Annotated in this window: 103 protein-coding genes, 2 tRNA genes, 1 other RNA gene and 1 pseudogene (2 of these 107 only partly in view); 45 read left to right on the top strand and 62 right to left on the bottom strand. The window is 66.6% G+C overall.

Annotation, left to right across the window (positions count from 1 at the left end):
- The 6 genes from F3H32_RS02465 to F3H32_RS02440 form a co-directional block, all read left to right on the top strand.
- Positions 1-652: the end of a PepSY-associated TM helix domain-containing protein gene (locus F3H32_RS02465; protein ID WP_149764087.1), read on the top strand. 710 nt of this gene lie to the left of the window's left edge; 652 of the gene's 1,362 nt are visible here — the last part of the coding sequence; the start codon falls outside the window, past its left edge; it ends in the stop codon at positions 650-652.
- Positions 653-904: 252 nt separating this feature from the next.
- Entirely contained in the window at positions 905-1,645 is a 741-nt protein-coding gene (gene glnH / locus F3H32_RS02460) for a glutamine ABC transporter substrate-binding protein GlnH (protein WP_149764085.1), read from the top strand.
- A gap of 71 nt (positions 1,646-1,716) precedes the next feature.
- Positions 1,717-2,373 (top strand): glutamine ABC transporter permease GlnP, encoded by a 657-nt coding sequence (gene glnP, locus F3H32_RS02455; protein WP_115754466.1) that lies wholly within the window; start codon positions 1,717-1,719, stop codon positions 2,371-2,373.
- Positions 2,370-3,095, top strand: coding sequence for a glutamine ABC transporter ATP-binding protein GlnQ (glnQ, locus tag F3H32_RS02450; protein WP_316700654.1), 726 nt, complete (start codon positions 2,370-2,372; stop codon positions 3,093-3,095). Before glnP ends, glnQ begins: the two co-directional genes overlap by 4 nt.
- Positions 3,088-4,104 carry a C45 family autoproteolytic acyltransferase/hydolase gene (locus tag F3H32_RS02445; protein WP_149764081.1) on the top strand — a complete coding sequence of 339 codons (1,017 nt, stop codon included), beginning with the start codon at positions 3,088-3,090 and terminating at the stop codon, positions 4,102-4,104. Before glnQ ends, F3H32_RS02445 begins: the two co-directional genes overlap by 8 nt.
- Complete coding sequence (locus F3H32_RS02440; RefSeq protein ID WP_149764079.1) at positions 4,058-4,993, top strand: MurR/RpiR family transcriptional regulator; 936 nt, start codon at positions 4,058-4,060, stop codon at positions 4,991-4,993. Before F3H32_RS02445 ends, F3H32_RS02440 begins: the two co-directional genes overlap by 47 nt.
- Here F3H32_RS02440 and F3H32_RS02435 read toward each other — a convergent pair.
- From F3H32_RS02435 to F3H32_RS02425, 3 genes are all read right to left on the bottom strand, one after another.
- Positions 4,990-5,742, bottom strand: coding sequence for a BKACE family enzyme (locus tag F3H32_RS02435; protein ID WP_316700650.1), 753 nt, complete (start codon positions 5,740-5,742; stop codon positions 4,990-4,992). The two genes, F3H32_RS02440 and F3H32_RS02435, sit on opposite strands and share 4 nt — an antisense overlap.
- The gene (locus F3H32_RS02430) at positions 5,742-7,064 is read right to left on the bottom strand and encodes an aspartate aminotransferase family protein (protein ID WP_149764075.1); all 1,323 of its coding nucleotides are present in this window, start codon (positions 7,062-7,064) and stop codon (positions 5,742-5,744) included. Before F3H32_RS02430 ends, F3H32_RS02435 begins: the two co-directional genes overlap by 1 nt.
- A 126-nt stretch (positions 7,065-7,190) precedes the next feature.
- Complete coding sequence (locus F3H32_RS02425; protein WP_149764073.1) at positions 7,191-8,063, bottom strand: MurR/RpiR family transcriptional regulator; 873 nt, start codon at positions 8,061-8,063, stop codon at positions 7,191-7,193.
- Positions 8,064-8,267: 204 nt separating this feature from the next.
- Here F3H32_RS02425 and F3H32_RS02420 point away from each other — a divergent pair, with 204 nt between their 5' ends.
- Complete coding sequence (locus F3H32_RS02420) at positions 8,268-10,142, top strand: calcium-binding protein (RefSeq protein WP_149764071.1); 1,875 nt, start codon at positions 8,268-8,270, stop codon at positions 10,140-10,142.
- 285 nt (positions 10,143-10,427) lie between these two features.
- Here the strand turns inward: F3H32_RS02420 and F3H32_RS02415 are convergent, their stop codons facing one another.
- The 3 genes from F3H32_RS02415 to F3H32_RS02405 all read right to left on the bottom strand — a co-directional run bounded on the left by F3H32_RS02415 (position 10,428) and on the right by F3H32_RS02405 (position 11,802).
- Entirely contained in the window at positions 10,428-10,796 is a 369-nt protein-coding gene (locus F3H32_RS02415; protein WP_149764069.1) for a glycosyltransferase family 4 protein, read from the bottom strand.
- A 9-nt stretch (positions 10,797-10,805) separates the two neighbouring features.
- On the bottom strand, positions 10,806-11,267 hold the full coding sequence (locus tag F3H32_RS02410; RefSeq protein WP_149764067.1) for a glycosyltransferase family protein: 462 nt from the start codon (positions 11,265-11,267) through the stop codon (positions 10,806-10,808).
- Positions 11,268-11,334: 67 nt separating this feature from the next.
- On the bottom strand, positions 11,335-11,802 hold the full coding sequence (locus F3H32_RS02405; protein WP_188128566.1) for a hypothetical protein: 468 nt from the start codon (positions 11,800-11,802) through the stop codon (positions 11,335-11,337).
- Positions 11,803-12,419: 617 nt separating this feature from the next.
- Between F3H32_RS02405 and F3H32_RS02400 the strand changes: the two genes are divergently transcribed.
- On the top strand, positions 12,420-13,310 hold the full coding sequence (locus tag F3H32_RS02400) for a hypothetical protein (RefSeq protein ID WP_149764063.1): 891 nt from the start codon (positions 12,420-12,422) through the stop codon (positions 13,308-13,310).
- Positions 13,311-13,617: 307 nt separating this feature from the next.
- Here F3H32_RS02400 and F3H32_RS02395 read toward each other — a convergent pair whose 3' ends face one another.
- Together F3H32_RS02395 and F3H32_RS02390 are read right to left on the bottom strand one after the other, a co-directional pair.
- The gene (locus F3H32_RS02395) at positions 13,618-14,391 is read right to left on the bottom strand and encodes a Hint domain-containing protein (RefSeq protein WP_223191321.1); all 774 of its coding nucleotides are present in this window, start codon (positions 14,389-14,391) and stop codon (positions 13,618-13,620) included.
- Entirely contained in the window at positions 14,373-15,191 is an 819-nt protein-coding gene (locus tag F3H32_RS02390) for a choice-of-anchor L domain-containing protein (protein ID WP_223191327.1), read from the bottom strand. The genes F3H32_RS02395 and F3H32_RS02390 overlap by 19 nt, the downstream gene beginning before the upstream one ends.
- Positions 15,192-15,488: 297 nt before the next feature.
- On the opposite strand from F3H32_RS02390, the gene F3H32_RS02385 reads away from it, so the two are divergent.
- On the top strand, positions 15,489-15,668 hold the full coding sequence (locus F3H32_RS02385) for a hypothetical protein (RefSeq protein ID WP_149764059.1): 180 nt from the start codon (positions 15,489-15,491) through the stop codon (positions 15,666-15,668).
- A gap of 332 nt (positions 15,669-16,000) precedes the next feature.
- Here F3H32_RS02385 and carB read toward each other — a convergent pair whose 3' ends face one another.
- The 4 genes from carB to F3H32_RS02365 form a co-directional block, all read right to left on the bottom strand.
- Entirely contained in the window at positions 16,001-19,333 is a 3,333-nt protein-coding gene (carB, locus tag F3H32_RS02380; protein WP_149764057.1) for a carbamoyl-phosphate synthase large subunit, read from the bottom strand.
- A 187-nt stretch (positions 19,334-19,520) separates the two neighbouring features.
- Positions 19,521-20,042, bottom strand: coding sequence for a TIGR00645 family protein (locus F3H32_RS02375; protein ID WP_149764055.1), 522 nt, complete (start codon positions 20,040-20,042; stop codon positions 19,521-19,523).
- Positions 20,043-20,265: 223 nt separating this feature from the next.
- Entirely contained in the window at positions 20,266-20,628 is a 363-nt protein-coding gene (locus tag F3H32_RS02370) for a cell division protein ZapA (protein ID WP_115754486.1), read from the bottom strand.
- A gap of 3 nt (positions 20,629-20,631) precedes the next feature.
- Positions 20,632-21,177: a hypothetical protein gene (locus F3H32_RS02365; protein WP_149764053.1), complete on the bottom strand. Its 546-nt coding sequence runs from the start codon at positions 21,175-21,177 to the stop codon at positions 20,632-20,634.
- A gap of 183 nt (positions 21,178-21,360) precedes the next feature.
- On the opposite strand from F3H32_RS02365, the gene hisB reads away from it, so the two are divergent.
- Entirely contained in the window at positions 21,361-21,948 is a 588-nt protein-coding gene (gene hisB / locus F3H32_RS02360) for an imidazoleglycerol-phosphate dehydratase HisB (RefSeq protein ID WP_149764051.1), read from the top strand.
- On the top strand, positions 21,948-22,577 hold the full coding sequence (hisH, locus tag F3H32_RS02355; protein WP_149764049.1) for an imidazole glycerol phosphate synthase subunit HisH: 630 nt from the start codon (positions 21,948-21,950) through the stop codon (positions 22,575-22,577). Before hisB ends, hisH begins: the two co-directional genes overlap by 1 nt.
- Positions 22,578-22,640: 63 nt before the next feature.
- Here the strand turns inward: hisH and F3H32_RS02350 are convergent, their stop codons facing one another.
- Together F3H32_RS02350 and epmA are read right to left on the bottom strand one after the other, a co-directional pair.
- Positions 22,641-23,915, bottom strand: coding sequence for a lytic murein transglycosylase (locus F3H32_RS02350; protein ID WP_149764047.1), 1,275 nt, complete (start codon positions 23,913-23,915; stop codon positions 22,641-22,643).
- 148 nt (positions 23,916-24,063) lie between these two features.
- Positions 24,064-25,110 (bottom strand): EF-P lysine aminoacylase EpmA, encoded by a 1,047-nt coding sequence (gene epmA, locus F3H32_RS02345; protein ID WP_149764045.1) that lies wholly within the window; start codon positions 25,108-25,110, stop codon positions 24,064-24,066.
- A gap of 132 nt (positions 25,111-25,242) precedes the next feature.
- Here epmA and efp point away from each other — a divergent pair, with 132 nt between their 5' ends.
- On the top strand, positions 25,243-25,809 hold the full coding sequence (gene efp / locus F3H32_RS02340; RefSeq protein WP_115754491.1) for an elongation factor P: 567 nt from the start codon (positions 25,243-25,245) through the stop codon (positions 25,807-25,809).
- Positions 25,810-25,883: 74 nt separating this feature from the next.
- Here efp and F3H32_RS17645 read toward each other — a convergent pair whose 3' ends face one another.
- Positions 25,884-26,051 (bottom strand): hypothetical protein, encoded by a 168-nt coding sequence (locus tag F3H32_RS17645; RefSeq protein ID WP_181900512.1) that lies wholly within the window; start codon positions 26,049-26,051, stop codon positions 25,884-25,886.
- A 90-nt stretch (positions 26,052-26,141) separates the two neighbouring features.
- A complete protein-coding gene (gene argC, locus F3H32_RS02335; RefSeq protein ID WP_149764221.1) occupies positions 26,142-27,170 on the bottom strand; it encodes an N-acetyl-gamma-glutamyl-phosphate reductase in 1,029 nt (342 codons plus the stop codon).
- A 358-nt stretch (positions 27,171-27,528) separates the two neighbouring features.
- Here argC and panB point away from each other — a divergent pair, with 358 nt between their 5' ends.
- Together panB and panC are read left to right on the top strand one after the other, a co-directional pair.
- The gene (gene panB / locus F3H32_RS02330; protein ID WP_149764043.1) at positions 27,529-28,359 is read left to right on the top strand and encodes a 3-methyl-2-oxobutanoate hydroxymethyltransferase; all 831 of its coding nucleotides are present in this window, start codon (positions 27,529-27,531) and stop codon (positions 28,357-28,359) included.
- Positions 28,356-29,204: a pantoate--beta-alanine ligase gene (gene panC, locus F3H32_RS02325; protein ID WP_149764041.1), complete on the top strand. Its 849-nt coding sequence runs from the start codon at positions 28,356-28,358 to the stop codon at positions 29,202-29,204. Before panB ends, panC begins: the two co-directional genes overlap by 4 nt.
- Before the next feature lie 24 nt (positions 29,205-29,228).
- On the opposite strand, the gene F3H32_RS02320 is transcribed toward panC, so the two are convergent.
- Genes F3H32_RS02320 through F3H32_RS02310 form a run of 3 tightly spaced genes read right to left on the bottom strand, consistent with a single transcriptional unit; the run spans position 29,229 to position 31,611 of the window.
- Positions 29,229-30,611, bottom strand: coding sequence for a sensor histidine kinase (locus tag F3H32_RS02320; protein WP_149764039.1), 1,383 nt, complete (start codon positions 30,609-30,611; stop codon positions 29,229-29,231).
- On the bottom strand, positions 30,608-31,312 hold the full coding sequence (locus F3H32_RS02315; RefSeq protein WP_149764037.1) for a response regulator transcription factor: 705 nt from the start codon (positions 31,310-31,312) through the stop codon (positions 30,608-30,610). Before F3H32_RS02315 ends, F3H32_RS02320 begins: the two co-directional genes overlap by 4 nt.
- A complete protein-coding gene (locus tag F3H32_RS02310; protein WP_149764035.1) occupies positions 31,312-31,611 on the bottom strand; it encodes a PepSY domain-containing protein in 300 nt (99 codons plus the stop codon). Before F3H32_RS02310 ends, F3H32_RS02315 begins: the two co-directional genes overlap by 1 nt.
- Before the next feature lie 239 nt (positions 31,612-31,850).
- On the opposite strand from F3H32_RS02310, the gene F3H32_RS02305 reads away from it, so the two are divergent.
- On the top strand, positions 31,851-32,567 hold the full coding sequence (locus tag F3H32_RS02305) for a calcium-binding protein (RefSeq protein WP_149764033.1): 717 nt from the start codon (positions 31,851-31,853) through the stop codon (positions 32,565-32,567).
- Between the two features lie 148 nt (positions 32,568-32,715).
- Positions 32,716-33,756, top strand: a complete 1,041-nt coding sequence (locus F3H32_RS02300) for a lysine-2,3-aminomutase-like protein (protein ID WP_149764032.1) — start codon at positions 32,716-32,718, stop codon at positions 33,754-33,756.
- An 87-nt stretch (positions 33,757-33,843) separates the two neighbouring features.
- On the opposite strand, the gene F3H32_RS02295 is transcribed toward F3H32_RS02300, so the two are convergent.
- From F3H32_RS02295 to cbbR, 7 genes and pseudogenes are all read right to left on the bottom strand, one after another.
- Positions 33,844-34,695 (bottom strand): ATP-binding cassette domain-containing protein, encoded by an 852-nt coding sequence (locus F3H32_RS02295; protein ID WP_149764030.1) that lies wholly within the window; start codon positions 34,693-34,695, stop codon positions 33,844-33,846.
- A complete protein-coding gene (locus F3H32_RS02290; protein WP_149764028.1) occupies positions 34,692-35,531 on the bottom strand; it encodes an ABC transporter ATP-binding protein in 840 nt (279 codons plus the stop codon). Before F3H32_RS02290 ends, F3H32_RS02295 begins: the two co-directional genes overlap by 4 nt.
- A 3-nt stretch (positions 35,532-35,534) precedes the next feature.
- On the bottom strand, positions 35,535-36,437 hold the full coding sequence (locus F3H32_RS02285) for an ABC transporter permease subunit (RefSeq protein ID WP_149764026.1): 903 nt from the start codon (positions 36,435-36,437) through the stop codon (positions 35,535-35,537).
- On the bottom strand, positions 36,434-37,441 hold the full coding sequence (locus tag F3H32_RS02280) for an ABC transporter permease subunit (RefSeq protein ID WP_149764024.1): 1,008 nt from the start codon (positions 37,439-37,441) through the stop codon (positions 36,434-36,436). The genes F3H32_RS02285 and F3H32_RS02280 overlap by 4 nt, the downstream gene beginning before the upstream one ends.
- A gap of 69 nt (positions 37,442-37,510) precedes the next feature.
- A complete protein-coding gene (locus tag F3H32_RS02275; RefSeq protein ID WP_149764022.1) occupies positions 37,511-39,115 on the bottom strand; it encodes an ABC transporter substrate-binding protein in 1,605 nt (534 codons plus the stop codon).
- A gap of 285 nt (positions 39,116-39,400) precedes the next feature.
- Positions 39,401-40,210, bottom strand: a pseudogene (locus F3H32_RS02270) (DUF72 domain-containing protein).
- Between the two features lie 117 nt (positions 40,211-40,327).
- Positions 40,328-41,257: a LysR family regulator CbbR gene (cbbR, locus tag F3H32_RS02265; protein WP_149764020.1), complete on the bottom strand. Its 930-nt coding sequence runs from the start codon at positions 41,255-41,257 to the stop codon at positions 40,328-40,330.
- A gap of 95 nt (positions 41,258-41,352) precedes the next feature.
- On the opposite strand from cbbR, the gene F3H32_RS02260 reads away from it, so the two are divergent.
- The 7 genes from F3H32_RS02260 (at position 41,353) to cbbX (ending at position 49,219) form a co-directional block, all read left to right on the top strand.
- Complete coding sequence (locus tag F3H32_RS02260; protein ID WP_115755121.1) at positions 41,353-42,345, top strand: class 1 fructose-bisphosphatase; 993 nt, start codon at positions 41,353-41,355, stop codon at positions 42,343-42,345.
- A gap of 21 nt (positions 42,346-42,366) precedes the next feature.
- Positions 42,367-43,239 (top strand): phosphoribulokinase, encoded by an 873-nt coding sequence (locus F3H32_RS02255; protein WP_149764018.1) that lies wholly within the window; start codon positions 42,367-42,369, stop codon positions 43,237-43,239.
- A 13-nt stretch (positions 43,240-43,252) separates the two neighbouring features.
- Positions 43,253-45,256 carry a transketolase gene (gene tkt, locus F3H32_RS02250; RefSeq protein WP_149764016.1) on the top strand — a complete coding sequence of 668 codons (2,004 nt, stop codon included), beginning with the start codon at positions 43,253-43,255 and terminating at the stop codon, positions 45,254-45,256.
- Positions 45,256-46,335, top strand: coding sequence for a class II fructose-bisphosphate aldolase (gene fba, locus F3H32_RS02245; protein WP_149764014.1), 1,080 nt, complete (start codon positions 45,256-45,258; stop codon positions 46,333-46,335). Before tkt ends, fba begins: the two co-directional genes overlap by 1 nt.
- A 24-nt stretch (positions 46,336-46,359) precedes the next feature.
- Positions 46,360-47,814, top strand: a complete 1,455-nt coding sequence (locus F3H32_RS02240) for a form I ribulose bisphosphate carboxylase large subunit (RefSeq protein WP_374189385.1) — start codon at positions 46,360-46,362, stop codon at positions 47,812-47,814.
- Positions 47,815-47,826: 12 nt separating this feature from the next.
- Entirely contained in the window at positions 47,827-48,216 is a 390-nt protein-coding gene (locus F3H32_RS02235; RefSeq protein ID WP_115755126.1) for a ribulose bisphosphate carboxylase small subunit, read from the top strand.
- A gap of 76 nt (positions 48,217-48,292) precedes the next feature.
- Positions 48,293-49,219: a CbbX protein gene (gene cbbX / locus F3H32_RS02230; protein WP_181900556.1), complete on the top strand. Its 927-nt coding sequence runs from the start codon at positions 48,293-48,295 to the stop codon at positions 49,217-49,219.
- A 55-nt stretch (positions 49,220-49,274) separates the two neighbouring features.
- Here cbbX and F3H32_RS02225 read toward each other — a convergent pair whose 3' ends face one another.
- The 6 genes from F3H32_RS02225 to F3H32_RS02200 are packed head-to-tail and all read right to left on the bottom strand — an operon-like array spanning position 49,275 to position 55,466.
- Complete coding sequence (locus F3H32_RS02225) at positions 49,275-50,882, bottom strand: GMC family oxidoreductase (protein ID WP_149764012.1); 1,608 nt, start codon at positions 50,880-50,882, stop codon at positions 49,275-49,277.
- Between the two features lie 24 nt (positions 50,883-50,906).
- Positions 50,907-51,905: a branched-chain amino acid ABC transporter permease gene (locus F3H32_RS02220; RefSeq protein ID WP_149764010.1), complete on the bottom strand. Its 999-nt coding sequence runs from the start codon at positions 51,903-51,905 to the stop codon at positions 50,907-50,909.
- Between the two features lies 1 nt (position 51,906).
- Positions 51,907-52,788, bottom strand: coding sequence for a branched-chain amino acid ABC transporter permease (locus tag F3H32_RS02215; protein ID WP_115755129.1), 882 nt, complete (start codon positions 52,786-52,788; stop codon positions 51,907-51,909).
- Between the two features lies 1 nt (position 52,789).
- Positions 52,790-53,494 carry an ABC transporter ATP-binding protein gene (locus tag F3H32_RS02210; protein ID WP_149764008.1) on the bottom strand — a complete coding sequence of 235 codons (705 nt, stop codon included), beginning with the start codon at positions 53,492-53,494 and terminating at the stop codon, positions 52,790-52,792.
- A complete protein-coding gene (locus tag F3H32_RS02205) occupies positions 53,491-54,267 on the bottom strand; it encodes an ABC transporter ATP-binding protein (protein ID WP_188128564.1) in 777 nt (258 codons plus the stop codon). Before F3H32_RS02205 ends, F3H32_RS02210 begins: the two co-directional genes overlap by 4 nt.
- Positions 54,267-55,466 (bottom strand): ABC transporter substrate-binding protein, encoded by a 1,200-nt coding sequence (locus F3H32_RS02200; RefSeq protein WP_149764006.1) that lies wholly within the window; start codon positions 55,464-55,466, stop codon positions 54,267-54,269. The genes F3H32_RS02205 and F3H32_RS02200 overlap by 1 nt, the downstream gene beginning before the upstream one ends.
- 189 nt (positions 55,467-55,655) lie before the next feature.
- Between F3H32_RS02200 and F3H32_RS02195 the strand changes: the two genes are divergently transcribed.
- The gene (locus F3H32_RS02195; protein ID WP_149764004.1) at positions 55,656-56,573 is read left to right on the top strand and encodes a LysR family transcriptional regulator; all 918 of its coding nucleotides are present in this window, start codon (positions 55,656-55,658) and stop codon (positions 56,571-56,573) included.
- Between the two features lie 6 nt (positions 56,574-56,579).
- Here F3H32_RS02195 and dnaE read toward each other — a convergent pair whose 3' ends face one another.
- Positions 56,580-60,050, bottom strand: coding sequence for a DNA polymerase III subunit alpha (gene dnaE / locus F3H32_RS02190; RefSeq protein ID WP_149764002.1), 3,471 nt, complete (start codon positions 60,048-60,050; stop codon positions 56,580-56,582).
- Positions 60,051-60,143: 93 nt separating this feature from the next.
- On the opposite strand from dnaE, the gene F3H32_RS02185 reads away from it, so the two are divergent.
- The 4 genes from F3H32_RS02185 to F3H32_RS02170 are packed head-to-tail and all read left to right on the top strand — an operon-like array spanning position 60,144 to position 64,702.
- On the top strand, positions 60,144-61,658 hold the full coding sequence (locus tag F3H32_RS02185) for an ABC transporter ATP-binding protein (protein WP_149764000.1): 1,515 nt from the start codon (positions 60,144-60,146) through the stop codon (positions 61,656-61,658).
- Positions 61,645-62,715: an ABC transporter permease gene (locus F3H32_RS02180; RefSeq protein WP_149763998.1), complete on the top strand. Its 1,071-nt coding sequence runs from the start codon at positions 61,645-61,647 to the stop codon at positions 62,713-62,715. Before F3H32_RS02185 ends, F3H32_RS02180 begins: the two co-directional genes overlap by 14 nt.
- The gene (locus tag F3H32_RS02175) at positions 62,712-63,602 is read left to right on the top strand and encodes an ABC transporter permease (RefSeq protein ID WP_149763996.1); all 891 of its coding nucleotides are present in this window, start codon (positions 62,712-62,714) and stop codon (positions 63,600-63,602) included. Before F3H32_RS02180 ends, F3H32_RS02175 begins: the two co-directional genes overlap by 4 nt.
- 23 nt (positions 63,603-63,625) lie before the next feature.
- Complete coding sequence (locus tag F3H32_RS02170) at positions 63,626-64,702, top strand: BMP family ABC transporter substrate-binding protein (protein ID WP_149763994.1); 1,077 nt, start codon at positions 63,626-63,628, stop codon at positions 64,700-64,702.
- Between the two features lie 55 nt (positions 64,703-64,757).
- On the opposite strand, the gene dps is transcribed toward F3H32_RS02170, so the two are convergent.
- The 5 genes from dps to F3H32_RS02145 all read right to left on the bottom strand — a co-directional run bounded on the left by dps (position 64,758) and on the right by F3H32_RS02145 (position 68,887).
- Complete coding sequence (gene dps, locus F3H32_RS02165) at positions 64,758-65,231, bottom strand: DNA starvation/stationary phase protection protein Dps (protein WP_115755141.1); 474 nt, start codon at positions 65,229-65,231, stop codon at positions 64,758-64,760.
- 144 nt (positions 65,232-65,375) lie between these two features.
- Complete coding sequence (locus tag F3H32_RS02160) at positions 65,376-65,609, bottom strand: acyl carrier protein (RefSeq protein ID WP_011748063.1); 234 nt, start codon at positions 65,607-65,609, stop codon at positions 65,376-65,378.
- Between the two features lie 139 nt (positions 65,610-65,748).
- The gene (gene fabG / locus F3H32_RS02155; protein ID WP_149763992.1) at positions 65,749-66,486 is read right to left on the bottom strand and encodes a 3-oxoacyl-ACP reductase FabG; all 738 of its coding nucleotides are present in this window, start codon (positions 66,484-66,486) and stop codon (positions 65,749-65,751) included.
- 63 nt (positions 66,487-66,549) lie between these two features.
- Positions 66,550-67,476 (bottom strand): ACP S-malonyltransferase, encoded by a 927-nt coding sequence (fabD, locus tag F3H32_RS02150; RefSeq protein ID WP_149763990.1) that lies wholly within the window; start codon positions 67,474-67,476, stop codon positions 66,550-66,552.
- 73 nt (positions 67,477-67,549) lie between these two features.
- A complete protein-coding gene (locus F3H32_RS02145; protein ID WP_149763988.1) occupies positions 67,550-68,887 on the bottom strand; it encodes an ATP-binding protein in 1,338 nt (445 codons plus the stop codon).
- Between the two features lie 61 nt (positions 68,888-68,948).
- On the opposite strand from F3H32_RS02145, the gene F3H32_RS02140 reads away from it, so the two are divergent.
- From F3H32_RS02140 to F3H32_RS18175, 3 genes are all read left to right on the top strand, one after another.
- Entirely contained in the window at positions 68,949-69,815 is an 867-nt protein-coding gene (locus F3H32_RS02140; protein WP_149763986.1) for an MBL fold metallo-hydrolase, read from the top strand.
- A gap of 93 nt (positions 69,816-69,908) precedes the next feature.
- A tRNA-Asn gene (locus F3H32_RS02135) sits at positions 69,909-69,983 on the top strand.
- A gap of 121 nt (positions 69,984-70,104) precedes the next feature.
- Complete coding sequence (locus tag F3H32_RS18175) at positions 70,105-70,377, top strand: DUF6538 domain-containing protein (RefSeq protein WP_394349603.1); 273 nt, start codon at positions 70,105-70,107, stop codon at positions 70,375-70,377.
- Between the two features lie 23 nt (positions 70,378-70,400).
- Here the strand turns inward: F3H32_RS18175 and F3H32_RS02130 are convergent.
- Both F3H32_RS02130 and F3H32_RS02125 read right to left on the bottom strand, forming a co-directional pair.
- A tRNA-Arg gene (locus tag F3H32_RS02130) sits at positions 70,401-70,477 on the bottom strand.
- A gap of 44 nt (positions 70,478-70,521) precedes the next feature.
- Positions 70,522-70,995 (bottom strand): GNAT family N-acetyltransferase, encoded by a 474-nt coding sequence (locus F3H32_RS02125; protein WP_149763984.1) that lies wholly within the window; start codon positions 70,993-70,995, stop codon positions 70,522-70,524.
- Between the two features lie 274 nt (positions 70,996-71,269).
- On the opposite strand from F3H32_RS02125, the gene F3H32_RS02120 reads away from it, so the two are divergent.
- The 6 genes from F3H32_RS02120 (at position 71,270) to F3H32_RS02095 (ending at position 76,344) form a co-directional block, all read left to right on the top strand.
- Positions 71,270-72,370 (top strand): sulfate/molybdate ABC transporter ATP-binding protein, encoded by a 1,101-nt coding sequence (locus F3H32_RS02120; RefSeq protein WP_149763982.1) that lies wholly within the window; start codon positions 71,270-71,272, stop codon positions 72,368-72,370.
- On the top strand, positions 72,367-73,365 hold the full coding sequence (locus F3H32_RS02115) for a sulfate ABC transporter substrate-binding protein (RefSeq protein WP_149763980.1): 999 nt from the start codon (positions 72,367-72,369) through the stop codon (positions 73,363-73,365). The genes F3H32_RS02120 and F3H32_RS02115 overlap by 4 nt, the downstream gene beginning before the upstream one ends.
- Positions 73,362-74,201, top strand: coding sequence for a sulfate ABC transporter permease subunit CysT (cysT, locus tag F3H32_RS02110; protein ID WP_149763978.1), 840 nt, complete (start codon positions 73,362-73,364; stop codon positions 74,199-74,201). The genes F3H32_RS02115 and cysT overlap by 4 nt, the downstream gene beginning before the upstream one ends.
- A complete protein-coding gene (cysW, locus tag F3H32_RS02105) occupies positions 74,201-75,025 on the top strand; it encodes a sulfate ABC transporter permease subunit CysW (RefSeq protein ID WP_149763976.1) in 825 nt (274 codons plus the stop codon). Before cysT ends, cysW begins: the two co-directional genes overlap by 1 nt.
- Positions 75,026-75,086: 61 nt before the next feature.
- Positions 75,087-75,812, top strand: coding sequence for a molecular chaperone DjiA (locus tag F3H32_RS02100; RefSeq protein ID WP_149763974.1), 726 nt, complete (start codon positions 75,087-75,089; stop codon positions 75,810-75,812).
- A gap of 55 nt (positions 75,813-75,867) precedes the next feature.
- Positions 75,868-76,344: a hypothetical protein gene (locus F3H32_RS02095; protein ID WP_149763973.1), complete on the top strand. Its 477-nt coding sequence runs from the start codon at positions 75,868-75,870 to the stop codon at positions 76,342-76,344.
- Here the strand turns inward: F3H32_RS02095 and F3H32_RS02090 are convergent.
- The 6 genes from F3H32_RS02090 to F3H32_RS02065 all read right to left on the bottom strand — a co-directional run bounded on the left by F3H32_RS02090 (position 76,341) and on the right by F3H32_RS02065 (position 84,030).
- A complete protein-coding gene (locus tag F3H32_RS02090) occupies positions 76,341-77,558 on the bottom strand; it encodes a glycosyltransferase (protein WP_149763971.1) in 1,218 nt (405 codons plus the stop codon). The genes F3H32_RS02095 and F3H32_RS02090 overlap by 4 nt on opposite strands.
- Positions 77,555-79,171, bottom strand: a complete 1,617-nt coding sequence (locus F3H32_RS02085; RefSeq protein ID WP_149763969.1) for an ABC transporter ATP-binding protein — start codon at positions 79,169-79,171, stop codon at positions 77,555-77,557. Before F3H32_RS02085 ends, F3H32_RS02090 begins: the two co-directional genes overlap by 4 nt.
- Complete coding sequence (locus F3H32_RS02080) at positions 79,168-80,274, bottom strand: ABC transporter permease (protein WP_149763967.1); 1,107 nt, start codon at positions 80,272-80,274, stop codon at positions 79,168-79,170. Before F3H32_RS02080 ends, F3H32_RS02085 begins: the two co-directional genes overlap by 4 nt.
- Complete coding sequence (locus F3H32_RS02075; RefSeq protein WP_149763965.1) at positions 80,274-81,413, bottom strand: microcin C ABC transporter permease YejB; 1,140 nt, start codon at positions 81,411-81,413, stop codon at positions 80,274-80,276. Before F3H32_RS02075 ends, F3H32_RS02080 begins: the two co-directional genes overlap by 1 nt.
- Before the next feature lie 43 nt (positions 81,414-81,456).
- On the bottom strand, positions 81,457-83,319 hold the full coding sequence (locus F3H32_RS02070) for an extracellular solute-binding protein (RefSeq protein WP_149764217.1): 1,863 nt from the start codon (positions 83,317-83,319) through the stop codon (positions 81,457-81,459).
- A 180-nt stretch (positions 83,320-83,499) separates the two neighbouring features.
- A complete protein-coding gene (locus tag F3H32_RS02065) occupies positions 83,500-84,030 on the bottom strand; it encodes a c-type cytochrome (protein WP_149763963.1) in 531 nt (176 codons plus the stop codon).
- A gap of 158 nt (positions 84,031-84,188) precedes the next feature.
- Between F3H32_RS02065 and F3H32_RS02060 the strand changes: the two genes are divergently transcribed.
- Entirely contained in the window at positions 84,189-85,073 is an 885-nt protein-coding gene (locus F3H32_RS02060; RefSeq protein WP_149763961.1) for a prephenate dehydratase, read from the top strand.
- Between the two features lie 17 nt (positions 85,074-85,090).
- Here F3H32_RS02060 and F3H32_RS02055 read toward each other — a convergent pair whose 3' ends face one another.
- Positions 85,091-85,552: an SRPBCC family protein gene (locus tag F3H32_RS02055; protein ID WP_115755307.1), complete on the bottom strand. Its 462-nt coding sequence runs from the start codon at positions 85,550-85,552 to the stop codon at positions 85,091-85,093.
- Positions 85,553-85,713: 161 nt separating this feature from the next.
- Here F3H32_RS02055 and F3H32_RS02050 point away from each other — a divergent pair, with 161 nt between their 5' ends.
- Together F3H32_RS02050 and ffs are read left to right on the top strand one after the other, a co-directional pair.
- Positions 85,714-87,573 (top strand): bifunctional 2',3'-cyclic-nucleotide 2'-phosphodiesterase/3'-nucleotidase, encoded by a 1,860-nt coding sequence (locus F3H32_RS02050; RefSeq protein ID WP_149763959.1) that lies wholly within the window; start codon positions 85,714-85,716, stop codon positions 87,571-87,573.
- A 46-nt stretch (positions 87,574-87,619) separates the two neighbouring features.
- An RNA gene (ffs, locus tag F3H32_RS02045) (signal recognition particle sRNA small type) lies at positions 87,620-87,716 on the top strand.
- Between the two features lie 234 nt (positions 87,717-87,950).
- Here ffs and prfB read toward each other — a convergent pair.
- The 4 genes from prfB to F3H32_RS02025 form a co-directional block, all read right to left on the bottom strand.
- Positions 87,951-89,078 (bottom strand): peptide chain release factor 2, encoded by a 1,128-nt coding sequence (gene prfB, locus F3H32_RS02040; RefSeq protein ID WP_149763958.1) that lies wholly within the window; start codon positions 89,076-89,078, stop codon positions 87,951-87,953.
- Positions 89,079-89,155: 77 nt separating this feature from the next.
- A complete protein-coding gene (locus tag F3H32_RS02035) occupies positions 89,156-91,693 on the bottom strand; it encodes a penicillin-binding protein 1A (protein ID WP_149763955.1) in 2,538 nt (845 codons plus the stop codon).
- Positions 91,694-91,763: 70 nt separating this feature from the next.
- Positions 91,764-92,993 (bottom strand): N-acetylmuramoyl-L-alanine amidase, encoded by a 1,230-nt coding sequence (locus F3H32_RS02030; RefSeq protein ID WP_149763953.1) that lies wholly within the window; start codon positions 92,991-92,993, stop codon positions 91,764-91,766.
- Positions 92,990-94,126 carry a pyridoxal phosphate-dependent aminotransferase gene (locus F3H32_RS02025; RefSeq protein ID WP_149763951.1) on the bottom strand — a complete coding sequence of 379 codons (1,137 nt, stop codon included), beginning with the start codon at positions 94,124-94,126 and terminating at the stop codon, positions 92,990-92,992. The genes F3H32_RS02030 and F3H32_RS02025 overlap by 4 nt, the downstream gene beginning before the upstream one ends.
- A 135-nt stretch (positions 94,127-94,261) precedes the next feature.
- Here F3H32_RS02025 and F3H32_RS02020 point away from each other — a divergent pair, with 135 nt between their 5' ends.
- Positions 94,262-95,014: a DsbA family protein gene (locus F3H32_RS02020; protein WP_149763949.1), complete on the top strand. Its 753-nt coding sequence runs from the start codon at positions 94,262-94,264 to the stop codon at positions 95,012-95,014.
- 89 nt (positions 95,015-95,103) lie between these two features.
- Here the strand turns inward: F3H32_RS02020 and ispG are convergent, their stop codons facing one another.
- The 3 genes from ispG to hemA all read right to left on the bottom strand — a co-directional run bounded on the left by ispG (position 95,104) and on the right by hemA (position 98,919).
- The gene (ispG, locus tag F3H32_RS02015; RefSeq protein WP_149763947.1) at positions 95,104-96,228 is read right to left on the bottom strand and encodes a flavodoxin-dependent (E)-4-hydroxy-3-methylbut-2-enyl-diphosphate synthase; all 1,125 of its coding nucleotides are present in this window, start codon (positions 96,226-96,228) and stop codon (positions 95,104-95,106) included.
- 128 nt (positions 96,229-96,356) lie between these two features.
- Positions 96,357-97,583 (bottom strand): helix-turn-helix domain-containing protein, encoded by a 1,227-nt coding sequence (locus tag F3H32_RS02010; protein ID WP_115755301.1) that lies wholly within the window; start codon positions 97,581-97,583, stop codon positions 96,357-96,359.
- 106 nt (positions 97,584-97,689) lie between these two features.
- Entirely contained in the window at positions 97,690-98,919 is a 1,230-nt protein-coding gene (gene hemA / locus F3H32_RS02005) for a 5-aminolevulinate synthase (RefSeq protein ID WP_149763945.1), read from the bottom strand.
- A gap of 169 nt (positions 98,920-99,088) precedes the next feature.
- Here hemA and F3H32_RS02000 point away from each other — a divergent pair, with 169 nt between their 5' ends.
- Positions 99,089-100,474, top strand: coding sequence for a M20/M25/M40 family metallo-hydrolase (locus F3H32_RS02000; RefSeq protein ID WP_149763943.1), 1,386 nt, complete (start codon positions 99,089-99,091; stop codon positions 100,472-100,474).
- A 118-nt stretch (positions 100,475-100,592) separates the two neighbouring features.
- Here the strand turns inward: F3H32_RS02000 and F3H32_RS01995 are convergent, their stop codons facing one another.
- From F3H32_RS01995 to F3H32_RS01975, 5 genes are all read right to left on the bottom strand, one after another.
- Entirely contained in the window at positions 100,593-101,102 is a 510-nt protein-coding gene (locus F3H32_RS01995; RefSeq protein ID WP_036749634.1) for a CarD family transcriptional regulator, read from the bottom strand.
- A 357-nt stretch (positions 101,103-101,459) separates the two neighbouring features.
- Positions 101,460-101,798 carry a ferredoxin FdxA gene (gene fdxA, locus F3H32_RS01990; RefSeq protein WP_115755298.1) on the bottom strand — a complete coding sequence of 113 codons (339 nt, stop codon included), beginning with the start codon at positions 101,796-101,798 and terminating at the stop codon, positions 101,460-101,462.
- A 169-nt stretch (positions 101,799-101,967) separates the two neighbouring features.
- Complete coding sequence (locus tag F3H32_RS01985; RefSeq protein WP_149763941.1) at positions 101,968-102,237, bottom strand: RNA-binding S4 domain-containing protein; 270 nt, start codon at positions 102,235-102,237, stop codon at positions 101,968-101,970.
- Entirely contained in the window at positions 102,234-105,257 is a 3,024-nt protein-coding gene (locus F3H32_RS01980) for a helicase-related protein (RefSeq protein WP_149763940.1), read from the bottom strand. The genes F3H32_RS01985 and F3H32_RS01980 overlap by 4 nt, the downstream gene beginning before the upstream one ends.
- Before the next feature lies 1 nt (position 105,258).
- Positions 105,259-105,963: a tetratricopeptide repeat protein gene (locus F3H32_RS01975; protein ID WP_223191319.1), complete on the bottom strand. Its 705-nt coding sequence runs from the start codon at positions 105,961-105,963 to the stop codon at positions 105,259-105,261.
- 60 nt (positions 105,964-106,023) lie between these two features.
- On the opposite strand from F3H32_RS01975, the gene F3H32_RS01970 reads away from it, so the two are divergent.
- From F3H32_RS01970 to F3H32_RS01960, 3 genes are all read left to right on the top strand, one after another.
- On the top strand, positions 106,024-106,308 hold the full coding sequence (locus F3H32_RS01970) for an SCP2 sterol-binding domain-containing protein (protein ID WP_149763936.1): 285 nt from the start codon (positions 106,024-106,026) through the stop codon (positions 106,306-106,308).
- 6 nt (positions 106,309-106,314) lie between these two features.
- Positions 106,315-107,259 carry an alpha/beta hydrolase gene (locus F3H32_RS01965; protein ID WP_149763934.1) on the top strand — a complete coding sequence of 315 codons (945 nt, stop codon included), beginning with the start codon at positions 106,315-106,317 and terminating at the stop codon, positions 107,257-107,259.
- An 89-nt stretch (positions 107,260-107,348) separates the two neighbouring features.
- Positions 107,349-109,199, top strand: a complete 1,851-nt coding sequence (locus F3H32_RS01960) for a M3 family oligoendopeptidase (RefSeq protein ID WP_223191318.1) — start codon at positions 107,349-107,351, stop codon at positions 109,197-109,199.
- A 169-nt stretch (positions 109,200-109,368) separates the two neighbouring features.
- Here F3H32_RS01960 and F3H32_RS01955 read toward each other — a convergent pair whose 3' ends face one another.
- The 3 genes from F3H32_RS01955 to F3H32_RS01945 form a co-directional block, all read right to left on the bottom strand.
- Complete coding sequence (locus F3H32_RS01955; protein ID WP_149763932.1) at positions 109,369-110,811, bottom strand: NAD-dependent succinate-semialdehyde dehydrogenase; 1,443 nt, start codon at positions 110,809-110,811, stop codon at positions 109,369-109,371.
- Positions 110,812-110,854: 43 nt separating this feature from the next.
- A complete protein-coding gene (locus tag F3H32_RS01950; RefSeq protein ID WP_149763930.1) occupies positions 110,855-111,610 on the bottom strand; it encodes an IclR family transcriptional regulator in 756 nt (251 codons plus the stop codon).
- Positions 111,611-111,703: 93 nt separating this feature from the next.
- Positions 111,704-112,760, bottom strand: partial view of an extracellular solute-binding protein gene (locus F3H32_RS01945; protein ID WP_115756439.1) — the 3' portion only. The gene runs 23 nt beyond the window's last position; 1,057 of the gene's 1,080 nt are visible here — the last part of the coding sequence; its start codon lies off the right edge, out of view — the gene reads right to left on this strand; the stop codon is at positions 111,704-111,706.

The following is a 112,760-nucleotide window of genomic DNA, read 5'->3' as shown; positions in this document are numbered from 1 at the left end:
CTATCCCGACGGGGTCCGGGTCAATGTGCCCATGTCCGGGCAAAAGCTGGACGACATCGCCAGGACCTCGTGGTCGCTGGAACAGGCGCGCATCCCCGAAAGCCCGCTGCCGGGCGGCGGCGGCCAGCCGATCACGCTGGACGATGCGGTGGCCGAATTTGACCGGCTGGGCCTGCATCCGGGTTATGCGGTCGGCCTGCCGGCGGGGCCGGCCGGCGTCTTCAGCGGCTCGGTCTATCCCGACGACCTGGACCGGCAGCGCGTCGTGCATCTGGACCAGTATTCGGGCAAGCCGCTTCTGGACATGAGCTATGCCGATTACGGTCCGCTGGGCAGATGGCTGGAATGGGGGATCAACACCCATATGGGCCAGACCTTCGGCCTGCTGAACCAGGTCCTGCTGCTGGCGGCCTGCGCGGCGATCATGCTGCTTGCCGTTTCGGCCGCGGTCATGTGGTGGAAGCGGCGGCCGGCGGGATCCCTGGGCGTGCCGCCCTTGCCGCAGAACCGGCGGGTGTTTCGCGGCCTGATCGCCATTCTGGCGGTCGGCGGGCTGGTCTTTCCCCTGGTCGGCGCCTCGCTGCTGGTCATGCTGGCGCTGGACATCGCCTATGTGCGGATCGGCCGGCGCGCAAGGGAAGCCGCCGCCTGAGCCCCACCCGGCGCCGGCAAATGGCCAGACCGGAAAGCCGCCCGCGCCGAGCATTCGGCGCGGGCTTGCCGCCGGGTCGGGGCACCCCCTGCGATGAAGCGCGGGGAACGAAGCCCGCCGGCGTGGCATCTCGCCCCAGCCTGGATGCCCGGCAAGCTTGCAAATTTATTGCAATCACGACCTGGCTGTGCAAAGATTTTTGCATGGTCCGCCCCTTGGGCCGATCCGTTCTCGTCCGACAGGGAAAGAAACATGAACAAGCTCATCAAATTCGCCAGCAGCGTCGCCTTGGCCCTTGGCATGACCTCGGCCGTGCAAGCCGCCGATCTGGTCGTGGCGACCGACACCGCCTTCGTTCCGTTCGAGTTCAAGCAGGGCGACAAATATGTCGGCTTCGACATCGACATGTGGGACGCCATCGCCAAGGACCTGGGGGCCGAATATGAACTGCGCCCGATGGATTTCGCCGGCATCATCCCGGCGCTTCAGACCGGGCAGGTCGATGTGGCGCTGGCCGGAATCACCATCACGGACGAGCGCAAGCAGGCCATCGACTTTTCGGACGGATATTACGATAGCGGCAACCTGCTGATGGTCGCGGCCGACAGCCCGATCCAAAGCCTGGACGACCTGGCCGGCAAGACCATCGCGGTCAAGACCGGCACCGCCGCCGCAGGCTGGGCCGAGGAGAACCTGAAGGACACGACGCTGCGCAAGTTCCCCAATATCGACAACGCCTATCTGGAACTGCGGGCGGGCAATGTCGACGGCGCATTCCACGACACGCCGAACGTGCTTTACTATATCAAGACCGCCGGCGACGGCCAGGTCCGCGCGGCCGGCGACCAGGTCATGGCGCAGCAATACGGCATCGCGTTCCCCAAGGGCAGCGAACTGGTGTCCAAGGTCAATGAAATCCTGGCCAAGATGAAGGAAGACGGGCGCCACGACGCCATCTATGAAAAGTGGTTCGGCGCCAAGCCGGCGAAGTGACCGGCGCCTGATCCGCACGGGATGCGGGCGCGCCCCGCATCCCCCCACGTCCCGCAGAACCGGAGGCCTCGGTGGAAATCGACTGGTCCGTAATCCCCTCATTCCTGCCGCAACTGGTGGCGGGCGCGAAAGTGACGCTGACGATCGCCTTCTGGGGCCTTGTCATCGGCACGGCGCTTGGCTTCCTGGTCGGGCTGATGCGCGCCTATGGCAATCGCGTCGTGAACGCGCTGGCGCTGGTCTATGTCGAACTGATGCGGGGCACGCCCATCGTCGTGCAGGTGATGTTTCTTTACTTCGCGCTGCCGATCCTGACCGGCATCAGGATCAATCCCATGGCCGCCGCGATCCTGTCGATCGGCGTCAATGCCGGGGCCTATATCGCCGAGATCGTGCGCGGCGCGCTGCTTTCGATCCCCAGGGGCCTTAGCGAGGCCGGGCTTGCCATGGGCCTGCCGCGCTGGAAGGTGCTGGTCCATATCGTCGGGCCGCTGGCCTTTCGCCGCCTGATCCCGCCGCTGGGCAACCAGTATATCGTCTCGCTCAAGGACACCTCGCTTTTCATCGTGATCGGGGTGGCGGAACTGACCCGCACGGGACAAGAGATCATGGCCTCGAACTTTCGCGCGGTCGAGATATGGACCGCGGTCGGCGTCTTCTACCTGATCATGACCGGCGTGCTGTCGCTGGTCCTTCGCATCATCGAAAAGCGCATGAGGATCCTGTGAGCATCATCGAGTTCCGCAAGACCTCGAAAACCTTTGGCCAGGTGACTGTGCTGGACCAGGTGGACCTGAATATCGACAGCGGCGAGGTCGTGGTGCTGATCGGCCCGTCGGGTTCGGGCAAGTCGACGCTGCTGCGCTGCATCAACGGGCTGGAACAGATCACCGGCGGCGACCTTGTCGTGGACGGTATCTCGGTCAAGTCGGGCAACGCCAACCTGCGCCAGATCCGGCAAGAGGCCGGGATGGTGTTCCAGCAGTTCAACCTGTTCCCGCAGATGACGGCGCTGGAGAACGTGGCCTTCGGTCCGCGCCAGGTGCGCGGCCTGGCCAAGGCCGAGGCCGAGGCGCAGGCCCTGGCGCTTCTGGACAAGGTCGGACTGAAGGAACGCGCCCGGCATTTCCCGTCCGAGCTTTCGGGCGGCCAGCAGCAGCGCGTCGCCATCGCCCGTGCGCTGGCCGTCAGGCCCAAGGTGATGCTGTTTGACGAACCCACCTCGGCGCTGGACCCCGAGCTGAAGCAAGAGGTGCTGAACGTCATGCGCCAGCTTGCGCAAGAGGGGATGACCATGGTCGTCGTCACCCATGAGATGAGTTTTGCCAAGCAGGTCGGCACCCGGCTGATCTTCATGGAACACGGCAAGATCTCGGTGGATGGCGAGCCGCGGCAGATGATCGACAACCCGCCGTCGGACCGGCTGAAGGACTTTCTGCAACATGTCTGAATCCCATGAACTGGGGTGGCGCCGGATCGGCGGCCCCCCGCACGAGATCGGCCGGGCGCTGGGGCTTGCCGGGCGCAAGGCGGTGCATCGCCACCTGCTGTCTTCGGACTATTTCCGCGACATCACCGGCCCGGCCCATGCGCCGGCGGTCGCCCGGATGGCCCAGGCGACCCGCGCCCGCTTTCCGGCGATCTGGGCGGAAATCGAGGGGCTGGCCCAGGGGTTGGACCTGCCGGTCGACCAGGTTTTCGCCTGGAACTGCCGCGGCGATCTGCGCGCGCGCATGCCCGATGGCTGCACCACGGTCATGGTGCCGGGCGACGAGCCGGTGCTGGCGCATAACGAGGACGGCCTGCCATTCTTTCGCGGCGCCTGCTTCATCGCCGAGGTTGCGGGTGCGGATGCGCCGGCATTCCGCGCCTTTTGCTATCCCGGCTCGATCCCCGGCCATACCTTTGCATTCAACCAGGCGGGGCTGGCGCAGACGGTGAACAACATCCGCCTGACCGGGGTCGAGCCGGCGATCCCGCGCATGGTCCTGGGCCGCGCGGTCATCGGCGCGCGCAGCCTGGACCAGGCGCTGGCGATCCTTGAAACCGACGCCGGCTCTGGCGGCTTTCACTTCGCGCTGTCCAGCACCGCGGACCGGCGCGTCCTGTCGGTCGAGTTCGGGCGCAACGAGGTGTCGGTGGTCCAGGTGGACGCCCCCACCGCCCATGCCAATCACGCGCTGCATCACCAGGGCGGGCTTGCAAGCCAGATCGTCACCGATTCCTCGCGCGACCGCCAGGTCCGGGCCGATGCGCTGCTGGCCCAGGGCCTGGACCCCCTGGCGATCCTGCGCGACGAAAGCGGCGCCGGCCTGCCGATCCGGCGCGACGCGGCGGATGATCCCGACGACGAAAACACCCTGGGCACCGCCATCCTGCGCCTGACCTCCAAGGGTATCCGCTGGAGCATCCATGACCGACCCGCTGGACCCCCTGCCTATTCCGGCACCGGCTTCTAGGCCGCGCCCGCCGGAAAGCCTTGAAGAGCTGCGCGCGCTGGCGCTGGCCATCGCGCGCGGGCAGGCCCAGGTTTCGCTGGGTCCCAGGGCGCGGGCGGCGCTGGGACAGTTGCTGGAACTGTCCGGCCATCCGGCGCTTTTGTCGATCACCACCCTGGCCGAGCATCTGGGGGTGAACCCGTCGACCCTGACCCGGCTTGCCCATGCGCTTGGCTATTCCGGCTTTCCGGGGTTGCAGCGGGCGTTGCTGTCGGATGCGCTGATGGCCCCAGGGCTGTTCTATGCCCGCCAGGCCGAAGGGGCGATCCAGGCGGGCAGCGATACCCGCGCCGCGGTCAGCCGGCTGGCGCGCGAAAGCCAGGCCAATATCGGCTGTTTCGTGGACCGTTTCGACGAGGCTGCCTTTGAAACCGCGGTGCGGATGATCATGGAGGCCCCCCGCGTGGTGGCCCATGGCATCCGCCAGTTTCACGCCATGGCGTCATTCCTGGTCTATGGCCTGCGGATGATCCGTTCGGACGTGACGCTGCTGGACGCCAACAACCTGGGCATTGCCGAGGGGCTGGCGGCGATGGGTCCTGGGGATGTGCTGGTTTCGGTCAGTTGCAGACCCTATTCCGCGCTGGTGATCGAGGCCGCGACCGTCGCGCGGGAACGAGGCGTGGGCACGGTGGTCTTTACCGACCTGGCAAGTTCGCCGCTGGTCGAAACCTCGCAGGCGGCGATCCTGGTCGGGCACCAGTCCAGCTTCATCTCGAACAGCATCGGCGCCTTCATGGTCGCCGCCGAATGCCTGATCAACGCCTGCGCGGCGCATAGTCCCGACCAGACCCGCGCCGCCCTGCAACGCCGGGCCGAGATGATCCGGCGCCTGGGGATCGAGGTCTAAAGCCGAGCTACCAGATCCCGCACCCGTGCCGCATTGCTTTCGGCGATGCTGCCGTCGGGCTGGTGAAGATTGTTTTCGAACCCGATCCGTGCCTTGCCGCCCAGGCGGATCGCCTGGATCAGGCAGGCGGTTTCGTGCCGGCCAAAGGCGCAAAGCCCCCAATCGACCTCGCATCCCGCAAGGATCGCCGCGCGGCGCGCGACATCGGCGGGGTCGGAAACCTGGCCTTCGCTATAGCGGCCCAGAACATGCAGGATCTGGGCCGGACCTTCGGGGATCACCCCTTGGGCCCGCAGGTGCAGGAAGTGGCGGCAGTCATCCGCGTCATACAGGATATGCTGCACGTCGATCCCCTGGTCCCGGCAAAAGGCGAACAGATCCGCGGTCTTTGCAATCTCGCCATCCGACAGGATCTCGCGCAGCCCGATCGAGACATGGCGCGGCATCAGCCCCCGGACCAGCGCCCGCTGTTCTGCCGCCGTATGGACGCCGACCGCCTCGGTCGTGACCTGCACGAACAGGCCGGGAAAGGCGCGGTCGGTTTCGGCCAGCAACTCGCGGTAAAGCCCCAGGTCCAGGCTGTGGCGGCCCTGGGCGTCGCGGACATGGGCGTGCAGCCCGTCGGCGCCCGCCTCGACCGCCTGCCGGGTCTCGTCGATCAACTCGGCCACGGTCATCGGCAGTCGCGGATGGTCCGCCCTGGTCTTGCGCGCCCCGTTCGGCGCCAGCATGATCCGCGGCAGCCGCATCAGCCGACCGTCGCCCGGATCGCGTCCGAGATGCGCTGGACGATCAGGTCGATCTCGTCGGGCTGGATGATATAGGGCGGGGCCAGCAGGATATGGTCGCCGCGAACGCCGTCGATGGTGCCGCCCATCGGATAGGAAATCAGCCGGCGCGCCATCGCCTCGCGCTTGATGCGGGCATGGGTCCTAAGCGCGGGGTCCAGCGGCTCCTTGCTGTCGCGGTCGGCGACAAGCTCGATGCCGCAGAACAGCCCGCGCCCCCGGATATCGCCGACATTCGGATGCCGGCCAAGTTCGTCCGCCAGGCCGTCGCGCAGGCGCTGGCCCATGGCGCGCACGTTTTCCATCAGTCCCGGACGCGCCATGATCTCGACCACCTTGTCGGCGGCGGCGGCGGCCACCGGATGCCCGATATAGGTGTGGCCGTGCTGGAACAGGCCCGAGCCATCGCGGAACGCGTTGTAGATATCCGCCGACAGCAGCACCGCGCCGATGGGCTGATAGCCGCCGCCCAAGCCCTTGGCGACGGTGACGATATCGGCGACGATGCCGTCCTGTTCATGCGCAAAGATGGTGCCGGTCCGGCCCATGCCGCACATCACCTCGTCCAGGATCAGCAGCACGCCGTATCTGTCGCAGACCTCGCGGATGCGGCGGAAATAGCCCTCGACCGCCGGCACCGCGCCCAGCGTCGCGCCGACCACCGGCTCGGCCACGAAGGCGATGACCTGGTCGGAACCCAGTTCGACGATCTTGTCCTCAAGTTCCTGCGCCAACCGCGCTGCGTAGTCCTGCGCGGTTTCATCCGGGCGCTGGTCGCGCCAAGCATAGCAGGGCGAGACATGGTGCGTCTGGGGCAGGATCGGCTGGAACTGCGCCCGCCGCCAGGCATTGCCGCCCGTTGCCAGCGCGCCGATGGTATTGCCGTGATAGCTTTGCCGGCGCGCGATGATATGGCGGCGCTGCGGCTGGCCGATCTCGACGAAATACTGCCGCGCCATCTTCAGCGCCGCCTCGACCGCCTCGGACCCGCCCGAGACCAGATAGACGTAATCCAGCCCCTGGGGCGCCAGATCCACCAGCCGGTCGGCCAGGCTTTCCGCCGCCTCGGTGGTGAAGAACGAGGTGTGCGCATAGGCAATCGCGTCCATCTGCCGGCGCATCGCGTCCAGCACCTCGGCATTGCCGTGGCCGATGCTGGTCACGGCCGCCCCGCCCGAGCCGTCGATATACCGCCGCCCCTGGGCATCGGTGATATAGACGCCTTGTCCGCAAACCGCGCGGGGCAATTCGGGTCCGATGCTGCGATGGAGGATTCGGGTCATGATGCGTTGTCCTGATGGCGCAAGGCAGGGAATGACCAAAGGAATAGCAGCTTCGCGGTGAAGCGCAACAAATGATTCTTGCGTTCATGAAGCGATACGATTGTATCATCGGCGGAAGCGCCGCGCCTATTCCCGCTTCGGGATCGCGCCGGCATAGGTGTTAAGGCTGGCCAGATGCTGATCGACCTTGCGCAAGGCGTCCAGCGCCGCGTCGCGATCGCGCGTCGCCAGCAATCCGCACAAGACCTCGGACACGGCCAGCGCCGGGGCAAGCGTATGGAAGAAGATCGGGCTTTGCGTGGTGCAAAGCACAAGCTCGTCGGCAAGCGATGCCAAGGGCGAGACCTCGCTATCGGTGATTGCGACGATGCCCATGCCCTTTTCGCGCGCGGCCTGGGTCAGTTCCAGGCTGTGCCGGGCATAGGGATTGACCGAAATCGCCAGCAGGACATCGTCGGCTGCGGCATGCATCAGCCCGTCGCCATCCGTCCCGGCAGGACCGTCCAGATGTTCGGTCTTTTCGCCCAGCAGGGTCATGACATAGTGGAAATGCCAGGCCACCAGATGGCATGAGCGCAGCCCCAGGACATAGATCCGGCGCGCCTGGGCCAGCCGCTCGGCGGCGGCAGCAAGCCGGGCGATCGAATCCGGCTCGCTCAGCCGGGCGATCTGCGACGACATGCTTTGCAGCATCTGCGCGGCCAGGCCCTGACCGGGCATGGGCGTGCGTTCCTGTTGCGCGGCAAAGCCGTCGACCCGCGCGCGGATGGCCTTGGCATGATGGGCCCGGATGCCTTCGTAACCGTCAAAGCCCAGGAATTTGGCCAGCCGCGTCATGGTCGCCGGCTGCACCCCGGCATTGCGCGCCAGTTCCCGCATCGAGACCAGCGCCACTTCGTCGGGATGGGCCAGGATATGCCGCGCCGCCTGTTGCAATTGCGGCGCCATCGCATCGAAACGGCCGATGATCCGGCTGCGCAATGCATCATTCTGGGGCATGTCGGTTCTCGATCTCTCGGCTTTTGGACGGCAAGCTTGCCTGATCGTCGTGGGAAAGCAACAGGTTTGCGGGGCGGGTGGAGACAGGGCCAATCGGCCGCCGTTTCGCCCGGCGGCGGAAGGCCGCCTGCCCGTGGCGGCGCGGATTGACAGCTTTGCCGGCGGCTGGCGTAGTTAAGACTTCACCACATCGAGGGCAAGCGCATGGCTCGGATTGACGGCACGAACAATTCCGAAACCCTGGTCGGGACCTTCCTGTCCGACGATATCTATGGTTTCGGCGGCAACGACATCCTGCGCGGGGCCTTTGGCGCCGACTGGCTTTATGGCGAGAACGGCAACGATCAGCTTTTCGGCGGCTTCCAGGACGACCGGCTTTACGGCGGCAATGGCGCCGACACGCTGAACGGCGATGACGGGGACGATTATTTCGACGGCGGCGCCGGTGCCGACCTGATGCGCGGCGGCTCTGGCAATGACATATTCGACCAGACCAGCCTGACCGAGGCGCCGGGCGACAGGATCTTCGGCGGGGCAGGGATCGACCTTCTGCGCCTGGATTTCGGCGCCGTGGCTGGTGCGGTCAATTTCGCCATTCAGGACCCGACGGTAACGGTCACGATGCGGTTCGGCTCGGCCCCGGCCTTTACCTTCCGCGAGATCGAAGCCTTCGAGATCGAGGGCAGCGATTACGCCGACCGCCTGGCCGGCTGGCTGAACGACGACACGCTGTCGGGCGGCCTGGGCGCCGACACGCTGCTGGGCGGTATGGGCATGGACAACCTGTCCGGCGACGACGGCAACGACCTGTTGCGCGGCGGGGTCGATGATGACGACCTTTATGGCGGTGCCGGCAATGACACGCTGCTGGGAGAGGTCGGCCGCGATGGGATCGAGGGCGGCAGCGGGAACGATACCGTAAACGGCGGCCAGGGCGACGACGACCTGGAAGGCGGCACCGGCCGCGACCTGCTGATCGGCGGCGACGGCAATGACGACCTGTCCAGCGACACCTATTATACCGATGCCGGGTACGAGCGGGACGTGCTTCACGGCAATAAGGGCAACGATTCGTTGTGGATCGGCATCAACGACCATGCCGATGGCGGGCTGGGGCTGGACCGCATCCATGTCGATTTCCGCCAGGCAACCGCGGATCAGGTCTGGGCCTTTTCGCCAGCGGCCAAGCAGTTCGCCAACGGCACCCGCGTCGTCAATGCCGAGGTGCTGGACTATGACGGCGGCAGCGGCCGGGACCTGATTACCGGGTGGAACCATGCCGACCAGATCAATGGCAATGGCGGCAACGACCAGCTTGCCGGCGGGCGCGGCAACGACACGCTGGACGGCGGCCGCGGCAACGACCTGCTGCGGGGCGGGGACGGCAACGACCTGCTCTATCACGAATCCGGCCAGGACACCCTGCGCGGCGAGGGCGGCAACGACCGCTTGTTCATCGGCTTCGACGAGAACGTGAACCAGCCCTACCGGGTCGTGGTCGATGGCGGGATGGGCGTCGATGTCGTCAGCTTCAGCAGCTATGAGTTGGGCGCGGTCGTCGACCTGGCCGATCAGTCGCGCAATACCGGGCTTGCCCATGGCAAGACGCTGCACAATGTCGAGGTGCTGGAGGGCACGGTGCTGGACGACCTGTTCCTGGGCGGCGGCGGCAACGACACCTTCCGCGGCGGGGTCGGCAGCGATGTGCTGAACGGCCGGATGGGGAACGACGTGCTGATGGGCGGCGACGATTCCGACGTCCTGACCGGAGGGCTGGGCCGCGATGTCTTCGATTTCACCGATTATTCCGCCTATGAATGGCAAGGCGACGTGATCACCGATTTCCAGCGCGGCCAGGACGTGATGCGCCTGGACCGTTCGGATTTCGGCGCCGGGCTGCGGCTGGTCAATGCGGCCGATCCGGTGGTGGCGGGCGCCGCGGCCGCGCTGATCTTCGAAACCGACAGCAAGCGGCTTTGGTATGATGCCGACGGGGCAGGCGGCGGCGACAGCCCGCGGCTTATCGCGACGCTGAACGGCGTGGGCCAACTGGACCTGTCGGATTTCGTCTTCGTCTGACCCGGCGGCATCGCGCGCGCCGTGACGCCTGCGGCCTGGCCGGCCGCAAGCCCCGGCTTGTCCGGTGCCGGGGCGATGCACGCGCATCGCAGGGGCTTTTGGAACCGCTGGACTTGGATGGCGCTGGCCCGGACGCATCTTATTTGCAGTTGGCTGACCCAGGTCCGTTCCAACTTTCGCGGCCTTCGCGCCTGCCTGCTCTTGCCCGGCGACAGTAACCTCCAGGTGCTGGAGGCAGGGATTTGACGTGGTCTTTGTCGATTTGGATCAGGTCGGCAGGCAGCACTATCGCTTGCCGTTCTCGTCAGGTGCCTGTCTCATCGCCGAAAAGATCAGGTCCAAGTAGCTCTGCTCGTGAGCGGTTCTTGAGTATCGGTCTAGTTCCATATCGGTATTCGCCTGATAGTAAGCCGAGTTGCTCAGGACATTCTCGATTGCGCGCGAAATGGCTGGAATATCTCCGGGAGGGGCAAGTTCACCATTTCGTCCAGGGAAGATCATCTCTCTGGGGCCGAAATCCACATCGTAGCTGACAACGGGGCATCCGTGGGTCAGAGCCTCCAGGATCGACAAGCCGAATCCCTCGGTGAGCGTGGGATAAATCGCAAGCCGGGCCGAGCTAAACACAGCACCAACATCATCGGTGTATCCCATCAGCTTGACCTACGCCGCACAGCCAAGTTCATCGATCACGCCTTGGAGGATTGGAGCGTCCTTTCCATCGCCGTAAATATGGTATTCGACGTCCGGGAACTTATGCCGGACCATGTCAAATGCGCGGATGCATTCATCTATCGGCTTTCCGGAAACGTCCAATCTGGACACCGTCACGATGTTTTCTCGCGTGGCGCTGCCGCCGCCCTTTGCGGTATATAAGTGCGGAACAACGTGAATGGGACTTGTGGGAGACAGGTCCCGCAGCAGAGTGTCTTTGTGCCTGTTCGTCGTGGTCGCGATGGCGTTTCCGTCAAATGCTTCGATCAGCGTCCTGGCGCGGGGATTGACGGTTCCATCCGGCGACCGATGATCCGCATGTAAAAACAAGATTTTCGGCGCCTTGACGGCGCTGGAAAGATAGGCGGACGAAACTCCGTCGATGAAGAATACCGACCTTTCGTCAAGCACGGAGACGTAGCTTTTATAAAAACGAACGCCGTTGAAAAACTTGACCCCGCTTAATTCATTCTTATCCTCAGATAAACTGGTGTCCGTCCATCAGGCGTGTCGAAACCAGAATTCCGTTGCTATAGTCGCGAAGGACGGTGCGGCCGTCTGGCAGGGCCTGTCGGATTTGATGGATGACTCCGTTGATCCAAAACAATGTCTTGATGCCGTCGGTTTTGGAAAGGATGTTGGTGGTGGTCATGCTGACGGCGCCGACTTTCTTTGTTCTGCCCTCATAAGCAGGCTGCTCGCTTTTGTAATATACGGTCCTGCCGGTGAGATATACCCTGCGGTCGACTGCTGGCAAGGGAATAAAGCTTCCGGGCGGTTTTTCCTTCATACCGTCCGCGCCGAGGTCGAATATGGTCTTGTAAGCCACCTTCGGGTCAATAACTTCGCGCTCTTTCAGTATTTCGAATATCTCGCGTTGGCTCGTGCTGTGGGACATATTCAACAACACGGGCTCAAACTCGCCCAGTTGGGCAAGAAAATTCAAACGCCTGAAAACGGCCTTAACTTGCCGCCACCGCCTAGGCCGATGCGCTCGAAGATACTATATACTTTAATCAATTCCGTTACCCCAACACCGATAGACCCGCTTCTTATGCAGCAGATCCTCCGACTTCTCAAGCAAAGCCGACGTAGAAGCGTCACCCGAGCCGGGCCTTGGCGAAGACCCTTCAGCTAAAAACCAAACCAGCCGGTCCAGTTTCAGGGACAATTCCACGAAGCAACGCGGAACGTGGCCTCTGCTCGCCCCACCTCGTGCGGTGCTTTTTTATCGAGAAACCGCCTGTAACAGCGAAGACAAACGCAGTTCGCGCGGCAAACTGACCGGGGTGATTGCCGAAAAAACCAAGGGCGCGCCCGGTGTCAACCTGGCGCGCTTGGTCGATGCTGCGGAGGGCTGGCGCGGCATAAAGACCAGAGCGGGCGGGGCAGGGCGCCCGCCCGATCAAGCCTGGAAACAACAAGACCACTTAACCACTTACTACTCGGGCGTTATGGACCTGGAAGCCCAGCCGCACAACCTGACGTTTTGGTCAAGTCGGCCAGAATCTCGCAACCGTTCCTGCCTAAAAGGCCAGCTTCATTTGCAAGCAGCGGTGGGGCATGCATTGCGATGTGCGTGTTTTGATTGCGATCCAGCGGGCATTTCAATCAGCGGTTTTCAGGTGGGGAGGTTTTTTCGTGACGCATATTTTGTTCGGTATGAAAGCGGATTGGTCCGAGGCATTGGCAAAGGGTACTGCCGCGGCCGGGATCAAAAGCGAAATGGCGGATCTGCGGCATGCCGACCTTTCCGGCTTTGACGCGGTCGTGCCGCTGACGCTTTGGGATCGCGGCTTTCTTGCGCAGCGGCAGGTCCGGGGCGAAACCTTCAACGCACTGTTTCCCTCGGCCGCTGCGCAGGGGAATTGCGACGACAAGCTGCGGTTCAACCGGATTCTCGCCGGTGCCGGCCTGGGCGAATTTGTCCCGGCGCTTATCGCCGACCCGGCCGATCTGCCCGCCGGCACCCCGATCATCGTCAAGCGGCGCCATGACGAATGGGGCAAGTTGTCGCGGATCGTCCACGTCCAGGCCGGCTTATCTGCGATCCATGATCCGGCCAAGGAATTTCTTCAGGAATATATCGGCGGCACCCTGGAGCTTTCGGCGCATCTTTTGCTGCGCGGCGGCCGGATTATCTTTGCCCGCACAGCCCGGTTCGAGATGCCGGACGTTCCGCATGTGAAGGGGATCAGCACCGGATACAAAAATCTGCAATGGCAGAAAGGTTCGGACCATCTTGACCTGTTCTCTCGGATCCTTGCCGCGGTCGGATTCGATGACGGGACCTGTTGCATCGACTTTCGCGAGGTCGAGGGAAAGCCAAAGATTTTCGAGATCAACCCTCGCATGGGCGGTTCGTTGACCGGGAATGTGGGCGACTATCTGCGCTGCTATCTTGCCGCTGTGCAAGCGCCGCAGCAGGTCGTGGCGTTGCGGGCCGCGGCCTGATCGCCCGTCGCCCGCCGGGGCGACGGCGCTGCCAACCCTGCGGGCGCCGCGCCGTCGCGCGCATAGTCGCGCAATCCATCCGATTCTCGAAACATATCGGCTTGGGTGCGACAATGTCGCGCAGCCAAGCGCGTCGCCCTGGCGGGGTCGCGCCAAATCCACCGGCGTCCTGGATTTCGCCTTCTGGGAACCACCGCCAGCCCATGCTCCTGGCCCGAACGCGCAAACCGCCCGCCTGGTTGACCGGCGGGCGGCAGAATTTAAGCGCCGTGGGGCAGGGCCGTACCCGCCCCCCCCGGCCGGCGGATCAGTTCACCAGCAGCTTTCCGTTGCTGGCGTGGCGCATCGCCAGGCGCCGGCCCGTCCGGCCCGCGACGATGGTGCGCGCCGGCACCGGCTGGCCATCGGCCAGTTCGGGGAACAGCGAAAGGATTTCGCGCTGCGCCGCCGGACCGATGGCGCGCAGGGCCTGGGCGCCGGTGAACAGGGATTCCGTCTTGGCCCCATTCGAGACGACCACCTGGTGATCTTCGAACAGCAGGTGGAAATATTCGACCTCGGCGAGGTCATGCGCGATCTCGATACCGTCAAGCGCCAGCAACTGCTTGCTGGCGACAAGCACCTCGGCCGCGCCGAACATGCGCTGCGCGATCCTGGAGCGCACCAGCACGCGGTGCTGGGGCGAAACCAGCAGGTCGCGCACCGGCATGGCGTTGCCCAGGGCATGGGCCTTGATGCGGATCGGGCGCAACTGCGGCTGCTGCGCCATGCGGTCGGCCGTGACCACCGTCGAGCCGATCCAGCGCAGCGGCTGCAACCCCTTGTCGCGCGTCATGACCAGATCGCCGGCCTTCAGCGCCTCGATGGCGGTTTCCCCGGCTTCGGTCAGGATCATCGTGCCGCGGGCAAAGCAGGTCACGCCGACATTGACAAAGCCCACATCGGTCGTGCCCGTGCCATCGTCGATCTTGTAGCTGATCGTTTCCACCCCAAGGGACGCGGCGCTGGCAAAGGTCAGGGTGCCGTCGGCATTCAGCGTGACCGTCGTGCCCGAAAGCAGCGTCACGCTGTCGCCGGCCACGACATCCTGGCCGTTGATCTGGGTGATGACCAGCGTTGCGCCCTGGCCGCCGTGTCGTTGCCCAGCACGTCCAGCGTCAGGGAGCTGTTGCGCTCCATCTCGTCGTTGTCGTCATAGGCGATGACTTCGGTCTGGACGCTGTCCGCGGCAATCAGCAGGTTGGAATCGTAGGCACTGTCCCCGGCATCGGCGATGCCGATCCAGATCGTGTTCTCGACCCCCGGCGTCACCGGCGCCTTCAGCGTCAGGGTGACGGTAAACCCGTCCATCTCGGTGTTGTATTGGTCGCCGGTATTGTCGACATACAGGTTTTCATTGCTGGGGGTGATCGGATCCCCATCGTGGTTCGTGCCGCCCTGGGTGATATTGTCGATCGAGATATCGCCGCTGCCGATGGTCAGTTCGGCACGAACGCCGTTCACGAAGATGCCGACGGCGTCATTGAAGCCGGCATTGGCATATTCGGGATATTCCTCGGACGAGAAGACAAGCTGCATGGTCAGCGTCGACCCTTCGGGGATGAAGGTCGCCTGGATGATCGCAGCGTCTCTGGTGCCGACCCCCGCGATGTCGTCCAGCCGCGCATGGCCCGCCCCGGACATATTGGAGCCTGTCCCCCCAGCGTGGTTTGCCTCACCGCTGTCATTTGTGAAAGCGTCGGCGCGACCTGTGGACAGGATGATGCCGCCATCCGCCGGAACCACGCCGGGGGATACGGCTTCACCGTTCGAATAGATTCCTTTCGACGCAGAATTGCCGGTATAGCTGGCCGAAACGAGGGTTACGCCCCGTCCGAACATTTCCTCGGCCAATTGCATCGCATTTACAGACGTATCCACGGGAAGCTTGGTTGCCTGGACCATCGTCATGCACCTCTTTACGGTTGAAATTGCTACGATCAAAACTGAACGTTCCGGTGCAATAATGGGTCGGATGGCCGCCCGAACCCCTTTATTCGATTGCCGGGCAGGAAACGGCCGGAAAGATGCATTCCCGCCACAGCGCATGGCCCGGCGCCACTTACCGCCGGATTGCCAAGGCTGGATTCAGGGAACATCGCCGTGTCCAGCGGGTTGCCTAGTGCACAGGAGGATCAGATGAACAGCAAACCCGAACCAGGCGGCAAACCGGCCCGAGAGCGCACCACATATCCCAGCAACATGGAAGGCGAGCGCAAGGAACCGGATGGCCTGGGCCACGACAAGCCCAAGCCCTCGGATTCGCCGCCAGCCACCACGACGGTGGCGAACCCGGCCAAGGTCAAGCGCCCGGACTAAGGCCGACAGGCCCATGGCGGAATCAACCGTCAGGCGAACCATTGGTATGGCCGCCGTAGCGACCGCGCCGCCAGCGATCTTGCGGGCAGCTTGCTGCCTGCGTCGCGTTCCGGACTGGCCGATATTTTACATAACTTCGGTTATCAAGGAAACGGCACCCCGCGCCGGTGCGTGTAAAAGCGCGACAGGTCCAAAGCCGCCGCCTTGACGGAAATGGCGCCGGCCCCCGCCAAGCGCCCACCTTGCGCCCGACCCGGCGCGATGTCCGGCACCCCGCAACTGGCGGCGCGCTGGTTGCGCGCCGCAGGTCGCCGGCGGCAAGACCGTTTCGGTTATGCCTGCAAGCTGCGCACCCCGATTTCGCCTTCGCCGCGCGACTTGATCGCGGCGACCGCGGCTATGCTGCCGGCGGCGGTGGTGAAATACGGGATCTTGTCGTTCAGCGCCACCGCCCGGATCTCGCGCGAATCGGCTATCGCCTGCTTGCCTTCGGTGGTGTTCAGCACCATGGCGATCTCGCCGTTCTTCAGCCGGTCGACGATGTTCGGGCGGCCCTCATAGACCTTGTTGACCAGTTCCGTTTCCACACCGGCGCCGCGCAGGAATTCGGCGGTTCCGCGCGTGGCCACCAGGCGAAAGCCCATGGCGGTCAGGTCGCGCGCAGCCTGGGCCAGCGGCTCGGTCTTGTCGGCGTCGCGCACCGAAACAAAAATCAGGCCGGTTTCCGGCAGATGCGTCCCCGCCCCCATCTGTGCCTTGAGAAATGCGCGGGCAAAGTTGCGATCCCAGCCCATGACCTCGCCGGTCGAGCGCATTTCGGGGCCAAGCAGCGTGTCGACGCCAGAGAAGCGGGCAAAGGGCAGCACCGCCTCCTTGACCGAGAACCAGGGCGTCTGCGGATCGGCCAGCGTCAGCGGATCGGCAAAGGGCAGCGGATCGTCGGGCCCGACGCCTTCGGGATAAGCCGGGCGAAGCGGAAAATTCGCCATCGGCTCGCCCGCCATCAGCCTGGCGGCGATGGACGCGATCGCGCTGTCGGTGGCCTTGGCGACGAAGGGCACGGTGCGGCTGGCGCGCGGATTCACCTCCAGCACATAGATCGCGCCGTCCTTCAGCGCGAATTGCACGTTCATCAGCCCGACGACGTTCAGCGCGCGGGCCATGGCCTCGGTCTGGGTCTTCAACTCTGCGATGGTGGCGGCGTCCAGCGTATGGGGCGGCAGCGAACAGGCGCTGTCGCCGGAATGGACGCCGGCCTCCTCGATATGTTCCATGATGCCGGCGACATGGACGGTCTTGCCGTCGGACAGCGCGTCGACATCGACCTCGATGGCGCCGGACAGATAGCTGTCCAGCAGCACCGGGCTGTCGCCCGAGACCTGCACCGCCTCGCGGATATAGCGGTTGAGCTGCTCCATGTCGCGCACGATTTCCATCGCCCGGCCGCCAAGCACATAGGACGGGCGGATGACCAGCGGAAAGCCGATGCGGGTGGCGATCTCGATGGCCTCGTCGCCAGAGCGCGCGATGCCGTTCACCGGCTGCTTCAGGCCCAGGTCGTTCAGCAGTTTCTGGAAGCGCTCGCGGTCCTCGGCCAGGTCGATGGCGTCGGGCGTGGTGCCCAGGATCGGGATCCCCTCCTCTTCCAGCGCATTGGCCAGCTTCAGCGGCGTCTGGCCGCCGAGCTGGACGATGACGCCGTGCAGCGTGCCGTTTTCCTGCTCGATTGCCAGGATTTCCAGAACGTGTTCCAGCGTCAGCGGCTCGAAATACAGCCGGTCCGAGGTGTCGTAATCGGTCGAGACCGTCTCGGGGTTGCAGTTGACCATGATGGTTTCATAGCCGGCCTTGGTCAGCGCGAAACAGGCATGGCAGCAGCAATAGTCGAACTCGATCCCCTGGCCGATGCGGTTGGGGCCGCCGCCCAGGATCACCACCTTCTTGCGGTCGCTGGGCCGAGCCTCGTTTTCCACGTCGCCCATCGCCGGGGCCTCGTAGGTCGAATACATATAGGGGGTCTGGGCCTCGAACTCGGCCGCGCAGGTGTCGATGCGCTTGAAGACCGGGTGCAGGTCATGGGCACGCCGCGCCTGGCGCAGCTCGGCCTCGGCCTTGCCGGAAAGCGTGGCCAGCCGGGCATCGGTAAAGCCCATCATCTTCAGCCGCCGCAAGCCCTCGGCATCCTGGGGCAGCCCGCCTTCGCGAACGGCATTCTCGGCATCGACGATTTCGCGCAGCCGGGCCAGGAACCAGGGGTCGAAGCTGGTGGCGTGCTGGATCTCGTCGTCGGAAAGCCCGTGGCGCATGGCCTGGGCGATCAGGCGCAGCCGGTCCGGGGTCTGCTGGCTGATCGCCTTGATCACCGCCGCCTTGTCGGGGGCGCCGGGGATCTCGATCTCGTCAAGCCCGGTCAGCCCGTTCTCCATCGAGGTCAGCGCCTTTTGCAGCGATTCGTGGAAGCTGCGGCCGATGGCCATGACCTCGCCCACCGATTTCATCGCCGTGGTCAGTTCGGGCTTGCTGCCCGGAAACTTCTCAAAGGCAAAGCGCGGGATCTTGGTCACGACATAGTCGATCGACGGCTCGAAGCTGGCCGGCGTGACCATGGTGATGTCATTGTCCAGCTCGTCCAGCGTATAGCCGACCGCCAGCTTGGCGGCGATCTTGGCGATGGGAAAGCCGGTGGCCTTGGACGCCAGCGCCGAGGACCGGCTGACCCGCGGGTTCATCTCGATCACCACCATGCGGCCGTCCTTGGGGTTGATCGCCCATTGCACGTTCGAGCCGCCGGTCTCGACCCCGATCTCGCGCAGCACCGCGATGGAACCGTTACGCATGCGCTGATATTCGCGGTCGGTCAGGGTCAGCGCCGGGGCGACGGTGATCGAATCGCCGGTATGCACCCCCATCGGGTCGACGTTTTCGATGGAACAGACGATGATGGCATTGTCGGCGCGGTCGCGCACCACCTCCATCTCGTATTCCTTCCAGCCCAGCAGGCTTTCGTCCACCAGCACCTGCGCCACCGGCGAGGCTTCCAGCCCCGAGCGCACGATACGTTCGTAATCGTCGCGGTTATAGGCGACGCCGCCTCCGGTGCCGCCCAGGGTAAAGGCCGGGCGGATGATCGCCGGCAGGCCGATCTCCTCCAGGTCCGCCAGGGCCTGGGCGATGCCGGCGGCGATATCGTATTTGCCGCTGGCCAGCTTCGGCGCGGCGACGATGGTGGCCTTGGGGTTTTCCAGGCCGATCCGGTCCATGGCCTCGCGAAACAGCTTGCGGTCCTCGGCCATCTCGATGGCGGCGCGCTGCGCTCCGATCAGCTCGACCCCATAGCGGTTCAGCACCCCCATGTCGGCCAGCGCCAAGGCGGTGTTCAGGCCGGTCTGCCCGCCCATGGTCGGCAAAAGCGCGTCGGGCCGTTCCTTGGCGATGATCTTTTCCACCACCTCGGGGGTGATCGGCTCGATATAGGTGGCATCCGCCATCTCGGGATCGGTCATGATCGTGGCGGGGTTCGAGTTCACCAGGATGACCCGGTAGCCCTCTTCGCGCAGCGCCTTGCAGGCCTGGGCGCCGGAATAGTCGAATTCGCAGGCCTGCCCGATGACGATGGGACCGGCACCGATGATCAGGATGGATTTGATATCGGTTCTTTTCGGCATGTCGGTCCCCAGGGCTTGCGGCTGATAAATCGTCCGGGGTTATATCCATGGCGGGCGAAGTCGCAAGGGTCCGCGCCGCCCGCCCGGCCAAAAATCCGCCGCCGCGGCAAGAGGCGCCGCCCCGGCGCGACGCCCGGCTCTTCACCGTTTCCCAAATACTCCTGCGGCCGTGCCGCCGGGCGAAAGCTCAAGCCTGCGCCTTGCCCTTCTTCAGCGTCTTGCCATGGCTCGCGATCCAGTCCATGGCCGCCAGCAGCACGCCCGAGACGACGAAGACCAGGTGGATCACCACCATCCAGCGGATATGCTGGGGGTCGTATTTGCCGACATCCATGAACACTTTCAGCAGATGGATCCCCGAGATCGCCACGATCGAGGCCACCAGCTTCAGCTTCAGCGCCGAGAAATCGACCTCGCCCTGCCAGTCCGGCCGGTCCTCGTGCCCGCTCAGGTCCATGCGGCTGACGAAATTCTCGTAGCCCGAAAAAATCACGATCAGCAAAAGATTTGCCGCCAGGCTCAGGTCGATCAGCGCCAGGACCCCCAGCACCGCGTCGTTGACGGTCATCACCGGCAGGATGCCGATCAGGTGCCAAAGCTCCAGCGCAAAGACCCAAAGCAGGATCAGCAGCGACAGCGCCAGGCCGACATAGATCGGCGCCATCATCCAGCGGCTGGCGAAAAGGCTGCGTTCGAGAAGGCGTTCCATGAATGCTCCAGAATGAATATCGGCCCGCGCTATATATATCCGGCCGCGCCGCCCGAAAGGGGGCACGGGGACGCGCCCTTTCCGATCAGCGCCCCCAAAGCCCCGGCGCGACAAAACGCCGCCGCGTTGGCCCCCTGTGCAGGACGCCCGCCGCCGGCTGCCGACGCCCACGCGCCCTGCCCCGCCGCTTCAGCTTTTTTTCTGGATATTCGGACCCGCGGGCCTAACCCGCCGCCTGGTCCTCGGCCTTCTGCGCCAGCGCCTCGGCCCGCGCCGCCAGCTCGGCCATGGCTTCTGACAGGCTTTCGGGCACGACCGGCACTTCGACCCGCTGCGGATTGCTCTTCAGCCGCGCCAATTCGCGCTCCAGCGAGGCGACGCGGTCCTCCAGCGCCGCGGTGCGGTCGGCCAGCATCAGCCCCGAGAGCAGCAAAAGCCGCGGCTCGGGCATGCGTCCGGCCTGCTCCAGGATCACCCGCGCCTCGGTGTCCAGCAGGCCGGCCGCGCGTTTAAGCAGCCGTTCCTCGCCCTCCTGGCAGGCCAGGGTATAGGATTTGTGCCCGATCGAAAAATCCACTTGCGCCATTCTTCAGCCCCTTTCGCCGTCCAGATCGTCACCATCTCCGGCCGCCGCCGGCTGCAAGGCGGGGGCGGCAGGGTCCGGCGCGCCGACCATGCGCTCCAGCGCCTCGACGATCTCGCCCATCTGCGCGACTTCGGCGGCGCGGGCGGCGTGCAGCGATTCGATCTCTGCCGCCATCGCGGCGCGGATGCCGTCGGGGTCCCCCTCGCCCTCGCGCGCGTCGATCAGGTTGCGATTGGCCTCGGCCAGCGCGTCGTTGGCCGCCGAAAGCCGCGCCGCCTCTTGCCCCGAACGAAGCAGGCGCGCATGCGCTTCTGCCAGTCGCGCCTCGCAGGCGTCCAGCGTCGCCGCCTCGCGCTCGTGCAGCGCGGCAAGCTCCTGGGAAAGCCGGCGGTTTTCGGCCTCTAGCGCGTCAAGCCGCGCCCCGGCTTCCGGGTCGGCAACGGTCTGCGCATGCTCCGCGCGCGCCAGGGCCGTGCGGTCCAGGAAGCGGTCGATGCGGTCCAGGGCGGCGATCAGCCGCCTTTCGCTGGCATTCAGGTCGTTTCTCATCGGCCAGGATCCTTTCGGGTCGCTTGTCCTTTGGGCTTGCCCCGTTTTCGCATTGCATCGGCCATATGACAAGGACGGGTGGCGGCGGGCGGGGTTTCCCGCCCGGACTGCGGCGCGGCATCGGCTTTTCAGCCGCCGAATCGGGCCCTATAAGGCGTCCAGCCTGCATGAGGAGAGAACGCGATGCGCCGCGCAAAGATCACCCGCGAAACGGCCGAGACGCAGATCGAGGTCGAGCTGGACCTTGACGGCACCGGCCGCTACGACAACCGCACCGGCATCGGCTTTTTCGATCACATGCTGGACCAGTTGGCGCGGCATTCGCTGATCGACCTGTCCCTGCGGGCCCAGGGCGACCTGCATGTCGACGATCACCACACGGTCGAGGATAGCGGCATCGCCATCGGCCAGGCCCTGGCCCGCGCGCTTGGCGACAAGAAGGGGATCCGCCGTTACGGTTCGTTCCACCTGGCGATGGACGACGCGCTGGTGCGCGCGGCGCTGGACCTGTCGGCGCGGCCCTATCTGGTCTGGAACGTGGATTTCCCGGCGCAGAAGATCGGCACATTCGACACCGAGCTGGTGCGGGAATTCTTCCAGGCGCTTTCCACCCATGGCGGCATCACCCTGCATGTGGACCGCATCCACGGGCTGAACGCCCATCACATCGCCGAGGCGGCCTTCAAGGCCGTTGCCCGCGCCCTGCGCGAGGCGGTCGAGCCCGACCCGCGCATGGCCGGCGTGCTGCCCTCGACCAAGGGGGCGCTGTGATGCGGGTGGCGCTGGTCGATTACGACAGCGGCAACCTGCATTCCGCCGAAAAGGCCTTTGCGCTGATGGGGCGCGAGGCGGGGGCCGAGGTGGTGGTGACGTCCGACCCCGACGCCGTCGCGCGCGCCGACTGCATCGTGCTGCCGGGCGACGGCGCCTTTCCGGCCTGCCGCGCGGCGCTTGACGCCGTGCCGGGCATGGTCGAGGCGCTGCACGAGGCGGTGATCGCCCGCGCCGTGCCCTTCATGGGCATCTGCGTCGGCATGCAGATGCTGGCCGAGATCGGGCATGAATATCGCGACACCCAGGGCCTGGGCTGGATCGGAGGGCAGATCGTGGCCATCGACTCGCCCGGCCTGAAGGTGCCGCATATGGGCTGGAACGACCTGACCGTGCTGCGCCCGCATCCGCTGCTGGACGGGATCGCGACCGGCGATCACGCCTATTTCGTGCATGGCTGGCAGTTTCGCCCGGCCGAGCCCGCGCATCTTTTGGCCAGCGCCGATTACGGCGGGCCGGTGACGGCGGTGGTGGGGCGCGACAATATCGTCGGCACCCAGTTCCACCCGGAAAAATCCCAGGCCGTGGGGCTGCGCATCATCGGCAATTTCCTGCGCTGGCGACCGTAAGGATGCGGGCCGGGGCGGCGCGCGGGTTTGCGCGGCCGCCCTGCCCCGGTCGCGCAGGCCGGTCTAGCCGCGGCGCAATTGCTCAAGCAGCGCGGCCGAAGGCTCGCCCGTCACCGGCAGCCCGCGCGACGCCTGATAGGCGCGAATGGCGCTGATGGTGTTCGAGCCGACATTGCCGTCCACGCCCTGGGTGTCGAAGCCCCGCGCGCCCAGCAGGCGCTGCATTTCCTTGCGCTGCTCGATCCGTAGGCCGGGATGGTCGGCGGGCCAGGGATTGGCCAGCCCCGGATAGCCGCGCAGCCGGTCCGCCAGATGCGACACCGCCAGCGCATAGCTGTCGGCATTGTTGTAGCGCAGGATGGCGTGGAAGTTGCGGGTGATCAGGAAGGCCGCACCCGAGGCGCCGCCGGGCACGATCAGTTCGGTCGAGGTGCCGGCGGGCGGCAGCGGCCGCTGGTTGGCCTGGCGCAGGCCCAAGGACTGCCATTCCGCGACGCTGCGCCGCTTGCCCTTGCCGGCCAGCCCCATGTTGAAGCCGGGCGGCAGCGTGACCTCGACCGCGGCCGGCAATCCGCGCTGCCAGCCCGATTTCGCCAGGTAGTTCGCCGCCGAGGCCAGCGCGTCCGAAGGATCGTTCGACCAGATGTCGCGCCGCCCGTCGCCGGTGAAATCCACCGCATAGGCCAGATAGGTCGTCGGGATGAACTGGGTGTGGCCCATGGCCCCGGCCCAGCTTCCGGTCATGTGGCCGGGGTCGATATCGCCCGATTGCAGGATCTTCAGCGCCGCCATCAACTGGCTGCGAAAGAATTCGCCGCGATAGCCCTCATATCCCAGGGTGGCCAGGCTTTCGATCAGCGGCAAGTCGCCCCGCCGCTCGCCATAGGTCGATTCCATGCCCCAGACCGCGGCGACGATTTCCTTGTCGACGCCATAGGTCGCCTCGATGCGGCTCAGCACCCCGCCATATTGCGCCAGGGCGGCGCGGCCATTGGTCTGGCGCTTTTCCGAAACCGCGTTCTCCAGGTATTCCCACAGCGATTTCTTGAACTCGGCCTGGTTTTGCGACCGGCGCACCACCTCGGGGTTATAGGTCACGCCGCGGAAGGCGAAATCCAGGGTGCTGGCGCTGATGCCCTGGCTGCGGGCGCGGCCCTTGAAGCCTTCGACCCAGCTATTCAGCCCGGCCACCTTGGCCGCCGGAGGATTCTGGTCGCGGCCCCATTTGATCTCTTGCCCCTGCTGGGAAACGCCCGCGCCGGGATAAGGACCCGCGCAGCCCCCCAGCAACAGCGCCATGGTCGCCAGCGTCGCCGTCAGTCGCATCGAAAACCGCATTCCTGTCCCCTTGGTCCTGCGTTTTGCCCAAGCCTAGCGCCCCATCCCCGGCGCCGGAACCCCGGAATTTTCCCGGCGGCGTAAGGCCGCCTTTCCGGCGGCGCAAATAATCCGCATGAGGTTTGGCTATTATCCAATTGATTTTACGTTATTGAGGCAGCGGGGTCCATATCACCTCGTCGATGCGCGGCGCGCCGGTGGCCAGCATCACCAGCCGGTCGAACCCCAGCGCGCAGCCCGCGGCCGGCGGCATGATGGCCAGGGCGTCCAGGAAATCCTCGTCCAGCGGATAGCGCTCGCCGTGGATTCGCTCTTTTTCGTCCATCTCGGCCTGGAAGCGGCGGCGCTGCTCGGCCGGGTCGGTCAATTCGCCAAAGCCGTTGGCCAGTTCCACGCCGCAGGCGTATAGCTCGAACCGCTCGGCCTCGCGCGGCTCGTCGGCGGCGCGCCGCGCCAACGCCGCCTCGGCCGCCGGATAGCGGTCCAGGATCAGCGGCCGGCCGTGGCCCAGATGCGGCTCGACCCGTTCGACCAGCACGCGCGACAGGATGTCGGACCAGCCGTCGTCCGCGGCCAGGCGGACCCCCTGCGCCTCGGCCTGGGCGCGCAGGGCGGCCGCATCCGTTTCGACACCCTCGCAGGTCGCGAGAAGGTCGATGCCGGCAAATTCGCGAAACGCCTGGGCGACCGTCATCACCTGCGGCGCGGCATAGGGGTCGCACTCGATGCCGCGAAAGCGCAGCCGGTCGGCGCCCGCCCCCTTGGCAGCCAGCCGCAGGTATTGCGCGCAATCGTCGAAAAGAACACGGTAATCCTGCCCGACGCGATACCATTCCAGCATGCAGAATTCCGGGCTGTGCAGCGCCCCGCGCTCGCGGTTGCGCCAGACATGGCTGAAGGCGAAGATGCGCTTCTCGCCCGCCGCCAGCAGCTTTTTCATGGCGAATTCCGGGCTGGTGTGCAGATACATCCGCCGCGGCTGGCCGTCATTGCCGATCCGGTCGGTGGCAAAGGCATGCAGATGCGTCTCGTTTCCCGGACTGGCGGCCAGGGCCAGCGGGTCCACCTCGACAAAGTCGCGGGTCGCCAGCCAGTCGCGCATTTGCGCCTGGATGCGGTTGCGCGCCAGCAACAGCGGCCGGCGGCCGGCATGGCGATCAGGGTCCCACCATGGGCTTTCCTGCACGGGCTTCATTGGCGCATCTCCTGCATCCTATGTCGTTTTCCGCTTGCGGCTGGCGCTAGGCTGCGAAAAACGCTATGGGGCGTCATCTCGCCGGGTTTTAGCCGGCGTCCCGGAACTTGAAAAGCAGGCAAGGAAATCGCCTTGAAAGTCATCGCCTCCAGCCTTCGCAAAGGCAATGTCGTCGAAATCGACGGCAAGCTCCATGTCGTCCTGACCGCGACCAATTTCCATCCCGGCAAGGGCACGCCGACCACCCAGGTCGATCTGCGCCGCATCTCGGATGGAAACAAGGTTTCGGAACGCTGGAAGACCACCGAACAGGTCGAACGCGCCCATGTCGACGAACGCGCCTATAACTTCCTTTACGAGGATGGCGAGGGCTTCCATTTCATGGAGCCGGAAAGCTATGAGCAGGTCGTGGTCTCGCCCGAAGTGGTGGGCGACGACAAGGTGTTCCTGGAAGACGGCATCAGCGTCTTCCTGCAAGTGCATAACGACGTCGCCATCGCCATCGAACTGCCGCAGAAGGTCACGGTCGAGGTGGTCGAGACCGAGCCGGTGGTCAAGGGCCAGACCGCTTCGTCCAGCTACAAGCCGGCCATGGCGCATAACGGCGTCCGCATCATGGTCCCGCCGCATATCGGCGTCGGAACCAAGGTGATCATCAACACCGCCGACCTGACCTATGTGGAACGCGCCAAGGGCTGAGTTCCCAGGCCCGAACCGCAAGGCAACGCCCCGGCCCTGCCGGGGGTATATGCAGACAGGGCGCGTCCTGCGGATCAGTCCGCGGTCGCCGCCCCCAGGGTGCCACCCACCACGGCACCCGCCGGGCCGGCGACAACCGCTCCGCCAAGGCCGCCGGTCGCCGCCCGTTCGGTGGCATTGTCGCCGCATCCGGCAAGCATAAGCACCATCGCGCTTATGGCAGTCGCAATCAGGCTACGCATCTTGCTATCCTCCTTCGGGGCGGCGGAAGGCCATCCCTATCCCAGACAAGACGCGCAGCCCGGCCCCCTGGTTCCGCGCCCTGCCGCCGGTCAGGGAAAGACCGGCGCCAGCATCAGCCCTTCGGTTTCCGGCAGGCCCAGCATCAGGTTGGCGTTCTGCACCGCCTGCCCCGAAGATCCCTTGCACAGGTTGTCCAGGGTCGAGACGACCAGCGCCCGCCCCGAGATCCGGTCGCCGGTCACGCCGATATGGCAGAAGTTCGAGCCCTGCACATGCGCCATCGCCGGCAACTGCCCATAGGGCAGCACGACGACAAAGGGTTCCTCGGCATAGGCGGCCGCCAAGGCGGCATGCACCGCCTGCGGCTCGCCCTTGAGATAGCAGGACGCCAGGATGCCGCGGTTCACCGGCACCAGATGCGGGGTGAACTGGATGCGCACCGGGCGCCCGGCGAGGGCCGAGAACTCCTGGTCGAACTCGCCCAGATGGCGGTGCTTTCCCCCTTGGGAATAGCCCGCCACATCCTCGGAGCGTTCGGCGAAGAGCATGTTTTCCTTGAGCGAGCGCCCTGCCCCGGAAATCCCGTTCTTGAGATCGCAGATGATGTCGTCCAGGTCGATCAGCCCTGATGCGATCAGCGGCCGCAGGGCGAATTGCACGGTGGCGGCGTTGCAGCCGGTGCCGGCGACAAGGCGGGCGTCCCGGATCTGGTCGCGGTAGAATTCGGTCAGCCCATAGACCGCCTGCGGCTGGATATCCGGCGCGGCATGGTCAAGCCCGTACCAAGCCTTGTAACCCGCCGGGTCGCGCAGGCGGAAATCGGCGCCAAGATCGACGATCTTCACATCGGCGGGCAATTGCCCGACCAAAGGCTGGCTAAGGCCGTGCGGCAGCGCGCAGAACACCAGGTCGATGGAGGCGAAGTCGATCTCTTCCATCCGGACCAGCGCCGGCAGGTTCAGGTGGCGCAGATGCGGAAAGACCTGGTCATAGCCCTGACCCGCCTTGCGGTCGGCGGAAAGCGCGGCGATCTGGATCCGGGGGTGGGTGGCCAGAATGCGCACGAGTTCGGCACCCGTGTAACCCGAGGCCCCAAGGATGGCAGCGTTCAGCGTCATGTCGTGATCCCAACTGGTCGGGCCCCCGCGCGGGACCAGGACCGGCACTAGGGCGCGGGTCACGCGGTGTCAAGCAAACCAGGACATGCAGGGCCGGCGGCTGGGGCTGGCAGAAATCTGGAATGATTCTAGGAATCGCCCATATCTATATGTATTTGCTGATTTATCTCTCCAGAAATCCCCCCCTCATGGTAGCCGCCTTGGTGGGCGACAGCGTTGGCGGCGTCGGCCGGGCCGGCCAGTCGCTTATAATCCTGCGCGCCAATGCTGCATCTGCATCGTTTTCTTGCGAGACATCGCGGCGCAAATCCAATATGGGGGCATCGCCCGCCTGGGCCGCTGAAGAATGGAGGAGTAGATGAGCGCGACCCCCGATCGTAAGGGCCAGCTTGGTCCCGCCGACATCCGCGCCCGCAAGGGCGGCGAACCCGTGGTATGCCTGACTGCCTATACCACGCCCATGGCCCGGCTGGTGGATGCGCATTGCGACATCGCGCTGGTCGGCGACAGCCTGGGCATGGTGCTGCACGGCCTGCCCTCGACCATCGGCGTCAGCATGGAGATGATGATCCTGCACGGCAAGGCCGTGGCGCGGGGCTGTTCGCGGGCCTGCCTGGTGGTGGACATGCCCTTTGGCAGCTATGAGGAAGGGCCCGAGCAGGCGTTCCGCAACGCCGCCCGCATGATGGCCGAGACCGGCTGCCAGGCGGTCAAGCTGGAGGGCGGGCGCCACATGGCCGAAACCGTCGCCTTCCTGGTGGCGCGCGGCATCCCGGTGATGGGCCATGTCGGGTTGACGCCGCAAGCGGTCAATACGCTGGGCGGCTACAAGGTGCAGGGCCGCGACCCGGACGAGGCCGACCGCATCGCCGGCGACGCCGCCGCGCTTGCGGATGCCGGCGCCTTTGCCGTGGTGCTGGAAAAGCTGCCCGAGGCGCTGGGGGCGCGCATCACCCAGGAAATCGCGGTGCCGACCATCGGCATCGGCGCCGGCGTCGATTGCGACGGGCAGGTGCTGGTGGTCGATGACATGCTGGGCCTGTTCGCCGATTTCCGGCCGAAATTCGTCAAGCGCTATGCCGAACTGGGCGGCGATGCCGATACTGCCATCGCCGCCTATGCCGCCGAGGTCCGCGCGCGGCGCTTTCCCGGTCCCGAACATGCCTTTGGCGCGGGCAAGCCTGCATGAGCGCACCGATCGTCCGGCCGCTGGCCGAACTGCGCGCAATGGTCGGCGGCTGGAAAGCCCGCGGCGAAAGCATCGCCGTGGTGCCCACGATGGGGGCGCTGCACGAGGGGCATCTAAGCCTGGTGCGGGCGGCGCGGGCCAATTGCGACCGGGTGATCGTGACGCTGTTTGTCAATCCGCGCCAGTTCAACAGCCCCGAGGACTTTGCCCGCTATCCGCGCACCGAACATGCCGACGCGGAACTGCTGGGCCCCCTGGGGGTCGATGCGCTGTTCGTGCCCGACGGGGACGAGGTCTATCCGCCCGGCCATGCCACGGTGGTCACGGTCTCGGGCGTGACCGAGCCGCTGGAAGGGGCGCACCGCCCCGGCCATTTCGACGGCGTGGCAACGGTGGTGACGATGCTGTTCACCATGACCCAGGCCGACCGGGCCTTTTTCGGCGAAAAGGACTGGCAGCAATTGCAACTGGTGCGCCGGCTGGCCGCGGACCTGAAGCTGCCGGTCCAGATCGTGGCCTGCCCCTGTGTGCGGGCCGCGGACGGGTTGGCGCTGTCTTCGCGCAACCAGCGCCTGACCGACGCGGGGCGCGGGCGCGCCGCCGCCCTGCCCCGCGCGCTGTTCGACGCGAGCGCCCGGATCGAGGCCGGAGAGCCGGTGGCCGCGGTGCTGGCCGCCGCGCGCGCCGGGCTGGAGGCGGCAGGGATCGCGCCCGTGGAATATCTGGAGCTGCGCGACGGCGAGACGCTGGGCACGCCGCAGCCCGGCCGCCCGGCCCGGCTTTTGGTCGCGGCCTGGCTTGACGGGGTGCGGCTGATCGACAATGTCGCGGTGATCTTGCGCTAGGCCGGCGGGTGCTGCGCGGTTGCCTTATGAGTATTTGGGAAACGGTGAAGGCGGTCCGCCCGGCGGGACGGGGGGCGCCGCGTCCAGATAAAGTTCCGCCAGAAAGCCCGGATCGGCGTTGGCGAGCCGCAATTCGCCATGGGCCGCATCGACGATATCGGCCACGACGGCCAAGCCGATGCCTTGGCCTTCGCCGTCGGGATCAAGGCTCAGGCCGCGCTGTGTCAGCCGTTGCAGATCGGCCTCGGGGACGCCGGGGCCGTCGTCGCGGATGGCGATAAGGACGCGGCCCCCTTGCGCGCGGGCCGAGACATGGACGCTGCGGCCCGCATGGCGCATGGCGTTTTCCAACAGCGCGCCAAGCGCCTCGGTCAGGTCGTCGGGGTCGATGCGGGCATATAGGCCCGGCGGGATCGCGATCTGCCAGTCGATGCCGGCGCCTTGCGGCGTGCGGCGCAGCACGCCCACCAGCTTGGCGGTGATGGTGCCCGGTTCGGCCGACTGCCGGGCGCGGCCGGACTGGATGCGGGCGCGGGCCAGTTCGCGGTCGACATGGCGGCGCATCTGGTTGGCGATAGCCTCGACGCTGCGCGCGATCTCGGCCTCGCCGCGGCTGGACAACCGCGCCGCATCGCCCAGAAGCGCCTGGAGGGGCGTCTTGAAACCATGCGCAAGGTTGGCGGCGCGGTGGCGGGCGCGGTCCAGTTCCCGGTCGCGCGCATCCAGCAGCTTGTCGATTTCCGTGGCCAGCGGGATCACCTCGGTCGGCAGGTCCTGGCCGATGCGCGGCCGCGCGCCCGAACCCAGCGCCGCCACCCTGGCGCCGACCTGCTGAAGCGGTTCCAGCCCGACGGTGATCTGCAACCAGCTTGCCAGCAGCAGCGCCGCGCCCAGCAGCCCCAGATAGGGCAGAAGATCGCCCAGGAAGCCGCGCCTGGCCAGCGCCAGTTCGTCCCGGTCCGAGGCGACGATGATGCGCAGCGGCACCGCGCCCCGGCCCACCAGCAGCCCCTGTTCGACGGCAAGCAGCGGCTCGCCTTGCGGGCCGGCCAGCGCCCGCACCGCGCTTTCGCCCGGCGGCGGCGGCGGCTGGGGGGTGGGCAGCGTATAATCCCATAGCGAGCGCGAGCGGCGCAACTCGTCGCCCAGCATGACTTGCCAGTAATGCCCCGAAAAGGGCTGGTCATAAAGCGGGTCGTCGGGCGGCGCGCGCAGGCTGGCCCCGGCTTCGCCATTCGGCTGGACCATGGCCGCCAAAGCCAGCGCACGGGCCTGAAGATCGGCGACGGCCACGCGTTCGACATGGCGTTCGAAAAGCACCGCCAGCCCCATGCCGGACAGCGCCAGCGCCACGGCGATGGCGAAGGCGCCGGCCGCCACCAGCCGCCAGCGGATCGAACGGGTCACGTCCGGCCCTGCGCCCGGCCGTCCCCCGCAGCACCGGGCGGCGGCTCGTCTTCCAGGTGATAGCCGAAGCCCCGCCTTGTGCCGATCACCCCCGGCCCCAGCTTGCGGCGCAGCCGGGTGATGATCGCCTCGACCGCGTTCAATTCGCGCGATTCGTCGTCGCCATAAAGATGCTCAAGCAATTCCGTCGGGGCCACGATGCGGTCGCGGTTCAGCGCCAGATAAGAGATCAGCCGGAACTCCAGCGGCGTGACGGCGACCGGGATGCCGTCGACGGCGGCCGTCATGCGGTTCAGGTCCACCGTCAGCCGCCCGACCTGCTGGGTGGCATTGCCGCGCCCGCCGGCACGGCGCACCAGGGCGCGGGCGCGGGCGATCAGCTCCTCCATGCGAAAGGGCTTGGGCAGGTAATCGTCGGCGCCGGCATCTATGCCCTCGACCCGTTCGGTCCAGGCGCCGCGCGCGGTCAGGATCAGCACCGGGCTTTCGCAACCCTCGGCCCGCCAGCGCTTGAGAACGCTAAGCCCGTCCAGCCGCGGCAGGTTCAGGTCCAGCACGATCAGGTCGTAATCCTCGGTGCCGCCGCGGAACCATGCGGTCTCGCCATCGCCGGCCAGTTCGACCAGGAAACCCGCAGCCTTCAGCGCCCGCTCCAGGTCGGCGGCGATCCGGGGCTCATCCTCGACGATCAGGGCGCGCATCAGTCCTCGTCATCCTCGTCCAGGTCGAGAATCCGGCCCGAGGCGGCGTCCAGCTCGACCTCGATCAACCGGCCATCCTCTGTCACCAGCTCGACCTCATAGATCATCATGCCGTCATCTTCGTCCAGGTCCACCTCGATCACCCGGCCGGGATGGGTGCGGTGAAGCAGGGCCAGCACCTCGGCCAGGGGCAGGATCTCGCCCCGCTCGACCGCGCCGCGGGCATATTCGAAATCCTGTCCGCCGGCCGCCAGCGGCGTCAGCGACAGGATCACGGCAAGGGCGGCGGCGGGTCTCATGCGGCGCTTATAGCCGCGGCGAACTGACAGGCTGCTGACAAAGATCAAACCGCAAGCGAGCGGCGCCGCTTCGTGCCGAAACCGCAACAGCGCCGGATCGGCGCCTTTCCGCGCAAGCCGGGCTTTCCTGACAGCCGGCTGACAGGGCGGGTCAGAACGCTGTCAGCCAGGCTGTGGCACCTGTGGCGTCTTAACCTGCGGCGGGCGATCCGCCGCTGTAACCTTGAAAGGACAAGACCATGGTGCGCAAGATCGGGACCAGCTTCGCCGATACGCTGAACGGCACGAAATTCGGCGACTGGCTGTCGGGCATGGGCGGCAATGACCGCCTGTTCGGCTTTGCCGGCAATGACAAGCTTTATGGCGGCGATGGCGCCGACACGCTGAATGGCGGCGAAGGCCATGACGAGCTGGAGGGCGGCAATGGCAACGACCTGCTCCAGGGCGGCAATGGCAATGACGAGCTGGAAGGCGGCACCGGCAACGACATCCTGCATGGCGGCAACGGCAATGACGACCTGGAAGGCGACGCGGGCGCCGACAAGCTTTATGCCGGGGCGGGCCGGGACGAGGTGGACGGCGGCGCCGGCAACGACCTGCTGTTCGGCGGGCTGGGCGATGACGAGCTGGACGGCGGCTCGGGCAATGACCGGCTGGATGGCGGCGCTGGCCGCGACCGGCTGGAAGGCGGCCGCGGCAACGACATCCTGACCGGCGGGGCCGGCGCGGATGTGTTCGAATTCGAGCGCGGCGACGGGCGCGACACCATCACCGATTTCCAGAACGGCATGGACCGGCTGGACTTTGACGATTTCGGCCGCGCCCAGGTGCAGGCGGTCATCAACAATGCCCAGCAGGTCGGCAACGACCTGGTGCTGCGCCTGTCGGCCGACACCATCGTGACCATCGAGGACATGCAGAAAGCGCAACTCGACATGAGCGATTTCACCTTCTGATCCGGGGGCCTGTCGCCATTCGCCGCCGCAGGTCCCCTTGCGGCGGCGTTTCCATGGCCGAAGGGCCCGGCGTCAGGCGGCCGCCCCCCCTCTTGCCAAGGCGGGCGCTGGGGTCGATAACCGCCCCTCTGCCTTGCGAGTTGCCGCCTTGTCCCAGCCGCCGATCACCACCGTTTCCGCCCTGATCCGGGCCGGCCTGTCCGATGCCGGTCAGGCGGACGTGCTGGAACAGGTGGCGGCCGAATTCCGCATCCGTGTGTCGCCCGCCATGCGCGAGGCCGTCGGCAGCCCCGGCGACGGGGTGGGCGCGCAGTTCCTGCCCGATCCGCGCGAGTTGGAGATCCGGCCCGAGGAACTGGCCGATCCCATCGGCGATGCCGCCTTCAGCCCGACGCCGGGCCTGACCCATCGCTATCCCGACCGGGTGATCTTGCACATCACCAAGACCTGTGCGGTCTATTGCCGCTTCTGCTTTCGCCGCGAAGTGGTGGGCGAGGACGGCCGGCTGCCCGAGCCGGAACTGGCCGCTGCGCTGGATTATATCGCCCGCACCCCGGCGATCCGCGAGGTGATCCTGACCGGCGGCGATCCCATGGTGCTGTCGGCGCGCCGGATCGCGGCGCTGATCGCGCGGCTAGAGGCGATCGCGCATGTCGACATGGTCCGGTTTCACAGCCGCATCCCGGTGGTGGCCCCGGAGCGCCTCGACGCGGCGATGCTGGCGGCGCTGCGGCCCGAACGGCTGGCAGTCTGGGTGGTCGTCCATATCAACCACGCCCAGGAACTGACCGAGGCGGGGCGCGCGGCGCTGGCGCGGCTGGCCGATGCGGGCATTCCGCTTTTGTCCCAGACCGTGCTGCTGAAGGGGGTGAATGCCGACGCCGAGGTGCTGGCCGACCTGTTCCGGGCGCTGATCCGCAACCGGGTCAAGCCCTATTACCTGCATCATTGCGACCTGGCCCGCGGCACCGGGCATTTCCGCACCTCGATCGCGGAAGGCCAGGCGATCATGGACGCCTTGCGCGGGCGGATTTCGGGGACCTGCCTGCCCAGCTATGTGCTGGACCTGCCGGGCGGGCATGGCAAGGTGCCGCTGGGACCGGGCCATGTCCAGAAGGTCGGTCCGGGCCGCTATCGGATCCGGGACTGGCGCGGGCAGATGCACGATTATCGCGACCTGGACGGCTAAGGCCGGGGGCGCTTCGCCCCCCGGACCCCCCGAGGATATTTGGACACGAAAGAAGCCCTGCCGCGCCTGCCCCCCTGCGCCCCTGGTTCAGGCCGTGGCGGCGCGCCGCGCCTGGCGGCGGGCGACGCGGGCGCGGATCGAGGCGACATCCGTGACCGGGGTCGCGGCGAAAAGTTCGCGCGTATAGGGGTGGCGCGGCGCGGCGAAGACCGCTTCGCGGCTGCCCTGCTCGACCGCCTCGCCCTGGTGCATCACCAGCACCTCGTCGGCGATATAGCGCACCACCGACAGGTCATGGCTGATGAAGACATAGGCCAGGTTGAATTCGGCTTGGAGGTCCGCCAGCAGGTTCAGGACTTGCGCCTGCACCGACAGGTCCAGCGCCGAGACCGGCTCGTCCAGGACCAGCAGCGTCGGGTTCAGCATAAGCGCGCGGGCGATGGCGATGCGCTGGCGCTGCCCGCCCGAGAACATATGCGGGTAGCGGTTGAAGACCTCGGGCGGCAGGCCGACCTTGGCCAGCATTTCCTCGGCCCGGCGGCGGCGTTCGGCCGCGGGCGTGTCGGTGTTCAGCGCCAGCGGCTCCATCAGCACGTCGCCGATCTTCTGGCGCGGATTCAGGCTGCCATAGGGGTTCTGGAACACCATCTGCACCTTGGAGCGCATCTCGCGCGTGAGCCGCGCCTTGCCGATGTCCACGGGCTTGCCGTCGATCATCAGCTCGCCCCCCGAGGCCGGGTCGATCAGCGCGATGATCCGGGCCAGCGTCGACTTGCCGGACCCGGATTCGCCGACAATGGCCAGCGTCTTGCCGCGATCGACCGAGAAGCTGATCCCCTTGACCGCGCGCACCGTCCGGGCGGCGCGGGTCAGCGATCCGGGGACGTGATAGTCGCGGATCAGGTTGCGGCCCTGGACGACTGGGGTTTCGGCGCTCATGGCTGCACCTCCGGTTCGAGGAAGCTGCCGACGGTGGGCAGCCGGTCGCCCGTCGCGTTTTCGGGCAGGGCCGAAAGCAGCGCGCGGGTATAGGGATGCGAGGGGGCCTCGAACAGGGTCAGCACGTCGGCCTCTTCCATCTTGCGGCCCTTGTATTGCACCTGCACGCGGTCGGCGGTCTGCGCCACCACGCCCATGTCATGGGTGATCAGGATCAGCGCCATCCCGGTCTTTTCCTGAAGGTCCATCAAAAGGTCGAGGATCTGCTTCTGGATGGTCACGTCCAGCGCCGTCGTCGGCTCGTCGGCGATCAGCAGGCGCGGATTCGTGGCGATGGCCATGGCGATCATCACCCGCTGGCACTGGCCGCCGGACATCTGGTGGGGATAGCTGCGCAGCTTTTCCTCAGGCTCGGGGATGCCCACCTGGCGATAAAGCTCCAGCGCGCGGGCGCGGGCCTGGCGTTTCGACAGGCCGGCGTTGAAGCGCAGCACCTCTTCGATCTGGTAGCCGGTGGTAAAGCTGGGGTTCAGCGAGGCGACGGGTTCCTGGAAGATCATGGTGATCTGGCGCCCGATGATGCGGCGGCGCTGGCGCGGGGTCATGGCCAGCAGGTCGTGGCCGTCGAAGGTCATCTCGTCGGCGGTGACGCTGGCGGTGTCGGGCAAAAGCCCCATCGCCGCCAGCATCGACACCGACTTGCCCGAGCCGGATTCGCCGACGATGGCCAGCACCTCGCCCTTGTCCACGGTCACGTCGATGCCGTCCACGGCGGTGAAGCTGCCGGTCGAGGTGGCGAAGCGCACGGTCAGGTTGCGGATTGTCAGAAGCGCCATCACTCAGCTCCGCTTCAGTTTCGGGTCGAGGGCGTCGCGCAGCCCGTCGCCCATCAGGTTGATCGCCAAGACCGAGACCAGGATGGCAAGGCCGGGGAAGGTCACGACCCACCAGGCGCGCAGGATGAATTCGCGCGCCTCGGCCAGCATGGTGCCCCATTCGGACGCCGGCGGCTGCGCGCCCATGCCCAGGAAACCCAGCGCGGCCGAGTCGAGCACCGCCGACGAAAAGCTTAGCGTCGCCTGGACGATCAGCGGTGCCAGGCAATTGGGCAGGATTGTCTTGAACATCAGCCGCAGGTTGCCGGCGCCGGCCACCTTGGCGGCGGTGACGTATTCGCGCGCCTTTTCGCCCATCACCGCGGCGCGGGTCAGGCGGGCGAAATGCGGCTGGTAGACGATGGCGATGGCGATCATCGCATTGGTCAGCCCCGGCCCCAGCACCGCGACCAGCACCAGCGCGAGCAAGAGCGAGGGAAAGGCCAGCACCACGTCCATGACCCGCATGATGACCGTATCGACCCAACCCCCGAAAAAGCCGGCGACCAGCCCGATGATGATGCCGCCGGTCAGGGCGATGGCGACGACGACGATGCCGATGAACAGCGAATATTGCGCGCCATGGATCAGCCGCGACAGCATGTCCCGGCCGACCGCATCGGTGCCCAGCAGAAAGCCCGCGCGCCCGCCATCCTGCCAGATCGGCGGCACCAGCAGCGCGTCGCGATATTGCTGCGTGGGATCATGCGGCGCGATCAGCGATGCAAAGATCGCCGTCAGCACCAGCAGGACGAAGACGACAAGGCCGATCACCGCACCGCGGTTCTGGCTGAAATAGAACCAGAATTCGCGCAGCATCCGGCGGCGGATGGCCGCGTCCGAAATCTTGACGGTGGTATCGGTCATTTGTGCCGGATCCTCGGGTTGATGAGACCATAGGTCAGGTCGACGATCAGGTTCACGATCATCACGATGGCGGCGATCAGCAAAAGGCCCGACTGCACCACCGGATAGTCGCGGCGCGAAATCGAATCGATCATCCACTTGCCGATGCCCGGCCAGGAAAAGATCGTCTCGGTCAGGATGGCGCCGGCCATCAGCACGCCGACCTGCAAGCCGATGGTGGTGATGACCGGGATCATGGCATTGCGCAGCGCATGGACCGCGATCACCCGGCGCGGCGACAGGCCCTTGGCGCGGGCGGTGCGCACGTAATCCTCGCCCATCACCTCCAGCATGGCGGATCGGGTCTGGCGCGCGATCACCGCCAGCGGGATCGTTGCCAGCACCACCGAAGGCAGGATCAGGTGGCTGACGGCCGAGGCGAAGGCCCCCTCATCGCCCGACAGCAGGCTGTCGATCAGCATGAAGCCCGTCACCTGCGGAAAGAAATACATCAGCGAGATGCGGCCCGAAACCGGGGTCCAGCCCAGCACGCCGGAAAACAGGATGATGAGCAAAAGCCCCCACCAGAAGATCGGCATCGAGAAGCCGACCAGCGCCCCGGTCATGGAAATCTGGTCGAACCACGAGCCGCGCTTGATCGCCGCGACGACACCGACCGGCACGCCGATCACGGTGGCGATGATGATCGCGACCAGCGCCAGTTCGACCGTGGCCGGGAACAATGCCAGGAACTCGTCCAGCACCGGCTTTTTCGTGACCAGCGAATTGCCCAGGTCGCCTTGGAGCAGGTTGCCCAGGTAATGGACATATTGCTGCCAGACCGGCTTGTCATAGCCAAGCTGCGCCGCGATCTGGGCGTAACGTTCCGGCGAGACGCCGCGTTCGCCGGCCATCAGCAGCACCGGATCGCCAGGCAGCAGGCGGATGAAGCCAAAGGCCACCAGCGTGATCCCGATCATCGTCGGGACCAGGTAAAGCAGTTTCTTAAGGATGAATCTGAACATCGACCCTAACCTGAGGGCCGTGCGGAGGGTTCCCCGCACGGCCGCAAGAGTTGCAATCCGCGCGCGACCTTATTCGGCCAGGTCCACGGTGTCGAAGGCATAGTCGCCCAAGGGCGACTGCACGAAGCCGGTCACGTTCTTGGCCATCGGCACATATTGCGTCGAATGCGCCAGCGTGGCCCAGGGCGCCTGCTCCTTGAAGATGACCTGCGCCTCTTCGTAAAGCTTGACCCGCTCGTCATGGTCGGAAGCCGCCTTGGCCTTGGCCAGCAGGTCCGAGAACTCTTCGTTGCACCAGAAGGCGCGGTTCGCCCCGCCCGGCGCGGCTGCGGCACAGGACAACAGCACGGTCAGGAAGTTGTCGGGATCGCCATTGTCGCCGGTCCAGCCCAGGATGACCGCGCCCTTGCGGCCCTCTTCCATCGACTTCTTCAGGTATTCGCCCCATTCGTAGCTGACGATCTCGACCTTGACGCCGATCTTGGCGAAATCGCTTTGGATCAGTTCGGCGGCGCGGCGGGCATTGGGCATGTAGGGCCGCTGCACCGGCATGGCCCAGATTTCCATGGACAGGTCGCTGACGCCGGCTTCCTCCAGCATCGCCTTGGCGGCTTCGGGGTCGAATTTGTCGTCCTCGACGGCGTCGTTATAGGACCACATGGTCGGCGGGATCGGGTTCTTGGCGATCTCGGCATTGCCCTGATAGACGGCGTCGATCAGCGCCTGCTTGTCCATGGCCATGTTCAGCGCCTTGCGGACCTGCGGATTGTCGAAGGGCGCGACGGTGGTGTTATAGGCCAGGTAGCCCACGTTCAGGCCGGGCTGCTCGTCCAGCTTGAGGTTCGGGTCGGCGCGGATGTCCTCCAGGTCGGCGGGCGCGGGATAGGGCATCAGGTGGCATTCGCCGGCCTTGAGCTTTTGCAGCCGCACCGAGGCGTCGGGGGTGATGGCAAAGACCAGGTCGTCGATCTTGGGCGCCTCGCCCCAGTAATCGGCGTTCTTCTGGTAACGGATCACCGCGTCCTTCTGATAGGCGACGAAGCGGAAGGGGCCGGTGCCGATGGGGGCGTTGTTCAGGTCCTCGCGGGTGCCGGCGGCTTCCAGCGCGTCGGCATATTCCTTGGACACGATCGACACGAAGGGCATGGCCACATTGGCCAGGAACGGCGCCTCGGGCTGGTTGAGGGTGAATTTCACCGTGTGGTCATCGACCTTTTCGATGGACTTGATCAGCTTGTCCATCTCCATCGACGAATAATATTCATAGGTGACGCCGGGGATGTATTCGTGCCAGGGATGGTCGGCGCTGGCCTGCCGCTCGAAGGTGAAGATCACGTCGTCGGCGCTGAAATCGCGCGAGGGCGTGAACTTGTCGTTGGAATGGAATTTCACGCCTTGGCGCAGGTGGAAGGTATATTCCAGACCGTCCTCGGACACGTCCCAGCTTTCGGCCAGGGCGGGCTCGATTTCCGTGGTGCCGGGCTTGAACTGCACCAGCCGGTTATAGACCGCGTGGCCCGACGCGTCGAAGGTGGTGCCCGAGGTATAGGGCGCGGCGTCGAACCCTTCGGGCGAGCCCTCCGAGCAATAGACGAAGGTCTTGGCGTGCAGCGGTGCCGCAGCCATCAGCGCAAAGGCCGAGGCCGCAAGCATGCGGGTGGAAAAGAATGACATAATGCCTCCCATGTCTAGAGATATTGCCTGTTCCTTATGCAAACGAATCTGCCTGACAGGTCAAGTGCTTTGCCGGGTCTTGCTGTCATTGTGCTGTAATGACGCAGCGAAACGCCAACGCTTTCGGACGTTTTTGACGTTTCCGCAGGCAGCGATCGCGAAAGGCTGGCAATAGGCGGTTGCGGGTTGCACGCCCGTCCGCCGTGGCGGCGCCATGTCACCCGCCGGCCGCGGCAATGCGGGGAACATGATTCTTTGGCCCCGATGGGCGGCGCCCGGTGGCGGTCAGTGCAGGCGGTCGATCAGCGCCATCGCGGCTTGCGGATTGCGCGCCTTGTGGCCGCTGATGACGTAAAGATAGACGTCGCGCGGTCCCGAAGCGGCATTCGCCCCGACATAGTCCAGCCCCTCGGGCAGGCCGCCGGCGGCCCAGGTCCGCGCCCGCTTTGCCTAAAGGTCCAGCGCCGCCGGGGAATAGCCCAGGGGCTCGTCCGGGCTGGTGCCCATGATGCGGGCATAGACGAAGGGCGCGGTCGGGTCGGCGATCTGCGGAAACTTTCCATCCGCCGCGATCACCGCCGCCACGCCATGCTCGCGCAGCATGGCAAGGAAGTCCGGGTTGCGGAAACTGTCGTGCCGCACCTCGACCACGTGGCGCAGCGCCCTGCCCTCGGCCGTGGCGGGCAGAAGCTTCAGGAACGCCTCGAAATCCTTTGGATCAAAGGTCTTGGTCGGCATGAACTGCCAGTTGATCGGCCCCAGCTTGTCGCCCAGAAGCATCAGCCCGCCGGACAGGAAGCGCGCGACGCTTTCGCCCGCATCGGCCAGGACCTTGCGGTTCGTCGCATAGCGCGGGGCCTTGAGCGAGAAGACGAAATCCCCCGGCGTCTCGTCATGCCATTTGCGAAAGCTTTCGGGCTTTTGCGCGCCGTAATAGGTGCCGTTGATCTCGATCGAGGTCAGCGCGCGGCTGGCGTGTTCCAACTCGCGCCGCTGCGCCAGCCCTTCGGGATAGAAGCTGCCGCGCCATGGCTCATAGGTCCAGCCGCCGACGCCGATGCGAATGCGGCCCGTCTTGTCCTTGTGCCGGTCCATCCTGCCCTCCCCAGCCGAATCGCCCGATCATAGCGCAGGCCGGGCAGCCGCCCTACCCCACGCGCGGGCGGGAACCGGCGGGCCGTCGCCGGCGCGGGGCTGCGGCTGAGGCTGCCGCTAGGCTTCCACCCTGGGCAGGAAGCCGCCCTTCAGCGACAGCACATGGTCGTGGACGCGCTGGCCCGCGGGCGACAGCGGCATGTCCTCGCGGCGCAGCAGGAACCAGTTGCGCTGGATCGGCAGGCCGACCGCCTTTACCGCCACCAGCCGGCCGGCGCGCAATTCCTCGGTCACGGTATGCTGCGAGATCAGCGCGATGCCCAGCCCGGCGATCACCGCCTGCTTGATGGTTTCGTTCGTGCCCATCTCGACCATGCGCCAGGGGATGCCGTCGCCGATCCGGTCCAGGAAACGCGTCATCAGGATGCGCGTGCCCGAGCCGGGTTCGCGCACCAGATAGGTCTCCGCCAGCAGTTCCTGCGGCGTGGCCGGATCGGCCGCCGCCAAGGGGTGGTCGGGCGGTGCGACGATGATATGGGGATGCGGCCCCACCGGCTCGGCCACCACGGCGGGGCTTCGCGGCGGCCGCCCCATGACGGCCAGGTCCAGCGCCCGCGACCCCAGCCACTGGATCACCGCGTCGCGGTTGCCGATGCGCAGCGTCACCTCGATTTCCGGCAACGCCCGGCGCAGGTCGGCGACCAGGCGCGGCGCGAAGTATTTCCCGGTCGAGACGACCCCCAGCGACACGTTGCCGGTATGGCCGCTTTGCAGCGCCGCGACCCGCCGGGCGCAGGTCTGCAAGGCGATGGCGATCTGCGACTCGGCCTCCAGCACCGCCCGCCCCTCGTCGGTGGCCAGAAAGGCCCCATGCTCGCCGCGGATCGCCATCGGCGCGCCCATCAGATCCTCAAGCGCGCGCAACTGGCTGTGGATCGCCGGCGGGCTAAGGCTTAGCTGCGCTGCGGCCCCCGTCAACGAGCCAGTGTCGATGACCGCACGCAGCGCGCGCAACTGGCGAAGGGTAACGGCATCGACGCGGCCCATTCAGGATTCCCGAAATAGATTTCTGAATTATTAAATGTTCCTTAAAGCACGGACATGTCAACAAGAGTTCGGGAAGCGCGCCAGAGGAGGGGCCGATGACCGCCGAGACTATCCAGACCGACCGTATACCCCCGCAGATGCACGATGTGATGCTGGCCCTTGCCGGGGCGGGCGCGCGGCTTGCCGCCATCATTCGCCGGGGCGGCGACCTGGCCTCGGCCGTGGGAACCAATGCCGACGGCGACGGGCAAAAGGCCCTGGACGTGATGGCCGACGACCTGTTTCGCGACGCGCTGGCCGGCGCCGGGGTGCGCTGGTTCGCGTCGGAAGAACAGGACGAGGCCGTGGCCCTGGATCCGCAAGGACGGCTGGCCGTCGCCATCGACCCGCTGGACGGCTCGTCCAATATCGACACCAATGTCTCGATCGGCACGATCTTTTCGATCTTCCCGGCCGAGGACACGGCCGAGGCCAGCTTCCTGCGCCCGGCCCGCGACCAGATCGGTGGCGGCTACATCATCTATGGCCCGCGCTGCGCCATGATGGTCAGTTTCGGCGACGGGGTGCAGCATTACGCGCTGGACCCCGACAGCGACAGGTTCCACCTGGTCACGGCGCGGCAGGAAATGCCCGAAGGCGCCCAGGAATTCGCCATCAACGCCTCGAACTACCGCCACTGGCCGCAGCCGATCCGCGCCTATATCGACGATTGCCTGGCCGGCAGCGACGGCCCGCGCGAACGCAATTTCAACATGCGCTGGATCGCCTCGCTGGTGGCCGAGGCGCACCGCATCCTGATCCGCGGCGGCGTTTTTCTTTACCCGTCCGACGCCCGCCAGGGCTATGAGCGTGGCCGGCTACGCATGCTTTACGAATGCGCCCCCATCGCGCTGCTGATCGAACAGGCCGGCGGCAAGGCCACGGACGGGCTGATCCCGATCCTGGACCAGGGCGCCGGGGCGCTGCACCAGCGCACGCCGTTCATCTTCGGTTCGGCCGGCAAGGTCGCCCGCATCGCCGCCTATCACGAACTGCCCGAGACCGAGATTTCGGCGCTGTTCGGAAATCGCGGCCTGTTCCGCGCCTGATCTGGATAACCGAGGGACGTCATGAGCAAGAAACACCCGATCATCTCCGTCACCGGCTCGTCCGGCGCGGGCACCTCGACGATCAAGAACACCTTCGACCAGATCTTCCGCCGCGAAAAGATCACCTCCGTCAGCATCGAGGGCGACGCCTTTCACCGCTATGACCGGGCCGCGATGAAGGCGGAACTGGCGCGCCGGACCGAGGCGGGCGATCATACCTTCAGCCATTTCAGCATCGAGGCCAACGAATTGGAGCGGCTGGAGCAGGTGTTCCGCCAATACGGCCAGACCGGCACCGGCCAGACCCGGCATTACGTCCATGACGACCGCGAGGCCGAAAAATACGGCACCCCCCCCGGTCACTTCACCGAATGGAAGGACTTTCCCGCCGATTCCGACGTGCTGTTCTATGAAGGGCTGCACGGGGCGGTCAAATCGGACGGCATCGACATCGCCGGCCAGGCCGACCTGAAGATCGGCGTGGTCCCGGTCATCAACCTGGAATGGATCCAGAAGATCCATCGCGACAAGGCCAGCCGCGGCTATTCGACCGAGGCCGTGACCGACGTGATCCTGCGGCGCATGCACGCCTATGTCCATGTGATCTGCCCGCAATTCACCGAAACCGACATCAATTTCCAGCGCGTGCCGGTGGTGGACACCTCGAATCCCTTCGTGGCGCGCTGGATCCCCACGGCGGATGAAAGCCTGGTGGTGATCCGCTTCAAGAACCCGCGCGGCATAGATTTCCCCTATCTCGCCTCGATGATCCAGGGGTCGTGGATGACCCGTGCGAATTCCATCGTCGTTCCGGGGCCAAAGCTGGACCTGGCCATGCAGCTGATCCTGACGCCGATGATCCTGCGCATGGTCAGCGAATCGAAACGCGCCTGAAGGGAGGAAAGAGATGAACCAGATGGCAAGGATCGACACCGGGCTGGAGGGGCAGATGGCCAACGCCATCCGCGCCCTGGCGATGGACGCGGTCGAGGCGGCCAAGTCCGGCCATCCCGGCGCGCCCATGGGCATGGCCGACGTGGCCGCGGTGCTGTTCAACCGCTTCATGAAGATTGACCCGGCGGATGCCGCATGGCCCGATCGCGACCGTTTCGTGATGTCGGCCGGGCACGGCTCGATGCTGGTCTATGCGATCAACCACATGCTGGGCTATGACGACATGGACATGGACCAGCTGCGCAATTTCCGCCAGCTTGGCGCGCGCACCGCCGGCCATCCCGAATACGGCCATGCCAAGGGGATCGAGACGACCACCGGCCCCTTGGGCCAAGGCATCGCCACCGCCGTCGGCATGGCCTTGGCCGAGCGGATGATGAACGCGCGCTTCGGCGACGGGTTGGTCGACCACTGGACCTATGTCATCTCGGGCGACGGCTGCCTGATGGAGGGCATCAGCCACGAGGCCATCGACTTTGCCGGCCATCAGCGGCTGGGCCGGCTGGTCCTGCTGTGGGACGACAACGGCATCACCATCGACGGCGGCACTGACCTGTCCACCACCACCGACCAGCAGGCGCGCTTTGCCGCCGCCGGCTGGCATGTGCAGGCGGTGGACGGCCATGACCGCGAGGCGGTGGCCGCGGCGATCGAGGCGGCGCGCGCCGACGACCGCCCCTCGCTCATCGCCTGCAAGACGGTGATCGGCTATGGCGCGCCGAACAAGCAGGGCAGCCATGACGTGCATGGCGCGCCGCTGGGCGCCGACGAGATCGCAGCGGCGCGCGCGCATCTGGGCTGGAGCCATCCGGCCTTTGAAATACCCCAAGACATCCTGGACTCCTGGCGCTCTGTCTCCGCGCGAGGGGCCGAGGCGCGGTCAGCATGGCAGAAGCGGCTGGAAACGTCCCCAGATCAGGGTCGCTTCAACGCCATGCTGGCCGCGCCTGATACGGCGGCGCTGCGCAGCGCCATCCGTGACTATACGGCGAAACTCGCCTCCGACCGGCCCAAGGTCGCGACCCGCAAGGCGTCGGAAATGGCGCTGGAGGTGGTGAACGCCACCCTGCCGAACACGGTCGGCGGCTCGGCCGACCTGACAGGTTCGAACAACACCCGCAGCAAGGGCATGGTGTCGGTGACGCCCCAGGATCGCAGCGGCCGCTATGTCCATTACGGCATCCGCGAACACGGCATGGCCGCGGTCATGAACGGCCTGGCGCTGCACGGCGGCTTTGTCCCCTATGGCGGCACCTTCCTGGCCTTTAGCGACTATTCCCGCCCGGCGATCCGGCTGGGCGCGCTGATGGGGGTGCCGGTCGTCCATGTCATGACCCATGACAGCATCGGCCTGGGCGAAGACGGCCCGACCCACCAGCCGGTCGAGCATGTCGCGGCGCTGCGGGCAATCCCGAACCTGATGGTCTTTCGCCCCGCCGATGCGGTCGAGACCGCCGAGGCCTGGGAAATCGCGCTGACCGCGCCCGCCAGCCCCTCGGTCCTCTGCCTGTCGCGCCAGAACCTGCCCGCGGTGCGGCTGGATGCCGATGACGAAAACCGCAGCCGCCAGGGCGCCTATGTCCTGCGCGAAACCGAGGGCGCGCGCGACGTGACGCTGATCGCCACCGGCTCGGAAATCGAGATCGCGGTGGAGGCCGCCGACCTGCTGGCCGCGCAGGGCGTGCGCGCCGCCGTCGTCTCGGCCCCCTGCTTCGAGCTGTTCGCGCAGCGTCCCGAGGCCGAGCGCGAGGCGGTGCTGGGCCGTGCCCCGCGCATCGGCATCGAGGCGCTGATCCGACAGGGCTGGGACGGACTGTTCCTGCGCCCCGGCGACGGCTTCATCGGCATGGCGGGCTTTGGCGCCTCGGCCCCTGCCCCCGCGCTTTACCGGCATTTCGGCATCACCGCCGAACGTGCCGCCGACCTTGCCAACCAGCTTATCCAGGGAGGAAAGTGATGGCCCTCATCACGCTGCGACAGCTTCTGGACCACGCCGCCGAACATGGCTACGGCGTGCCCGCATTCAACATCAACAACATGGAACAGGGGCTTGCCATCGTGAAGGCCGCGGCCGAGGTCGATGCCCCGGTGATCCTGCAAGCCAGCCGCGGCGCGCGTTCCTATGCCGGCGACATCATGCTGCGCCGCATGGTCGAGGCCCTGGCCGAGATGAACCCGACCATCCCGATCTGCCTGCACCAGGACCATGGCAACAACCTGGCCACCTGCATGTCGGCGATCCGCCACGGCTTTACCAGCGTGATGATGGACGGCTCGCTGCACGAGGACATGAAGACGCCCGCCGATTACGACTATAACGTCGCGGTGACGGCCAAGGTGGCCGAGGCCGCCCATGCCGTCGGCGCCTCGGTCGAGGGGGAACTGGGCGTGCTGGGTTCGCTGGAAACCGGCGAAGCCGCGGCCGAGGACGGCTCGGGCGCCGAGGGCAAGCTGGACCACAGCCAGCTTCTGACCGACCCCGACCAGGCGGTCGATTTCGTTACCCGCACCCGCTGCGACGCGCTGGCCATCGCCTGCGGCACCAGCCACGGCGCCTACAAGTTCAGCCGCAAGCCCGATGGCGACATCCTGGCCATGCATGTGATCGAGGCGATCCATGAGCGCCTGCCCGGCACGCATCTGGTCATGCACGGCTCCAGCTCGGTGCCGCAATATCTGCAAGACCTGATCAACGAGGCCGGCGGCGAGATGCCCCAGACCTATGGCGTCCCGGTCGAAGAGATCGAGCGCGGCATCCGCCACGGCGTGCGCAAGGTGAACATCGACACCGACTGCCGCATGGCGATGACCGGACAGTTCCGCAAGGTCGCCCGCGAAAAGCCCCAGGAATTCGACCCGCGCAAATTCCTGATCCCAGCCATGAAGGAATTGACGGTGCTGTGCCGCGATCGTTTCGAACGTTTCGGAACCGCCGGCCATGCCAGCAAGATCAGGGTCATCCCGATGGACGAGATGGCCCGGCGCTATGCGTCGGGGGCACTGGACCCGGCAATCACTGGCGCGAAAGCCGCCTGAGGAGGAGGAAGCCCGATGAACGAGATGACCAAGACCGAAATCACCGACGCCAAGAAACGCTACACGGCCGGGGTGCTGAAATACGCCCAGATGGGCTATTGGGATGGCGATTACCAGCCCAAGGACACCGATGTCCTGGCGCTGTTCCGCATCACCCCGCAAGAGGGCGTGGACCCGATCGAGGCGGCCGCGGCCGTGGCCGGCGAAAGCTCGACCGCGACCTGGACCGTGGTCTGGACCGACCGGCTGACCGCCTGCGACCAGTATCGCGCCAAAGCCTATAAGGTCGAGCCGGTGCCGGGCACGCCGGGGCAGTATTTCTGCTATGTCGCCTATGACCTGATCCTGTTCGAAGAAGGCTCGATCGCCAACGTCACCGCCTCGATCATCGGCAACGTCTTCAGCTTCAAGCCGCTGAAGGCCGCGCGCCTGGAAGACATGCGCTTCCCGGTCGCCTATATGAAGACCTTTGCCGGCCCGCCGACCGGCATCGTGGTCGAGCGCGAGCGCCTGGACAAGTTCGGCCGCCCCCTGCTGGGCGCCACCACCAAGCCCAAGCTGGGCCTGTCGGGCAAGAACTATGGCCGCGTGGTCTATGAAGGGCTGAAAGGCGGGCTCGACTTCATGAAGGACGACGAGAACATCAACTCGCAGCCCTTCATGCACTGGCGCGACCGCTTCCTTTACTGCATGGAGGCGGTGAACAAGGCGACCGCCGTCACCGGCGAGGTCAAGGGCCATTACCTCAACATCACCGCCGGCACGATGGAGGAAATGTATCGCCGCGCCGAACTGGCCAAGGAACTGGGCTCGGTGATCGTGATGGTCGACCTGATCGTCGGCTATACCGCGATCCAGTCGATCAGCAACTGGTGCCGGCAGAACGACATGATCCTGCACATGCACCGCGCCGGCCACGGCACCTATACAAGGCAAAAGAACCACGGCATCAGCTTCCGCGTGATCGCCAAGTGGCTGCGCATGGCCGGGGTCGACCACCTGCATACCGGCACCGCCGTCGGCAAGCTGGAAGGCGATCCGATGACCGTGCAGGGCTATTACAATGTCTGCCGCGAGACGGTGAACGAAGTCGACCTGCCGCGCGGCATCTTCTTCGAGCAGGACTGGGCCAACCTGAAAAAGGTGATGCCGGTCGCCTCGGGCGGCATCCATGCCGGGCAGATGCACCAGCTTCTGGACCTGTTCGGCGACGATGTGGTGCTGCAATTCGGCGGCGGCACCATCGGCCACCCGATGGGCATCCAGGCCGGCGCGACCGCGAACCGCGTGGCGCTGGAAGCCATGGTCCTGGCGCGCAACGAAGGCGTCGACATCGCGAACGAAGGCCCGGAAGTCCTGCGCAAGGCCGCCAAATGGTGCAAGCCGCTGGAAGCGGCGCTGGATGTCTGGGGCAACATCACCTTCAACTACACCTCGACCGACACCTCGGACTTCGTTCCGACCGCGTCCGTCAGCTAAGGGAGAGAACAGATGCGTATCACTCAGGGCTGCTTTTCCTTTCTGCCCGACCTGACCGACGAGCAGATCCGCGACCAGGTGGAATATATCCTGTCGCGCGACTGGGCGGTCGGGATCGAGTTCACCGACGAGCCGCATCCCCGCAACACCTATTGGGAGATGTGGGGCAACCCGATGTTCGACCTGAAGGACGCCAAGGGCGTGATGATGGAACTGGACGACTGCCGCAAGGCGCATGGGGAAAAATATATCCGCATCAACGCCTTTGACAGCACGCGGGGATGGGAGACGGTGATGATGTCCTTTATCGTCAACCGCCCGGAAAGCGAGCCGAGCTTCCGCACCTGGCGGATGGAGGCCGATGGGCGCCATATCCGCTATACCCACGAGATGGTCGGATAAGCCGGCTGTTGCTGCTGCCGGGGGGCTGTCTGCCCCCCGGACCCCCCGAGAGTATTTGCGAAACGGAGAAAGGCTGATGGACGGCGATATGGGCGAGACGCTGGCTACCGTGGACCTGAAGGCCGAGTATGAATCCTCGGGCGTGCGCGAGATCCTGGACGAGCTGGACCGCGAGCTGATCGGCCTGGCCCCAGTCAAGGAACGCATCCGCGAGACGGCGGCGCTGCTTTTGGTGGACCGGGCGCGGCGCGACCTGGGCCTGGCGTATGAGACGCCGACCCTGCACATGAGCTTTACCGGCAATCCCGGCACCGGCAAGACCACCGTGGCGCTGAAGATGGCCGGGCTGCTGCACCGGCTGGGCTATGTGCGCAAGGGCCACCTGGTCAGCGTGACCCGCGACGACCTGGTCGGGCAATATATCGGCCATACTGCGCCCAAGACCAAGGAAGTGCTGAAAAAGGCCATGGGCGGCGTGCTGTTCATCGACGAGGCCTATTACCTCTACAAGCCCGACAACGAGCGCGACTATGGCCAGGAGGCGATCGAGATCCTGTTGCAGGTGATGGAGAACAACCGCGACGACCTGGTGGTGATCATGGCCGGCTATGCCGACCGGATGGACCGTTTCTTCGCCGCCAATCCCGGCTTTCGTTCGCGCATCGCCCATCATATCGAATTTCCCGACTATACCGACGAGGAGCTGGGGCGGATCTCGGCCTCGATGCTGGAAAACCAGGGCTACGCCTTTGACGAGGCCGGCCGCGGGGCGATGGACGAATATGTCCGCCTGCGCCGCGAGCAGCCGCATTTCGCCAATGCGCGTTCGATCCGCAACGCGCTGGACCGGGCGCGGCTGCGCCAGGCGAACCGGCTGTTTTCCGGCGATGCGCCGGTCGATGCGCGGGCGCTGTCGACCATCACCGAACCCGATATCCGCGCCAGCCGGGTGTTTTCCGGCGGGCTGGACATCGACGGCAGCCGGCCGATGATCGAGGACTGAGGGTGCGCCCGGCAAGTAGCCGGGCGGCCCCGTCTTGGGCGGATGGCCGCCCAGGTCAGAAGGTGCGGTTTCGCGCATCCTCCAGCATCATCCGCGCCGCCTTTTCGGCGATCATCATCACCGGGGCGTTGGTGTTGCCGCTGGTGATCGTCGGCATGACCGAGGCATCGGCGATGCGCAGCCGGCCAAGCGCACGCATCCGTAGCCGGGGATCGACCACCGCGCCGTCATCGGCGCCCATGCGGCAGGTGCCGACCGGGTGGAAGATCGTGGTGCCCACCGCACCCGCCGCCGCCACCAGATCCTCGTCGCTTTGGAAGGCGATGCCGGGGATGTGCTCCTGGGGGTCGTAGCGGTTGAAGGCGGGCTGGGCGGCGATCTTGCGGGTCAGGCGGATGGCGCGCGCGGCCACCTCGCGGTCGGCCTGGGTCGAAAGGTAGTTCGGCCGGATCGCCGGATGGGCGCGGAAATCCGGCCCGGCGATATGGACCGAGCCGCGGCTTTCCGGCCGCAGGTTGCAGACCGAGGCGGTCATCGCCGGAAAAGGGTGCACCGGGTCGCCGAACTTGTCCAGGCTGACCGGCTGGACGTGGAATTCCAGGTCCGGCGTCGCCTTGTCGGGGCCCGAACGGGTGAAGATGCCAAGCTGGCTGGGCGCCATCGCCATCGGCCCCGAGCGCTTGAGCAGGTATTCCAGCCCGATGGCCGCCTTGCCCATCAGGTGCGATGCCTTTTCGTTCAGCGTCGGCACGCCGCGGACCTTGTAGACCAGCCGCAATTGCAGGTGGTCTTGCAGGTTCTCGCCCAGCGACGGCACCAGGGCCTGCGGCGCGATGCCGGCGGCTTGCAGGATATCGCCGCGGCCGATCCCGGAATGTTCAAGGATCTGCACCGAACCGATGGCGCCCGCGGCCAGCACCGTCTCGCGCGCCGCGCGGACCTCGTGCCGCTGGCCCTTGTGGTGGAAGATGACGCCCGTGACCTCGCCCGCCTCGATCACCAGCCGCTCGACCTCGGCCCCGGTCAGGATGCGCAGGTTCGGGCGGTGGCGCACCGGGTGCAGGAACGCCTTGGCCGCGCTCCAGCGCCAGCCGCGGCGCTGGGTCACGTCGAAATAGCCGCCGCCCTCGTTGTCGCCGCGGTTGAAGTCCTCGCTGCGGGGGATGCCGGCCTGTTCCGCCGCCTCCATGAAGGCGTCAAGGACAGCCCAGCGGACCCGCGCGGTTTCGACCCGCAATTCGCCGCCGGCGCCATGCATGGCGTCGCCGCCGCGGTAATGGTCCTCTTGCGCCTTGAACAGCGGCAGCACGTCGTCCCAGCCCCAGCCGGTGCAGCCCATCTGCCGCCAATGGTCGTAATCGGCCGCCTGCCCGCGCATGTAGATCATGCCGTTGATCGACGAACAGCCGCCCAGCACCCGGCCGCGCGGGTAAAGCAGCGCGCGCCCGTTCAGCCCCGGCTCGGCCTGGGTGCGGAAGCCCCAGTCGGTGCGCGGGTTGCCGATGCAATAAAGATAGCCGACCGGGATGTGGATCCAGTGGTAATTGTCGCGCCCCCCGGCTTCCAGCAGCAGCACGCGGGTGCCGGGATCGGCGCTAAGGCGGTTGGCCAGCACGCAGCCGGCGCTGCCGGCGCCGATGATGATATAGTCATAGCTTTCCATCGGATACTCCCCCGCCCCCTGCGATCACGATCCCGACCGCAAGCCCAGCTTGCGGCCCAGCTTCGAGGCGAAGAATTCGCCCACCAGGCCGCGGCGGAACAGCAGCACGCAGACCATGAAGACGACGCCGGTGATGATGGTGACGGGAAAATCCGAGGTGGCCAGGAAGTTTTGCAGGCTCACCACCAGGCCGGCGCCGACGATGGGGCCGAAAAGCGTGCCGATGCCGCCCAGCAGCGTCATCAGGATCACCTCGCCCGACATCTGCCAGGTCACGTCGGTCAGGGTGGCGAACTGGAAGATCAGCGCCTTGACGCCGCCGGCCAGCCCCGCCAGCGCCGCCGACATCACAAAGGCGCCCAGCTTGTAGCGCTGCACCGAATAACCCAGCGAGATGGCGCGGCTCTCGTTTTCCCGGATCGACTTCAGGATCATGCCGAAGGGCGAGTTTACGAAGCGCCGGATGATCAGCAGGCCCACCAGGAACACCGCCAGCACGAAGTAATACATGTTCATCGGCCGGTTCAGGTCGATCAGCCCGAACAGGTGGCCGCGCGGCACCGACTGGATGCCGTCCTCGCCATGGGTGAAGGGGGCTTGCAGGCAGAAGAAGAAGAACATCTGCGACAGCGCCAGGGTGATCATGGCGAAATAGATGCCCTGGCGGCGGATGGCGATGGCGCCCATCACCAGCCCCAGGGCCGCCGCGCCGGCAACGCCCAGGAGCAGGCCGAGTTCCGGCGGCCAGCCCCAGACCTTGACGGCATGGGCGGTGAAATAGGCCGCGCCGCCGAAAAAGGCCGCGTGGCCAAAGGACAAAAGCCCCGTATAGCCCAGCAGCAGGTTGAAGGCCGAGGCGAAGAGCGCGAAGGCCAGAAGCTTCATCAGGAAGATCGGGTAAAGGAACATCGGCGCGACCAGCAGCCCTGCCAGCGCGACACCGATCAGCACCAGCCGGACCTGTCCCGCGCGCGGATGGGCCGCGACATGGTCGGGGGCGGCGGTTTCGGATTTTCCGGCCATGTCAGGCATCCTTTCCGAAAAGGCCCGCGGGCCGCAGGATCAAGACGATCGCCATGATGACGAAGATCACGATATTGGACGCCTCGGGGTAGAAGACCTTGGTCAGCCCCTCGACCACGCCCAGCATGTAGCCGGTGACGATGGCCCCCAGGATCGAGCCCATGCCGCCCACGACCACCACCGCGAAGACGATGATGATCAGGTTCGAACCCATCAGCGGGCTGACCTGGTAGATCGGCGCCGCCAGCACCCCGGCAAAACCGGCCAGCCCCGCGCCAAGCGCATAGGTCAGCGTCAGCAGCAAGGGCACGTTGACGCCAAAGCTTTGCACCAGCGTCGGATTTTCCGTCGCCGCGCGCAGATAGGCGCCCAGCTTGGTCTTTTCGATCATGAACCAGACCCCGATACAGGCCGCCAGCGAGATGATCACGACCGCGCCGCGATACTTCGGCAGGAACATGAAGCCCAGATTCACGCCGCCCTGCACGGGCTGCGGATAAGGCATCCCCGAAGCACCATAAAGATATCGGAACGTTCCCTCGATCGCCAAGGCCAGGCCAAAGGTGAACAGCAGCCCGTAAAGGTGGTCCAGCTTGTAGAGCCGCGACAGCATCGTGCGTTCGATCACGGCGCCGACAAGCCCCACGATCAGCGGCGCCAGGACCAGCGCGAACCAAAAGCTGATCCCGCCATGGTTCAGCAAAAGCAGGGTGACAAAGGCGCCCAGCATGTATTGCGCGCCATGGGCGAAGTTGATCACGCGCAGCAGGCCGAAGATGATCGCAAGGCCCAGCGACAAAAGCGCATAGAAAGAGCCGTTGATCAGGCCAAGCAGCAACTGGCCCATCAGCGCCTGGACGGGAATGCCAAAGATCATGGTCATGTCACACCCCCAGTTCCCGATGCAGCATGTCCATGCGCGAGGTCAGTTCCGCGACCGGGAACTCTGCCGTCATGCGGCCATGGTCCATCAGATAGAAGCGGTCGGCGACCTTGGCGGCAAAGCGGAAGTTCTGTTCGACCAGCACCACGGTCATGCCGCGGGATTTCAGCTTTTGCAGCACCGCGCCGATGGCCTGGATGATGACCGGCGCCAGCCCCTCGGTCGGCTCGTCCAGAAGCAGGCAGCGCGCGCCGGTGCGCAGGATGCGCGCCATGGCCAGCATCTGCTGTTCGCCCCCGGATAGCTTGGTGCCAGGGCTGGTGCGGCGTTCGTGCAGGTTCGGAAACAGCGCATAGATTTCCTCGACCGACATGCCGCCCTCGGCGACTTTCGGCGGCAGCATCAGGTTCTCTTCGACCGAAAGGCTGGCGAAGATGCCGCGCTCTTCGGGGACGAAGCCCAGGCCGGCGCGGGCGGTGTGATGCAGCGGCACCGCCATCATGTCCCGGCCGGCAAATTCGATCCGGCCGGTCCGCTTGCGCAGGATGCCCATGATGCTGCGCAGCGTCGTGGTCTTGCCCATGCCGTTGCGGCCCAGGATGCAGATCATCTCACCTTCGGTGACGGTCAGGTCCACGCCGTGCAGAACATGGCTTTCGCCATACCAGGCTTGCAGGTTCTCGACCTTCAGCAGCGGCGCGCTCATGCGTCGGTTCCCATATAGGCGCTGCGCACGCGCGGATCGGCCGACACGGTGGCGTAATCGCCCCGCGCGATGATCTCGCCGCGTTGCAGCACGGTGACATGGTGGCAGATATTGGCGACAACGCTGAGGTTATGTTCGACCATCAGCACCGCCCGTTCTGTGGCGACGTCGCGGATGATGCCCGCGACCATCGCCACGTCCTCTTGCCCCATGCCGGCCATCGGTTCGTCCAGAAGCAGCACCTCGGGGTCCAGCGCCAGGGTGGTGGCGATCTCCAGCACGCGCTTGCGGCCATAGGACAGGTCGGCGGCGCGGTGGTCGTGGTAAGGGCCAAGGCCCAGCCGCCCGATCAGCTCATCGGCGCGCGAGTCCAGCCGGTCCAATGCCGAAAGCGGCAGCCAGAACTGCGTGGCAAGGCCGGCCGGGCGCTGCAAGGCGACCTTGACGTTCTCGCGCACGGTCAGATTCGGAAAGACCGCGGAAATCTGGAAGCTGCGCACCAGCCCCATCCGCGCCACCTTGTCGGGGCGGGTGCGGGTGATATCGGTGCCCAGCAGGGTGATCCGGCCCCGCGTCGGTTGCAGGAACTTGGTCAGCAGGTTGAAGACCGTGGTCTTGCCGGCGCCATTGGGCCCGATCAGCGCATGGATGCGCGCATGTTCCACGTCCAGGTCGACATCGTTGACGGCGGTGAAGCCGGCGAAATCCTTGCCGAGGCCGCGGGCGGACAGGACCACCCGCGGTTCGGCCTGCATGGCAGGCATCGGTGCCATCACTGGACCAGCGGACAGCCGCTTTCGGCCGGGGCCAGGAAGGCCTGGTCGCCCGGAATCGTCGCCAGGACGTTGTAATAGTCCCAGTCCTCGGTCACGTCGCCCGGCGCCTTGACCTCCATCAGGTAGACGTCCTTGATCAGCCGGCCATTCGCCCCGACCTTGCCGCCCTGGGCGAAGATGTCATCGACCGGCATCTCGTGCATCTTGGCGGCGACGGCCTCGGTCTCGTCGGTCCCTGCCTCCTGGATCGCCTTCAGGTATTGGGTGACGGCCGAATAGGTGCCGGCATGGACCATGTTCGGCATGACGCCGGTGCGTTCCATGAAGCGTTTGCCGAATTCGCGCGAGGCGTCGTCGCGGTTCCAGTAGAAGCTCTCGGTCAGCGTCAGCCCCTGCGCGGCCTCCAGCCCGATGCCATGCACCTCGGCCAGGGTGAAAAGCAGCGCGGCAAGGCGCTGGCCGCCGGCGGTGATGCCGAATTCGGCCGCCTGCTTGATGGCGTTCTGTGTGTCCATGCCGGCATTGGCCAGGCCGATGACCTTGGCCCCCGACGACTGCGCCTGAAGCAGGAACGAGGAATAATCCGTCGTCGCCAGCGGGTGGCGCACCGCACCCGCGACCGTGCCGCCCTGCGACTTGACGAAATTGCCGGTCTGTTCTTCCAGCGAATAGCCAAAGGCATAGTCGGCGGTCAGGAAGAACCAGCTATCGCCGCCTTCCTTCACCAGCGCGCCGCCGGTGCCGACGGCCAGCGCATGGGTATCATAGGCCCAGTGAAAGCCATAGGGGGTGCATTGCGCCCCGGTCAGTTCGGTCGTGGCGGCGCCGGTGTTGACGGTGATCTTCTTCTTTTCCTGGCTCAGCGCCTGCACCGCCAGGCCCACGGACGAGGTGGTCAGCTCCATGATCGCATCGACCTGTTCGGTGTCATACCATTGCCGGGCGATGTTCGAGGCGATGTCGGGCTTGTTCTGGTGATCGGCGGTCACGACCTCGACCGGCGCGTCCAGCACCTTGCCGCCGAAATCCTCGACCGCCATCTTCGCGGCCTCATAGGAATACTTGCCGCCGAAATCGGCGTAGACGCCCGACTGGTCGTTCAGAATGCCGATCCTGACCTTGCCGTCCGAAATCTCGGCCAGGGCAGGCGTGGCAATCAGGCCGACCGCAGCGGTCGACAGCAGAAACTTACGCATCATATCCTCCCAAAGGCGCATTCCTTCCACCGCCCGGCAAAGGCCGGAACGGGTGGGAATACTGTCCGTTACCCTCGAGGGGCGACTCCCTTCCGCACCCTCTGGAGGGGAACGATGCAGGCAATTTCACTTTGACACAAGTGTTCAGCGAGGTTTAATTTCTTACAGCAATTGTGCAAATTCGAACAGATGACCAATCCCAGTTGGGACGACCTGCAATTCTTTCTGGCGGTGGTGCGCGAAGGCCAGCTTTCCCGCGCGGCCCGGCATCTGGGCACCTCGCATGTCACCGTCTCGCGGCGCATCGACCGGCTGGAGCGGGCGCTGAACTGCCGCCTGTTCGAACGCAATCCCCGCGGCTATGAGCCGACCCCGGCCGGCCAGCGCCTGATCGAGGCCGCCGAGCGGATGGAAGAGGCAGCAGGACTGATCCCGCTGGACCAGGCCGCGGCGCCCGGTCAGGCGCGCCCCTTGCGGCTGGCCATGCCCGAGGGGTTCGGCAGCCTGTTTTCCACCCATCTGCTGGCGGATTTCACCCGCCGCTTCCCGCTGATCGCGCTGGAACTGGTCACGATGCCGCAGGTGCTTTCCCTGTCGCGGCGCGAAGCCGACATCTCGATCACGCTGGACCCGGTGACAAGCGGCCCCTATCGCTCGGAGCGGCTGGCGGATTACACGCTGCATCTTTATGCCACCCGGCCGCTGCTGCGCAGCTTGCCGGCCATTGCCGGCCCCCAGGACCTGCCCCATCTGCGCTTCATCGGCTATATTGAGGAGATGATCTTCGCCCCCGGCCTGGACTATCTGGGCGAGATCCATCCGGCCATCCGGGCCAGCGTCAAAAGCTCCAGCATCTTCAACCAGCTTGCAGCAGTGCGCAGCGGGCTGGGGATCGGCGTCCTGCCGTGGTATATCGCCGCGAAATATCCCGAATTGCAGATCGTGCTGCCCGAACGGGTGCGCCTGACCCGCAGCTATTGGCTGACCTGCCACCGCGACCTGCGCATGATGCAATGGGTGCGCGCGGTGGTGGGCTTCCTGTCCGACAGCCTAGCGGAACGCGGCCATGAACTGTTGCGGCCGATGGGCCATGCCGGGCCGGGATAAGCGGCGCTATTCCTCCAGCACCTCCAGCACGCCGGGAATCACGCGCAGGGCCTGGCGGGCGGGCGTGGTCAGCGGCGCATCCCCGGCGATTTCGATATCGACCAGGTCCGCGCCATCCTTCAGCCGCAGCGCGATGGGGCCGCGGGCGCGGGCGGGAACATTCACCTCGGCCTGGATGCGCGACAGCGCCTCGGCCACGGCGGGCACCGCGTCCAGGCCGGCGATCTCGACCGCCAGGCGGCTGGCGCCGGCATCGGCCACCGCTTGATCCAGCGGCATGACCGCGCGCGCCAACAGCTTGACCTGGTCGCCCGAGGGTTCCACCTGCACCTGCAAGACCACGTTCTCGCCCGGCTCCAGGTGCTGGCGATGCGCGTCCAAGGTGTCGGAAAACACCGTGACCTCGTAAAGCCCGGTCGGGTCGGACAGGCCGACAAAGGCAAAGCGCGTGCCGCGGGCGGATTTCTTTTCCTGCCGATGCGCCACGGTGCCAGCCAATTGCGCCACCAGCGCGCCGTCCTGGGCGGCCTGCGTCACCTCGGCCAGGGTCTGCACCCCCTTGCGGCGCAGCGCCGGCTGGTAATCGTCCAGCGGATGCCCGGACAGGTAAAAGCCCACCGCGGCATGTTCCTCGGCCAGTTTCTCGGCCGGCATCCAGACGGGTGCTGCGACCGGGCGCGGCGGCGGCAGATCCTCGCCCCCGCCGAAAAGCGAAGACTGGCTGGAGGCCGCTGCCTCCTGCACCGCCGCCGACCAGGCCACCAGCCCGTCCAGCGATTTCAGCACGCGGGCGCGGTTCGGTTCCAGCGCGTCAAAGGCCCCGGCGCGGGCCAGCATTTCCAGCGGCCGCTTGCCGACGCGGCGCATGTCCACCCGGCGGGCAAAGTCGTGCAGGTCGGCAAAGGGCCGGTCGCCGCGGGCCTGCACGATCAGGTTCATCGCCTCGACCCCCACGCCTTTCAGCGCGCCAAGCGCATAAAGGATCCGGCCGTCCCTGACGCTGAACGCGGCCTCGGCGCGGTTGACGCAAGGCGGCACCGTCTCGATCCCCATGCGGTCGGCCTCGCGCTTGTAGACGGCCAGCTTGTCGGTCAGGTGTATATCGCAGTTCATCACCGCGGCCATGAACTCGACCGGGTGGTTCGCCTTCAGCCAGGCGGTCTGGTAGCTGACCACGGCATAGGCGGCGGCATGGGATTTGTTGAAGCCGTAATTGGCGAATTTCTCAAGAAGATCAAATACCTCTCCGGCCTTCTTCTTGTCGATTCCCTGCGCCGCGCAGCCATCGACGAACTTGGGCCGCTCCTTGGCCATTTCCTCGGCGATCTTCTTACCCATGGCGCGGCGCAAAAGGTCGGCGCCGCCCAGCGAATAGCCGGCCATGACCTGGGCGATCTGCATCACCTGTTCCTGGTAGACGATGATGCCCTGGGTCTCGGCCAGGATATGGTCGATGGTGGGATGAATGGATTCAAGGGGTTTGAGGCCGTTCTTCACCTGGCAATAGGTCGGGATGTTCTCCATCGGGCCGGGGCGATACAGCGCGACCAGCGCCACGATATCCTCGATGCAGGTCGGCCGCATGCGCCGCAGCGCGTCCATCATCCCCGAGCTTTCGACCTGGAACACCGCCACGGTGCGGGCGCTGGCGAACAGCTCGTAGCTGGGCTTGTCGTCCAGCGGGATGGCGTTGATCTGGTTCTCGGCCCCTTTCGCCGGCTCGTAAAGCATCCGCCCATCGGCCGCGACATGCAGCGGCCGGCCGCCCGCGTTGATCAGGTCCACGGCGTTCTGGATCACCGTCAGGGTTTTCAGGCCCAGGAAGTCGAACTTGACCAGCCCCGCCTGTTCCACCCATTTCATGTTGAACTGCGTGGCCGGCATGTCGGATGCCGGGTCGCGGTAAAGCGGCACCAGCCGGTGCAGCGGCCGGTCGCCGATCACCACGCCGGCGGCATGGGTCGAGGCGTTGCGCAAAAGCCCCTCGATCTTGGCGGCATAGTCCAGCAGGCGGGCCACCACCTCTTCGCGCGCGGCCTCGCGCAGGCGCGGCTCGTCGGCCAGCGCCTTGGTGACGCTGACCGGCTTGACGCCTTCGACCGGGATCATCTTGGAAAGCCGGTCGACCTGGCCAAAGGGCAGTTGCAGCACCCTTCCCACGTCGCGCACCGCCGCCTTGGACAAGAGCGCGCCGAAGGTGATGATCTGGCCGACCTTGTCGCGGCCGTATTTCTCTTGCACGTATTGGATCACCTCCTCGCGGCGATCCATGCAGAAGTCGATGTCGAAGTCGGGCATCGACACCCGTTCCGGGTTCAGAAACCTCTCAAAGAGCAGGCTGTAACGGATTGGATCCAGGTCGGTAATCGTCAGAGCATAGGCGACCAGAGACCCCGCGCCCGAGCCGCGGCCGGGCCCCACCGGGATGCCGTGTTCCTTGGCCCATTTGATGAAATCGGCGACGATCAGGAAATAGCCGGGAAAGCCCATCTGCTCGATGATGCCCAGCTCGAAGCGCAGCCGTTCCTCGTATTCCGCGACCGGGGCGGCATGCGGGATCACCGCCAACCGGGCGCGCAGGCCGTCCCAGGCCTGGCGCCGCAACTCCTCGACCTCGTCATCGGCAAAGCGCGGCAGGATCGGCTTGTGCTTTTTCACCGCAAAGGCGCAGCGGCGGGCGATCTCGACGGTGTTCTGGATCGCCTCGGGCAGGTCGGCGAACAGGGTCGCCATCTCGGCCTGCGATTTGAAGTAATGCTGCGGCGTCAGCCGACGCCGCGGCGCGCTTTGGTCGACATAGGCGCGCTCGGAAATGCAGATCAGCGCGTCATGGGCGTCGAACAGATCGGGCTTGGGGAAATAGACGTCATTGGTCGCGACCAGCGGCAGGTCCAGCGCATAGGCGATGTCGATCATGCCGCCTTCGGAACCCGTCTCCTCGGGGACGGGCTGGCCCTCGGCATCGTGATGGCGCTGCAATTCGACGTAAAGCCGGGTCGGAAAGGCCGCGGCAAGCCGTTCGGCCAGCGCCCGCGCCTCGGGCAGCCGGCCTTGCAGCACCAATTGGCCCAGGGGACCGCCGGCGCCGCCGGTCAGGCAAATCAACCCCTCGGCATGGGTTTCCAGTTCCTCGGCCGTCACATGCGGCAAGGCGTGGTCGTCGCGCAGGTAAAGGCAGGTCGAAAGCGCCATCAGGTTCAGCCAGCCCGCCTGGTTCTGCGCCAGCAGCACCACCGGCCCCGTCGCCTCGGCCGCCAGCGTGACCTGGCAGCCGATGATCGGCTGGACCCCCGCATCCTGCGCCTTGACCGAAAATTCCAGCGCCGCGAACAAGGCGTTGCTGTCGGTCAGCGCCACGGCGGGCATGGCGTTTTGCGCCGCAAGCTCGGCAAGCTTCTTGACCGGCACCGCGCCTTCCAGCAGCGAGTGTTCGGAATGGGTGCGCAGGTGGATGAATCGGGGGGCGTTTTCGGGCATGGCGCCAATCTAGGGTCGACCTGCCCAACTGTGCAATTGCCCCTCGGCGGAAAACCGCTAATCTGGCGCAAAAGCAGCGGAGCGCGCGTGACAGTGAGCAATGTTTTCCGGGCCGAGGGCCTGGGCAAGACCTATCCCGGCGTGCGCGCCAATGACGACATCTCTTTCGCGGTCGAGGCCGGCGAAATCCACGCGCTGCTGGGCGAGAACGGCGCCGGAAAATCCACGCTGGTCAAGACGATCTACGGGCTTGTGCGCCCGGACGAAGGGCGGATGACGTTGCTGGGCGCGCCCTATGCGCCGCAGGACCCCCGCGCGGCCCGTGCCGCGGGCGTCGCCATGGTGTTTCAGCATTTCAGCCTGTTCGACGCGATGACGGTTGCCGAAAACATCGCGCTGGGGATGGAAAACCCGCCGCCCCGCGCGGAACTGTCGCGCCGCATCGCGGAACTGTCGCGGGATTACGGGCTGCCGCTGAACCCCGCCCGGCGCATCGCCAGCCTGTCGGCGGGCGAGCGGCAGCGGGTCGAGATCCTGCGCTGCCTGCTGCAACACCCGCGGCTGCTGATCATGGACGAGCCGACCTCGGTCCTGACTCCGCAAGAGGCCGAGATCCTGTTCGCCACCCTGCGGCAACTGGCCGGCTCCGGCACCGCGATCCTGTATATCAGCCACAAGCTTGAGGAAATCCGCAGCCATTGCGACCGCGCCACCATCCTGCGCCAGGGCAAGCTGGTGGGCACGGTCGATCCGCGCGCCCATTCCGCCCGCGAACTGGCGGCGATGATGGTGGGGGCGGAAATGCGGCTGGTGGACCGTTCCGGCCGCAAGCCCGGCGCGACCGTGCTGAAGGTGCGCGGCCTTTCGACCCCGGCCGGCGAGGGCATGGCGCTGAAGGACGTCGCGCTGACCCTGCGCTCGGGCGAGATCCTGGGCATCGGCGGCGTCGCCGGCAACGGGCAGGAAGAACTGCTTGCGGCCCTGTCGGGCGAGACGCCCACCGCGCCGGGCACCATTGCGCTGGAGGGGCGCGACCTGTCGCGCGCCGGCCCCGAGACGCGCCGCCGCGCCGGGTTGCTGGCCGCGCCCGAGGATCGGCTGGGCCATGCCGCCGTGCCCGAGTTCAGCCTGGCCGAGAATACGCTGCTGACCGCCGGCGCCCGGCAGGGCCTGATCCGCCGCGGGCTGATCGACCGCAAGGCCGCCTCGGGTTTCGCGCAAGAGATCATCCGCGCCTTTGACGTGCGCACCCCCGGCCCGGATACGGCGGCGGGCGCGCTGTCGGGCGGCAATTTGCAGAAATTCGTCATCGGTCGCGAGGTGCTGGGCCGGCCGCTTGTGCTGGTGGTCAACCAGCCGACCTGGGGCGTCGATGCCGGCGCCGCCGCCGCCATCCGCCAGGCGCTGCTGGACCTGGCGGCGCAGGGCGCGGGGCTGATCGTCATCAGCCAGGACCTGGACGAATTGCTGGAGCTTTCGGACCGTTTCTGCGCCCTGAACCAGGGCCGGCTGTCCGCGCCCCGCCCGACCGAGGGGCTGACGGTCGAAGAAATCGGCCTGATGCTGGGCGGCGCCCATGGCATGGAGGTGGCGCATGTTCCGGCTTGAACCCCGCGCCAGCGCCCCCCTGGCCTGGCAGGTCGCGACCCCCATCCTGGCGGTGCTGGCCACGATGATCGTGGGCGGCGGGCTGTTCGCCGCCATGGGTTTTGACCCACTGGCCGCGATCCGCACCATCTTCTGGGATCCGCTGTTCGGCCCCGCCTCGGGCTATTCGCGGCCGCAGCTTCTGGTCAAGGCCGGGCCGCTGATCCTGATCGCCTGCGGCCTGGCGCTGGGGTTCCGCGCCGGGATCTGGAACATCGGCGCCGAGGGGCAATATATCATCGGCGCCATCTGCGGCGCGGCGGTGGCGCTGGCCGCCTATCCGCTGGACGCCTTCTGGATCTTTCCGGCGATGATCCTGGCCGGCGCGGCGGGCGGCTGGGCCTGGGGCATGGTCCCGGCGGTGCTGCGCAACTGGTTCGGCGCCTCCGAGATCCTGGTCTCGCTGATGCTGGTCTATGTCGCGCAGCGCATCGCGGCCTGGATGGCCTTTGGCCCGATGAAGAACCCCGAAGGCTTCAACTTCCCCGGCTCGCGCAACCTGCAACAATATGACGCCGCCGCGAATCCCGAACTGATCGCCAATTCCGGCCTGCATTGGGGCGGCGTCGCGGCGGTTCTGGCGCTTGCGGCGACCTGGTTCGTCATGTCGCGGCACGTGCTCGGCTTTCACATCCGCACCGCCGGTGCCGCGCCGCGCGCCGCCCGCTTTGCCGGCGTGCGACCCGAGCGGCTGGTGGCGCTGTGCCTGGGCGTCTCGGGCGCGCTGGCGGGCCTTGCCGGGCTGTTCGAGGTCGCGGGCCCGGCCGGCCAGATCACCGAAAGCTTCGGCTCGGGCTATGGCTTCACCGCGATCATCGTGGCCTTCCTGGGCCGGCTGCACCCCCTGGGCATCCTGCTGGCGGGACTGCTGATGGCGCTGACCTATATCGGCGGCGAGCTGGCGCAGATGATGCTGAACCTGCCCGCGGCGACGGTGCAGGTCTTTCAGGGGATGCTGCTGTTTTTCCTGCTGGGTTTCGACATCCTGACCCGCTACCGCATCCGGAGGCGCGCATGATGATCGACCCGCTTTCCGTTTTCATCCTGCTGCTGGGCGCGGCGACGCCGATCCTGTTCGCCGCGCTTGGCGAATTGGTCGCCGAACGCGCGGGTGTGCTGAACCTGGGGGTCGAAGGCATGATGATCACCGGCGCGCTGGCCGGTTTCGCCGCAGCCCATGCCAGCGGCAGCCCGGCCCTGGGCTTTCTGGCCGCGGCCATCGCCGGGGCGGCCCTGTCGATGACATTCGCGGCGCTGACGCAATTCTTGCTGTCGAACCAGGTGGCGACGGGGCTGGCGCTGACGCTGTTCGGCCTGGGCCTGACCGCGATGTTCGGCAAGCCCTATGAGGGGATGAAGGCCCCGGCGATGATGCCCGGCCCGCTGGGCCTGAACTGGATGATCTGGCTGGGCATCGCGCTGGTGCCGCTGCTGTGGTGGTTCCTGGCCCGCACCCGGCCCGGCCTGATCCTGCGCGCGGTGGGCGAAAACCACGACGCAGCCCACGGGCTGGGCTATCCGGTGCGGCGGGTCCGCATCCTTGCCATCGGCTTTGGCGGCGCGCTGGCGGGCATGGGCGGCGCCTATATCTCGATCGCCACCGTGCTGCAATGGACCGAGGGCATGACCGCCGGCGCCGGCTGGATCGCGCTGGCCATCGTGGTCTTCGCGCAATGGAACCCCTGGGGCGTGCTTGCCGGGGCTTGGCTCTTCGGCGGCGTCACCGTGCTGCAACTGCGCCTGCAAGCGGCTGGGGTCGCGGTGCCGGTGCAGCTGCTTTCCATGGCGCCCTATCTGGCGACCATCATCGTGCTGGTGCTGATCTCGGCCCGGCAGAAATTCGGCCGCTCGGGCGGGGCCGCCGCCCCGGCCAGCCTGGGCCGGCCCTTCCACGCATTGAAATAGGCACAACCTGCAAGGAGCATGACATGAAACGCAGAACCCTTCTTGGCAGCGCCGCGGCGCTGGTGGCCAGCACGGCCCTGCCCGCCTGGGCGCAAGAGGAAAAGCTGAAGGTGGGCTTCATCTATGTCGGCCCGGTGGGCGACGGCGGCTGGACCTATCAGCACGACCTGGCCCGGCAGGCGGTCGAACGCGAATATGGCGACCGGGTCGAGACCAGCTATATCGAATCCGTGCCCGAGGGCGCGGATGCCGAACGCGCCATCACGCAGCTGGCACTGTCTGGCCACAAGCTGATCTTTACCACCAGCTTCGGCTTCATGGATGCCACCGTCAACGTGGCCAAGAAATTCCCCGACGTGAAGTTCGAACACGCCACCGGCTACAAGACCGCCGAGAACGTCGCCACCTATGACGCCCGCTTCTACGAAGGCCGCGCCGTGCTGGGCACCATCGCCGGCCGCATGACCAAGACGAACAAGATCGGCTATATCGGCTCGTTCCCGATCCCCGAGGTCGTCCAGGGCATCAACTCGGCCTATATCCACGCCAAGAAGGTGAACCCGGATGTCGAGATGAAGGTGGTCTGGGCCTATACCTGGTTCGACCCCGCGAAAGAGGCCGATGCGGCCGCCGCGCTGATTGCCGAAGGGGTGGATGTATTCATGCAGCACACCGACTCGACCGCGCCGCTGGCCAAGGCGCAAGAGGCCGGCGCCTTCGGTTTCGGCCAGGCTTCGGACATGTCGAATTTCGCGCCGCAGCCGCGCATCGCCTCGATCATCGACAATTGGGAACCCTATTACATCAAGCGCGTCGGCGAGGTGCTGGACGGCACCTGGAAATCGCATGGCGTCTGGCTGGGCATCGGCGATGGCGAGGTGGTGATCGGCGAAATCACCGACGCGGTCCCCGCCGAGATCAAGGCCGAGGCCGAGGCGCTAAAGGACAAGATCGCCACGGGCGAACACCACCCCTTCACCGGGCCGCTGAAAAAGCAGGACGGCAGCGACTGGCTGGCCGAAGGCCAGGTGGCCAGCGACCAGGAACTGTCCTCGATGAACTTCTATGTAGAGGGGATCACCGCGCCGATGCCGAAATAAGCGCGGCGCAAGCGGCAAGCCGGGGCCTCGGCCCCGGTTCACCCTGCACGAAAGCCTATTCCAGGTGACTTTCCAGGAACCACAGGTCCTTGTCCGCCGTGCGCGAGGCGGCGGTGAACAGGTCGGCGGTGTCGGCATCGCCCGCCTGGTCAGTCGCATCAATGGCGGCGCGCAGCTTTTCGCCATAATCGCGCATCCGTTCGCAGACGGCGGCGATATGATCCTCGGCCTTGGTCAGGTCGGTGGGATATTCCTTCAGCGTGCTGGCCTTGGCCACCTTCTCGACCGTGCCGACGGCGACGCCGTCCAGCACCTGCACGCGCTCGGCCATGAAGTCCACATGCTCGTCCAGCCGCGCCTTTACCGTGTCGAAAAGCTCGTGCACGGCGATGAAGTTGCGGCCCTTGACGTTCCAATGCGCCTGCTTGATCGCCGCCGACAGCGCCACCGCATCGGCAAGGCGGGCGTTCAGTTCCGCAATCGCGGTCTTGCGGGCATTGTCGCTTAGCCCTTTGACATTCACGGCCATGGAAATCTCCTTCGTCAGGTTCGCCCTTGAAACGAAGGCCGCGGCGGGGTGGTTCCCCAGACGTCGGGTTGCGATGGCCAAGGCCATGAAAAAGGGCGGCGCCTTCGCTGGAAGGCACCGCCCCGGAAAACCGTTCGGGACCGGTCAGACTGCGCCCTGGATGAACTTCACCGCATCGCCAAAGGTCTGGATCGTCTCGGCGGCGTCGTCCGGGATCTCGATGCCGAACTCTTCCTCGAACGCCATGACCAGTTCCACGGTATCCAGCGAATCGGCGCCGAGATCGTCGATGAACGAGGCGGTCTCCGTCACCTTCTCTTCATCGACACCCAGGTGCTCGACGACAATTTTCTTCACGCGATCAGCGATATCGCTCATGTCTCTTCCTCGTTTTCGCGGGCAATCCGCCCAAGTGTTCCAGCGATTGCCGGTCCAAGCCCAGGGCGGTTTCCCCTGCGGCCTTGTTTGCGGGATATAGCACGGGAACGTGATCTTGCAACCCGCATTAACCACACGATCAGATCATCGCCATGCCGCCGTTCACATGCAGCGTGGCGCCGGTGACATAGCCGGCGGCGGGGCTTGCCAGATACAGCACCGCCGCGGCGATTTCCTGCGCCGAACCCATGCGGCCGGCGGGAATCTGCGCCAGGATACGCCCCTTTTGCTCGTCGTTCAGCTTGCCCGTCATCGCGGTTTCGATGAAGCCGGGCGCCACGCAATTCACCGTGATCCCGCGCGAAGCGACCTCATAGGCCAGGCTTTTCGACATGCCGACCAGCCCCGCCTTGGCGGCGGCGTAATTGCCCTGGCCCGGATTGCCGGTCGCGCCGACGATGGAACCGATATTCACGATCCGGCCCCAGCGCGCCTTCATCATTCCGCGCAGAACGCCGCGGCACAGCCGGAAACTGGAGGTCAGGTTGACCTCCAGCACCTGCGCCCATTCCTCGTCGGACATGCGCATGAACAGGTTGTCGCGGGTGATCCCGGCATTGTTGACCAGGATGTCGACCGAACCCATGGCCTCGGCCGCAGCCTTGGGCAGCGCCTCGACCGCGGCCGCATCGCCCAGGTCGGCGGTCACGACATGCGCCCGCTCGCCCAGCTTTTCCGCCAGCTCGCGCAGCGGCGCCTCGCGCGTGCCCGACAGCGCCACGGTGGCGCCGGCTTCATGCAGCGCCTCGGCCACGGCGCCGCCGATGCCGCCCGACGCCCCGGTCACCAGCGCATTCCTGCCCGTCAGATCAAACATCACGCTCTTTCTCCGTTTTCCAAATACTCCGGGGGAATCCCGCAGGGATGGGGGCAGAGCCCCCTATGCCCTCAGCGCCGCGATATCGGCGGGCGCGCCCACATTCTTCACCACCGCATCCCTGGCGATGCGCTTGATCATCCCCGACAGCGCCTTGCCGGCGCCGATCTCCCAGAACTCGGTCACGCCGGCGCCGGCCAGGAACTCGACCGACTCGCGCCAGCGCACCGCGCCCGTCACCTGCTCGACCAAGAGCCGGCGGATGGCGCCCGGCTCGCTGACCGGCTCGGCGCGGACATTGGCCACCAGCGGCACGGCCGGCGCGGCGATCTCGACCGCCGCCAGCGCCTCGGCCATCACTGCCGCCGCCGGCTGCATCAGCGCCGAATGGAACGGCGCCGAGACCGGCAGCATCAGCGCCCGCTTGGCGCCGCGCTCCTTGGCCAGCACAGCCGCGCGCTCGACCGCCGCCTTGTGGCCCGAGATCACCACCTGGCCGGGATCGTTGTCATTGGCGGCCTGGCAGACCTCGCCCTCGGCCGCGTCGCGGGCGATCTGGTCCACCGCGGCGAAATCCAGCCCCAGCACCGCCGCCATGGCGCCCTGCCCGACCGGCACCGCCTCTTGCATGGCCTGGCCGCGCAGGCGCAACAGCCGCGCGGTGTCGGCCAGGCTCAGCGCGCCGGCCGCGCAAAGCGCCGAATATTCGCCCAGCGAATGGCCGGCGACGAAATCCGCGTCCCCGATGCCGAACCCCTCGGCCTCCAGCGCCCGGAAGGCCGCGACCGAGGTCGCCATCAGCGCCGGCTGCGCATTCTGGGTCAGGGTCAGCGTCTCGATATCGCCGTTCCAGACCAGGTCGGACAGGTTCTCTCCCAGCGCCTCGTCCACCTCGGCAAAGACCGCGCGGGCGGCCGGATAGGCTTCGGCCAGTTCGCGCCCCATGCCGACGACCTGGGCGCCCTGCCCCGGAAATACGAATGCCCGCATCGCGGAATCCCTTCTTGTATTATGTCCTTGCGACAGCCTTAGCCCGCCGGGGGGCGTCCCGCAACCGCGCCGGTCAGCGCGGGATCACGATCTCGGCCCGCAATCCCCCCAGCCGCTCGCCCTGGCCCAGCCGTAGCTGGCCGCCATGGGCGCGGGCGATATCGGCGGCGATGGTCAAGCCCAGGCCCACGCCCTGCCCGCGGTTCTGGTTGCGCGCGGGATCAAGCCGGGTAAAGGGCTTCAGCGCCTCCTCGCGCCGCCCAGCCGGGATGCCGGGCCCGTCATCCTCGACCGAGATGCGGAAATAGCTCGGGCCCAGGGCCGCCTCGACCTCGGCGCGCTCGCCATAGCGCACGGCATTGCCGATCAGGTTCTCGACCGCGCGGCGCAGGCTGTCGCGGCGAAAGGTGGCGCGGCCCGCCTCGTCGCCCGCGACCGAATGCAGGACCACCCGCTGCCCGCCGCGCTGCGCATCGGCAACGATGCCGCGCAGGAAATCCAGCGCCGGCACCGGCTGGGGCGGCGCGTCCTGCGCCGCGTCGCGGGCATGGTCCAGAAAGGCATCGACCATGGTTCCCATCGCCGCCACGTCGCTTTCCAGCGCCGCGATCTCGTCGCGGTCGGGCGGATGATCCGGGCTCAGCATCGACAGGCCCAGCCGCAGCCGGGTCAGCGGCGTGCGCAGGTCATGGCTGACGCCCGACAGCATCTGCTTGCGCTGTTCGTTCTGGCGCTCGATCCGGGCGCGCATCTCCAGGAAGGCGGTGCCGGCGCTGCGGATCTCGCTGGCGCCGCCGGGACGATAGGGGGTGATGCGGCCCTTGCCGTAATCCTCGGCCGCCCGCGCCAGGCGCCGGATCGGGCGTAGCTGGTTGCGCAGGAACACCGTCGCGATGGCGGTCATCAAAAGCGAGGTGCCGATCATCAGCACCAGCAGTTGATGCGGGTTCGAGGCGCTGACCCGCCCCCGCGGAAAGACCAGCCGGTAATCCCCCCAGCGGCCGTGCAGCGTCACCCGCACCTCGCGCCGGTGGCTCAGGTCGACGGCCTGCACGGCGGGCACGCGCTCGTGCAGTTCGGCGATGACGATGCGGCCCGACAGGTCGTAAAAGGCCCGCCAGTCGGCACCCGGCCCGGCCGGCAGGGTCAGTTCCAGTCCCAGCGGCCCGGCGACCTCGGCTGCCGTCGCCCGCGCCGTCCCGATATCGGGTGCCGCCTCGATCCGGGCGGCGATCAGCGCCACCTCATGCACCATCCCCGCGGTCATTTGCCGCGTCACATCCTCGAAATGGCGTTGCAGGAACATGATGGTGACGACGACCGTCACGACCACGACCGGCAGGAACAGGATCAGCGCCGCCCGCCCGTAAAGCCCGCGCGGCATGGTCCGTTTCAGCCAGTCGAAATTCATCGTCTCCTGCCCCCCACGCCGGCCCATGGAAACCGGGCCTGGTCGGCGCTAGGCTAGCCCTATGACAAGCGCCGAGAAAGCCCTGCGGATCATCACCGCCGACAATCCCTCGCCCTTTACCGGGCCAGGCACCAACACCTTCCTGCTGGGACGCGAGCGGATCGCCGTGATCGACCCCGGCCCGGACCTGGCCGCGCATCGCCAGGCGATCCTGGCCGCCGCGGGGGGCGGGCGCATCAGCCATATCTTCGTCACCCATGCGCATCTGGACCATTCCGGCGGCGCCCGCGCCCTGGCCCAGGCGACCGGCGCGCCGATCCTGGGCTTCGGCCCCGCCGAATCGGGCCGCTCGGCGGTGATGGAGCGGCTGGCCCGCGAAGGCGCCATCGACGGCGGCGAAGGGCTGGACCGCGGCTTCGTCCCCGACATCGCGCTGGCCGACGGCGCGGTGGTCGAGACCAACGAATGGCGGCTTTGCGCCCTGCACACGCCCGGCCATTTCGCCGGCCACCTGGCCTTTCGCCAGGACGAGACGATCTTTTGCGGCGATGTGGTGATGGGCTGGTCCTCGACGCTGATCTCGCCGCCCGATGGCGATCTGGCCGATTACTTCCGCACGCTGGCGCGGCTTGATTCGACAGGGGCGCGGCTGCTGCTGCCGGCGCATGGCGCGGCGGTGCGCGATCCGGCCGCGCGGCTGGCCGAACTGGCCGCGCATCGGCGCGAGCGCACGGTGCAGATCCTGGCCGCGCTGCGCGAGGGTCCCGCCACGGCCGAGGCGCTGGCACGGCGCATCTACCAGATCCCGCCGGCGATGCTTCCGGCCGCGATGCGCAACGTGCTGGCGCATCTGATCGCGCTTGGCGAGCTTGGCGCGGTCTCGACCCCCGGCGCGATCGGTTCGGGTGCGGTCTTTTCCGCGCATTGACCGGGGCCTGCGGGGGATTTTTCGGATGGGTGAAAAAAATGCGCAAACCCCTCTGGACGACCCGCAAGAGCACGGCTATACACCGCCCCGTGTTCCGGCGTAGCTCAGCGGTAGAGCAGTTGACTGTTAATCAATTGGTCGTAGGTTCGATCCCTACCGCCGGAGCCAAAAATCAATAGGAATTGATTTTGCTACGAATTTCCTGACCTCGCTTTGGCGTGTCACACAAGAGTGTCACACAGCCGCCGCCAGGTTCAAGGGTCGCCCGCTCAACGCGAGGTCGATCGAAATGGTAGCCACACCCCATATCCTCCAACGCGGTCACAGCTATCACTGGCGGCGACGCTTGCCTCTGTTGTCCACAAAAATCGGCGTCCTGCAGGTGTCACTCCGCACGACAGATCCCACGCATGCCGGTATAACCGCTCGCAGATTGACTGCAGTGTCCGAAGTGCAGAGATACAGCAAGGCCGCCGACCGAAAACGGATCCTCTTCGGGGATCAGGAACAGAAATTGGAAACCGATCCGCCCCAGAATGGAAACCGGGCTTCTAGAGCCTGATATTTAAAGAATTTTTTAATAGGTGGCGACCCCGCCAGGACTTGAACCCGGAACCTAGCGCTTAGAAGGCGCTTGCTCTATCCAGTTGAGCTACGGGGCCGCATGGCGGCAGTCATGGCGCAGGATAGCGGCTGAATCAACCATTCAATCCGGGCCAGGCAGGTCAATTGTCATGAACACGCTGTTCGGATCGGGCCGGTAGTCGCCAAAGGCGGCGCATTCCACGAAACCCGCCCGCGCGTATAGTCCGCGCGCGGCGATGAAGGTCCGCTGCACCCCGGTCTCCAGGCTAAGCCGCGCCATGCCTTGGGCCTGGGCATGGGCGATCAGCGCCGTCAGCAGGCGGCGCGAATGGCCGCGGCCACGCGCCTCGGCCAGGACATGCATGGATTTGATCTCGCCATGATCGGGGGCGATGCGCTTGACCGCGCCCATGCCCAGCGGAACGCCGCCCTCGCGCAGGACGAAAAAGGCGATCTCGGGGCGCTCCAGCGCGGCGCGCGGCAGCATGTGAATCGATTCCGGCGGCGTGTCGGCATGCATGTCGGCCGTGTGGCGCTCAAACAGCGGCGCCAGATCCTTGGCCAGGGGGCTTTCCCGCCCGATCACAACATCCATCGTCCCGCCATCCTTTCGCCTGGCCGGACCCTAGCAGCACCGCGCGCGCTTGCGAAGCCTGCGCGACCCGGCTGCCTGAAAAATAAGAAGGAACATAGCCGCAAAACCGCCAGGCCCCGGACGGCTTTCGCCCTGGACGGCCCGGCGTGGAACAGCGATCCGCGGCTGGCCGGGACAGGGGAAATCGTTCGCCGGGCGCGGCCGCGCCGCCTGCCCCGCCGCCTTGCCGGGCCATGGGGGCGCGGCTACCTCTGGCCCGCAAACCGGAGGCGCCATGTCCATCGTCATCGAGCACATGACCAAAAGCTTCGACGGCACCCAGGTGCTGCGCGGCATCGACCTGACCATCGCATCGGGGGAACTGGTGGCGCTGCTCGGCCCTTCGGGCTCGGGCAAGACCACGCTTCTCAAGATCATCGCCGGGCTGGAATGGCCGGATGCGGGCGGGCTGGCGGTGCATGGCGCCGACTGGCTGCATTTGGCGGCTCAGGACCGCCGCATCGGCTTCGTCTTTCAGCATTACGCGCTGTTCCCGCATATGAGCGTGCGCGACAACATCGCCTTTGGCCTGACCGTGCGCCCGCGCGCCCAGCGGCCAGGCAAGGCGGCGATCGCTGCGAAAGTCGCGCAATTGCTGGAGTTCCTGCAAATCGCCCATCTGGGCGACCGCTATCCGGCGCAGCTTTCGGGCGGCCAGCGCCAGCGGGTCGCGCTGGGTCGCGCGCTGGCTATCGAGCCGACGGTGCTGTTGCTGGACGAACCCTTCGGCGCGCTGGATGCGGCCGTTCGCCGCGACCTGCGCGCCTGGCTGCGCCAGGTGCATGACGAGACCGGCTCGACCACCATCTTCGTCACCCATGACCAGGAGGAAGCCTTTGAACTGGCCGACCGCGTCGTGGTGATGGGCGAGGGCCGGATCGAGCAGATCGGCAATGCCGACCAGATCCACGACCATCCCGCCAGCCCCTTCGTCGCCCGCTTCATGGGCGCGACCATCGAATTGCCGGTGGCGCTGCATGCCGGCCGGGCCCAGGCGCCGGGGCTGGACGCAAGCCGCCTGCCCCACCGTGCCCTGCCGGACGGGCCGGCCACGCTGTTCCTGCGCCCCGCCGACGTGACGCCGCTGATCGACCCGGCCGGGCGCTGGCAGATCGCGCATCGCAGCAGCAACGGCGCCCTGCTGCGGCTGGAACTGACCGACGGCGCGCAGCGCTTCGGCATCGACCTGCCCCGCCGCGCGCCCGAGGCGCAGGGGCTGGTCCCCGGCGCCCGCGTCAACCTGCGCCCCGAGGCGGGCACGATCTTTCCCGGACCGCGCGCCCTGCCGCTGCCGGCCGCCGCCCCCGCATTGCCCCGCAAGGAGAAAAGCCTATGACGATCCGCAAGCTTCACGCAGCCGCACTGGCGCTGATGCTGGGCAGCAGCCCGGCGCTGGCCCAGGACAAGATCCTGAACGTCAGCTATGACATCGCCCGCGAGCTGTTCGAGGCGCTGAACCCCGAATTCCAGGCGCATTGGAAGGAAAAGACCGGCCGCGACGTGACCATCGACCAAAGCCATGCCGGCTCGTCCAAGCAGGCGCGCGCGATCCTCGAAGGGCTGCCGGCCGATGTCGTGACCTTCAACCAGGAAACCGATGTGGACGTGCTGGCCCAGAACGGCCTGGTCGCCGGGGACTGGCGCGAGGCCCTGCCGAACGGCGCCTCGCCCTATTACTCGCTGCCGGCCTTTCTGGTGCGCAAGGGCAACCCCAAGGGGATCGAGGACTGGTCGGACCTGGCGCGCGACGACGTGCAGGCGGTGTTCCCCAATCCCAAGACCAGCGGCAATGCCCGCTATACCTATCTGGCCGCCTATGCCTATGCCCTGACGCAGGACGGCGGCACCCCCGAGAAGGCGCAGGAGTTCGTCGGCAAGATCTTTGCCAACGTGCCGGTCTTTGACACCGGCGGCCGGGCCGCCACCCAGACTTTTGCCGAACGCGGTATCGGCGACGTGCTGATCACCTTTGAAGCCGAAACCAAGGGCATCGCCCAACAATATGCCGACCAGGGCTTGCAGGCGGTGACGCCGCCGACCAGCCTGTTTGCGGCCTTTCCGGTCGCGCTGGTGACAGAGAACGCCGAAAGGAACGGCAGCACCGAGGTCTCGACGGAATACCTGGCCTGGCTTTATTCGCCGCAGGCCCAGGAAACGTTGGCGCAGAACCATTTCCGCACCACCGATCCGGCGGTGACGACAAAATATGCCGCCGAATTCCCCGAGGTGAAGCTTCTGACCGTCGACGAGGTTTTCGGCGGCTGGGACAAGGTGACGGCCGAGCATCTGGCCGAAGGCGGCATCCTCGACACGGTCTTCATCAACCAATGACCGCCGCCGCCATCAAGCCCCGGCGGGTTCTGCCGGGGTTCTCGCTCAGCCTTGGCACGACGCTGCTTTATGTCGGACTGGTGATCCTGATCCCGGTCGCGGCATTGATGCTGAAAGGGGCCGAGATCGGCCCGGCGCGGTTCTGGGCCATCGTCACCGCGCCGCGCACGCTGGCGGCGCTGCGGGTGACGCTGACCGCCGCCGCGCTGGCCACGATCTTCAACGCGCTTTACGGGCTGCTCATGGCCTGGGTGCTGACGCGCTACGACTTTCCGGGCCGGCGCATCCTGGACGCGCTGATGGATATTCCCTTTGCCCTGCCGACCGCCGTTGCCGGCATTTCGCTGACCGCGCTTTTTTCGGCCAATGGCTGGTTCGGCGCGCCGCTGGCGGGCGCCGGGATCGAGCTAGTCTATACGCTGGGGGGCGTGGTTCTGGCGATGACCTTCACCTCGATCCCCTTTGTCGTGCGCGCCATCCAGCCGGTGCTGGAGGACCTGGACCCGGCGCTGGAACAGGCGGCAATGACCCTGGGCGCCCGGCCCTGGGCGATCTTCCGCCGCGTGGTGCTGCCGGCGATCCTGCCCGCCTGGCTGGCGGGTTCGACCGTGGCCTTCGCCCGCAGCTTGGGCGAGTTCGGCGCGGTGGTGTTCATCGCCGGCAACCTGCCCTTCAAGACCGAGATCGCGGCGCTTCTGGCCTTTATCCGGCTGGAAGAATACGACTATCAGGGCGCCGCCGCCATCGCGCTGGTGCTGCTGATCTTCGCGCTGGTGTTGCTCGCGGTCTCGAACCTGATCCAGTTCCGCGCCGCCCGCCATCTGGAGCCCCGCTGATGACCGCCCTGGCCCTGTCCCATGCCCCCGGCCAAAGCCGCGCGGTGCCGCGCCTGCTGATCGGGCTGGCCTTCGTGCTGACCGCGATCCTGGTCGTGGCGCCGCTGGTCTTCATCTTCTGGCGCGCCCTGGCCGAAGGCTGGGCGGTCTATCTGCAAAACATCGCCGACCCGCTGGTCCTGCATGCGATCTGGCTGACGGCGCTGGTCGCGGTGATCGTGGTGCCGGTCAACATCGCCTTCGGCATCGCCGCCGCCTGGGCCATCGCCCGCTTTCGCTTTCCGGGGCGCAAGCTGTTGATGGTGCTGATCGAGATCCCCTTTTCCATCTCGCCGATCATCGCCGGCATCTGCTACCTGCTGCTTTACGGCCGCCAGGGGCTGCTGGGTCCGTGGCTGGCCGCGCATGACCTGAAGGTGATGTTCGCCCTGCCGGGCATCGTGCTGGTCACGATGTTTGTCACCGCCCCTTTCGTCGCGCGCGAGGTGCTGCCGCTGATGCAAGCCCAGGGTTCCGAACAGGAACAGGCGGCGGTCACGCTGGGCGCGCGGGGCTGGCAGGTGTTTTCCCGCGTCACCCTGCCCAATATCCGCTGGGCGCTGCTTTACGGCGCGGTGCTTTGCACGGCCCGCGCCGTGGGCGAATTCGGCGGGGTTTCGGTCGTCTCGGGCGCGATCCGCGGCCAGACCAACACCCTGCCCTTGCAGATCGAGCTGATGTTCAACGACCTCAACACCACCGGGGCCTTTGCCGCGGCCTCGACGCTGACGGTGATCGCGCTGGTGGTGCTGGTGGTCAAGGGCGCGCTGGAAAGCCGCAGATAAAGCCTTGGGGCTGGCGGGAATGTCAATGGACTTGGCATCCCGCCCCGCCTAGGCTCAACCCATGGACGCCGCGATCAAGGACAAGCAACGACCCTGCCCGGAACTGCCAAAGCCGCGCAGCTTCTGGCAACGCATCGCCGACCGGCTGGCGGCGATCGTCGGCGCGCGCCGGCCCGCCACGCCGCCCGAAAAATCCGTGGCCTTCACCATCGCGGTGATCGCGCTGGGGGCCAAGCTTGCCAAGGCCGACGGCGCGGTCGCCCGGTCCGAGGTGGCGGCCTTTCGCCGCGTCTTCATCATCCCGCGGGCCGAGGAAAAGAACGCCGCCCGCGTCTTTGATCTGGCGCGCCAGGACGTTGCGGGCTTCGACGCCTGGGCGGGCCGCATCGCCGCCATGTTCCCGCCGGGCGATCCGGTCCTGGCCGATGTGGTCGAGGGACTGTTCATCATCGCCGTGGCCGACGGCGACCTGCACGAGGCCGAGATCATCTTTATCGACGAGGTGGCGCGCATCTTCGGCCTGTCGCCCGCCGCCATCGCCGCGATCCGCGCCCGCCACGACCGCCGGCAAGGTTGCCCCTCGTGCGAGGTGCTGGGCGTCGCGCCCGACACCCCCCTGCCCGAGGCGCGGCGGCGCTGGCGCGATCTGGTGCGCGAAAGCCATCCCGACCGGGCCGTGGCCCGCGGCCTGCCGCCCGAGGCGATCCGCCTGGCCGAGGCCCGCACCCGCGCCCTGAACGAGGCTTGGGACAATTTCCGCAACATGCATCGCGTCCGGCCAGCCTAAGGGAACCGGCCCGGCCCGGCGCATGTTTCCCCTGCGAACAGCCCAAGGACCGGCCATGCGCAACCTTGTTCTTCCCGCCCTGCTTTGCACGTTCCTGGCCCCTGCCGTCCTGGCCCAGGGTTACGAGCCGCCCTTGGCCGATAAGCCGCCGCCGGCGGTTGGCAGCGATGACGGGCTGGAACAGGGGCTGGACAGTTTCATGCGCAACCTGCTGGACCGGGCCGCGCCGCATCTGGACCGGCTGGGCCGGGACATGGGCGACACGCTGGGCGCGCTGGCCCCGGTCTTGCAGGATATCGGCAAGCTGATGGACGATGCGCGCCATTACCACGCGCCCGAACGGCTGGAGAATGGCGATATCCTGATCCGCCGCCGCGCGGATGCGCCGCCGCCCCCGCCGCTGGGCGATGCGCTGCGCGACATGCTGCGCCCCGCGCCCCCAGAAGACCAGGGGCCGGGCGCGACCCCGCCCGCTGACGCGCCGCCCCATCCCCTGCCCAGGCGCGACCCCGAAAACGAGATCGAGCTTTAGGACGCGAAGCTTTCGACCCAGTCGACCAGGCGCGGCAGGCTGTGGCGATGCAGGTCATAGCCGTCCAGAATGGTTTCGCGCGCCGCCGCACGCAGCCGCGCGGCCTGGGGGTCGCCTTCCAGCCCGCGGATCAGCGCCGCTTCCAGCGCCGGCTGGTCAAAGAACGGCACCAGCCGCCCATTCTCGCCGTCCCGGATCAGTTCGCGCACCGGCTCGGTGTCGGAAGCCACGACATAGCAGCCCGCCGCCATCGCTTCGGTCAGCGACCAGCTTAGCACGAAGGGATAGGTCAGGTAGCAATGCACCGAGGCGATCTGCAACAGCGCCAGATATTGCGGATAGGGCACCCGCCCCATGAAATGGATGCGCGACAGGTCCAGGCTTCCGTCCAGCTCGGCCAACAGCTTGTCCTTCCAGCCGGGCGCGTCCTTGGGCAGGCCGCCATAGCTGGCGCCGTCGCCGCCGACCAGCACCACCTGGGCCTGGGGCCGCGCCCGCAGCACCGCGGGCAGCGCGCGCATGAAGCGGTGAAAGCCGCGATAGGGTTCGAGCGACCGCGAGACATAGCTCAGCACCTCGTCCCCTGCCCGCAGCTTGCGCCCGTCGGGCAGCGCAAAGACCGCCTGCGGGTCGGGGCGGACCTTCTGCGTGTCGATGCCGTCATGGATCACCGTCAGCTTGCCGCGCAGTTCGGGCGGGAAACTGTCCGCCTGATAGCGCGTCGGCGCCAGGCCGGCATCGGCCTGCACCAGCCCCTGGATGAGATGGGCCGAGCGCGCGACGGTGGCGACCCGCGCCTGATCCCCGTCCGGGCTGATTTCGGGGTCGAAACCCACGTCATGGCCGCGGGTGCGATACAGCAGTTCGGCATAGACCAGCAGCTTGGCATCCGGCCAGATCTCGCGCAGAAACAGCGTCTCGCCCCAGCCGCTATGGCCGAAGATCAGGTCGGGGGTATAATCATGGCGGTCGCGCAACGCCCGGCAGCCCCGCGCGGCCAGCCAGCCGCGCTCGGCCATCTCGCTATAGGTGCGGCCCAGCAGCGGCGGCAGGTCCAGCTTTTCCGGCGTCTTGTAACGCACCGTCCGAACCGACGAATTGCGTGTATTGCCCTGGTCCGTCAAAGCCAGCACGTCATGGCCCCGCGCCGCCAGCGCCGGCGCCAGATGCAGGAACTGCGCGGGAAAGTTCTGATGAACGAACAGGATTTTCATGAACTTGCCACGAAATCCTCATCCGTCGCCGTAAGGAATGCCGCGGCGATCAACTGCCGGGTATAGTCGCTTTGCGGCCTTTCGAAGACGGCCGCGGTTGCGCCCTGTTCGACCACTTCGCCGGCGCGCATGACCATGATCTGATGCGACATGGCGCGCACCACGCGCAGGTCGTGGCTGATGAACAGAAACGCCAGCCCGTGCTTGCGCTGCAATCCGCGCAACAGGTCCACGATCTGCACCTGCACGGTCATGTCCAGCGCGCTGGTCGGCTCGTCCAGCACCACCAGCCTGGGGTTCAGGATCATGGCGCGGGCAATGGCGATGCGCTGGCGCTGCCCGCCGCTGAATTCATGCGGATAGCGGTGCATGGTGGCGGGGTCCAGCCCCACCTCGCGCATGATGGCATCGACCATCTCGCGGCGGTCGCGGCCCGGCTCGACGCCATGGACGCCCAGGCCCTCGGCGATGATCTGCTCGACCGTCATGCGCGGCGACAGGCTGCCATAGGGGTCCTGGAACACGATCTGCATGTCGCGGCGCAGGGGCCGCAGCGCCCGCCCCGACATCGCCGAAATGTCGCGGCCCATGTAAAGGATTGGCCCGCGGCTTTCGATCAGCCGCATGATCGCCAGCGCCAGCGTGGTCTTGCCGGAACCGGATTCGCCGACGATGCCCAGCGTTTCGCCGGCGCGGACCGAAAGCGTGGCCCCGTTCACCGCCTTTACATGGCCGACGGTGCGTCGCAGGAAGCCACGCTGGATCGGGAACCAGACCTTGAGGTCCTGCGCCGCCACGACCTGCGGGGCATCGGCCGGGACCGGACCCGCCCGGCCCGTCGGTTCGGCCGCCAGCAACATGCGGGTGTATTCGTGCTGCGGATTGGCAAAGATTTCCTCGACCGGGCCCTGCTCGACGATCTCGCCGCCCTTCATCACGCAGACCCGGTCGGCAATGCGGCGCACCAGTCGCAGATCGTGGCTGATGAACAGCATCGACAGCCCTTCGGCGGCCTTGAGTTCGGCCAGCAATTCCATGATCTGCGCCTGGATGGTCACGTCCAGCGCCGTCGTCGGCTCGTCGGCGATCAGCAGTTCCGGCCCGTTCGCCAGCGCCATGGCGATCATCACCCGCTGGCGCTGGCCGCCCGACAGTTGGTGCGGATAGTCGGCCAGCCGGGTTTCCGGGTCGCGGATGCCGACGCGGGTCAGCAATTCGATGATCCGCGCCCGCGCCGCGGTCCCGCGCAGCCCCTGATGCAGGGCCAGGCTTTCGGCCAATTGCCGTTCCAGCGTGTGCAGCGGGTTCAGCGAGGTCATCGGTTCCTGGAAGATGAAGCTGATGTCGTTGCCGCGCACCCGGCGCAATTCCGCATCGGAGGCGCCGATCAACTCGCGCCCAGCGTAGCGGACCGAGCCCGCGACCTCGGCCGCATCGCCCAAAAGCCGCACCGTGGACAGCGCCGTGACCGATTTGCCGCTGCCCGATTCACCGACCAGCGCCACCGTCTCGCCCTGGCCTACGGTGAAGCTGACGCCCTTGACGGCGGCCACAAGCTGGCCGTCCTGCCGGAACCCCACCCGCAGGTCGCTGACTTCCAGAACCGCCGTCATCGAAAGGTCTTTCTGGGGTCGAAGGCGTCGCGCACGCCCTCGAAGATGAACACCAACAGCGACAGCATGATCGCAAAGCTGAAAAAGGCGGTGAAGCCCAGCCAGGGCGCTTGCAGGTTCTGCTTGGCCTGCAAGGCCAGCTCTCCCAGCGAGGGCGCCGAGGTCGGCAGCCCATAGCCCAGGTAATCCAGCGCCGCCAAGGACGAGATGGTGCCGGTCACGACAAAGGGCAGCATGGTCAGCGTCGCCACCATGGCATTGGGCAGGATATGGCGGAACATGATGATGCGATCGCTGACCCCAAGCGCGCGGGCGGCGCGGACATATTCGAAATTGCGCGCGCGCAGGAACTCGGCCCGCACCACCCCGACCAGCGCCGGCCAGCCAAACAGGATCGAGACAAAGACCAGCAGCCAGAAACTTCGTCCCAGGATCGCGAACAGGATGATAATCACATAAAGAGAAGGGGTTGAACCCCATATCTCAAGCAATCTCTGGAATACCAGGTCGGTGCGGCCGCCGAAATAGCCCTGCACCGCGCCCGCCGCGATGCCCAGAACCGAGGCGGTCACGGTCACGATCAGCGTGAACAGGATCGACAGGCGAAAGCCGTAGATCACCCGCGCCAGCACGTCGCGCGCCGTGTCGTCGGTGCCCAGCCAATGGGCGCCGTCCGGCGCGCTGGGGGCGGTGCCGACATTGTTGATGCTGCGGTAATGATAGGGGATCGGCGGCCACAGCATCCAGCCCTGCTGAACCGCCTCGCCCGCGACCTGGCCGGTTTCGCGCGCCTCGCGCTCGGTCGCCTCGGGGTCGTCCCAGCATTCGGGCCGCCCGCCGGTGCGGATCAGGCATTGCACGCCGGGATCGGTATAGATCGCCTCGGTGCCGAAATCGCCGCCAAAGGCCGTTTCGGGGTAAAAGCGATAGACCGGGAAATGCAGCTCTCCGCGATAGCTGACCAGGATCGGCTTGTCATTGGCGATCAGTTCCGCAAACAGCGAGGCCACGAACAGCAGCGTAAAGACCACCAGCGACCAGAAGGCGCGCTTGTTGCGGCGGAAATTGCGCAGCCGGCGGCGGTTCAGTTCCGTCATCGCCATCAGCCGGCCCTCCGCTCGAAGTCGATGCGCGGATCGACCAGCACATACATCAGGTCCGACAGGATGCCGATCAAAAGGCCCAGCAGGCCAAAGACGTAAAGCGTGCCGAAGATCACCGGATAGTCGCGCTGCACCGCCGCCTCGAATCCCAGCCGGCCAAGCCCGTCCAGCGAGAAGATCGTCTCGATCAGGATCGAGGCGCCGAAGAACACGCCCAGGAACATCGACGGAAAGCCGGCGATGACGATCAGCATGGCATTGCGGAACACATGGCTGTAAAGCACCCGGCGCTCGGTCAGGCCCTTGGCGCGGGCGGTCATGACATATTGCTTGTTGATTTCGTCCAGGAAGCTGTTCTTGGTCAAAAGCGTCAGCGTCGCAAAGCTGGAAATCGTCGTGGCCAGCACCGGCAGGGTGATGTGCCACAGGTAATCCTTGACCTTGCCCCACAGGCTAAGGTCGGCCCAATTGTCGCTGGTCAGGCCGCGCAAGGGAAAGATCTGCCAATAGCTGCCGCCTGCAAACAGCACCATCAGCAGCACCGCGAACAGGAAGGCCGGGATGGCATAGCCCACGATGATCGCCCCTGACGTCCAGGTGTCAAAGGGCGTGCCGTTCCTGACCGCCTTGCGGATGCCCAGCGGGATCGAGATCAGATAGGCGATGAGCGTCGACCACAGCCCCAGCGTGATCGAGACCGGCATCTTTTCCAGCACCAGGTCGATCACGGAAATCGAGCGGAAGAAGCTGGTGCCGAAATCGAAGCGGATGTAATTGCCCAGCATGATCAGGAAGCGCTCGGCCGCGGCGATCTTTTCCTTGCTGCAATCGGCGGATTTCAGGTCCGGCTCGCCCTGGTGGTCCGGGGTGCAGGTGATGCGGGCAAAGCCCATCTGCACCTCTAGCTGGTCCAGAAGCTCGGGCGGAATGCCGCGGGCGCCGGCATATTCGGTATTCTGCGGCGCCTCGCCCGCGCCGCCGGTGATGTTGCGCAGCGCGTCGCCTTCGCCCTGGACGCGGGCGATCACCTGCTCGATCGGGCCGCCGGGGACGAATTGCGTCAGCGTGAAATTGACCAGCATGATGCCGATCAGCGTGGGTATGATCAGCAGCAAGCGCCGCAGGATATAGGCTGCCATCCGTCCCCTTGCTCCGCCTCGTTGCGCGCCGGCCCTGCTGGGCCTAGCGCAGCGCGCCGGATTGTTTCAGCTTTTCTGCCTTATCCGCGTCATACCACCAGAAATCAAGCTCACCCAGCGCATAGGGCGGCAAGGTCTCGGGATGGCCGAAGATGTCGTAATAGGCGACCGTGTGTTCGGCCTTGTACCATTGCGGCACCCAGAAATGCTGCGCGCGCAGGCTGCGGTCCAGCGCATGCGCCACGGTGGTCATCTCTTCCTGGGTGGTCGCCGCGATGCCCAGTTGGATCAGCCGGTCGACGGCCGGGTTGGCCATGCCCATGGCGTTGAACACATCGCCCACGTTTTCCGAGCCAAAGGTCTGCTCGGTATCGCCGGTCAGGAAATAGCCCTGCGCAAGCTGGTCGGTCACGATGTCGAAATCATGGCTGCGGGTGCGCGCCGTCAATTGCGCATCGTCCACCCGCAGGTTGACCGCGTCGATGCCGATTGCGCGAAGATTCTCGACGAAGGGATTGATCACGCGGTCGAATGTGGCACTGTCGTTCAGGAACTCGACCCGCAGCGGCTGCCCCTGGGCATTGCGGCGCATCCCGTCGGCGCCGGGCTTCCAGCCCGCCTCGTCCAGAAGACTGGCGGCCTGGCGCATGTTGCGGCGGTCAAGCTGGGACTTGCCCGACACCGGCTGAAGCACCGCGTCCTCGGTCAGCACACCCTGCGGCAGATCCTTGGCCAGCGGCTCCAACAGCGCCAGTTCCGCCTGGCTGGGCGCGCCCTCGGCCATCAGCGGGCTGCCTTCCCAGGGCGAGTTGACGCGCTTGTAAAGCCCGTAGAACAGCGTCTCGTTCGACCATTCGAAGTTGAACATCAGCCCGATCGCCTGGCGCACGCGGATGTCCTGGAACTTGGGCCGGCGCAGGTTGAAGACCCAGCCCTGGCCGCTGGCGATGCTGCCGTCGGCCAGCGTCTCTTTCCGGACCGCACCGGACTGGACGGCGGGGAAATCATAACGCGTCGCCCAGTGGATCGAGCTTGCCTCGTTGCGAAACGTATAGACGCCGGCCTTGAACGCCTCGAAGGCGCTGTCGTAATCGCCGAAATATTCGATGCGGATCCGGTCGAAATTGTGGCGCCCGGCATTGATCGGCAGGTCCTTGCCCCAATAGTCGGGATTGCGCCGCAGGGTGATCGAGCGGCCGGCATCGGCCCGGTCGAACATATAGGGACCCGAGCCGACGAAGGGCGTATCGCTGGACTGTTCGATGTCGCGCTTGTTCTTGCGGAAATCCTCGCGCGAGAAGACGATCTGGCCCCCGACCGACTGGATCACGTCGCGGCGCGGGTAATCGGGCCGGAAGATGAACTTGATGCTGTGGTCGTCGATCACCTGGGCCTTGGCGACGATCTTGGAAATGATCGTGCGATATGACGACAGGCCCTTGTCGCGCAGCAGTTCAAAGGAAAACAGCACATCATGCGCGGTCAGCGGCGTGCCGTCGGAAAATTTCGCCTCGGGGCGCAGGTGAAAGATCACCCAGTCGCGGCTTTCGGGATATTCGATGGTCTCGCAAAGCAGGCAATAGGCGGTGCCGATCTCGTCGGCGACGCTTTCCATCAGCGGTTCCAGCATGGCGTTCGACAGCATGGCGGCGCGGCCGCGATGGGTATAGGGGTTGTAGCTGTCAAAGCCGCCGCTGAACCATTCCGAAATCTCGCCGCCCTTGGGCGCTTGCGGGTTCACATAGCGCAGATGCGGGAAATCCGCCGGCAGTTCAGGCTCGCCAAAGACCGAGATGCCGTGCGAGCGGATGGTTTTCGCGGATGGGTCGTCCTGGGCCAGGGACCAGCCCGGCAGCAGCGCCAGGATTGCAACCATCGGGGCATGTCGCAGGAAACGCATCATCATCGGCACTTGTCGATCCTTGTTCCGGTCTTGCTGCGCCGGCCGGCCGCCGGCGGCGCGCCAAGGCTAGCAGCCCTTGGCCCCGGTTCAACATGCAAATGCGTGATCCGCCACGCCAAGACCCCGCGCGGCCAATGAAAAAGGCGCCCCGAAGGGGGCGCCCGGCTTGCCGCATGGGGCGGTTTACTGCTGACCTTCCAGATAGGCGATCAGGTTGGCGCGATCTTCGACCTTGGGCAGGCCGGCAAAGGCCATCTTGGTGCCCTTGACCACGGTTTTCGGGCTGGCCAGGAACTCTTCCAGCGCCTCGGGCGTCCAGTCGCCGCCATGTTCCTTCATCGGGTCGGAATAGTTGAACTCTTCGACGCTGGCGACGGTGCGGCCGACCACGCCGTTCAGATGCGGGCCCACGCCGTCTTTGCCGTCCAGCTTGTGGCAAGCCTTGCACTTGCCGAACACCTTTTCGCCCGCCGCGGCATCGGCCGAAGCCATGACGGTGGCGAAATCGGGGCCTTCTTCGACGGCTTCCTCGGCGTCAGCGCCGGCATCCTCGACGGGGATGGTATAGGCCTGGACAATCTCCTCGCCCTCGCCGCCATGGCCCGCGGTGCCGACGTGAAAGATGCCCGATGCCGCCCAGCTCATCAGCAAGAGGAAAAGAAGCGAGCCGATCAGCGCCCCGGCTGCCTTGGTGACGGTCATCGTATCGAACATATCTGTGGGTTCCCTGGGTCTGTTCGTGCGTTAGGCCGTATCTACCCGCTTCTGTTCCATCGGTTCAAGGTGTAGTTGTCCCCCGCAAAGCACAAAACCGGCGCAGATGCCGCCTCGACACGGGCCGGGCGCGCGCGCCCCCAGCCAGGAAATGACCCATGACCGACACCGCGACCCAGAACGTCATCGCATTCCAGGGCGAGCCGGGCGCCTATAGCCACCAGGCCTGCCGCTTCTATCGCCCGCAGATGGAGGCCCTGCCCTGCCGCACCTTCGAGGACACGATCGAGGCGGTGCGCGGCGGCCGGGCGGAACTGGCGATGCTGCCGGTCGAGAACTCGACCTATGGCCGGGTCGCCGACATCCACCACCTGCTGCCCGAAACCGGGCTGCACATCATCGACGAAGGTTTCGTGCGGGTGCGCATCAGCCTGTTGGCGGTGCCGGGCGCCAAGCTTTCCGACATCACCGAAGCCATGAGCCATCCGGTGCTTCTGGGCCAGTGCCGCGGCTTTCTGCGCCGCCACGGCATCCGCAGCGTCGTCGGCGCCGATACCGCCGGCTCGGCCCTGGAAGTCGCGCGCCGGGCCGAGCCCGCGGTCGCCGCGCTGGCCGCCCCGCTGGCGGGCGAGATCTACGGGCTTGAGGAACTCGCCTCGGGGATCGAGGACCGGCAGAACAACACCACCCGCTTCCTGGTCATGGCGCGCCAGCCCGATTTCAGCCGCCGCACCAATGCCCAGGGCGGGACGGTGATGATGACCAGCTTCGTCTTTCGGGTGCGCAACATTCCGGCCGCGCTTTACAAGGCGCTTGGCGGCTTTGCCACCAACGGCGTCAACATGACCAAGCTGGAAAGCTATATGGTGGATGGCGTCTTCACCGCGACGCAGTTCTATGCCGATATCGAGGGGCATCCCGAAGATGCCCATGTCGCCCGCGCGCTGGAGGAACTGGCCTATTTCACCTCCAGCCTGAACATCCTGGGCGTCTATCCGGCCGATCCGCTACGCGCCGCGCAATCGCTGGCCGCGGCCGGCTAGGCCGGGCGCGCCCCGGCTTAGGCATGCGCGCCGCTGGCGATCTGGTTGACGAACTCGCCGACGCGGCGCGCGAACTTGCGGTCAAGCTGGGCCTTGCCCAGCTTGGCGGTCTGCACCAGCAGCCGGGCCTTCATGCTGCGGGGCTGCGCCTCGGTCTCGAAGATCATCCGCGACTTGGACCGGGTCAGCGCCACCACGGTCATGCGGATGGTCAGGTCGAACTGTTCGGAATCGCCCTGGATGACCACCAGTTCGGGCGCATCCAGCCGGGCGACCTGGGCCGTCACCTCGCGATGCCGGCCCCGCCAGTCAAAGCCGATCAGCCAGCGCTGCCCCACCCCCGGCTCGGCCATGTCGTCCAGCCGCCGCACCGTGGCGCCGCGCCGCACCAGCAGCCGCTCGATGGCAGGGAAATCGCTGGCGGCGCGAAACAGCGCCTCGGCGGAAAGGTCGATATCCTGTCGGGTCGAAAATTTCATCGCTGATCCGGTCGATTAAACAAAAATGCGGCGCCTGGGCTGGGTAATCCCATGTCGGCTCGCGGCATGCAAGTCCACGGCTTGAGGACCGATAGCATCGGATCTGGCATGAAATGCAATCCAGGATTGTAATATGGGTTAATTGTCTGCATTCATGCGGCATGATTTGCACTTCCCCGCCCCTGACGCCGCATTCCCGGACCGACACGCTTGCGGTCCGCATCCTGGCCACGACGGACCTGCACATGCATGTGCTGGGCTATGACTACCTGGCGGATCGGCCTTCGGCCCGGATCGGCCTGTCGCGGGCGGCGGCGCTGATCGCGCGGGCGCGGGCCGAGGCGCAGAACTGCCTGCTCTTTGACAATGGCGACGGGCTGCAAGGCAGCCCGATGGGCGATTACCTGGCCGAGTCCGAACCCTTTGGCCCGCGCCTGCCCCATCCCGCCATCGCCGCGATGAATGCGCTTGGCTATGACGCGGCCACGCTGGGCAACCATGATTTCAGCTTTGGCCTGGCACATCTGCGCCGCACCCTGGCGGGCGCGCGCTTTCCCGTCGTCTCGACCAACCTGGACCCGCGCCGTCCCTTGCCGGTGCAACGCCATCTTCTGCTTGACCGGCAGTTTCGGGACCAGGACGGCAAGCCCCACGCGCTGCGCATCGGCGTGCTGGGCTTTTTGCCGCCGCAAACCCTGGCCTGGGAGCCGGGGCTGAAGCCCGAGATCCAGATCCACGACATCCTGCTGGCCGCGCAGGACGGCATCGCCACGCTGCGCCGGCAAGGCGCGGACCTGGTCGTGGCGCTGGCCCATAGCGGCATCGGCCCGCTGGCGCCGGCCCCGATGATGGAAAACGCCGCGACGGCCCTGGCGGCCCTGCCGGGCATCGATCTGGTGGTGGCCGGCCATACGCACCGGGTCTTTCCGTCGCCGGGCCATCCGCAGGGGCCCGGCATCGACGCGCGGCGCGGCACCCTGGCCGGCAAGCCCGCCGTCATGCCCGGCTTCTGGGGCTCGCATCTGGGAGTGATCGACCTGCGGCTGGAGCGGCAGGATGGCGGCTGGCGCATCGCCGATTTCACCTGCCGCGCCCTGCCTGTCCAGGCCGAGCGTGACCACCCGGCCGTCGCCGGCCCGGCCGTCGCCGCGCATCGCCGGACCCTGCGGCATCTGCATCGTCGAATCGGCCGCACGGGCCAGCCGCTCAGCAGCTATTTCGCGCTGATCGGCCAGGATCCGGGCCTGCGGCTGGTGGCGATGGCGCAGCGCTGGCATGTGCGTCGCGCGCTGCGCGGCACGCATTGGCAGGGCTTGCCGATCCTTTCGGCCGCCGCCCCGTTTCGCGCCGGCGGGCGCGGCGGGCCGCAGCATTATACCGACGTGCCGGCCGGGCGGCTGACGCTGCGCAGCATCGCCGATCTTTACCTGTTTCCGAACCGGATCTGCGCCCTGCGCCTGACGGGGGACGATTTGCGCGACTGGCTGGAACGCTCGGCCAGCATGTTCTTGCAGGTGCGGCCGGGCCAGGCCGACCAGCCGCTGATCGACCCGGACTTTCCCAGCTACAATTTCGACGTGATCGACGGGCTGGACTGGCAGATCGACCTAAGCCAGCCCGCCCGCCACGGCCCCGACGGCCGGTTGCTGCATGCCGATTCGCAGCGGGTCGGCGCATTGACCCATCGCGGACGGCCGGTGGCGCCGGACCAGCCCTTTGTGCTGGCGACCAACAGCTTCCGCCTGTCCGATTGCGGGCTTTTCGCGCCGGTGGTCGCGAACCGGCCGCTGGTGCTGGACAGCGGGCTGCGCACGCGCGATGTCTTGCGCCGCTATGTCGCGCGCCGCCGGGTGCTTGCGCCGCAATCCGATGCCGGCTGGAGCTTTCGCCCCCTGCCCGGCACGTCGGTCCTGTTCGAGACCGGGCCGGCCGCCGCCCGTTTCCTGGACGATCTGGCCGCCCCGGTCGAGCCGGCCGGGATCGGCCCCGACGGTTTCCTGCGCCTGCGGTTGCATCTGTAAGCGCCAGGCGCTTGCATCCCGCCGCGCCCGCGCCTATCTAGGCGGCGAGAGGTTGGCGCGGGCAAGCGCCTCGCCAACCCGGTCAGGTCCGGAAGGAAGCAGCCGTAACGAGTCCCGCTTGGGTCGTTGTCCAGCCTCTCACCCTCCCCGCAACGCCGTCCTGCCGGTCCTACAGCCGCGAAAGGCGACGGACCGTCCTGGCGATCATGGCAAAGCCGCGCGCCGTGCCGCGACAGCTCGTCCTAATGGGCTTGCACAAGCAAGATGAACACGGGCCGGACCCGCGGCAGGAACGATCTTAGCCGTGCGGCAATGCGCAAGCTTGCGCTTCTTCGTTGCCGAAATACCCCTGCGGCCGCGCAAAAAGGCCGCGGCGGTCAGTCCTCGGCCTGCGCCTCGGCCCGCGACTTGCCGGCGACATCCAGCGCCAGGGTTGCGGCCATGAAGGCGTCCAGCGCCCCGTCCAGCACCCCCTGGGTGTCCGAGGTCTCGTGGCTGGTGCGCAGGTCCTTTACCATCTGATAGGGGTGCAGCACGTAAGAGCGGATCTGGTTGCCCCAGCCGGCATCGCCCTTGGCTTCGTGCTGGGCGTTGATCGCGGCGTTGCGCTTGTCCAGTTCCAGTTGATAAAGCCGCGCCTTGAGCGCCGCCATGGCGTTGGCGCGGTTCTGGTGCTGCGACTTTTCCGAACTGGTCACGACGATGCCGGTCGGCAGGTGGGTGATGCGCACCGCCGAATCGGTGGTGTTGACGTGCTGGCCGCCCGCGCCCGACGACCGATAGGTGTCGATCCTGATTTCGTTGTCGGGGATGGTGATCTCGATATTGTCATCGACCACCGGATAGACCCAGACCGAGGAAAACGAGGTATGCCGCCGCGCCGCCGAATCATAGGGCGAGATGCGCACCAGCCGATGCACGCCCGATTCCGACTTCAGCCAGCCATAGGCGTTCGGCCCGGAAATCTTGTAGGCGGCAGAGCGGATGCCCGCCTCTTCGCCGGGCGTTTCGGACAGCAATTCGACATTGTAGCCCTTTTTCTCGGCCCAGCGGACATACATGCGCGCCAGCATGCTGGCCCAGTCGGCGCTTTCCGTGCCGCCAGCGCCGGCATTGATCTCCAGGAAGGTGTCGTTGCCGTCGGCCTCGCCGTTCAGCAGCGCCTCCAATTCCTTTTGCGCGGCCAGTTCCGCCAGCGATTTCAGCGCCGATTCGGCATCGGCGACGATTTCTTGGTCGCCTTCGGCCTCGCCCAGTTCGATCAGCTCGGCATTGTCGCCAAGTTCGGATTCGATGCGGCGATAGGTCTCGACCGCGTCGGACAGCATCTGGCGGTCGCGCATCAGCTTTTGCGCGCGCGCCGGGTCGGACCAGATGTCGCCGACCTCGATCATGGCGTTCAGCTCTTCCAGCCGGTGCGGCGCGGTTTCCCAATCCATACGCTGCGCAAGCAGTTTCAGCGATTTGCGGATCGCCTCGATGGTGGCTTGGGTTTCGGCGCGCATGGGCACTCTCTGGGTTCGGAAAACTGGATAGGGCAGGACAAATAACGCGGGAGGCGGGCGGCGGCAAGCGCCCGCCCTCAATACAGCCCGCCCGAGGACAGGGTGCCGAAATCGGCCTTTTTCGGGATCACCTTCTTGCGGCCGGTGGAGGTGGTCACCGCTTGCCCGCCGTCGCGGCCTTCGGTGAACAGCGGCAAGGTGCCCGGATCGGCGCGGCCGAAACCGCCATCGACCAGCATCAGCCCGGTCAGGTCCTGGCCGTCGCGGAAATATTCGGCGATCACATTGTCGCCCTTGGCATCCGGGCCCAGGATCGCGCCGCTGAAGCGGTCGATATTGACGAAATGCCCGCCCGGCGGAACCTTGAAGGCGGTGCCGCCGAATTCCTTGACCGCCTCTTGCATGAATTCGTTAAAGACCGGCACGCAAAGCGTTCCGCCATAGGCGTTGGCGCCCAGGGTGCGCGGCTGGTCATAGCCCAGATAGCAGCCGGCGACGATGTTCGAGGTGAAGCCGATGAACCACACATCCTTGGCGTCGTTGGTGGTGCCGGTCTTGCCGGCCACCGGCACCGGCAGGCTGACGCCGCGCCCCGAGCCGCGCTTGACCACCCCTTCCAGCATCGAGGTCAGCTGATAGGCGGTGATCGCATCCATCACCCGCTCGCGGTTGGAACGGATCTGCGGGGCGGCGCCCGCCGGCAGGGTCGGCTGGTCGCAGGTCACGCAGTCGCGGCGGTCGTGGCGATAGATGGTGCGGCCGCGGCGGTCCTGCACCCGGTCGACCAGCGTCGGTTCCACCCGCTCGCCGCCATTGGCGAACATGGCATAGGCGGCGACCATCTTGAACAGCGTGGTTTCCTGCGCGCCCAGCGAATTGGCCAGGAAATGGCCGAGATTGTCGTAAACGCCGAATTTCTCGGCATATTTCGCCACCGTGTCCATGCCGATGCCCTGAGCGATGCGGATGGTCATCAGGTTGCGGGACTGTTCGATCCCGGTGCGCATCGGCGTCGGGCCATAGAATTTGCCGCTGGCGTTCTTGGGCGTCCACAGCCCCTGCGGCGTGTTCACGGTGATCGGCTCGTCCACGACGATGGTGGCGGGGTTGAAGCCTGAATCCAGCGCCGCCGCATAGACAAAGGGCTTGAAGCTGGAGCCGGGCTGGCGCTGCGCCTGGGTCGCCCGGTTGAAGACCGAGCTTTGATAGGAAAAGCCGCCCTGCATGGCGATGACCCGGCCGGTATTCACGTCCATGGCCATGAAGCCGCCCTGCACCTCGGGCACCTGGCGCAGGGTCCAGCGGATGAAGCTGCCGTCGCTGTCGCTGGTCATGCGCCGCACCAGCACCACGTCGCCCACATCCAGCAGGTCCGAGGCCACCTGGGCCTTGGGCGCCAGGGTGCCGTCGGCGCGCCGCTTCCTGGCCCATTGCACGTCCTTGGCCGGGATGGTCGCCGTGCCGTCCTGGTCCTCGATGCCGATGGTGGCATCCGTCTTGCCAAGCGCCAGCACCACGGCGGGGAACCAACCCTCGATGTCGCGCGGCACCTGGGTCTCGGCCAGGGCGGCGCGCCAGCCCTGTTCGTCGGCCAGTTGCTCGGCCGGGATGGTGACGCGGGTGCCGCGCCAGACGCCGCGGCCGCGGTCGTATTGTTCCAGCGCCTTTTGCAGCGACTGCGCGGCGCGCTTTTGCAGCCGGGGGTCGACGGTTGCCCGGATCGCCAGGCCACCGCCAAAGAATTCCTCGGCGCCGAATTGCGCCGAAAGCTGGCGGCGGATTTCATCGGTGAAATAGTCGCGCGGCGGCAATTGCTGCTGGAAGGCGGGGAAATCGCCGTTCTGCACCGAACGCAGCGGCTGCCCGGCCTCGGCCTCATAGGTGGGCTGGTCGATATAGCCGTTCTGCCACATCTCGCGCAGCACGTAGTCGCGCCGCTCGGTCAGCGCCTCGCGGGCGCGGACGGGGTGATAGCGGCCGGGCGCCTTGGGCATGGCCGCCAGCGTCGCCGCCTCATGCGGGGCAAGTTCGGTCAGCGGCTTGTTGAAATAGCTTTGCGCCGCCGCTGCCACGCCGAAGCTGTTCTGGCCCAGGAAGATCTCGTTGAGGTAAAGCTCCAGGATCTGGTCCTTGGACAGCGTCGATTCCAGCCTTGTGGCCAGGATCAGTTCCTTGATCTTGCGCTCGACGCTGCGGTCGCTGGACAGCAGGAAATTCTTCATCACCTGCTGGGTGATGGTCGAGGCGCCGCGCAGGTTGCGCCCGCCCGAGCGGACCGCGTCCAGCGCCGCCTTGCCCATGCCCATCGGATCAAAGCCATGATGGCTGTAGAAATGCTTGTCCTCGGCGCTGACGAACGCCTGCTTGACCAGCGGCGGGATTTCGTCGATGGGCACGAAGATGCGGCGTTCCTCGGCAAATTCGTCGATCAGCCGGCCTTCGCCGGAATAGACGCGGCTGATGGTCTTGGGCGCATATTGCGCCAGTTGCTCATGGCTGGGCAGGTCGCGCGAATACATCCAGAACACCGCGCCCACGGTCAGGGCGATGAAAAAGACCGCGGTCACGAACCAGGAAAAGATCGCGCCGATGAAGGACAGGACGAAGCGCAGCAATGGGCAAGCCTCTGGGGATAAGCTGGGCCTCTATAAACAGCGCGGCCGCGCCCGTCAAAGCAACCTTGCGCTACTTGCGCAGCAGCGCGGCGCGGGCGGCGTCGTCCTGTGCCCAAAGCCCGATGGCCCGTGCCAGCGCCCGCGCCGTCTGCGCCCGCCAGTCGGGGTCGAACAGGTTCGCGCGGTCGCCCGGATCGGTCAGGAAACCCAGTTCCACCAGGACCGAGGGGATGTCGGGCGATTTCAGCACCGAGAAGGCCGCGCCGCGCACCGGCCGGCGATGCATGGCGATGCCCGCGCGGTTCAGTTCCGACACCGCGAACTTGGCAAAGGCTTCCGAGCGCGGATGCGTCTCGGTCCGCGCCAGGTCCATCAGCACATCGGCCACCTGGTCGTCGGTCCCCGACAGGTCCAGCCCCGCCAGCAGGTCGGCGCGGTCGTGGCGCAGCGCCAGTTCGCGGGTGGCGCGATCATCGGCCTGCGGGTTCCAGACATAGATCGACAGGCCCGCCGCCTCGCCCGCCGGCAGCGCATCGGCATGGAGCGAGATGAACAGGTCCGCCCCCGCCGCACGCGCCAATGTCATGCGCCGTTCCAGCGGGATGAAGCGGTCGTCCTGGCGGGTCGAGACGACCTCGAACCCGGCCTGGACCAGGATCTCGGTCAGTTCGCGGGCAAAGCCCAGCATCAACGCCGCCTCGCTGATGGCGCCGACCTGGGCGCCCGGATCATGGCCGCCATGGCCGGGATCCAGCCCCACGCGCAGCGGCCGCCCACCCCCGCGCCGCGGCGGCACCGAGGCGATCGCCGCAGGTTCGGGCAGGTCCCACAGCGCCGACAGGGCATTGCCGCGGGTGACGAAATCCTTTGGCTGCACCGGATCCAGGCGCAGCTTGACCAGCGCCCCGCCGGCTTGCGCCGGGGTCTGCGCGGCCATGCGCAGCGCGTAAGGGCCGGGCAATTCCATCACCAGCCGTGACCAGCCGGGACGAAAGCCGCCCCAGCGCAGCGCCGGGATCAGTTCGCGGCCCGGCAACGCATCGGCATCGCTGCCGGAAAAATCGATCTCGCGGAAATCGACCACCAGCCGCGGCGGGCCGTCCAGGAAATAGACGCGATAAGGCACTGGGCGGCTGATCGTCAGCCGCAGCTCCAACGGCCGCGGCTTGCCGCGGTCGCGCCCCTCGGCCACTAGCGCGGAATGCGCCAGATCGACCGTCGCGGCCTCCGGGCGCCCGCCGTCACCAGCCAGCGCGGGCAGCGCCAGCCAGATCAGCACAAGGGCGCAAAGCCATCTCATCGCGCCGCCATGAAGGCCGCGAGCCGGTCCAGCCCCTCGGCGATCTCGGCCGTCGCGGCCGCATAGCTGAAGCGCAGGGTGCGCGCGCCGCGATGCGGGTCGAAATCCAGGCCCGGCGTCACCGCCACCCCCGCCTTTTCAAGGATTTCCGCGGCAAAGCTTAGGCTGTCCGTCGTCAGGCCCGACACATCGGCATAGATGTAGAACGCCCCTTCGGGCGGGGCGATGCGGTCAAAGCCCATCTGCGGCAGGCGTTCCAGCATCAGCCGGCGGTTTTCGGCATAGACCGCCAGGTTCGCCTCGGCCTCGTCGACGCAATCCAGCGCCGCAAGCGCCGCGACCTGGCTGGCATGGGGCGGGCAGATGAACATGTTCTGGGCGATGCGCTCGACGGTGCGGATCATGCCGTCGGGCACCACCATCCAGCCTACGCGCCAGCCGGTCATGCTGAAATATTTCGAGAAGCTGTTGATGACAAAGACCTCGTCCGTCACCTCCAGCGCGGAATGGAAGCCCGCGCCGTAATCCAGCCCGTGATAGATCTCGTCCGAGATCACGTTCATGCCCAGTTCCGCCGCCCGCGCGGTCAGCGCCGCCAGTTCCTCGCGCCGCAGAACGGTGCCCGACGGGTTGCCGGGCGAGGCCAGGATCAGCCCCTGCGCATCCGTCGGCAGGTCGTCGGGGCGCGGCTGATAGCGATCCTGGGGCCGGGTCGGGATGCCCACCGGCGTCAGCGACATGGCGCGCAGGATCTGGCGATAGCTGGGATAGCCCGGCTCGCCCAAGGCCACCCGCTCGCCCGCGTCGAAAAGCGCCGAAAAGGCCAGGATGAAAGCCCCCGAGGAACCCGGCGTCACCACCACCCGCGCCGGGTCGAGGTCCAGCCCATACCAGCGCTTGTAAAGCCCGGCGATGCCCCGGCGCAGTTCCGGCAGGCCAAGCGCGACCGTATAGCCCAGCGGCCGGTCCAGCGCCGCCGCCAGCGCCCGGCGCGCAGCCTGGGGTGCCGGGGTCGAGGGCTGGCCGACCTCCATATGGATGATGCGCCGGCCCTCAGCCTCGGCCTTGCGGGCGGCTTCCATCACATCCATGACGATAAAGGGATCGACCTGCCCGCGGCGGGATTGTCTCATGTCGGCCATGCCTCGTGGTTTTGGCCGGGTATCGGGCCTGCGGACCGCCCGGTCAAGCCCGCGTGATGCCCCGGCCGACGGCTTGCAACGCCCTGTGCAAGCGGTCAAATTGTCGGGACCTGGAGAGGATTGCCGATGAAAGCTGTTTTGACCGCCGCGCTGCTTGCCGCGACCGCCCTGCCCGCCCTGGCCTTTGACCCCGCGAATATGAGCGCGGCCGAAAAGGCCGCCTTCGGCGAGGCGGTGCGCGATTACCTGATGGAAAATCCCGACGTGCTGATCGAATCGATCAACGTCCTGGAAGAGCGGCGGATGGCCGACGAGGCCAAGAACGACCAGTTGCTGGTCGAAAACAACAGGGACGCCATCTTCAACGACGGCCATAGCTGGATCGGCGGCAATCCCGAAGGCGACGTGACCCTGGTCGAATTCGTCGATTACCGCTGCGGCGTCTGCAAGCGGATCAGCCCGGATGTGCAGGATCTGATCGAAAGCGACGGCAATATCCGGTGGATCGTCAAGGAGTTCCCCATCCTGACCCAGGAAAGCGACATGGCCGCGCGCTTTGCCATCGCGGTCCAGCAAGAGGCGGGACCCGATGCCTATAAAAAGGCGCATGACGCGCTGATGCAGTCGCGCGGGCCGGTGAACCTGGAAAGCCTGACGGAAATGGCCGGCCAGCTTGGCCTGGACAGCCAGGCGGTCCTGAACCGGATGAATACCGAAGAGGTGTCGGCGGTGCTGCGCAAGAACCACCAATTGGCCGAGCAGATGCGCGTCATGGGCACGCCAACCTTCATCATCGAGGGCGAGATGCTGCGCGGCATGCCCGCCGAGGGGCTGGAAAGCACCATCGCCCGCGCGCGAGCGGCCAAGGCCGAGGGCTGAGGCTTTGCCGCCTGGGCGGGTTGCGCGGGCGGCGTGAGTATTTGGAAAACGGTGAATGGCAGAGGGCGGCGCATCGGGCCGCCCTTGCGCTATTCGGCGGCGGCGGGTGGCGCGGCCTCGATCTCGGCGGCGCGCTTTTCGACCAGCTCGACGATATGGTCGACCATCTGGTCATTGGTCATCTTGTGGTTCTGCTTGCCGGCCAGATAGACCATGCCCGCCCCCGCGCCGCCGCCGGTAAAGCCGATATCGGTCATCAGCGCCTCGCCCGGCCCGTTCACCACGCAGCCGATGATCGACAGGCTCATCGGGGTCTTGATGTGTTCCAGGCGCTTTTCCAGGATCTCGACCGTCTTGATCACGTCGAAGCCCTGGCGCGCGCAACTGGGGCAAGAGATGATCTGCACGCCGCGGGTGCGCAGGCCCAGCGATTTCAGGATCTCGAAGCCGACCTTGACCTCTTCGACCGGGTCGGCGGACAGGCTGACGCGGATCGTGTCGCCGATGCCCATCCACAAGAGGTTGCCCAGGCCGATGGCGGATTTCACCGTGCCCGACATCAGCCCGCCCGCCTCGGTGATGCCCAGGTGGATCGGCGCGTCCGTCGCCTCGGCCAATTGCTGATAGGCGGCGGCGGCCAGGAAGACGTCGCTGGCCTTTACGCTGATCTTGAATTCGTGGAAGTCGTTGTCCTGCAAGATCCTGATGTGGTCGAGACCGGATTCCACCATCGCATCCGGGCAGGGTTCGCCGTATTTCTCCAGCAGGTGGCGTTCCAGGCTGCCGGCGTTCACGCCGATGCGGATCGAGCAGCCGTGGTCGCGGGCGGCGCGGATCACCTCGCGCACGCGGACGGCATCGCCGATATTGCCGGGGTTGATGCGCAGGCAGGCCGCGCCTGCCTCGGCCGCCTCGATGGCGCGGCGATAGTGGAAATGGATGTCGGCCACGATCGGCACCGGGCTTTCGCGGCAGATTTCCTTCAGGGCGCGGGTCGATGCCTCGTCCGGGGTCGAGACGCGCACGATATCGGCCCCGACATCGGCGGCGCGGATGATCTGGTCCAGCGTCGCGCGCACGTCGGAGCTGTCGGTATTGGTCATGGTCTGCACGCTGATCGGCGCATCGCCTCCGACCGGAACGTTCCCGACCATGATCCGGCGCGACTTGCGCCGGTCGATATTGCGCCAGGGGCGGATCGGATTATGCGTCATGGGCTGGCCTTTTCCTGCGCCGGGTGCGGATTCTTCGCCAGAGATAGGCCGATGTGGCCCGGCGGGCAAGCCGCGCCGCGGTCATCGGGCCGCGCGATGCCGCAGCCGTGACCAGCGGATCGCGGCGCCTAGTCTTGCGCCGAAGCCTGCTCGGCCGGCTCGGCCGAGGCGAGGGCCATCATCTCGGCGAGCTGCGGATCCTTGCTAAGATCGGCAAAGACGTATTGCGCGGTCAGGGCGGTCGGCGACAGTTCCACATTCTTCACCACCTTGGCGCCGGGCGCAGCCGGGCCATAGGTGCGGCCGTTCACCGCGAAATAGACCGCGCCGGAATTGCCCGCGCGCAGCACCGGCGGCGCCTCCAGCTTGGGCAGCGCGAAGCGTTCGCCGGCATCCATGGTCTTTTCCAGCAGCACCGTGCCGTCGGCCGCAGTCACCCGCACCCAGGCCGGGCGGGCGGCCAATATCTCGACCTCGGGGGCGTCGGGGGCCACGGTGCGCACCGCAGCCTGTTCCGGCGGCATCTGCGGACCATAGACCCGATCCTGGGCCGGGCCTTGGGCTGTGCGGATGGCGGGTTCGGCCTGTTCCGGCTGCATGGCAGGCGCGTTCAGCCCCGGATCTATGGCGGCGATCGGCCCGTCCCGCGCGATCAGGACGGGAACTTCCAGCGCCTGCGGGCGATAGGTACGGTCCAGCCCTTCGGGACGGGGCAGGTTGACCTGGGCCGAATCCACGGTTTCGGGTGCCGCCGCCTCTTGCACCGGGTCAAGGGCGGCGATCACGCCGGGCGCCTGTTCGCCGGGCGTCAGGTTGACCTTTTGCACCTCTTGCAGCACGGCCCAGCCGCCATAGCCCAGCCCGCAGGCAAGAACCGCCATCACCAGCAGCGAGCCGATGGCGCGCGGCTCGATCGAGCTCCAGACGCTTTCCTGCCGCGGCAGGAAGATCGGATGCGGGTTGGCCAGCGCCTCGGCCGGGTCCGAGGGCCGGCGTTGCGGCTTGGGCCCCGCGGCCGAGGGCGCCATGCCATGGGTGGGCTGGAAGCCGGATTCCTGGCAGAAGCGGCGAAAGGTCCATTCCGCATCCATGCCCAGATAGCGGGCATAGGACCGCACATAGCCGGCGATGAAGCTGGGCGTGTCGAAGGCGGAAATGTCGCAATTCTCGATCGCGGCGACATAAGAGGCGCGGATGCGCAATTCGCGCTGGACGTCCAGCAGCGACTTGCCCAGCGTCGCCCGCTCGCCCCGCATCAGATCACCGAGACGAATATCTGGATCGTCGAAACCGGGCGGCAACGCCGCCGGCTCCTCATGGCCATTGGACGGGGGATTCCCCCTTAGCCCGATCATTGCGCCTGCCCCATTCTTTGCTGCGTGCCCCCCGAATCGGAAGACTCTCAGAACTTGATTAAAGCAAGGTTATCACGGGCGCGAGAGGTCTTCACCCCGAAACCGTTCACGCGGCAGAAGTTGAACGGTTCAGTTTGCACTGCGACCAAAGGTTGTCCATCGCCCGCACCAGAAGGTCGATCTGCTTGGGATCATGCACCGGCGAGGGGGTGAAACGCAGCCTTTCGGTGCCGCGCGGCACGGTCGGGAAGTTGATCGGCTGCACATAGATGCCGAAATCGGCCAGCAGCATGTCCGACAGCGCCTTGCAATGGATCGGGTTGCCGACATGCACCGGCACGATATGGCTGCCATGGTCCATGATCGGCATGCCCAGCCCGCGCAGCCGCATCTTGAGGATGCGGGCGTTCAACTGCTGCTGGTCGCGCAGCAATTGCCCCTCGGCCGTCTTGAGAAAGGCGATCGAGGCCGCGGCGCCGGCCGCCACCGCCGGCGGCAGCGAGGTGGTGAAGATGAAACCGGGCGCGTAAGAGCGGATGGCGTCGACCATCTTGGCCGAGGCGGCGATATAGCCGCCGAAGACGCCGAAGGCCTTGCCCAGCGTGCCGTTGAAGATGTCGATGCGGCCCATCAGCCCGTCGCGTTCGGCGACGCCGCCGCCGCGGGGACCATACATGCCGACGGCATGCACCTCGTCCAGATAGGTCAGGGCGTTGAATTCATCGGCCAGGTCGCAGATCGCCGCGATGGGGCCGAAATCCCCATCCATGGAGTAGATCGATTCAAAGGCGATCAGCTTGGGCGCGTCGGGATCGTCGGCTTCCAGCAATTCGCGCAGATGCGCCAGGTCGTTGTGGCGGAAGATGCGCTTGGCGCCGTCGAAACGCTTGATCCCCTCGATCATCGAGGCGTGGTTCAGCGCGTCGGAATAGATGATCAGGCCGGGGAACAGCTTGCGCAGCGTGGAAAGCGTCGCGTCATTGGCGATATAGGCGCTGGAAAAGACCAGCGCGGCTTCTTTCCCGTGCAGGTCGGCCAGTTCGGTTTCCAGCCGCTTGTGATAGATCGTGGTGCCCGAGATGTTGCGCGTCCCGCCCGAACCGGCGCCGGTGGAATCCAGCGCCTCGTGCATCGCCGCCAGCACCACCGGATGCTGTCCCATGCCCAGATAGTCGTTGCCGCACCAAACGGTGATCTCGCTTTCGCTGCCATCGGGCCGGGTCCAGATCGCCTGCGGAAAGGCCCCGTTGCGGCGTTCGATGTCGATGAAGGTGCGATAGCGCCCTTCTTCGTGCAGCTTGCCGATGGCCTGATCGAGGGCGGCTGAATAGTCCATCACAGATCCCTTGCCTTGCTTGAACTTGCTCGCTTGGGGGATCATTGTGCGATCCCGCGGGTCCCACCTTGATACGCATCAAGCCAGAGAAAATACAGCGTTAAAATGTCGCACCCAGACCAAAGAAGGCCGCATTTTCTCTGATAAAATCAATCAGGAAAGGTTAAGGATGACCGATCAATCCAGACTTGGCGAAGTGCTTGCAACGCTGGACGAAGGGCTGCCGGACGCGCTGGACCGGCTGATGGAATTCCTGCGCATCCCCTCGGTTTCGACCGACCCGGCCTATGCGGCCGAGGTGCGGCGGGCCGCGGACTGGCTTTGCGCGGAACTGGTGTCGCTGGGCTTCCAGGCATCGGTCCGGGACACGCCCGGCCACCCGATGGTCGTTGCCCATTCGCCCAAGGGGGACAGGCGGCCGGCGCTGTTTTACGGCCATTACGACGTGCAGCCGGTCGATCCGCTGGACCTGTGGCAGCGCCCGCCCTTCGAGCCGCAGGTCGAGGACACGCCCCAGGGCAAGGTGATCCGCGGCCGCGGCGCTTCGGACGACAAGGGCCAGCTTATGACATTCGTCGAGGCGGTGCGCGCCTGGAAGGCGGTGCATGGCGCGCTGCCCACCGACCTGGTGCTGCTGTTCGAGGGCGAGGAGGAATCCGGCTCGCCCAGCCTGCGCCCCTTTCTGCGCGAGAATGCCGATGAGCTGCGCGCCGGCATCGCCCTGATCTGCGACACCGGGCTTTATGCCGACGGCCGCCCGGCCATCACCACCCAGCTGCGCGGGCTTTGCGGCGAGGAGATCGTGATCCGCGCCGCCGACCGCGACCTGCATTCGGGCAGTTTCGGCGGGCTGGCGGCGAACCCGCTCCAGATCCTGGTCAACGCGCTTGCCACCATCAAGGATGCCAGCGGCCGCGTGACCCTGCCCGGCTTTTACGACGGCGTCGAGGACCTTTCGCCGGAATTGCGCGCCGACTGGGACGCGCTCGGCTTCGATCCGGCCGGGTTCCTGTCGCATGTCGGGCTGAAGCATCCGGTCGGCGAGACCGGCCGCACCGGGCTGGAGATGGTCTGGAACCGCCCCACATTCGAGATCAACGGCATCACCGGCGGCTATACCGGCGAAGGCTTCAAGACCGTCCTGCCGGCCGAGGCCCGCGCCAAGGTCAGCTTCCGCCTGACCGGGACGCAGGACCCCGCCCGCATCCGCGCGGCGTTCCGCGCCCATGTCCGCGCCGCCCTGCCCGCCGATTGCACGGTCGAGTTCCACGACCATGGCGCAAGCCCGGCCAGCCGCATGGATGTCGCGGACCCGGCCTTTGCCGCGGCCAAGGCGGCGCTAAGCCAGGAATGGGGACGCGAGGCGGCCTATATCGGCGCCGGCGGCTCGATCCCCATTGCCGGGGATTTCAAGGAAATCCTGGGCATGGACAGCATGCTGATCGGCTTTGCCCGCGACGACGACCGCATCCATTCCCCGAACGAGAAATACGACCTCGCGAGCTTTGCCAAGGGCGCGCGAAGCTGGGCGCGCATCCTGGCGGCGCTGGGATGAACTGCGGCGGGCGGCCCCTGCCCGCCCCGTTGCGGGCCGACGCCGCTTCACGATCAGCGCCCGCCGCCATGAAAAAGGGTGCCCCTGCGGGCACCCAGTCATTGCGGCGGCAGGTGGTTCAGGCGGCGCGCGCGGTCAGAACGGTTTCCACCTTTTTCTGGGCCCCAGCCTCGTCCATGCCGGAAACGGCGGCGACTTCGCGGGTCAGCCGGTCCAGCGCCGCTTCGTAAAGCTGGCGTTCGGAATAGGACTGCTCGCGCTGGTCGTCGTTGCGATGCAGGTCGCGCACCACCTCGGCGATCGACATCAGGTCGCCCGAATTGATCTTTTGCTCGTATTCCTGGGCGCGGCGCGACCACATCGCGCGCTTGACGCGAGCCTTGCCCTTAAGCGTGTCCAGCGCCCGTTCGACCAGGTCGGGGGTCGACAGGCCGCGCATGCCGATTTCGGTCGCCCGTGCGGTCGGGACGCGCAGGGTCATCTTGTCCTTCTCGAATGAGATCACGAACATTTCCAGCCGCAGCCCCGCGACCTCTTGCTCTTCGATCGAAACGATGCGACCCACACCATGGGTCGGATAGACGACAAAGTCATCGGGACGGAATTCGGTCTTCTTGGCTTTCGACATTGGGCTTCCTTCACAGCGGCGCCGCCACGCGGCACAAAGACCCCAAAGGCGGGACGATCCCCCCTTTCGGGCCAGATATTGTTGTTCTTGCACGTTTGACCGGGTGGGCGGTCGTGGCAGCAGCGCCGACAAAGCCACCAAAGCGGCCCCACCGGCGCGAGACGGCTGGATCATAACATAAAAATCCCGCCATTTCAAAGCTTCGCTGCAAAGCGGCGCGGGACCTGTCGAATAGGGAATTATTCCTGCAAGATCAGGCGACTGACGGATTGCGCCGGTCACATTAAAGCGCGCCCGGCGCGAATCACTTCCCGCCGGCAAGCCGCTTTTGCACCGGCCAAAGGCCGATGGCCGGCCTCAATCCCCCTCGCCCGGCGCTTCCGAAAAGTATTTTTCCAGCTTGCCGGGTGCGCCGTCCATTTCCTGATAGCCGGGCATCGGATCCTTCTTGCGGGTGATGACCGGCCAGTTCTCGGCATATTTGCGGTTGAACTCGACCCAGGTTTCCATGTCGGGCTCGGTATCGGGGCGAATCGCATCCGCCGGGCATTCGGGTTCGCAGACGCCGCAGTCGATACATTCGTCGGGATGGATCACCAGCGTATTCTCGCCTTCATAGAAACAGTCCACCGGGCACACCTCGACGCAGTCGGTGTATTTGCACATGATGCAGTTTTCTGTGACGACATAAGTCATGGCGAGATATTCCTGTTTCCTGACCGGCTAGTTACGCCCGCCGCCGCCATCAATCAAGGCCGGCAGGGCCGAAAAGACGAGGATAGGGCACGCGCACCGCCAGGTCGGGATGACGTTCTGCCGCAAGGCCGGCACGGGGAACCCGGTTCCCGAACGCGCAAGGGGCCGGCTAGAGTTCCTGGTAAAGCGTCGCCGCTTCGCTGGCCGGGCCGCGCCTTTCGCCCAGTTGAAGCACGCGCAGCACCCGCACCCGGCCATGGGCGGACAGGGTGACGGTGTCGCCGCCCCGCACCGCCTGGGCCGGCTTGCTGCAAGATTGCCCGTTCAGCCGGATGCCCCCGCCGCCGATCGCATCGGCGGCCAGGGTGCGTGTCTTGAACAGCCGCGCATGATGCAGCCAGCGGTCCAGCCGGATGCTTGCCGCGCCCTCTGTGCTCACGTCTTGTTCTTGAGCGCGGCCAGAATGGCAAAGGGGCTGTCGGGATCGGCCTTTTTCTCGGCCCGCGGCGGGCGGGCTTCGAATGTTTTCGGCCCGTCATGGCGCGGCTTGCCCTTGGGCTTGCCTTTGGGGCCGCGCTCGCCCCGTTCGCCGCGCTGGTCGTCGCGGCGCTTTCCTTCGAAAGGCTTGCCGTCGCGGCGGTTCTCCTGTCCCGCCTCGCGCTCGCGGCGCGGGCCGCGTTCGCCCTGCGGTCGGGCCTGCGCCTGGCCCTGCCCCTGGCGCTCGGCGCGTTCCGGCCGGCGGTGCCCGCCGCGCGGACGCGGCGCCCAGGTGAAGGTGTAGAACACTTCCATCTCGGGCGCCGGGGCTTGCGCCGGCTCGGCTGCGGGCGATTCGCCGCCGTCCTCGGCCTGGGCTTGGGCCGCAGCGGTCGGCTCGGCCCCCGCCGCGCTGGCGGCCTGTTCGGCCCCGGCCGCGCTGGCGGCCTGTTCGGCCTGCTCGGCCTCGGCCGCCTTGCGGGCGGCCTGCTCGGCCTCCCACTTGGCACGGGTCTCGGCGGCCAGGACGCTTTCCTCTTCGGTCAGCGGATGTTCGTGATCGGCCGGCTCGGCGGGGGTTTCGGGCGCCGGCTCGGGCGGGGTTTCGGCGCGGGCCTTGGCGCGCTCCGCCCGCTCGGCGCGATAGCCCAAGCCCTGCATCAGCCCGGCGAACTGTTCCAGGGTCATGCCGGTGATCGACAGCATGTCCGGCGTCGCCTCAAAGCCGCCGCGGCTGTCCTGGCTGCGCAGCATGTCGGCCAGCCGCTCCAGCATGTCGATGCGGATCGCGCGTTCGCCGGCCGGGTGATAGCCCGACAGCGTGTAATAGCCCTTGGGAACGTCGGGCAGGTTGGGGATCGTCACCAGGCCGGGCGGCGGGCTTTCGGGAAACTCGGCCAGGCCCTGGTCCAGCCCCCACAGCACCAGCCGCAGCCGGGTCGGCGCCGGCTTCAGCAGCGCCGGCTGGAAGATGGTGAACTGGCCGAAGCGCACGCCATGCTTGCGCAAAAGGCCGCGCGCCTCCTGGTCAAGCTCCTTGACCTCGGCCGCGACGCCTTCGCGCGGCAGCACGCCAAAGGATTCAAGCAGGCGAAAGCCGAAGCCGCGCGCCAGGCCGGTCAGCGTCTCGTCGTTCCTGAGCGCCAGAAGCGGCTCGAACAGCGTGGCGATCTTGCGGTCCACGAAATGCTGAAGGCGGCGGCGCACCTTTTCGGCGATCTCGGCGCCGGCCTCTTCGTCGACGAAGGGTTCGACGCCGGGCTTCAGCGCCTCGGTGCCCTTGACCAGCTTGCCCACCGCCGAGGCGCCCCACATCAGGCCGCCCTGTTCGGTGAAGTCCAGCTCGGTATCCGGCGCGTTATAGAAACGGTCGGCGCGCAGATGGAATTCGGGGCGCAGCGCCTCATAGGCGGCGCGTTGCAGCATCCGCGCCTCGTCCCCGGTTGCGCTCGGATCGGCGTGGAAGCGGAAGCCTTCCAGACGGCCGGCGAATTCGCCCTCGACCGTTACTTCGCCCTTGTCATTCACCTCGGCCAAAAGGCTCTCCTTCTGTTTGAGCCGGCGCAGCAGCACAGAGGTGCGCCGGTCCACGAATCTTTGCGTCAGCGCCGCGTGTAACGCGTCCGACAACCGATCTTCTACCGCGCGCGTCTCGGCGCGCCAATGACTTTCGTCCGACACCCAGCCCGAACGCTGGGCGACATAGGTCCAGGTGCGGATATATGCCAATCGTTTCGACAATGTGTCGATATCGCCCTGAACTCGGTCGATACGGCCGATCTGCCCCGCCAGCCAGTCGCCCGGAACGCCGCCCTCGCGCAGGAAGCCGAAGATCCGCGCCAACAGGGTCGCATGTTCCACCGGCGAGATGCCGCGGAAATCCGGGATCCGGCAGACATCCCACAGCAGCCGCACGTCGCGCGGATGCGTCACCTGGTCGCGGATTTCCGGCATCGACGACAGCGCCTTGAGCGCGCGCATGTCGTCCGCCTCGCGCCCCCGCGCCAGCCATTCCGACTGCGGCGCGGTCTCAAGGCTTTGCAGCAACCGCTCGACCGTGCCGAATTCCAGCGCCGCATTGCGCCACATCAACCGCGCGATGGGCTGGAAGCGGTGGTTCTCGATGGCCTCGACCAAGCCTTCCTCCAGCGGCGAGGCGTCGCCGGTCACGCCAAAGGTGCCCGGCTCGGTATGGCGCCCGGCGCGGCCGGCGATCTGGCCCAGCTCGTGCGGGAACAGCGGGCGATAGCGGCGGCCGTCGAATTTCTCGGTCGCGGAAAAGGCGATGTGGCGGATATCCAGGTTCAGCCCCATGCCGATGGCGTCGGTGGCGACCAGGTAATCGACCTCGCCCTGCTGATACATCGCGACCTGGGCGTTGCGGGTCCGGGGCGACAGCGCGCCCATGACCACGGCGCAGCCGCCCTTTTGCCGGCGGATCAGCTCGGCCGTGGCATAGACCTCTTCGACCGAGAAGCAGACGATGGCCGAACGCGGCGGCATCCGGCTGATCTTTTTCGAGCCGGCCCAGGACAGCGCCGAAAACCGCTCGCGCCGCATGAACTGCGCCTGCGGCACCAGCGCGGCGATGGCGGGGCGCATGGTGTCGCTGCCCAGCAGCAGGGTTTCGTGCAAGCCCCGCATGTTCAGCAGACGGTCGGTAAAGACATGGCCGCGTTCGGGGTCGGCGCAAAGCTGGATCTCGTCGATGGCGACGAAATCGGCGCCGACCTCGGGCATGGCCTCGGTGGTGGCGACCCAGTATTGCACCCGCTCGGGCACGATCCGCTCTTCGCCGGTGACCAGCGCCACGACCGAGGGGCCGCGCGCCTTGACGATACGGTCATAGACCTCGCGCGCCAGCAGGCGCAGCGGCAGGCCGATGACCCCGGTGCGATGCGCCAGCATCCGGTCGATGGCATAATGGGTCTTGCCGGTATTGGTCGGGCCAAGGACGGCCGTGACCCGCGATCTGTCCTGCATGTCAGGCGTCCGTGCCCTGCGTCTGGCGTTCGAGGCGGCGGACCGCATCCAGCGCCTCTTGTTGATGGGGATGGATCTTCAGGCTTTTGCGAAAGGCCGACAGCGCCCCGCGGTCGTCGCCCAGTTCCTCGAGAATGGCGCCAAGCTGGGTCAGGGCGCCGAAATGCCGCGGCTCCAGCCGCAGCGCCTGGCCCAGATCGGAAAGCGCGGGGCCCGGATCGCCGTCCAGGTAGAAGGCCACGGCGCGCAGATGCCAGCCGGCGGCGAAATCCGGTGCGTGATCGGTCAAAGCGGTCAAATGGCCGATGGCGGCGGCCGTGTCGCCGGCGTCCAGCGCCGATTCGCCGCGCTTGTAAAGCAGGTCCGTCACCGCCGATCCCGAACGCGACCAGATGCGGATGATGTCGGATTCGGCCCGCGCCCATGTCTCGCCGCCCGGCTGGGCCAGTTCGGCGAACAGCAGGTCCAGATCCTCGCGCGCGCGCAGCCGCGCGGCATCCGTCGGCTCGGCCGGGGGGGCGGGTTCGGCAAGCGGCCCCTGGGGCAGCGCATCGGGATCCGCGTCGGGCGCCGGCCCCGGCGCCTGGTCCTGGACGGCGGTCGCCGGCGGTGCGGCCTGCGCCGGCAGGACAGCCCCCAGGCCCGCCAGCCCCAGGAGAAGCGCTGCCGCGACGGCAGGATGGAAATGGGGGACTGGCAAAAGCATAATCCCCATGTAACTTTCCCCATCGTCTAATTCCAGACACGAGAACAGGAGATCGCGAGAATGAGCAAGGTCATCGAAGGCGCCGTGGCCGCGCTGGACGAAAAGGCCAAGGGCTTCGACGGCACCGCCAAGTTCGTCATCGAGGGCGAAGGCTCGGTCTATATCGACGAGAACGGCGCGCGCGCAGGCGATGACGAGGCCGAGGTGACGCTGACCGCCAGCCGCGAGACCTTCGAGGGGCTGCTGTCGGGCGACGTGAACCCGACCACCGCCTTCATGACCGGCAAGCTGCGGGTCGACGGCTCGATGGGCGCGGCGATGAAGCTGGGGGCGCTGCTGTCCTAGACGACGATGAAGCCCGCACCCTACAACACGCTGCCGGGCGACCCGATGCCCCAGGCCCGCGCCTTTTGGCTGCGGGCCGATGACGGGGTGCGCCTGCGCGCGGCGCATTGGGCGGCGGGCGGCGGCTCGGGGACGGTATTGCTGTTTCCGGGCCGCACGGAATACCTGGAAAAATACGACGGGATCGCCGCCGACCTGAATGCCGCCGGGCTGGACGTCCTGGCGCTGGACTGGCGCGGCCAGGGCATGTCGGACCGGCTGCAAGACAATGCGCGGCCCGGCCATATCGGCGATTTCGCCGATTACCAGCGCGATGTGGTGGAACTGGTGATCGCGGCGCAGGAACTGGACCTGCCGCGCCCCTGGCATCTGCTGGCGCATTCCATGGGCGGGGCCATCGGCCTGGCGGCGCTTGACGCCGGCCTGCCGGTCCAGGACGCGGTGTTTTCCGCGCCGATGTGGGGCATCAACCTGCGCCGCGTCCCCGCGGCGCTGGCGCTGGCCACCGCCCGCCTGGGGCAATGGCTGGGCCGCGGCGGCCATCCGGCGCCCGGCGCCGGCGGCGAGGACAGCTTTGTCCTGGTGGACCCGTTCCGCGGCAACCTGTTGACCGGCGACGGCCAGCGCTGGGGGCGGCTGGTGGCCGAAGCCGCGGCCTGGCCCGATATTTCCGTCGGCGGCGCCAGCAACGACTGGCTGTGCGCGGCGCTGCTGGAATGCCGGCGCCTGGCCGCCCTGCCCCCGCCCGCGCTGCCGGCGCTGATCGCGCTGGGCGACCGCGAGGCCATCGTCTCGGCCGCCGCGATCCGCGCCCGCGCCGCCGCATGGCCCGGCGCGACGCTGCTGGAGCTGGCCGATTGCCGCCACGAGCCGATGATGGAGCGCGCGCCGGTCCGCGACCGCTTCCTTGCCACCGCCCTGGCCCATTTCGGCGCCGTCCCGGCCGGCTGACGGCGCCATGGCAGCGCCGCTTATGCCATCCATGGCTTGCAGCCCGGCCGCGCAGAGGTCACATCTGGAACCAGATGAAAGGACCGATCATGACGATTTCTGCCCGAAATTCCCTGGACCGTATCCTGCCGCGCGACGAGAACGCCCTGGCCGTCGCTGCCCGCACCCCCGATCTGGGCGCGCTGCCGCAATGGGACCTGGGCGATCTTTACCCCGCCCCCGATTCCCCCGAACTGGACCGGGACGTGAAGGCGGTGGAAACCGCCTGCTGCACCTTTGCCCGCGACTATGACGGCAAGCTGGCCTCGCTTGACGCCGGCAAGATGCTGGACTGCATCGAGCGCTACCAGGAAATCGACATCCTGGCCGGCCGGGTCATGTCCTATGCCGGGCTGCGCTATTACCAGAACACCACCGATTCGGCCCGCGCCAAGCAGATGGGCGATCTTCAGGACCGCATCACCGCGGCGACCGCCAAGCTGGTCTTCTTCAGCCTGGAGTTCAACCGCATCCCCGATGCGCGCTACGAGGAAATCTTTGCCGCGCCGAACGGTCCGGCCCGCTACAAGCCGGTCTTCGACCGCATGCGCGCCATGCGCCCCTATCAGCTATCGAACGAGCTGGAACGGTTCTTGCACGACAATTCCGTGGTCGGCGCATCGGCCTGGAACCGGCTTTTCGACGAAACCACCGCCGGCCTGACCTTTGACGTGGAGGGCGAGGAGCTGGGGCTGGAGGCCACGCTGAACCTGCTGACCGACCACGACCGCGCCCGGCGCGAGGCCGGCGCCCGCGCCCTGGCCCAGGTCTTCGGCAGCAACGTCAAGCTTTTCGCCCGCATCCACAACACGCTCGCCAAGGAAAAATCCATCGAGGACAAGTGGCGCAAGATGCCGACGCCGCAGACGGCGCGGCACCTGTCGAACCATGTCGAGCCCGAGGTGGTCGAGGCGCTGCGCAACGCCGTCACCGCCGCCTATCCGCGCCTGTCGCACCGCTACTACCGGCTCAAGGCGCGCTGGCTTGGACTGGACAGGCTGCAAGTCTGGGACCGCAACGCGCCGCTGCCCAGCGAAAGCCCGCGGCTGATCCCCTGGGCCGAGGCGCAGGCGACGGTGCTGGACGCCTATGCGGGCTTTTCGCCCAAACTGGCGGACCTGGCGCAGCCCTTTTTCGAGAAAGGCTGGATCGACGCGGGGGTGAAGCCCGGCAAGGCGCCCGGCGCCTTTGCCCATCCGACCGTGACCACCGTCCATCCCTATGTGCTGCTGAACTATCTGGGCAAGCCGCGCGACGTGATGACGCTGGCGCATGAGCTGGGCCATGGCGTCCACCAGCGCCTGGCGGCCGGGCAAGGGGAACTGCTGGCCGCGACCCCGCTGACCCTGGCCGAGACCGCAAGCGTCTTTGGCGAGATGCTGACCTTCCGCGCGCTTCTGGCCCGCACCGCCGACAGGGCGCAGCGCAAGGCGCTGCTGGCCGGCAAGGTCGAGGACATGATCAACACCGTGGTGCGCCAGATCGCCTTCTATGATTTCGAATGCAAGCTGCATGCCGCGCGCGCCAAGGGCGAGTTGACGCCCGAAGACATCAACGCGCTGTGGATGTCGGTGCAGGCCGAAAGCCTGGGCGACGCCTTTGAGTTCATGCCGGGATACGAGACGTTCTGGACCTATGTGCCGCATTTCGTGCATTCGCCCTTTTACGTCTATGCCTATGCCTTTGGCGACGGGCTGGTGAACGCGCTTTACGCCGCCTACGAAGAGGGGCTGCCGGACTTCCAGGCGAAATATTTCGACATGCTGGCGGCAGGCGGCTCGCGCCATCACAAGGAATTGCTGGCGCCTTTCGGGCTTGACGCCTCGGACCCGGCCTTCTGGGACAAGGGGCTGGCGATGATCGAAGGCTTTATCGACGAATTGGAGGCGATGGAGCGTTGAGCCGCCGCGGCCGGGGGCGCGTCGCCCCCCGGACCCCCCGAGGATATTTCGACACGGAAGATGGCCGGCCGGTCACGGCAAGCGACCGCGTCCGAAGGGCCGCGCCGAAAGCCGCGGGCGGCGCGCGGGGCCCGGCTTGCCGGAAAGGCGGCCTTGCCGCAGGCCCCCCTTAGCCGGGCATCTGCGTCACGAACTTGGTGACGAGATAGGCGTCGATCGCCTCGGAGCCGCCTTCGGTGCCATAGCCGGATTCGCGAACGCCGCCAAAGGGCACTTCCGGCAATGCCAGCCCCAGGTGGTTGATCGTGGTCATGCCGGCGTCGATTTCCAGTCCCAGCCGCTGCATCGCCTGGGCGGAACGGGTGAAGGCATAGGAGGCCAAGCCGAAAGGCAGGCGGTTCGCTTCGACAATGGCTTCGTCCAGAGTGGCAAAGCGGTTGACCACCGCGACCGGGCCAAAGGGTTCCTCATGCATGATCCGCGCCGACAGCGGCACATCCGCGAGGACCGTCGGGGCAAAGAAATTGCCGCTATTGCCGATCCTTTCGCCGCCGGTGACCAGGCGCGCGCCCTGTTCGACCGCATCGGCGACCAGCGATTGCAGCGCGGCGACGCGGCGGTCATTGGCCAAGGGCCCCATCTGCACGTCCCGGTCGAAACCGTTGCCGGTCCGCGCCTTGGCCAAGGCAGCGCTGAAATCGTCCAGGAAGGGTTCGAATGCCGGACCCTGCACCAGAAAGCGCGTGGGCGAGACGCAGACCTGGCCGGCATTGCGCAGCTTGCTGCCCGCCATGATCTGCGCCGCGCGGGCGATGTCGGCATCCTCGCAGACGATGACCGGCGCGTGGCCGCCCAGTTCCATCGTCGCGCGCTTCATGTGCTGGCCCGCCAGGGCGGCCAGATGCTTGCCGACCGGCGTCGAGCCGGTGAAGGAAATCTTGCGGATCACCGGATGCGCGATCAGGTATTCCGAGATTTCGGCCGGCACGCCGAAGACCAGGTTGGCCACGCCCGCCGGCAGGCCGGCATCGGCAAAGGCGCGGATCAGTTCGGCCGGCGATGCCGGGGTTTCCTCGGGCGCCTTGACGATGATCGAGCAGCCCGCCGCCAGCGCCCCCGACAGCTTGCGCACCACCTGGTTGATCGGGAAATTCCACGGCGTGAAGGCGGCGACCGGCCCGACCGGCAGCTTGATCGCCATCTGCGTGACCCCCGCCGCGCGCGCCGGGATGATCTGGCCATAGGCGCGGCGGCCCTCTTCGGCGAACCAGTCGATGGTATCGGCGGCCGCCATGGTCTCGCCCCTGGCTTCGGCCAGCGGCTTGCCCTGTTCGCGGGTCATGATGGCGGCGATGGCATCGGCGCGCTCGCGCAGCAGGTCGGCGGCACGGCGCATGATGCGGCAGCGGTCAAAGGCGCCGGTCGCGCTCCAGGCGCGAAAGCCGCGTTCGGCTGCGGCAAGGGCGTCGTCCAGGTCGGGCCGCTCGGCATGAGCAAGCTGGCCGATCACCTGGTCGTTCGCGGGGTCGGTCACGGCGATGGTGCGGCCGCCCTTGCCGGGCCGCCATTGGCCGTCGATGAACAGCAGGGTGTCGGGATATGCGGCGGTCATGTGGTTCCTTTCTTGCGCCCGGCCTTTCTTGCAGCCCGGCATGTCAGTCGCGGGGGTTGTAGCCCAATGCGCGCGAGATGGCGCGCGCCGCCTGCATCACCTGAGGAGCGATTTCCTTGAGCTGCTTGCGCTTGATGCGGGAATCGGGCCCGGACATGCCGATGGCCCCCGCAAGTTCGCCCGAGCGATTGAGGACCGCGCAGGCGCAGGCGGCGATGCCTTCGCGCCACTCGCCCTCGGGGACAAGGGCGTGGCCCTGTTCGCGGGCCAGGCGGATATCCTCGCGCAGTTCGGCCAGCGTGGTCCGCGTGGTGTCGGTATAGCGCATCATGCGCCCGTCGAAACGGTCCAGGTAGTCGTCGGGCATATGCGCCAGCATCGCCTTGCCGGTGGCGACCGTATAGGCGGGCGCGCGGGCGCCGACGCTGGTATGGGCGCGGATGTGATGCGCGCTTTCGATCTTGTCCAGATAGACCACGTCGCTGCCATCCAGCACCGACAGATGCACGGTCTCTCCGGTCTGTTCGGCCAGCCGGATCATCGCCGGGCGGGCGATCTGGGTCAGATCCATCCGGCGGATCACATGGCTGCCCAGTTCCCAGATGCGCGTGGTCAGCGCATAATGGCTTTGCGGCGGCACCTGCCGGACATAGCCCTGCGATATCAGGGTGGCCAGCAGGCGGTGCACGTTGCTTTTCGTCAGTTCCAGTTCATTGGCAAGATCGGTAACGCCACGCGGCTGGTCGCTTAGCGAAAGCGCCTCGATCAGCCGCAAACCCTTTATAAATGCCTTGTCCATGTCCGGCTTGGTCTTCCCTTGCTGGCACGGGCCGGAACGGCCCGCGCGATTGTTATACATGGCCGGGGGCGTCGCCCAACAGGCCGGGCCTTTCTATTGCGCCAGCAGCGCGTTCAACTGTTCCTGGCCGTATTCCTCGTTCGTGGTGGTGCCATGGCCCGAGGCGGCGCCCCAGTAGTCCGGGCTCCATTCGATGGCTTTGGCCAGGTTTTCGGGATTGTTGGCCCAGTATTTGCTGATTTCCGGGTCTGCCGCCTCGTAGACCAGCGGCGAGGGCAGCGCGACCGGGTAGACCGAGGTCAGTTCGGCGGCGCGCGGGGCATCCAGCCGCCAGGACAAGAGCTTCAGCGCATTGTCGTAATTCGGCGCGCCCTTGGGGATCGAGAAGAAGTCGTAATAGACGAAGCCCTGGTTCCACTCGACTTCGAGCGGCGCCCCCTCAAGCGCAAGGATCGAGGACGAGCCGGTATAGGACATGCACAGGTCCGCCTCGCCGTCCAGCAGCAGTTGCGGCGCCTGTGCCGAGGTCGTCCACCATTTCGACACATGCGGCTTGATCTCGGCGATTTTCTTGAGCGCGCGGTCCATGTCGATGGGATAGATCTGTTCCTTGGGCACGCCATCGGCCATCAGCGCGGCCTCCATGACAAAGCGCGGCCAGGCGGGCATGCAGCGCTTGCCGGGGAATTTCTCGACATCCCAGAAATCGGCCCAGCTTTGCGGCTGCTGGTCGGAATAGACATCGGTGTTGTAGACCATGCCGACGCCGATCACCTGCAAGGCCACGCCCTTGGGACGCTTGAGGTTGTCAGGCATCGTCGCCAGCGTCTTCTGCGCCTCGTCGGACAGCTTGGAATAGTCGATGTCGGCCAGGCAGCAATCGCCCAGCAGCTTGGTTTCCTGGTCGAAGATGAAGGTCAGGTCCCATTCCGTCTTTCCGGCATCGACCTGTGCCTTGATGCGGGGGCCGGAACGCGCCTCTTGCACCGTCACCACGTCGATGCCGGTTTCCTTTTCAAAGGGATCGTACATCACCTCGCGCAGCGCATCGCCATAGGCGCCGCCGGGATCCTGCATCACCACCTCGCCTTCGGCCAGGGCCGGTGCGGCCAGCAGCGTGGCCAGGGCCAGGGCCGAGACCATGCCGGTC

Origin of the sequence: Paracoccus thiocyanatus (assembly GCF_900156255.1) — a bacterium.
GTDB lineage: Bacteria > Pseudomonadota > Alphaproteobacteria > Rhodobacterales > Rhodobacteraceae > Paracoccus > Paracoccus thiocyanatus.
This window is presented reverse-complemented; position numbering and strand designations above follow the sequence as displayed.

Coding starts and splice junctions, on each gene's coding strand:
- F3H32_RS02280 (WP_149764024.1), bottom strand. CDS start 37,441: ATGTTCAGATTCATCCTTAAGAAACTGCTTTACCTGGTCCCGACGATG.
- F3H32_RS02370 (WP_115754486.1), bottom strand. CDS start 20,628: ATGGCGCAAGTGGATTTTTCGATCGGGCACAAATCCTATACCCTGGCC.
- F3H32_RS02060 (WP_149763961.1), top strand. CDS start 84,189: ATGACCGACACCGCGACCCAGAACGTCATCGCATTCCAGGGCGAGCCG.
- F3H32_RS01995 (WP_036749634.1), bottom strand. CDS start 101,102: ATGTCGAAAGCCAAGAAGACCGAATTCCGTCCCGATGACTTTGTCGTC.
- F3H32_RS01950 (WP_149763930.1), bottom strand. CDS start 111,610: ATGGACAAGGCATTTATAAAGGGTTTGCGGCTGATCGAGGCGCTTTCG.
- F3H32_RS02225 (WP_149764012.1), bottom strand. CDS start 50,882: ATGGAAAGCTATGACTATATCATCATCGGCGCCGGCAGCGCCGGCTGC.
- F3H32_RS02025 (WP_149763951.1), bottom strand. CDS start 94,126: ATGAGACAATCCCGCCGCGGGCAGGTCGATCCCTTTATCGTCATGGAT.
- hisH (WP_149764049.1), top strand. CDS start 21,948: ATGCGGGTGGCGCTGGTCGATTACGACAGCGGCAACCTGCATTCCGCC.
- F3H32_RS02425 (WP_149764073.1), bottom strand. CDS start 8,063: ATGCCCCAGAATGATGCATTGCGCAGCCGGATCATCGGCCGTTTCGAT.
- F3H32_RS02050 (WP_149763959.1), top strand. CDS start 85,714: ATGATTTGCACTTCCCCGCCCCTGACGCCGCATTCCCGGACCGACACG.
- F3H32_RS02010 (WP_115755301.1), bottom strand. CDS start 97,583: ATGATCGGGCTAAGGGGGAATCCCCCGTCCAATGGCCATGAGGAGCCG.
- F3H32_RS02215 (WP_115755129.1), bottom strand. CDS start 52,788: ATGACCATGATCTTTGGCATTCCCGTCCAGGCGCTGATGGGCCAGTTG.
- F3H32_RS02100 (WP_149763974.1), top strand. CDS start 75,087: ATGGACGCCGCGATCAAGGACAAGCAACGACCCTGCCCGGAACTGCCA.
- F3H32_RS02030 (WP_149763953.1), bottom strand. CDS start 92,993: ATGAGATGGCTTTGCGCCCTTGTGCTGATCTGGCTGGCGCTGCCCGCG.
- F3H32_RS02430 (WP_149764075.1), bottom strand. CDS start 7,064: ATGACCCGAATCCTCCATCGCAGCATCGGACCCGAATTGCCCCGCGCG.
- F3H32_RS02235 (WP_115755126.1), top strand. CDS start 47,827: ATGCGTATCACTCAGGGCTGCTTTTCCTTTCTGCCCGACCTGACCGAC.
- F3H32_RS02315 (WP_149764037.1), bottom strand. CDS start 31,312: ATGCGCGCCCTGATCGTCGAGGATGAGCCCCGGATCGCCGCCGACCTG.
- F3H32_RS17645 (WP_181900512.1), bottom strand. CDS start 26,051: ATGCGTAGCCTGATTGCGACTGCCATAAGCGCGATGGTGCTTATGCTT.
- fabD (WP_149763990.1), bottom strand. CDS start 67,476: ATGCGGGCATTCGTATTTCCGGGGCAGGGCGCCCAGGTCGTCGGCATG.
- F3H32_RS02070 (WP_149764217.1), bottom strand. CDS start 83,319: ATGATGATGCGTTTCCTGCGACATGCCCCGATGGTTGCAATCCTGGCG.
- fba (WP_149764014.1), top strand. CDS start 45,256: ATGGCCCTCATCACGCTGCGACAGCTTCTGGACCACGCCGCCGAACAT.
- F3H32_RS02390 (WP_223191327.1), bottom strand. CDS start 15,191: ATGTTCGGACGGGGCGTAACCCTCGTTTCGGCCAGCTATACCGGCAAT.
- F3H32_RS02170 (WP_149763994.1), top strand. CDS start 63,626: ATGAAACGCAGAACCCTTCTTGGCAGCGCCGCGGCGCTGGTGGCCAGC.
- F3H32_RS02200 (WP_149764006.1), bottom strand. CDS start 55,466: ATGCGTAAGTTTCTGCTGTCGACCGCTGCGGTCGGCCTGATTGCCACG.
- F3H32_RS02085 (WP_149763969.1), bottom strand. CDS start 79,171: ATGACGGCGGTTCTGGAAGTCAGCGACCTGCGGGTGGGGTTCCGGCAG.
- F3H32_RS02285 (WP_149764026.1), bottom strand. CDS start 36,437: ATGACCGATACCACCGTCAAGATTTCGGACGCGGCCATCCGCCGCCGG.
- F3H32_RS02065 (WP_149763963.1), bottom strand. CDS start 84,030: ATGTTCGATACGATGACCGTCACCAAGGCAGCCGGGGCGCTGATCGGC.
- F3H32_RS02175 (WP_149763996.1), top strand. CDS start 62,712: ATGATGATCGACCCGCTTTCCGTTTTCATCCTGCTGCTGGGCGCGGCG.
- F3H32_RS02160 (WP_011748063.1), bottom strand. CDS start 65,609: ATGAGCGATATCGCTGATCGCGTGAAGAAAATTGTCGTCGAGCACCTG.
- F3H32_RS02385 (WP_149764059.1), top strand. CDS start 15,489: ATGAACAGCAAACCCGAACCAGGCGGCAAACCGGCCCGAGAGCGCACC.
- carB (WP_149764057.1), bottom strand. CDS start 19,333: ATGCCGAAAAGAACCGATATCAAATCCATCCTGATCATCGGTGCCGGT.
- F3H32_RS01975 (WP_223191319.1), bottom strand. CDS start 105,963: ATGCTTTTGCCAGTCCCCCATTTCCATCCTGCCGTCGCGGCAGCGCTT.
- F3H32_RS01980 (WP_149763940.1), bottom strand. CDS start 105,257: ATGCAGGACAGATCGCGGGTCACGGCCGTCCTTGGCCCGACCAATACC.
- F3H32_RS02290 (WP_149764028.1), bottom strand. CDS start 35,531: ATGGCGCTTCTGACAATCCGCAACCTGACCGTGCGCTTCGCCACCTCG.
- fabG (WP_149763992.1), bottom strand. CDS start 66,486: ATGTTTGATCTGACGGGCAGGAATGCGCTGGTGACCGGGGCGTCGGGC.
- F3H32_RS02310 (WP_149764035.1), bottom strand. CDS start 31,611: ATGAGACCCGCCGCCGCCCTTGCCGTGATCCTGTCGCTGACGCCGCTG.
- F3H32_RS02080 (WP_149763967.1), bottom strand. CDS start 80,274: ATGGCGATGACGGAACTGAACCGCCGCCGGCTGCGCAATTTCCGCCGC.
- F3H32_RS02350 (WP_149764047.1), bottom strand. CDS start 23,915: ATGCGGTTTTCGATGCGACTGACGGCGACGCTGGCGACCATGGCGCTG.
- cysT (WP_149763978.1), top strand. CDS start 73,362: ATGACCGCCGCCGCCATCAAGCCCCGGCGGGTTCTGCCGGGGTTCTCG.
- cbbX (WP_181900556.1), top strand. CDS start 48,293: ATGGACGGCGATATGGGCGAGACGCTGGCTACCGTGGACCTGAAGGCC.
- F3H32_RS02260 (WP_115755121.1), top strand. CDS start 41,353: ATGACCGCCGAGACTATCCAGACCGACCGTATACCCCCGCAGATGCAC.
- epmA (WP_149764045.1), bottom strand. CDS start 25,110: ATGAAGCCCGTGCAGGAAAGCCCATGGTGGGACCCTGATCGCCATGCC.
- F3H32_RS02275 (WP_149764022.1), bottom strand. CDS start 39,115: ATGTCATTCTTTTCCACCCGCATGCTTGCGGCCTCGGCCTTTGCGCTG.
- F3H32_RS02000 (WP_149763943.1), top strand. CDS start 99,089: ATGACCGATCAATCCAGACTTGGCGAAGTGCTTGCAACGCTGGACGAA.
- F3H32_RS01955 (WP_149763932.1), bottom strand. CDS start 110,811: ATGACCGCCGCATATCCCGACACCCTGCTGTTCATCGACGGCCAATGG.
- F3H32_RS02020 (WP_149763949.1), top strand. CDS start 94,262: ATGAAAGCTGTTTTGACCGCCGCGCTGCTTGCCGCGACCGCCCTGCCC.
- F3H32_RS02115 (WP_149763980.1), top strand. CDS start 72,367: ATGACGATCCGCAAGCTTCACGCAGCCGCACTGGCGCTGATGCTGGGC.
- F3H32_RS02420 (WP_149764071.1), top strand. CDS start 8,268: ATGGCTCGGATTGACGGCACGAACAATTCCGAAACCCTGGTCGGGACC.
- F3H32_RS02195 (WP_149764004.1), top strand. CDS start 55,656: ATGACCAATCCCAGTTGGGACGACCTGCAATTCTTTCTGGCGGTGGTG.
- panC (WP_149764041.1), top strand. CDS start 28,356: ATGAGCGCACCGATCGTCCGGCCGCTGGCCGAACTGCGCGCAATGGTC.
- cbbR (WP_149764020.1), bottom strand. CDS start 41,257: ATGGGCCGCGTCGATGCCGTTACCCTTCGCCAGTTGCGCGCGCTGCGT.
- ispG (WP_149763947.1), bottom strand. CDS start 96,228: ATGACGCATAATCCGATCCGCCCCTGGCGCAATATCGACCGGCGCAAG.
- F3H32_RS01965 (WP_149763934.1), top strand. CDS start 106,315: ATGAAGCCCGCACCCTACAACACGCTGCCGGGCGACCCGATGCCCCAG.
- F3H32_RS02205 (WP_188128564.1), bottom strand. CDS start 54,267: ATGGCACCGATGCCTGCCATGCAGGCCGAACCGCGGGTGGTCCTGTCC.
- tkt (WP_149764016.1), top strand. CDS start 43,253: ATGAACCAGATGGCAAGGATCGACACCGGGCTGGAGGGGCAGATGGCC.
- F3H32_RS02090 (WP_149763971.1), bottom strand. CDS start 77,558: ATGAAAATCCTGTTCGTTCATCAGAACTTTCCCGCGCAGTTCCTGCAT.
- fdxA (WP_115755298.1), bottom strand. CDS start 101,798: ATGACTTATGTCGTCACAGAAAACTGCATCATGTGCAAATACACCGAC.
- F3H32_RS02210 (WP_149764008.1), bottom strand. CDS start 53,494: ATGAGCGCGCCGCTGCTGAAGGTCGAGAACCTGCAAGCCTGGTATGGC.
- dps (WP_115755141.1), bottom strand. CDS start 65,231: ATGGCCGTGAATGTCAAAGGGCTAAGCGACAATGCCCGCAAGACCGCG.
- F3H32_RS02295 (WP_149764030.1), bottom strand. CDS start 34,695: ATGAGCGCCGAAACCCCAGTCGTCCAGGGCCGCAACCTGATCCGCGAC.
- F3H32_RS02075 (WP_149763965.1), bottom strand. CDS start 81,413: ATGGCAGCCTATATCCTGCGGCGCTTGCTGCTGATCATACCCACGCTG.
- F3H32_RS02440 (WP_149764079.1), top strand. CDS start 4,058: ATGACCGACCCGCTGGACCCCCTGCCTATTCCGGCACCGGCTTCTAGG.
- F3H32_RS02400 (WP_149764063.1), top strand. CDS start 12,420: ATGCATTGCGATGTGCGTGTTTTGATTGCGATCCAGCGGGCATTTCAA.
- prfB (WP_149763958.1), bottom strand. CDS start 89,078: ATGCGCGCCGAAACCCAAGCCACCATCGAGGCGATCCGCAAATCGCTG.
- dnaE (WP_149764002.1), bottom strand. CDS start 60,050: ATGCCCGAAAACGCCCCCCGATTCATCCACCTGCGCACCCATTCCGAA.
- cysW (WP_149763976.1), top strand. CDS start 74,201: ATGACCGCCCTGGCCCTGTCCCATGCCCCCGGCCAAAGCCGCGCGGTG.
- F3H32_RS02095 (WP_149763973.1), top strand. CDS start 75,868: ATGCGCAACCTTGTTCTTCCCGCCCTGCTTTGCACGTTCCTGGCCCCT.
- F3H32_RS02220 (WP_149764010.1), bottom strand. CDS start 51,905: ATGGCCGGAAAATCCGAAACCGCCGCCCCCGACCATGTCGCGGCCCAT.
- panB (WP_149764043.1), top strand. CDS start 27,529: ATGAGCGCGACCCCCGATCGTAAGGGCCAGCTTGGTCCCGCCGACATC.
- F3H32_RS02255 (WP_149764018.1), top strand. CDS start 42,367: ATGAGCAAGAAACACCCGATCATCTCCGTCACCGGCTCGTCCGGCGCG.
- hemA (WP_149763945.1), bottom strand. CDS start 98,919: ATGGACTATTCAGCCGCCCTCGATCAGGCCATCGGCAAGCTGCACGAA.
- F3H32_RS02180 (WP_149763998.1), top strand. CDS start 61,645: ATGTTCCGGCTTGAACCCCGCGCCAGCGCCCCCCTGGCCTGGCAGGTC.
- F3H32_RS01960 (WP_223191318.1), top strand. CDS start 107,349: ATGACGATTTCTGCCCGAAATTCCCTGGACCGTATCCTGCCGCGCGAC.
- glnH (WP_149764085.1), top strand. CDS start 905: ATGAACAAGCTCATCAAATTCGCCAGCAGCGTCGCCTTGGCCCTTGGC.
- F3H32_RS02120 (WP_149763982.1), top strand. CDS start 71,270: ATGTCCATCGTCATCGAGCACATGACCAAAAGCTTCGACGGCACCCAG.
- F3H32_RS02435 (WP_316700650.1), bottom strand. CDS start 5,742: ATGCGGCTGCCGCGGATCATGCTGGCGCCGAACGGGGCGCGCAAGACC.
- F3H32_RS18175 (WP_394349603.1), top strand. CDS start 70,105: ATGGTAGCCACACCCCATATCCTCCAACGCGGTCACAGCTATCACTGG.
- F3H32_RS02415 (WP_149764069.1), bottom strand. CDS start 10,796: ATGGGATACACCGATGATGTTGGTGCTGTGTTTAGCTCGGCCCGGCTT.
- hisB (WP_149764051.1), top strand. CDS start 21,361: ATGCGCCGCGCAAAGATCACCCGCGAAACGGCCGAGACGCAGATCGAG.
- F3H32_RS02305 (WP_149764033.1), top strand. CDS start 31,851: ATGGTGCGCAAGATCGGGACCAGCTTCGCCGATACGCTGAACGGCACG.
- F3H32_RS02125 (WP_149763984.1), bottom strand. CDS start 70,995: ATGGATGTTGTGATCGGGCGGGAAAGCCCCCTGGCCAAGGATCTGGCG.
- F3H32_RS02055 (WP_115755307.1), bottom strand. CDS start 85,552: ATGAAATTTTCGACCCGACAGGATATCGACCTTTCCGCCGAGGCGCTG.
- F3H32_RS02365 (WP_149764053.1), bottom strand. CDS start 21,177: ATGAGAAACGACCTGAATGCCAGCGAAAGGCGGCTGATCGCCGCCCTG.
- F3H32_RS02445 (WP_149764081.1), top strand. CDS start 3,088: ATGTCTGAATCCCATGAACTGGGGTGGCGCCGGATCGGCGGCCCCCCG.
- F3H32_RS02240 (WP_374189385.1), top strand. CDS start 46,360: ATGACCAAGACCGAAATCACCGACGCCAAGAAACGCTACACGGCCGGG.
- F3H32_RS02375 (WP_149764055.1), bottom strand. CDS start 20,042: ATGGAACGCCTTCTCGAACGCAGCCTTTTCGCCAGCCGCTGGATGATG.
- F3H32_RS01970 (WP_149763936.1), top strand. CDS start 106,024: ATGAGCAAGGTCATCGAAGGCGCCGTGGCCGCGCTGGACGAAAAGGCC.
- F3H32_RS02145 (WP_149763988.1), bottom strand. CDS start 68,887: ATGAATTTCGACTGGCTGAAACGGACCATGCCGCGCGGGCTTTACGGG.
- F3H32_RS02140 (WP_149763986.1), top strand. CDS start 68,949: ATGACAAGCGCCGAGAAAGCCCTGCGGATCATCACCGCCGACAATCCC.
- argC (WP_149764221.1), bottom strand. CDS start 27,170: ATGACGCTGAACGCTGCCATCCTTGGGGCCTCGGGTTACACGGGTGCC.